At 42.3% G+C, this 115343-nt stretch carries 98 protein-coding genes, 3 tRNA genes, 3 rRNA genes and 8 pseudogenes (1 of these 112 only partly in view); 56 read left to right on the top strand and 56 right to left on the bottom strand.

Translation table 11 applies throughout. The features are described 5' to 3' along the window. On the top strand, positions 1–2937 hold the 3' portion of the coding sequence (locus tag QUD05_RS12120; protein WP_289796263.1) for an AAA family ATPase. 2709 nt of this gene lie to the left of the window's left edge; 2937 of the gene's 5646 nt are visible here — the last part of the coding sequence; the start codon falls outside the window, past its left edge; the stop codon is at positions 2935–2937. Positions 2938–2946: 9 nt separating this feature from the next. Further along, positions 2947–3414 (top strand): response regulator, encoded by a 468-nt coding sequence (locus QUD05_RS12115; protein ID WP_289796262.1) that lies wholly within the window; start codon positions 2947–2949, stop codon positions 3412–3414. Between the two features lie 50 nt (positions 3415–3464). Here QUD05_RS12115 and QUD05_RS12110 read toward each other — a convergent pair whose 3' ends face one another. The 5 genes from QUD05_RS12110 to QUD05_RS12090 form a co-directional block, all read right to left on the bottom strand. After that, entirely contained in the window at positions 3465–3908 is a 444-nt protein-coding gene (locus QUD05_RS12110) for a type II toxin-antitoxin system VapC family toxin (RefSeq protein ID WP_289796261.1), read from the bottom strand. Continuing rightward, on the bottom strand, positions 3908–4240 hold the full coding sequence (locus QUD05_RS12105) for a hypothetical protein (RefSeq protein WP_289796260.1): 333 nt from the start codon (positions 4238–4240) through the stop codon (positions 3908–3910). The genes QUD05_RS12110 and QUD05_RS12105 overlap by 1 nt, the downstream gene beginning before the upstream one ends. Positions 4241–4356: 116 nt before the next feature. After that, positions 4357–5535 (bottom strand): 8-amino-7-oxononanoate synthase, encoded by a 1179-nt coding sequence (gene bioF / locus QUD05_RS12100; protein ID WP_289796259.1) that lies wholly within the window; start codon positions 5533–5535, stop codon positions 4357–4359. Between the two features lie 51 nt (positions 5536–5586). Continuing rightward, positions 5587–6219, bottom strand: coding sequence for a Holliday junction branch migration protein RuvA (gene ruvA / locus QUD05_RS12095; RefSeq protein WP_109007998.1), 633 nt, complete (start codon positions 6217–6219; stop codon positions 5587–5589). Next, positions 6219–6977 (bottom strand): sucrose-phosphate phosphatase, encoded by a 759-nt coding sequence (locus QUD05_RS12090; RefSeq protein WP_289796258.1) that lies wholly within the window; start codon positions 6975–6977, stop codon positions 6219–6221. Before QUD05_RS12090 ends, ruvA begins: the two co-directional genes overlap by 1 nt. A gap of 198 nt (positions 6978–7175) precedes the next feature. Here QUD05_RS12090 and QUD05_RS12085 point away from each other — a divergent pair. Further along, positions 7176–7292 (top strand): annotated as a pseudogene (locus QUD05_RS12085) (Uma2 family endonuclease); the annotation flags it as partial. A 15-nt stretch (positions 7293–7307) separates the two neighbouring features. On the opposite strand, the gene QUD05_RS12080 reads toward QUD05_RS12085, so the two are convergent. From QUD05_RS12080 to QUD05_RS12030, 11 genes are all read right to left on the bottom strand, one after another. Then, complete coding sequence (locus tag QUD05_RS12080; protein WP_289799943.1) at positions 7308–8834, bottom strand: hybrid sensor histidine kinase/response regulator; 1527 nt, start codon at positions 8832–8834, stop codon at positions 7308–7310. Beyond that, on the bottom strand, positions 8779–11817 hold the full coding sequence (locus tag QUD05_RS12075; protein ID WP_289796257.1) for a PAS domain-containing protein: 3039 nt from the start codon (positions 11815–11817) through the stop codon (positions 8779–8781). The genes QUD05_RS12080 and QUD05_RS12075 overlap by 56 nt, the downstream gene beginning before the upstream one ends. Before the next feature lie 235 nt (positions 11818–12052). Beyond that, positions 12053–12532, bottom strand: a complete 480-nt coding sequence (locus tag QUD05_RS12070) for a response regulator (protein WP_289796256.1) — start codon at positions 12530–12532, stop codon at positions 12053–12055. After that, the gene (locus QUD05_RS12065; protein WP_289796255.1) at positions 12529–14787 is read right to left on the bottom strand and encodes an ATP-binding protein; all 2259 of its coding nucleotides are present in this window, start codon (positions 14785–14787) and stop codon (positions 12529–12531) included. Before QUD05_RS12065 ends, QUD05_RS12070 begins: the two co-directional genes overlap by 4 nt. A gap of 364 nt (positions 14788–15151) precedes the next feature. Then, entirely contained in the window at positions 15152–15379 is a 228-nt protein-coding gene (gene xseB, locus QUD05_RS12060) for an exodeoxyribonuclease VII small subunit (protein ID WP_289796254.1), read from the bottom strand. A 147-nt stretch (positions 15380–15526) separates the two neighbouring features. Next, positions 15527–16759: an exodeoxyribonuclease VII large subunit gene (gene xseA / locus QUD05_RS12055; RefSeq protein ID WP_289799942.1), complete on the bottom strand. Its 1233-nt coding sequence runs from the start codon at positions 16757–16759 to the stop codon at positions 15527–15529. 61 nt (positions 16760–16820) lie between these two features. Next, positions 16821–17102, bottom strand: a complete 282-nt coding sequence (locus QUD05_RS12050; RefSeq protein ID WP_289796253.1) for a type II toxin-antitoxin system RelE family toxin — start codon at positions 17100–17102, stop codon at positions 16821–16823. Further along, on the bottom strand, positions 17089–17382 hold the full coding sequence (locus tag QUD05_RS12045) for a type II toxin-antitoxin system Phd/YefM family antitoxin (RefSeq protein WP_228012949.1): 294 nt from the start codon (positions 17380–17382) through the stop codon (positions 17089–17091). Before QUD05_RS12045 ends, QUD05_RS12050 begins: the two co-directional genes overlap by 14 nt. Before the next feature lie 124 nt (positions 17383–17506). Further along, a complete protein-coding gene (locus QUD05_RS12040) occupies positions 17507–17959 on the bottom strand; it encodes an HNH endonuclease (RefSeq protein WP_289796252.1) in 453 nt (150 codons plus the stop codon). An 8-nt stretch (positions 17960–17967) separates the two neighbouring features. After that, positions 17968–18408: a hypothetical protein gene (locus QUD05_RS12035; RefSeq protein WP_289796251.1), complete on the bottom strand. Its 441-nt coding sequence runs from the start codon at positions 18406–18408 to the stop codon at positions 17968–17970. 12 nt (positions 18409–18420) lie between these two features. Beyond that, entirely contained in the window at positions 18421–18954 is a 534-nt protein-coding gene (locus QUD05_RS12030) for a hypothetical protein (protein ID WP_289796250.1), read from the bottom strand. A 488-nt stretch (positions 18955–19442) separates the two neighbouring features. Here QUD05_RS12030 and recA point away from each other — a divergent pair, with 488 nt between their 5' ends. Both recA and QUD05_RS12020 read left to right on the top strand, forming a co-directional pair. Further along, positions 19443–20522 (top strand): recombinase RecA, encoded by a 1080-nt coding sequence (recA, locus tag QUD05_RS12025; RefSeq protein ID WP_289796248.1) that lies wholly within the window; start codon positions 19443–19445, stop codon positions 20520–20522. Between the two features lie 386 nt (positions 20523–20908). Then, on the top strand, positions 20909–21232 hold the full coding sequence (locus tag QUD05_RS12020) for a thioredoxin family protein (protein ID WP_289796247.1): 324 nt from the start codon (positions 20909–20911) through the stop codon (positions 21230–21232). Here QUD05_RS12020 and QUD05_RS12015 read toward each other — a convergent pair. Together QUD05_RS12015 and QUD05_RS12010 are read right to left on the bottom strand one after the other, a co-directional pair. Next, positions 21219–21452, bottom strand: a complete 234-nt coding sequence (locus QUD05_RS12015) for a hypothetical protein (RefSeq protein WP_289796246.1) — start codon at positions 21450–21452, stop codon at positions 21219–21221. The genes QUD05_RS12020 and QUD05_RS12015 overlap by 14 nt on opposite strands. A 104-nt stretch (positions 21453–21556) precedes the next feature. Further along, positions 21557–23407, bottom strand: a complete 1851-nt coding sequence (locus QUD05_RS12010; protein ID WP_289796245.1) for a S8 family peptidase — start codon at positions 23405–23407, stop codon at positions 21557–21559. A gap of 119 nt (positions 23408–23526) precedes the next feature. On the opposite strand from QUD05_RS12010, the gene QUD05_RS12005 reads away from it, so the two are divergent. Then, complete coding sequence (locus QUD05_RS12005) at positions 23527–23961, top strand: hypothetical protein (RefSeq protein ID WP_289796244.1); 435 nt, start codon at positions 23527–23529, stop codon at positions 23959–23961. Between the two features lie 326 nt (positions 23962–24287). Here the strand turns inward: QUD05_RS12005 and QUD05_RS12000 are convergent, their stop codons facing one another. Further along, entirely contained in the window at positions 24288–27173 is a 2886-nt protein-coding gene (locus tag QUD05_RS12000) for a choice-of-anchor D domain-containing protein (protein WP_289796243.1), read from the bottom strand. Between the two features lie 893 nt (positions 27174–28066). Here QUD05_RS12000 and thiD point away from each other — a divergent pair. The 3 genes from thiD (at position 28067) to QUD05_RS11985 (ending at position 30407) form a co-directional block, all read left to right on the top strand. Next, complete coding sequence (thiD, locus tag QUD05_RS11995; protein ID WP_289796242.1) at positions 28067–28900, top strand: bifunctional hydroxymethylpyrimidine kinase/phosphomethylpyrimidine kinase; 834 nt, start codon at positions 28067–28069, stop codon at positions 28898–28900. Between the two features lie 199 nt (positions 28901–29099). Further along, complete coding sequence (locus tag QUD05_RS11990) at positions 29100–29708, top strand: hypothetical protein (protein ID WP_289796241.1); 609 nt, start codon at positions 29100–29102, stop codon at positions 29706–29708. 360 nt (positions 29709–30068) lie between these two features. After that, on the top strand, positions 30069–30407 hold the full coding sequence (locus QUD05_RS11985; protein WP_012410794.1) for a P-II family nitrogen regulator: 339 nt from the start codon (positions 30069–30071) through the stop codon (positions 30405–30407). A gap of 87 nt (positions 30408–30494) precedes the next feature. On the opposite strand, the gene rdgB is transcribed toward QUD05_RS11985, so the two are convergent. Together rdgB and QUD05_RS11975 are read right to left on the bottom strand one after the other, a co-directional pair. Beyond that, positions 30495–31070: an RdgB/HAM1 family non-canonical purine NTP pyrophosphatase gene (gene rdgB / locus QUD05_RS11980; RefSeq protein ID WP_289796238.1), complete on the bottom strand. Its 576-nt coding sequence runs from the start codon at positions 31068–31070 to the stop codon at positions 30495–30497. A gap of 79 nt (positions 31071–31149) precedes the next feature. Further along, positions 31150–32586 (bottom strand): phosphoglucomutase/phosphomannomutase family protein, encoded by a 1437-nt coding sequence (locus tag QUD05_RS11975; RefSeq protein ID WP_289796237.1) that lies wholly within the window; start codon positions 32584–32586, stop codon positions 31150–31152. 381 nt (positions 32587–32967) lie between these two features. Here QUD05_RS11975 and QUD05_RS11970 point away from each other — a divergent pair, with 381 nt between their 5' ends. Further along, positions 32968–34383: a TolC family protein gene (locus QUD05_RS11970; RefSeq protein ID WP_354666126.1), complete on the top strand. Its 1416-nt coding sequence runs from the start codon at positions 32968–32970 to the stop codon at positions 34381–34383. A gap of 171 nt (positions 34384–34554) precedes the next feature. After that, positions 34555–36441: a caspase family protein gene (locus QUD05_RS11965; RefSeq protein WP_289796236.1), complete on the top strand. Its 1887-nt coding sequence runs from the start codon at positions 34555–34557 to the stop codon at positions 36439–36441. 15 nt (positions 36442–36456) lie between these two features. Here QUD05_RS11965 and QUD05_RS11960 read toward each other — a convergent pair whose 3' ends face one another. From QUD05_RS11960 to QUD05_RS11940, 5 genes are all read right to left on the bottom strand, one after another. Continuing rightward, positions 36457–36582, bottom strand: a complete 126-nt coding sequence (locus QUD05_RS11960) for a hypothetical protein (RefSeq protein ID WP_289796235.1) — start codon at positions 36580–36582, stop codon at positions 36457–36459. 74 nt (positions 36583–36656) lie between these two features. Further along, positions 36657–37136 (bottom strand): filament morphology membrane protein FcmC, encoded by a 480-nt coding sequence (gene fcmC / locus QUD05_RS11955; RefSeq protein ID WP_289796234.1) that lies wholly within the window; start codon positions 37134–37136, stop codon positions 36657–36659. A 5-nt stretch (positions 37137–37141) separates the two neighbouring features. Then, positions 37142–38296, bottom strand: a complete 1155-nt coding sequence (fcmB, locus tag QUD05_RS11950) for a filament morphology actin-like protein FcmB (protein ID WP_289796233.1) — start codon at positions 38294–38296, stop codon at positions 37142–37144. A gap of 239 nt (positions 38297–38535) precedes the next feature. Continuing rightward, on the bottom strand, positions 38536–39168 hold the full coding sequence (locus tag QUD05_RS11945; RefSeq protein ID WP_289796232.1) for a DedA family protein: 633 nt from the start codon (positions 39166–39168) through the stop codon (positions 38536–38538). Positions 39169–39590: 422 nt separating this feature from the next. Further along, entirely contained in the window at positions 39591–40673 is a 1083-nt protein-coding gene (locus QUD05_RS11940; protein ID WP_289796231.1) for a Gfo/Idh/MocA family protein, read from the bottom strand. A gap of 338 nt (positions 40674–41011) precedes the next feature. Between QUD05_RS11940 and queC the strand changes: the two genes are divergently transcribed. Then, on the top strand, positions 41012–41689 hold the full coding sequence (queC, locus tag QUD05_RS11935) for a 7-cyano-7-deazaguanine synthase QueC (protein WP_289796230.1): 678 nt from the start codon (positions 41012–41014) through the stop codon (positions 41687–41689). 41 nt (positions 41690–41730) lie between these two features. Here the strand turns inward: queC and QUD05_RS11930 are convergent, their stop codons facing one another. Together QUD05_RS11930 and QUD05_RS11925 are read right to left on the bottom strand one after the other, a co-directional pair. After that, positions 41731–43125: a hemolysin family protein gene (locus tag QUD05_RS11930; protein WP_289796229.1), complete on the bottom strand. Its 1395-nt coding sequence runs from the start codon at positions 43123–43125 to the stop codon at positions 41731–41733. A gap of 100 nt (positions 43126–43225) precedes the next feature. Then, positions 43226–43927 carry a hypothetical protein gene (locus QUD05_RS11925; protein ID WP_289796228.1) on the bottom strand — a complete coding sequence of 234 codons (702 nt, stop codon included), beginning with the start codon at positions 43925–43927 and terminating at the stop codon, positions 43226–43228. Positions 43928–44223: 296 nt separating this feature from the next. Between QUD05_RS11925 and QUD05_RS11920 the strand changes: the two genes are divergently transcribed. Beyond that, positions 44224–44296: transfer RNA gene (locus tag QUD05_RS11920), tRNA-Ile, on the top strand. Positions 44297–44419: 123 nt separating this feature from the next. Here the strand turns inward: QUD05_RS11920 and QUD05_RS11915 are convergent. Beyond that, the gene (locus QUD05_RS11915; protein WP_289796227.1) at positions 44420–44851 is read right to left on the bottom strand and encodes a hypothetical protein; all 432 of its coding nucleotides are present in this window, start codon (positions 44849–44851) and stop codon (positions 44420–44422) included. A 106-nt stretch (positions 44852–44957) separates the two neighbouring features. On the opposite strand from QUD05_RS11915, the gene pyrE reads away from it, so the two are divergent. From pyrE to QUD05_RS11900, 3 genes are all read left to right on the top strand, one after another. Next, complete coding sequence (pyrE, locus tag QUD05_RS11910) at positions 44958–45599, top strand: orotate phosphoribosyltransferase (protein WP_289796226.1); 642 nt, start codon at positions 44958–44960, stop codon at positions 45597–45599. 2 nt (positions 45600–45601) lie between these two features. Beyond that, positions 45602–45931, top strand: a complete 330-nt coding sequence (locus QUD05_RS11905; RefSeq protein WP_289796225.1) for a hypothetical protein — start codon at positions 45602–45604, stop codon at positions 45929–45931. 480 nt (positions 45932–46411) lie between these two features. Then, the gene (locus tag QUD05_RS11900; RefSeq protein WP_289794880.1) at positions 46412–47842 is read left to right on the top strand and encodes an IS110 family RNA-guided transposase; all 1431 of its coding nucleotides are present in this window, start codon (positions 46412–46414) and stop codon (positions 47840–47842) included. 31 nt (positions 47843–47873) lie between these two features. Here QUD05_RS11900 and QUD05_RS11895 read toward each other — a convergent pair whose 3' ends face one another. Both QUD05_RS11895 and QUD05_RS11890 read right to left on the bottom strand, forming a co-directional pair. Beyond that, complete coding sequence (locus QUD05_RS11895) at positions 47874–49412, bottom strand: ATP-binding protein (protein WP_289796224.1); 1539 nt, start codon at positions 49410–49412, stop codon at positions 47874–47876. Beyond that, the gene (locus QUD05_RS11890) at positions 49409–50092 is read right to left on the bottom strand and encodes a response regulator transcription factor (protein ID WP_289796223.1); all 684 of its coding nucleotides are present in this window, start codon (positions 50090–50092) and stop codon (positions 49409–49411) included. Before QUD05_RS11890 ends, QUD05_RS11895 begins: the two co-directional genes overlap by 4 nt. 279 nt (positions 50093–50371) lie before the next feature. Here QUD05_RS11890 and QUD05_RS11885 point away from each other — a divergent pair, with 279 nt between their 5' ends. The 9 genes and pseudogenes from QUD05_RS11885 (at position 50372) to QUD05_RS11850 (ending at position 58409) form a co-directional block, all read left to right on the top strand. Further along, positions 50372–50641 carry a hypothetical protein gene (locus tag QUD05_RS11885; RefSeq protein ID WP_289796222.1) on the top strand — a complete coding sequence of 90 codons (270 nt, stop codon included), beginning with the start codon at positions 50372–50374 and terminating at the stop codon, positions 50639–50641. Between the two features lie 146 nt (positions 50642–50787). Beyond that, positions 50788–51435 (top strand): hypothetical protein, encoded by a 648-nt coding sequence (locus QUD05_RS11880; protein ID WP_289796221.1) that lies wholly within the window; start codon positions 50788–50790, stop codon positions 51433–51435. Positions 51436–51700: 265 nt separating this feature from the next. After that, positions 51701–53488, top strand: a complete 1788-nt coding sequence (aspS, locus tag QUD05_RS11875) for an aspartate--tRNA ligase (RefSeq protein ID WP_289796220.1) — start codon at positions 51701–51703, stop codon at positions 53486–53488. A 169-nt stretch (positions 53489–53657) separates the two neighbouring features. Further along, on the top strand, positions 53658–54101 hold the full coding sequence (locus QUD05_RS11870; RefSeq protein WP_289796219.1) for a GNAT family N-acetyltransferase: 444 nt from the start codon (positions 53658–53660) through the stop codon (positions 54099–54101). 635 nt (positions 54102–54736) lie between these two features. After that, positions 54737–54973: pseudogene (locus QUD05_RS34020) on the top strand (DUF3011 domain-containing protein); the annotation flags it as partial. A 4-nt stretch (positions 54974–54977) separates the two neighbouring features. Continuing rightward, the gene (locus QUD05_RS11865; RefSeq protein WP_289796218.1) at positions 54978–55160 is read left to right on the top strand and encodes a hypothetical protein; all 183 of its coding nucleotides are present in this window, start codon (positions 54978–54980) and stop codon (positions 55158–55160) included. A 197-nt stretch (positions 55161–55357) separates the two neighbouring features. Beyond that, positions 55358–56659, top strand: coding sequence for a M16 family metallopeptidase (locus QUD05_RS11860; RefSeq protein WP_289796217.1), 1302 nt, complete (start codon positions 55358–55360; stop codon positions 56657–56659). 122 nt (positions 56660–56781) lie between these two features. Next, a complete protein-coding gene (locus QUD05_RS11855) occupies positions 56782–57645 on the top strand; it encodes a fructosamine kinase family protein (protein WP_289796216.1) in 864 nt (287 codons plus the stop codon). Positions 57646–57770: 125 nt separating this feature from the next. Beyond that, positions 57771–58409, top strand: coding sequence for a histidine phosphatase family protein (locus QUD05_RS11850; protein ID WP_289799941.1), 639 nt, complete (start codon positions 57771–57773; stop codon positions 58407–58409). 133 nt (positions 58410–58542) lie between these two features. Here the strand turns inward: QUD05_RS11850 and QUD05_RS11845 are convergent, their stop codons facing one another. Further along, complete coding sequence (locus tag QUD05_RS11845) at positions 58543–59406, bottom strand: WYL domain-containing protein (protein WP_289796215.1); 864 nt, start codon at positions 59404–59406, stop codon at positions 58543–58545. 322 nt (positions 59407–59728) lie between these two features. Between QUD05_RS11845 and cas3 the strand changes: the two genes are divergently transcribed. The 11 genes from cas3 to QUD05_RS34015 all read left to right on the top strand — a co-directional run bounded on the left by cas3 (position 59729) and on the right by QUD05_RS34015 (position 75007). Beyond that, positions 59729–61861 carry a type I-D CRISPR-associated helicase Cas3' gene (gene cas3, locus QUD05_RS11840; RefSeq protein ID WP_289796214.1) on the top strand — a complete coding sequence of 711 codons (2133 nt, stop codon included), beginning with the start codon at positions 59729–59731 and terminating at the stop codon, positions 61859–61861. A 33-nt stretch (positions 61862–61894) separates the two neighbouring features. Further along, entirely contained in the window at positions 61895–62131 is a 237-nt protein-coding gene (locus QUD05_RS11835) for a DUF433 domain-containing protein (protein ID WP_289796213.1), read from the top strand. Between the two features lie 2 nt (positions 62132–62133). Beyond that, positions 62134–65430: a type I-D CRISPR-associated protein Cas10d/Csc3 gene (gene cas10d, locus QUD05_RS11830; RefSeq protein ID WP_289796212.1), complete on the top strand. Its 3297-nt coding sequence runs from the start codon at positions 62134–62136 to the stop codon at positions 65428–65430. Positions 65431–65473: 43 nt separating this feature from the next. Beyond that, positions 65474–66508, top strand: a complete 1035-nt coding sequence (gene cas7d / locus QUD05_RS11825) for a type I-D CRISPR-associated protein Cas7/Csc2 (RefSeq protein WP_289796211.1) — start codon at positions 65474–65476, stop codon at positions 66506–66508. Positions 66509–66513: 5 nt separating this feature from the next. Further along, complete coding sequence (gene cas5d / locus QUD05_RS11820) at positions 66514–67221, top strand: type I-D CRISPR-associated protein Cas5/Csc1 (protein ID WP_289796210.1); 708 nt, start codon at positions 66514–66516, stop codon at positions 67219–67221. A 109-nt stretch (positions 67222–67330) separates the two neighbouring features. Next, positions 67331–67951 carry a 2OG-Fe(II) oxygenase gene (locus QUD05_RS11815; protein ID WP_289796209.1) on the top strand — a complete coding sequence of 207 codons (621 nt, stop codon included), beginning with the start codon at positions 67331–67333 and terminating at the stop codon, positions 67949–67951. After that, positions 67941–68777: a CRISPR-associated endoribonuclease Cas6 gene (gene cas6, locus QUD05_RS11810; protein ID WP_289796208.1), complete on the top strand. Its 837-nt coding sequence runs from the start codon at positions 67941–67943 to the stop codon at positions 68775–68777. The genes QUD05_RS11815 and cas6 overlap by 11 nt, the downstream gene beginning before the upstream one ends. A gap of 31 nt (positions 68778–68808) precedes the next feature. Further along, the gene (cas4, locus tag QUD05_RS11805) at positions 68809–69402 is read left to right on the top strand and encodes a CRISPR-associated protein Cas4 (RefSeq protein WP_289796207.1); all 594 of its coding nucleotides are present in this window, start codon (positions 68809–68811) and stop codon (positions 69400–69402) included. A 181-nt stretch (positions 69403–69583) separates the two neighbouring features. After that, the gene (locus tag QUD05_RS11800; RefSeq protein ID WP_289794868.1) at positions 69584–70978 is read left to right on the top strand and encodes an IS4 family transposase; all 1395 of its coding nucleotides are present in this window, start codon (positions 69584–69586) and stop codon (positions 70976–70978) included. Positions 70979–71337: 359 nt separating this feature from the next. After that, positions 71338–73749, top strand: coding sequence for an AAA-like domain-containing protein (locus tag QUD05_RS11795; RefSeq protein ID WP_354666125.1), 2412 nt, complete (start codon positions 71338–71340; stop codon positions 73747–73749). Further along, complete coding sequence (locus tag QUD05_RS34015) at positions 73688–75007, top strand: WD40 repeat domain-containing protein (RefSeq protein WP_354666176.1); 1320 nt, start codon at positions 73688–73690, stop codon at positions 75005–75007. The genes QUD05_RS11795 and QUD05_RS34015 overlap by 62 nt, the downstream gene beginning before the upstream one ends. 365 nt (positions 75008–75372) lie before the next feature. On the opposite strand, the gene QUD05_RS11790 is transcribed toward QUD05_RS34015, so the two are convergent. Then, entirely contained in the window at positions 75373–76122 is a 750-nt protein-coding gene (locus QUD05_RS11790) for a Uma2 family endonuclease (RefSeq protein ID WP_289796206.1), read from the bottom strand. Between the two features lie 63 nt (positions 76123–76185). After that, a complete protein-coding gene (locus tag QUD05_RS11785) occupies positions 76186–76932 on the bottom strand; it encodes a Uma2 family endonuclease (RefSeq protein ID WP_289796205.1) in 747 nt (248 codons plus the stop codon). A 182-nt stretch (positions 76933–77114) separates the two neighbouring features. On the opposite strand from QUD05_RS11785, the gene uvrA reads away from it, so the two are divergent. Continuing rightward, positions 77115–80003, top strand: a complete 2889-nt coding sequence (gene uvrA / locus QUD05_RS11780; RefSeq protein WP_289796204.1) for an excinuclease ABC subunit UvrA — start codon at positions 77115–77117, stop codon at positions 80001–80003. Between the two features lie 278 nt (positions 80004–80281). Here uvrA and QUD05_RS11775 read toward each other — a convergent pair. Further along, positions 80282–80521, bottom strand: a pseudogene (locus QUD05_RS11775) (hypothetical protein); the annotation flags it as partial. Positions 80522–80555: 34 nt separating this feature from the next. On the opposite strand from QUD05_RS11775, the gene QUD05_RS11770 reads away from it, so the two are divergent. Beyond that, on the top strand, positions 80556–81203 hold the full coding sequence (locus tag QUD05_RS11770) for a hypothetical protein (RefSeq protein WP_289796203.1): 648 nt from the start codon (positions 80556–80558) through the stop codon (positions 81201–81203). Positions 81204–81370: 167 nt separating this feature from the next. On the opposite strand, the pseudogene QUD05_RS11765 reads toward QUD05_RS11770, so the two are convergent. Together QUD05_RS11765 and QUD05_RS11760 are read right to left on the bottom strand one after the other, a co-directional pair. Then, positions 81371–81664: pseudogene (locus tag QUD05_RS11765) on the bottom strand (IS1634 family transposase); the annotation flags it as partial. A 275-nt stretch (positions 81665–81939) separates the two neighbouring features. Continuing rightward, a pseudogene (locus tag QUD05_RS11760) lies at positions 81940–82362 on the bottom strand (DUF4277 domain-containing protein); the annotation flags it as partial. Positions 82363–82562: 200 nt separating this feature from the next. Here QUD05_RS11760 and QUD05_RS11755 point away from each other — a divergent pair. After that, positions 82563–82700, top strand: a pseudogene (locus QUD05_RS11755) (transposase); the annotation flags it as partial. 162 nt (positions 82701–82862) lie between these two features. On the opposite strand, the pseudogene QUD05_RS11750 reads toward QUD05_RS11755, so the two are convergent. Then, positions 82863–82952 (bottom strand): annotated as a pseudogene (locus tag QUD05_RS11750) (carboxylating nicotinate-nucleotide diphosphorylase); the annotation flags it as partial. 315 nt (positions 82953–83267) lie between these two features. On the opposite strand from QUD05_RS11750, the gene QUD05_RS11745 reads away from it, so the two are divergent. From QUD05_RS11745 to rrf, 5 genes are all read left to right on the top strand, one after another. Continuing rightward, positions 83268–84762, top strand: a 16S ribosomal RNA gene (locus QUD05_RS11745). 130 nt (positions 84763–84892) lie between these two features. Then, positions 84893–84966 (top strand) — tRNA-Ile (locus QUD05_RS11740). Positions 84967–85049: 83 nt separating this feature from the next. After that, positions 85050–85122 (top strand) — tRNA-Ala (locus QUD05_RS11735). Between the two features lie 267 nt (positions 85123–85389). Then, positions 85390–88299, top strand: a 23S ribosomal RNA gene (locus QUD05_RS11730). A gap of 147 nt (positions 88300–88446) precedes the next feature. Then, a 5S ribosomal RNA gene (rrf, locus tag QUD05_RS11725) occupies positions 88447–88564 on the top strand. Together the 16S, 23S and 5S rRNA genes with 2 tRNA genes alongside form the textbook arrangement of a ribosomal RNA operon. Before the next feature lie 110 nt (positions 88565–88674). On the opposite strand, the gene QUD05_RS11720 is transcribed toward rrf, so the two are convergent. Further along, positions 88675–89727, bottom strand: a complete 1053-nt coding sequence (locus tag QUD05_RS11720; protein ID WP_502911429.1) for an IS630 family transposase — start codon at positions 89725–89727, stop codon at positions 88675–88677. 67 nt (positions 89728–89794) lie between these two features. Between QUD05_RS11720 and QUD05_RS11715 the strand changes: the two genes are divergently transcribed. Beyond that, complete coding sequence (locus tag QUD05_RS11715) at positions 89795–90247, top strand: helix-turn-helix domain-containing protein (protein ID WP_289796201.1); 453 nt, start codon at positions 89795–89797, stop codon at positions 90245–90247. Between the two features lie 22 nt (positions 90248–90269). Beyond that, positions 90270–90626 carry a transposase gene (locus tag QUD05_RS11710; RefSeq protein ID WP_289799940.1) on the top strand — a complete coding sequence of 119 codons (357 nt, stop codon included), beginning with the start codon at positions 90270–90272 and terminating at the stop codon, positions 90624–90626. Positions 90627–90656: 30 nt separating this feature from the next. Here QUD05_RS11710 and QUD05_RS11705 read toward each other — a convergent pair. The 8 genes and pseudogenes from QUD05_RS11705 to QUD05_RS11670 form a co-directional block, all read right to left on the bottom strand. Further along, positions 90657–90794: pseudogene (locus tag QUD05_RS11705) on the bottom strand (DUF4277 domain-containing protein); the annotation flags it as partial. A gap of 629 nt (positions 90795–91423) precedes the next feature. Beyond that, positions 91424–92437, bottom strand: a complete 1014-nt coding sequence (locus QUD05_RS11700) for a DnaJ C-terminal domain-containing protein (protein WP_289796200.1) — start codon at positions 92435–92437, stop codon at positions 91424–91426. Positions 92438–92551: 114 nt separating this feature from the next. Further along, the gene (locus tag QUD05_RS11695) at positions 92552–93100 is read right to left on the bottom strand and encodes an AAA family ATPase (RefSeq protein WP_289796199.1); all 549 of its coding nucleotides are present in this window, start codon (positions 93098–93100) and stop codon (positions 92552–92554) included. 41 nt (positions 93101–93141) lie between these two features. Continuing rightward, positions 93142–94431 (bottom strand): glucose-1-phosphate adenylyltransferase, encoded by a 1290-nt coding sequence (locus QUD05_RS11690; protein ID WP_289796198.1) that lies wholly within the window; start codon positions 94429–94431, stop codon positions 93142–93144. 231 nt (positions 94432–94662) lie between these two features. Further along, positions 94663–94962: a hypothetical protein gene (locus QUD05_RS11685; protein WP_289796197.1), complete on the bottom strand. Its 300-nt coding sequence runs from the start codon at positions 94960–94962 to the stop codon at positions 94663–94665. Positions 94963–95131: 169 nt separating this feature from the next. After that, complete coding sequence (locus tag QUD05_RS11680; protein WP_289796196.1) at positions 95132–95569, bottom strand: GNAT family N-acetyltransferase; 438 nt, start codon at positions 95567–95569, stop codon at positions 95132–95134. Then, positions 95559–96215 (bottom strand): glutathione S-transferase family protein, encoded by a 657-nt coding sequence (locus tag QUD05_RS11675; RefSeq protein ID WP_289796195.1) that lies wholly within the window; start codon positions 96213–96215, stop codon positions 95559–95561. The genes QUD05_RS11680 and QUD05_RS11675 overlap by 11 nt, the downstream gene beginning before the upstream one ends. 4 nt (positions 96216–96219) lie before the next feature. Continuing rightward, on the bottom strand, positions 96220–96504 hold the full coding sequence (locus tag QUD05_RS11670) for a hypothetical protein (RefSeq protein ID WP_289796194.1): 285 nt from the start codon (positions 96502–96504) through the stop codon (positions 96220–96222). A gap of 177 nt (positions 96505–96681) precedes the next feature. Here QUD05_RS11670 and QUD05_RS11665 point away from each other — a divergent pair, with 177 nt between their 5' ends. Together QUD05_RS11665 and QUD05_RS11660 are read left to right on the top strand one after the other, a co-directional pair. After that, positions 96682–97332 (top strand): LysR family transcriptional regulator, encoded by a 651-nt coding sequence (locus QUD05_RS11665; protein WP_289796193.1) that lies wholly within the window; start codon positions 96682–96684, stop codon positions 97330–97332. A 61-nt stretch (positions 97333–97393) separates the two neighbouring features. Beyond that, a complete protein-coding gene (locus tag QUD05_RS11660) occupies positions 97394–97576 on the top strand; it encodes a type 2 periplasmic-binding domain-containing protein (protein WP_289796192.1) in 183 nt (60 codons plus the stop codon). A gap of 111 nt (positions 97577–97687) precedes the next feature. Here QUD05_RS11660 and QUD05_RS11655 read toward each other — a convergent pair whose 3' ends face one another. Both QUD05_RS11655 and rbsK read right to left on the bottom strand, forming a co-directional pair. Then, positions 97688–98329: a transaldolase family protein gene (locus QUD05_RS11655; RefSeq protein ID WP_289796191.1), complete on the bottom strand. Its 642-nt coding sequence runs from the start codon at positions 98327–98329 to the stop codon at positions 97688–97690. Positions 98330–98433: 104 nt separating this feature from the next. Continuing rightward, positions 98434–99363: a ribokinase gene (gene rbsK, locus QUD05_RS11650; protein ID WP_289796190.1), complete on the bottom strand. Its 930-nt coding sequence runs from the start codon at positions 99361–99363 to the stop codon at positions 98434–98436. A 211-nt stretch (positions 99364–99574) separates the two neighbouring features. Between rbsK and QUD05_RS11645 the strand changes: the two genes are divergently transcribed. Both QUD05_RS11645 and QUD05_RS11640 read left to right on the top strand, forming a co-directional pair. Then, positions 99575–99838, top strand: coding sequence for a helix-turn-helix domain-containing protein (locus QUD05_RS11645; protein ID WP_289796189.1), 264 nt, complete (start codon positions 99575–99577; stop codon positions 99836–99838). Then, the gene (locus QUD05_RS11640; RefSeq protein WP_289796188.1) at positions 99835–100752 is read left to right on the top strand and encodes a hypothetical protein; all 918 of its coding nucleotides are present in this window, start codon (positions 99835–99837) and stop codon (positions 100750–100752) included. The genes QUD05_RS11645 and QUD05_RS11640 overlap by 4 nt, the downstream gene beginning before the upstream one ends. Here the strand turns inward: QUD05_RS11640 and QUD05_RS11635 are convergent. Together QUD05_RS11635 and QUD05_RS11630 are read right to left on the bottom strand one after the other, a co-directional pair. Continuing rightward, positions 100718–101806, bottom strand: a complete 1089-nt coding sequence (locus tag QUD05_RS11635; RefSeq protein ID WP_289796187.1) for a DNA methyltransferase — start codon at positions 101804–101806, stop codon at positions 100718–100720. The two genes, QUD05_RS11640 and QUD05_RS11635, sit on opposite strands and share 35 nt — an antisense overlap. 114 nt (positions 101807–101920) lie before the next feature. Further along, entirely contained in the window at positions 101921–103090 is a 1170-nt protein-coding gene (locus QUD05_RS11630) for a cysteine desulfurase family protein (protein WP_289796186.1), read from the bottom strand. A gap of 217 nt (positions 103091–103307) precedes the next feature. On the opposite strand from QUD05_RS11630, the gene QUD05_RS11625 reads away from it, so the two are divergent. After that, complete coding sequence (locus tag QUD05_RS11625) at positions 103308–104939, top strand: DUF655 domain-containing protein (protein WP_289796185.1); 1632 nt, start codon at positions 103308–103310, stop codon at positions 104937–104939. Positions 104940–105104: 165 nt separating this feature from the next. On the opposite strand, the gene QUD05_RS11620 is transcribed toward QUD05_RS11625, so the two are convergent. Together QUD05_RS11620 and QUD05_RS11615 are read right to left on the bottom strand one after the other, a co-directional pair. After that, positions 105105–106181, bottom strand: coding sequence for a glycosyltransferase family 4 protein (locus QUD05_RS11620; protein WP_289796184.1), 1077 nt, complete (start codon positions 106179–106181; stop codon positions 105105–105107). Between the two features lie 622 nt (positions 106182–106803). Then, positions 106804–106941 carry a hypothetical protein gene (locus QUD05_RS11615; RefSeq protein WP_289796183.1) on the bottom strand — a complete coding sequence of 46 codons (138 nt, stop codon included), beginning with the start codon at positions 106939–106941 and terminating at the stop codon, positions 106804–106806. Positions 106942–107058: 117 nt separating this feature from the next. Between QUD05_RS11615 and QUD05_RS11610 the strand changes: the two genes are divergently transcribed. From QUD05_RS11610 to QUD05_RS11590, 5 genes are all read left to right on the top strand, one after another. Beyond that, positions 107059–107868, top strand: coding sequence for an ABC transporter permease (locus tag QUD05_RS11610; RefSeq protein ID WP_354666124.1), 810 nt, complete (start codon positions 107059–107061; stop codon positions 107866–107868). Positions 107869–108193: 325 nt separating this feature from the next. Beyond that, complete coding sequence (locus QUD05_RS11605) at positions 108194–110032, top strand: bifunctional serine/threonine-protein kinase/formylglycine-generating enzyme family protein (protein ID WP_289796182.1); 1839 nt, start codon at positions 108194–108196, stop codon at positions 110030–110032. 26 nt (positions 110033–110058) lie between these two features. After that, positions 110059–110520 (top strand): hypothetical protein, encoded by a 462-nt coding sequence (locus QUD05_RS11600; RefSeq protein WP_289796181.1) that lies wholly within the window; start codon positions 110059–110061, stop codon positions 110518–110520. 436 nt (positions 110521–110956) lie between these two features. After that, positions 110957–111631, top strand: coding sequence for a hypothetical protein (locus QUD05_RS11595; protein ID WP_289796180.1), 675 nt, complete (start codon positions 110957–110959; stop codon positions 111629–111631). A gap of 191 nt (positions 111632–111822) precedes the next feature. Continuing rightward, complete coding sequence (locus QUD05_RS11590) at positions 111823–112254, top strand: hypothetical protein (protein WP_289796179.1); 432 nt, start codon at positions 111823–111825, stop codon at positions 112252–112254. Positions 112255–112647: 393 nt separating this feature from the next. Here QUD05_RS11590 and QUD05_RS11585 read toward each other — a convergent pair whose 3' ends face one another. The 3 genes from QUD05_RS11585 to QUD05_RS11575 all read right to left on the bottom strand — a co-directional run bounded on the left by QUD05_RS11585 (position 112648) and on the right by QUD05_RS11575 (position 115113). Continuing rightward, positions 112648–113424, bottom strand: a complete 777-nt coding sequence (locus QUD05_RS11585; protein WP_289796178.1) for a sulfite exporter TauE/SafE family protein — start codon at positions 113422–113424, stop codon at positions 112648–112650. Next, positions 113424–114077 carry an HAD family hydrolase gene (locus tag QUD05_RS11580; RefSeq protein WP_289796177.1) on the bottom strand — a complete coding sequence of 218 codons (654 nt, stop codon included), beginning with the start codon at positions 114075–114077 and terminating at the stop codon, positions 113424–113426. Before QUD05_RS11580 ends, QUD05_RS11585 begins: the two co-directional genes overlap by 1 nt. A 73-nt stretch (positions 114078–114150) precedes the next feature. After that, a complete protein-coding gene (locus tag QUD05_RS11575; RefSeq protein ID WP_289796176.1) occupies positions 114151–115113 on the bottom strand; it encodes a DMT family transporter in 963 nt (320 codons plus the stop codon). Between the last annotated feature and the right edge of the window lie 230 nt (positions 115114–115343).

The following is a 115343-nucleotide window of genomic DNA, read 5'->3' as shown; positions in this document are numbered from 1 at the left end:
GTTGCTCCCCTCAGCATCCGGTTATTAGCAAATTTGATGGCCCCAGCCTACCAAGCAGCCCCGGCGCTATTTCCGCTAATCATTCTGGAGATGGTGAATTTATCAATTAAGTATGGCAATCATGACCTTTCTGCATTTGCCTACGCCGCCTACAGTAACATTCTGGGCAGCGTGCTTCTAGAAATTGAAATCGCCTATCAGTTTGTGCAGTTGGCACTGAAGCTACTAGAAAAATCCAGCAATTTACCGATCCGTGGTAAAACCCTGTTCATGGCCAACACCTCTGTGCGCTTTCGGACTATTCACCTCAAAGAAACGATTAAACCATTACAGGAGGCTTACCAAATTTGCATTGAGACGGGAGATTTGGAGTTTGCCGCATACAGCATTTTGCACCACTGCGACCACTGTTTTTTTACGGCTATGCCCCTGCCTGAATTAAAACAAAAACTGGAAAGCTACATTCAAGTACTTACTCAACTGAAAGAATCTACTAATGCCAATGCACTCAAGGTTTATCAACAGACAGTCTTGAACTTGATGACAACATCTGCAACTCCCGAAGTTTTGATCGGTGAGGCTTACGATGAGTCGCAACAATTACCTTTGCTACAACAAGCTAATCATCATAAAGGGCTGTTTTATCTTTACTTCAATAAGCTGTTTCTTTGCTATTACTTCGAGAATTTTCCCCAAGCCGTTGACAATGCCAATCAAGCAGAAAATTACCCAGATGGGGGTAGGTCGAATGCAGTTTTCCCCATCTTCTATTTTTATGATTCCCTGGCGCGACTGATGCTTTATCCGCAGGTGAATCAGGAGGAGCAAGCAATGATTCTCCAACGGGTAACTGACAGTCAACAGAAGATGCAGCTTTGGGCACATCATGCCCCGATGAACTATTTACATAAGTGGTACTTGGTAGAAGCAGAAAGGCATAGGGTATTGGGTGAAGTAGCAGCAATGGATGCTTACGATCGCGCCATTACCCTAGCCAGAGAAAACGAATACCTCCAAGAAGAGGCGCTAGCCAACGAACTAGCAGCAAAGTTTCATCTGGCAAACAACCGGATGACAATTGCTAAAGCCTATCTGCAAGAGGCGAAATATGGTTATTTAAGGTGGGGGGCAACTGCTAAAGTTGAAGATTTGGAAAGACGCTATCCCCAACTGCTAGAACTGCGATCGCAAAGAACCAGCACACGTCAACTTGACACCACACAATCGACTTCAAGTAAGTTAGAAACACTTGACCTAGAAACGGTATTGAAAGCCTCCCAAGCGATCGCCAGTGAAATTCTCTTAGATAAACTTCTGGCAAAACTGATGACCATCCTGATTGAGAATGCCGGGGCGCAAACAGGTTATCTGATTTTGCCAACACAAGACGAATGGCGGGTTGAAGCGATGGGATCGATTGGCAATGAGACAGTAGCCGTTTTGCAATCAATTCCCTTGGAATCGATATCAGCAGACAGTACTCCTTACTTGCCAACTGCGCTGATTAATTACGTGGTTCGCACCCAAGAAAGTGTTATCCTCGACAATGCTGCTCAATTTGGCAATTTTCAATCTGAACCCTGGATTGTTCACCACCAATCGAAATCAATTCTTTGCGCTACTCTTTTGAACCAGGGAAAATTAACTGGAATTGTCCTTTTAGAAAATAATCTTACCACCAGCGCCTTTACCCCAGAGCGAATTGAAATTTTCAGTTTACTTTCTACTCAGGCAGCTATTTCCATTGACAATGCCCGTCTGTTGAAACAGGAGGCAGAACTAAATGAATCCTTACGGGCTGAAATTGCCGAACGCCGACGAGCCGAGAAAGACCGCGATCGCCTAATTACCATCCTAGAAGCATCTACCGATCATATTGGCATGGCCACTCCCCAAGGCAATGTTTTTTGGAATAACAGTCAAGCCAGAAAATTGGCAGGCATACCGCCGGATGCAGATATAACTACCATGAACATCCCCAACTACCATCCCCAGTGGGCATTAGAGATTATCCAAAATCAAGGCATTCCGGCAGCTATTCAAAATGGAATCTGGGTTGGTGAAACCGCTTTGTTGAGCAGTGATGGTAGAGAAATTCCGGTTTCCCAAATGATCATTGCTCACAAAGCCACAGATGGCAGTCTGGAATATTTTTCTACGATCATGCGCGATATCAGCGCCCTGAAATCAGTGGAGGCAGAAGTCCGCCAACTCAATGCTGAATTAGAAGAACGAGTAATCCAGCGGACAGAGCAATTGCAAGCTGCTAACAAAGCGTTAGAGGCTTTTTCCTACTCCGTTTCTCATGATTTACGAGCGCCGCTGCGGGCGATCGTTGGCTTTGCGAGAATGATGCAAGAAGACTACGGTAAGCAACTCGATACAGAAGCCAATCGTTACCTAAAAATTATGCGGGAGAATGCCAAACGCATGGGTGAGTTGATTGACGATTTGTTGAACCTATCCCGCCTAGATCGTAAGGAAATGTCTCGGCAGCCCGTTTTATTCAATGAGATAATTCAACAGGTGCTAAGTGATTTAGCCTCAGATTTGCAGGGTCGTCAGATTGAATTTGCGATCGCCGATTTACCTATATGTCAGGCTGACCCTTCACTGCTCAAACAAGTCTGGATAAATCTGTTATCAAATGCGATTAAGTACACCCGCTACAAATCTCCTGCTTACATTCAAGTGGGCTATGAGGTTATGGATGGGGAAAGAGTATATTTCATTAGAGATAATGGAGCAGGATTTGATATGCAGTATGCCGATAATCTGTTTGGAGTATTCCAACGTCTGCACCGCGAACAAGATTTTGCAGGTACGGGGATTGGACTAGCGATCGTGCAGCGCATTATTCAACGCCACGGTGGGCGCATCTGGGCCGAAGCAGCCATCGATCGAGGCGCAACCTTTTATTTCACCCTTGAAGGGTAAATATAACCCATGAGTGACCAACCCAATGACCCATCTTTAGAGCAATCAATTTCCATTGTGTTAGTTGAAGATAATCCTACTGATGCCGAGCTAACTATCCGAGCATTGCGTCGCGGTAGAATTGGCAACAATATTCAACTACTTCAAGATGGAGCCGAAGCCCTAGATTTTCTCTTTTGTCGGGGAGAGTACGCCCACCGTAGCATGACGAATCAACCCAAAGTCATTTTGCTAGATTTGAAACTGCCAAGGGTAAGTGGATTAGAAGTTTTACGGCAACTCAAATCCGATCCACGCACGCAAATGATTCCAGTTGTGGTGCTGACCTCTTCTGCTGAAGACCAGGATATGATCGAGAGTTACCAGCTTGGGGTAAATAGCTACATCGTCAAACCTGTCGATTTTGAACAATTTAACCAAGCAGTCCAGCAGCTTGGTTTTTATTGGATCTTGTTTAATCAATTACCAGTTTTGTAATAATTAACCTGAGTTCGGGATAAGGAAAAGGACAAGGTGTAAGGTGTAACTTAAGGTGTAATAGTGCTGGGATTAACGGCAGTAATTTCTGAGTAACGGGCAAAATCACTAATATTAAACGTAAGGATATGGGTCAGCCCATACACTAGCATAGCCGCTGTCAGCCGTGCATCGTGGACATTAACCCCTTTTATCTGATACTGCATAACAAGCCGCTCCCATTCGTCGTAAATGCTTGCGGTATCTGTCAGAAAAGTAAAGAAAGCTTTCAGCCGGATGATTTCTTCTCCAGCTTCAGAGGCAGTGTGACCCAGCCCATTTTTATTCGCTGGACGGGTATACACGTTCCAAAACTCAATGAGATTCTGTGGTACGATGCAGAGGGTTTCCCCCTGGTGACGCAGCAAGGAAATTGCATTGATTGCATCGTTGTACATTGGGTGGTTAGAGTCTGCGCACCGCAGCAGGACATTGGTATCGAGCAGATAAGCCACTAGAGCCTCTCGTCCTCATACATACTTTCCCGGCTTACCGCATAGTCCGAAAGGGGAGGTGCATCATGGCGGTGACTTGCTGCCCATTCCCGGAAAGCTGTTACCCACTCCGATGCTGTTGCAGTTTCATGGAAGGGACGTTCTGACTGTTTTACCAGTTGCCGCAACAGGATATCTATATATGGTTTAACCTGCTCTGGAGAAATATTGGTGATGCTTGCCAATAACCGAACTATATTTTCTAACTCGTCTTGATGTTGTTCTTGCAAGTTTTGTAGGTGCTGATAAATCAAGGTTTTCTGAGTACCGCCTTCATGGGTATCTGGATTCATAAGTGTCCTACCGTTGTATGCGCTATTTTCATTATGGGAGGTTTTAAAACTTTATCAATAAGTATGTAATTACGAATTACGTAGCTTGCTTCTCATGCCTTGGCGAGTATTACGAATTACGAATTACGAATTATATTGCAATCCTTCAGCACTGCTACCAATTTTTCAATATGCGCTACTTTATGAGTTGCCATTAAAGATATTCTGATTCGACTTGTGGGCACTGTGGGGGGACGAATTGCTGGGGCAAAAATGCCAGCATCTCTTAGCTGTTTTCCAGCTTTGAGCGCATCTGTAGCATTAGGCAATTGAAAACATAATATGGGTGATTCAGAAGGCAGCAATTTCAGGTTAGGTAACTGTTGCAGCAAAGTTTTCAAGTAATGTATATTCCCCCACAATTGGGCACGATGTTGCGGTTCTTGCTGCACTATCTTAATTGCTGCTAAGGCCGCGGCTGTATCAGCAGGTGAAAGCCCAGTGGTATAAATCCAACTTGGTGCGCGGTTCCGCAAAAAGTCAATTAAGGCGCTACTTCCTGCTACATACCCGCCTAAACTACCTAAAGCTTTACTCAAAGTGCCAATTTGAATTAATTGCTTTCCTGTACACCCAAAATGCTCTACACACCCAGCGCCAGTTTTTCCTAGTACCCCAGTGGCATGAGCTTCATCGACTAGCAGCATACAGCTAAATTCATCAGCGATCGCCAACAGTGCAGGTAACGGACATAAATCGCCATCCATACTGAAGACGGTATCAGTAAGAATCAAACAGCGTCGGTAATTTTGCCGCTGTTGACTCAACTGAGTTTTCAATACTGCGATATCACAGTGTGGATATTCCACCACTACTGCACCGCTGAGAATCGCTCCATTTTTCAGACTGGAATGATTGTACTGGTCAGAGAAAATTAAATCACGTTTGCCTACAAGGGCGGTAATTGCACCCAAATTTGCTAGATACCCAGAACTAAATACCAAGGCATCTTCTGTTTGTTTGGTAGATGCGATCGCCTCCTCTAACTCCTTGTGTAATTCCCGATGCCCACTGAGTAATCTAGAACCAGTACTACCAGTCCCAAATTCTGCGATCGCAGCCGTCGCCGCTGCCATCAACCGCTCATCCCCAGCCAAGCCCAAATAGTCATTGCTGGCAAAATTAATTACCTCTTGCCCAGCTAAAACCACCGTTGCACCCGGACGACCGTTGATAGGTTGTACCGAACGATACCAGTCCGCCCGATGAATTGTTGCTAAGGACTGTTCTAGCCAGGCATAAGGATCGGTGGGCATAGGGGCAGGGGAGCGGGGGGGCAGGGGAGAATAACAAATGACAAATGACAATTAAACTTGTTCGCTACTGAGATGAGCGATCGCTTGTTTAATCCAGTCTTCGACATAGGCATCTTTGGGTAGTCCGATGTCTTCGCTGACCACATGTAGGGCGTGACTGACCTCATGGGCAGTGTATCCCAAGGCGAAGAGGGTCATTTGCACCTCTTCGAGAATTCCTGGTGCAGGCCCGCCTGTGGCGACGAAGAACCCGGCTGATTTACGCCACTCGACCAATTTGCTTTTCAGTTCCAAACAGATGCGTTCAGCGATTTTTTTACCCACACCTGGAGCCTGAATGAGGATTTGTGTATTGCCAGCGATAATTGCTTGGACTAAATCTGGTAGTTCCAGAGTGTCTAAGAGGGCGATCGCTAAGGCTGCACCAATGCCTGTGACAGTCAGCAAGTGGCGAAATAAATCGCGTTCGGCTGGGGAAGCAAAGCCATATAGAAAGGGCACTTCTTCCCGAATTTGCAAATGGGTAAAAATTTGCGCCACTCCTCCCGACTCTGGTAACTGGTTTGCTAGCCGTTGGGGAACTTGCAAATCATAACCCAAGCCATTCACTTCCAGAGTCAGAATCACGCGATTAGCGCCAATTGTTTGGATACCAGCGACTATACCTTTTAGATAACTAATCATTACAAGAGACCAAAATAATTTAAGCCTTCAATAATTCCACCTGCACAAAAAGCTTTTGCCAGGTAGCGGTGCGTAGCGGGATACTCATCGTGCCATTGGAGTAACTCTTTTCGGGCATTCCCCACAATGATTCCCCGTTCGTTGCCTACAGCAAATAAAGCAATATCATTACCTGAATCACCACAGACAACTGTTTGTTCTGCTGCAAATTTCCACTTCTGGCGTAAAAACTGCATTGCCTGACCTTTATCGCTGCTATGGGGTACAATGTCAAGGTCTATTCCGCTACTGTAGATTAACTTTACATTTAATTTAGATTTCTGCAACTCTGCTTCAAGTTGTGGTAGAACATTCGCAGATACTTTTTGTTCTAGAAAACAACTCACTTTGAAGGGACGCTGTTCGGAATCTGGTTGCCTAACTAACTCAGGATATTTTTTTGTAATAGATAATACAGTTTCTCGTTCCCATCCCGGAGAGAGGATTTTTGACCAACCTGAGTCTGGAGTATCAGTACCATTAAGGTATATTTCAGTACCCACGGAAAGGACGAGGGCATCGGGTTGCAAAAGATTTTTTTGAGCTTGGAGTTCTTTGTAAAGTACAGGCGATCGCCCCGTAGAATAAACGATTTTAGTGCCGTATTCTTGGCGATGTCTATTCAGCAGTTGATTTAGTTCTGGTAAAGCGCTGTCATCGCCGACGGTGCGATATACGAGGGTATCATCTAAATCGGTTACAAACAGAAATGGTTTCATGATTAAATCTCTTGCAAAATTTCGTTATTCTACCGTGTGAAGGGACTTTTGAAAGAGATTTGTTTGCTAAAGACAAAGCATCATATCAGAAATTATTCTTTTGTATAGACGGCGATTTATCGCGTCTTTGTGATGATCGATCGCATTTTTGAGATTTAGAATTGTCATCCAAAAACCTTAGCCGAACCGTATTGTCTACTGCCTCTTGAAAATGGCGATCGCCTCATTAGTGCAAAGTTTGAGTGTCGCTATAATGCCATACTCAATCTTAAGAAAACCGATTTGATTGAAGGAGTTGTTTATGTAGCATCACCTTTCGATTAAACTGAATCATAGTTTGCTGTGTACAAGTGCCACCACAGCTTGAACTAACTCTTCTGGATCTAGAGGCTTGGTAACGTGTCGCTGATAGCCACTAATTATAGCTCGCTCGTAATCATCCACTCTGGCATAAGCAGTCAAAGCGATCGCGGGAATTTCTCCCCCTTTTTCGGGCGTTAAGGTGCGGATCTTTTGAATCAGGGAATAACCATCGACTTCGGGCATCCCAATATCACTGACTAAGACATCAGGTTGAAAAGACTCTAGATTTGCTAAAACTTCTGCCGCAGAGTCAACAGTCAAGACTTCTGCTCCGTATTCAGCAAGTAATACTGTTAATAGCTCACGGGCATCGGGATCATCATCAACTGTGAGGACTTTAATCCCCGTGAGTTCGAGTGCTTGTTGTGGCAACTCATCTGGCTGCTTGATTTCCGGTTCAACATTCAGCAGTGGCAACTGGACTGTAAAGGTGGCTCCCAAGCCAACACCTGGACTGTCAGCCGTGATAGTGCCGCCGTGTGCCTCAACTAACTGCCGGACGATCGCTAACCCCAATCCTAATCCCCCATACTTGCGGGTAATTGAGACATCTTCCTGACGGAATGACTCAAAAATATACGGGAGAAAGTCAGAGCTAATGCCTTTACCAGTGTCACTGACGATAATTTGTGCTCGATCGTCAACTTGCTCTAGTCGGGTTTCTACCCGTCCTCCTTTGGGGGTAAACTTGATCGCATTAGAAAGTAAATTCCAAACGATCTGTTGAAGGCGGTTAGAATCTCCAGAGACTTGCCCAATATTCGGCAGTACTGAATGCAACACAATTGATTTGGAAAGGGCTGCTGTATTTACTGTGTCGATGGCAGATTCAATCACAAATGCCAAATTTACAGGAGCCGCCTCAATGCTCAGTTTGCCGCGCAGAATCTTAGCTAGATCGAGCAAGTCATCAATCAGTTGAGTTTGCAGTTTCGCGTTGCGTTCAATGGTGGCTAAAGCTTCAGCCATTTTGGTTTCACTAAATTTGCGGGTTTGCAGCAGTTTTGTCCAGCCGAGAATCGGGTTAAGAGGCGATCGCAATTCGTGGGAGAGAACCGCCAAAAATTCATCTTTGATCCGATTAGCGCGTTCGGCTTCGGCTCTGGCTGCTTGTTCTAGCTGAAATAGGCGATCGCGTTGGATTTCAGCTTGTTTGCGATCGGTGATATCCTGTACATTACCTACCATCCGTACCGCATTGCCCGCAGCATCATAAAAAACCTGACCTCTAGCCGCTAACCAGCGAATACCATCAGGATGTATGGTACGGAAGTCATCTTCATAGTACTCTTCCTGTTGCTGGATGGTGCGATTCACCCCTTCATGGGCTGAGGTGCGATCGTCTGGGTGCAGGAGACTTAACCACAGTTCATAGGTGATTTCCTTTGTGCTTGGATCAAGCCCAAACAAATTGACGTACTCTTCAGATACATGAGCGCTATTGTGGATAATGTCCCAGTCCCATAATCCCGATTGCGTCGCTTTGTACGCCAATTTCAACCGGGCTTCGCTCTCCTGCAAGAGGAGTTCTATCTTTTTGCGATCGGTAATATCTCGTGAAATCAATAGGATTCGTTCCAGCTCGCCCGGAAGCATCCAAAATCGGGCTAACGACTACTTCCCACCATTTCGGAGTGCCTTTTACAGTTGGGCAGTATCCGCTAAAAATGCTGACTTTGCCTGTTTTAGTGGCAGCAAGTGCCTCCTCTGCCTGTTGCCGAGAACTGCCTTCCCAGAAACAGAGCCATTCATTATTGAGATGGGCATTTAAATCATCAATTTCCATCAAACACAGTCCACCTGTATTCATGTACAGCAGCCGCCCATCAAGGCTTAATACCTTGATGCAGTCAGAACTGCTGTCTAAAATGCGGTTTTTAAATTCTTCACTCTGGCGCAAGGCTTCTTCAGTTTGTTGGCGAGTGGTGATATCTCGCCAGGTGGCAACAAATCCATCTCCAAATTTAGCCACGCGGATATCAAAGGCTCTAACTAAGCGTTGTTGTCCGTAATCATCCTCATAAACTAGGCTGTCTTTAATGAGCGGCTGCCCTGTTTCTACTACCTGACAGTATTCATTAAACAATCCACTTTCACGATGCCCTGGTAGTAATTCACACAACCCATACCCAATCTGCTGTTCATAAGTCATTTCATTGTTGAAACAAGCCGCACTATTGACATATTCAGTCACAAAATCGACAATCTGTCCCTGCTCATTTCGTACAGCACGGTATACCCCAAAGCAGTCCAGCATATTTTCAACTGAGGTACGGAAGCGTTCTTCGCTCTTTCGCAGAGCAAGTTCTGCCTGTTTCCGCTCGCTGATATCATGATGGATGCCTGAAAGGCGGAGTGGATTGCCCTGTCGATCGCGCAAAACTACTTTTCCGTGATTAGCAATCCATTTCCAATCCCCAGACTTGGTTAACATTCGATATTCAAATTTGTAAGACACCGAATCGTCATGAAGATGAGCATTCAACCGTTCCATCACCCAAACTTTATCGTCAGGATGAATCAGTCGCTCCCAAGCGCTAAAGTCCCCAGGTAAATCTCCTTGCTCATATCCCAGCATTTCCAGCCATCGGGAACTTAAATAATCTTCATTGGTAAGAATGTTCCAATCCCAGAGACCGCCACCAGAACCTTCCAGTGCCATTTGCAGGCGTTCTTCACTGTCTCGCAAGGCTTGCTCTGCCTGTTTGCGTTCGCTGATGTCTTCGGCAATACCTGCAAACCGATAAATCTCTCCGGTTTCATCTCGAAGGGGAAAGCAGCGATCGTGAACCCAGCGAATACTACCATCGGCTAAAATAATTCGGTATTCTTCATCAAATTTACCTGCAACAGCTTTTTCAGAAAACGCTCTGTCTATTGCTTCTCGGTCTTCTGGGTGGATACAATCGACCCATGCTTGTTGTCCTTGATACAATTCCTCTGGGTTCAATCCCCACAGGCGTTTATATGCAGGACTAACATAGCTGACCCGATTTTCCTGCACCTCTTTGATCCAGAACACCGCATCAATATTTTCTGCAAGCTGCCGAAAACGTTCCTCACTCTCGCGCAGAGTTTCGGCTGACTGTTTGCGTTCGGTGATATCGAGATCGATACCCGCCATCTGAATTGGTTGCCCGTGTTGGTCGTAGAATACCTTACCCTGACTCAGTGCCCACCGAATCGTGCCATTAGGATATACCACTCGAAATTCAATGTCATAGTCTTCTCCGGTGGCGATGGCACGCTCGACGGCTGCCAGAACGCGATCGCGATCGTCAGGGTGGATTCGCGCGGCAAACATCTCGAATGAGCCGTCAAACTCTCCTGGCTCCAGTCCAAATGAGGCTTCCAGGTTATCCGACCAGGAAATTTTTCCCGTTTGGATGTTCCAGTTCCACGTTCCCATCCGCGAAGCTGATAGTGCCAATCGCAGACGTTCTTCGCTCTGGCGTAGTTCTGCTTCTACCTGTTGGCGTTCTTTTAGTTCATGCTGTGCCTGCTGATACAGTTCTGCCTGTCGCAAGGCGATACTCATCTGAGTTGCCAACTCTTTAAGCAAGTCAATTTCTAAGGGCTGCCAAAATCGAGGTGAGGTACAATGATGAGCAATTAGCAATCCCCAAAACTGGTTGTCTTGCAGAATTGGTACAACCAGATGAGCTTTGACTTGAAACTGTGCCAATAATTCAGCGTGGCAGGGGTCAATAGTGCGATCGTGAATATCTGATACTGCCGTTACTTGCCCCTGATAATAGCGTTCGATATAATTCTCGTTCGAGGCGGGATCGTGCCTGACAGGTTGCGGTCGATTCGAGAAAATGTAGCTCTCAGCAAGGCAGGGATCGTACATGGTAGACGAGAGGAGCGATCGCCACTGTGTCCCAACTGATTCTGCTATGACTGTGCCATTTCCGTCAGGTTTTAACTGAAAAACTAAGACGCGATCGGTGTGCAGAAATTCTCGCACTTCGGTTACGGTTGTTTGAAGAATTTCATCCAGATTCAGCGATTGGTGAATTTTCTGGGTAATATGTGAGACTACGCGCTCTCGTTCAATACGCTGTTGTAGTTGGGTACGTAGCCGGACTGTTTCAATTGCCCCATTGACTGCTATTTGCAGCCCTTCTGGGGTGATTTGCTCTTTGATAATATAATCTTGTGCGCCCGCTTTGATCGCCTTAACTGCGATCGCCTCATTGCCCTGCCCAGTGACGACAATCACAGGTAGGCAAGGCTGCTGCGTTGAGGGTTGCAATTGTGCTAAAAATTCCAGTCCGTCTAGGTCAGGTAATCGATAATCAAGCAACACAGCATCGGGCTGATGTTGCTGCCAAAGTTCTAGCCCTTGTTGTCCCAGCGTTGCTTCTAGGATAGTGTAAGAAGATTCGCGATCGCGCAGCAAATAGCGCCGATATAGTTCTCGATCTTCTGGCGAATCATCGACAATTAGGAGGGTGCACTGTTGCTGAGACATCGTAAAATTAATTGAGCGGATAGAGTGAAAGCCCACATTCCGCAGGTTATCATAGAGAAATTAGGGAATTTCAAGAAATAAATTATCCAATGTTGTGGGGTGGGCATCTTGCCCGCCTAATAGACTGGGCGGGCAAAATGCCCACCCCACAAGAGTTAATTGAATATTTTTTTATTTGGAAGTCTCTTAGTGTTTTAAAAATAGCGCTAAAATCCTCACCTATCTAAAGATTTTATCATAACGAATCCTGCGAGTAATCAGGCAATGTCGTTACTTCAAACCAATATTCCACGAGCATTTGAATATCTCTTTTCAGTTGAGCAAAATTGATTGGTTTAACAATATAGCTGTTGACACCATATTGATAGCATACTTCAATATCTTTAGGATTGTTAGAGGTAGTAAACACCACCACCGGAATCATCTTCAAGTTGTCATCCTGTTTAATCCGGCGTAACACTTCTCGTCCATCGGTTCCAGGCAGGTTCAAGTCAAGCAGAATCAAGCCGGGACGGGGCGCACTCTGGCGCTCTACATAGCTGCCAGATCGATAAAGAAACGCCAAGGCTTGTTCCCCATTTACACACCTCTGAATAGCGATCGCAATGGTAGATCGCCCTAAAAATCGTTGCAGTGCCTCAAAGTCTTCGTTGCTATCCTCGACAATTAAAAGTAGTGGCGTTTGCTGCATCGGGGAGACTGAAATCTGAGTCATATATTTGCCTCCGCTGACAGGGTGAAGTAAAATGTACTACCAACAGTTGGTGTAGATTCCACCCAGATTCTACCACCGTGACGTTCCACAATTTTGCGGGCAATGGTTAACCCTACCCCAGTTCCACCGCCAAATTCGTCCCGTCCATGTAAGCGGCGGAAGATTTCAAAGATTTTGTCGAGATGCTCTTGAGAGATGCCAATGCCGTTATCACGCACGTAGAAAGTTAGAGAAGTAGAAGCAACTTTTCTTTCTCCATTCCCTTCAATAAAACCTATTTCGACCCATTTCTCAGGTTTATCATTGTACTTGATGGCGTTGCTAATCAGGTTGCTGAAGAGTTCATTAATTTGAGCGCGATCGCCTTGAACGCTCTTCAGGGCTTGAGGAATGCGAAACTCAACTTCGCTCTGCGGTCGAGAAATGGTCAAGGTGGCGATTACTTGGGGCACTAACTCGTTTAGATTCACTGATTGCCTGACCAGTTCGGCGCGTCCCAACCGCGAGAAATGGAGGAGGGAATTAATTAAGTCTTCCATTCGCTGCGTCAGCCGCACCAAGGTTTGCAGTTTCGCCATTCCATCGCTATCTAGTATGTCTGCATAGTCTTCCATTAAGAAGTTAGCGTAGTTGTGAATGCCCCGCAGCGGTTCTTTTAGGTCATGGGAGGCAACGTAGGCAAAAGAATCAAGTTCTTCGTTACTCCGTTGTAATTCAAAATTCATCGATGCCAGTTTGTCTGCCTGCCGTAACACAACGCCCACAATCAGGCTTCGCAGTTCAGTAACCACCTCAATTTCACAGGGTTTCCAGGGTAGGGCAGATCCTTGCACCGTTTCTTGCCATAATTCAAAGGATTTGCGAGGAGACATTCTTAAACTGCCATCTGAGAAAACTTCTACAGGCTTGTTGGGGTTGCCGCCCCAATTCACCGTTTGAATTACCTCTGGGCGAAACCAGAGAATGTAATTGTGGTGAACTTTGGAAATTTCCAGAGCTAACACGCCACTAGTGATCGCTTGAAATGATTCGGCAGCAGGGTAATTTTTCGTGAGCGATCGCGTCTCAAACAAGTTATGATGCAGTTGAGGTTTAATCCAATCAAGTAAGGCGTGAATCTCTGACTCCGATGGTGTTTTACCCACTTGAATATACTGGTCGCCACTACATATCACCGCTCCTGTGGCGCTGACCAGATTGAGTAATTGAGATTTCATTTGCACCATGCCATCCAGGAAATACTCAGCCTGAGACAAGCCTGAGACAAATTGAGTTTGCAATGACTTTAATTGGCTTTTGTAATCAATATCTTCACTTGCTTCTTTATTTGCCAGTTCCACAGACATCACCTGTCCAATGAACTCGCAGATGGTGCGGATATTGTAAGAAATATATTTGGGTGACGAATGGTGACAGGCAATCAATCCCCAAAGCTTTTGCTCGTGCATCAGAGAAATAGACATAGAGGCGGTCACGCCCATATTTTCCAGGTACTCTAGATGAATCGGAGAAACACTCCGCAACACCGAGAGACTGAGATCCAACGGTTGATTTGTTAAAGGATTGTTTGCTGGAATTAAGGTGGCAGGCTGGTAGCTAGCATCTGGAATTAGCCGCAGCCAGTTGAGGATGTATAGTTGTCGGGCTTGCTTGGGAATATCAGAAGGCGGATAGTGTAAATCCAAATAGGGTGTTTCCTGATTGGTGTCTTCAGCGATGACACTACCTGCCCCTTCGCGATCGAATCGATAGACCATGACGCGATCGAAACCAGTAATTCGCCGGACTTCTGTCACCACAATCTGGCACATTTCTAGCAGCGTTGGTGCTTTGTGAATGCGGGTGATGGTTCCTTTTACCTGTTGATAGAAGTCAAAAAAGCCTGTTTTTCCCTTCGCTTTTTTCGGCTCTAATTCGAGAATAATAATAGTATCTAAATGATGGACAATGCCATCAAAATGAATTAATTTATTTTGATGTTTGATGGATAAATTGAGGGGATTAACGCTCTCAAAATCCTCTGCCAGACATTGTTGAATTAGTTTGATCTGCTTGACATTGAGTAAATCTGATAGCGGCTTGCCTAGCAATTCATCAGGTTGACGACCAACAACTGCCTGACTATTACTGCTCACCTGAAGGATTTCCAGGGTGGGATCTTGCAAAACTAGTAAAACCCCGTGAGGCTGGATCAAACTGGGAATGTGGATCGGTTCGCGATCGCAGTTTGTCAAATCAATGATTTCATCAGTCATTCTCTGTTTATCCAACTCCTCATTAGAACTCTGGCTTAAATAATTCGTAATTCGTAATTCGTAATTCGTAATACTTCAGCTCCCTTCTCTACGAGAGGCTGCGTCCGAAGCGTAGCTATGCCGCAGGCTTTACGGCTTCGCTCAGGGCAAGACGCTCAGTACAAGTTCGTAATTCGTAATTCGTAATTAATTTTGTGACGCGGATTTAGACGCGATAAATCGCCGTCTCTACAAGTGTTTTGTTGCTCATTCTGAACTGTATTGCGTTATATCTGAGATTTTGAGTCCTGTATTTTGTACCTCACCTAAAAGCAAACTCCTGTATTCACACTACTAGCCTAGACTCAAATTGAGGCTCTGGCTTCTACTCTTGGCTTAATGTTTCAATCAACAAATCTACCTGCTGTTGTCGCTGCTGCAAAAAACCTTCGCACTGACGCAAATATTCTACAGCAGTGGCAAATTGGTCAAACACAGCTTCCAATTCCAACTCACCCGCCTCAATGCGAGTAATAATCCCCTCTATTTCAGCAACTTTTGCCTCATAATTCCAACCTTCCTCAGAAGTAGAAGCACTCTTACGTTTAACCATTAAACTCTCTGCGTCCTTGGCGTCTTGGGGGTTCGTTTATCGTAAATTCAAGGGTTCAAGACCCCAACTGTCTTTAATTTTGAAGTAATGAGTAATAAGTAATAAGTAATGGGTATTACTCATTACTCATTACTCATTACTCATTACTCATTTATTTATTTCCATAACCTTCACTTTAACTCCACCTTGCCCCAACTGAATCACTAACTCTTCTCCCACTTCCAACTCCGCCGCCGAACGAGCGATCGCTCCATCTTCCCTTCTCACCACCGCATAACCACGCTGTAACACCGCTTTCGGGTCAAGACTAGCCAACTTCTGCCGCAATAATTCTAAATGCTGCGTTGCTTGCTGCGATCGCCCCGTGGTAATTTGCACCAAATGCTGACGCTTCCAAGCTAGCTTTTCCACTTCCTGCTGCACTTGCCGATCTAACCGCAAACGTCGCAAACGATTACGTAATACTTGCAGTTTATTCTCAGCATTTTCTTTAAAGTCATGCACCGCCTCATGTAAAGCGACAACTCGCTGCCGATGCTCAGTATATAATTCTGAAAGTGCTGGTACAACCATTTCCGCCGCCGCAGTGGGTGTATGCACACATACATCTGCGACTAAATCTGCTAAAGATTCATCTCGTTGATGGCCGATCCCAGTAATTATCGGAATAGAACAATTAGCAAGCGATCGCACTACTCGTTCATCATTAAAACAAGCCAATTCCTCCACCGCGCCACCACCACGCGATAAAATTAGCACTTCAGCGCGTCCATCTCTTTCCACGCGCTCAATTGCTTTGACGATAGATTCTGGTGCTTGCTCGCCTTGTACGGTCGCGGGAGAAAATAAAACGTGTAAACCTGGATACCTTTGCTTCAAGGTTTTTTGAATATCACCCCAAGCAGCAGCCGTTGGAGAAGTGACGACAGCGATCGTTTGGGGATGAATCGGGAGCGATCGCTTTCTTTGCGCGTCGAACAACCCCTCAGCCAGCAAGCGATTTTTGAGTTGTTGATAGCGTAACGCCTGTAAACCAACACCAGCAGGTAGAGTCTGCCAAACTGATAACTGATACTCTCCCCGTTGCGGATATAGGCGAATGCTGCCCAAAATGATGATCTGTTCACCAGGAACAGGCATTTGGGCGAGTTTTGGCAATTGGCTATTCCATACTACACACTTAATTCCGGCGGTGCGATCGGGATCTTGCAGCGTGAAAAACAACCCACTGCGATGGTTGTTAGCACTGGAAACTTCGCCAGTTACCCAAACTTGCCGCAATTGTTCATCTTGCTCTAACAGCAAGCGGATATAGTCAGTTAATCCAGATACCGAAAGCGCCGTATCGAGAATCAGAGAGTCGGGAAAGTCGAGAGTCATCAAAGATGCCTGAAAGCATTTGTGCTGGAGCGATTCTAGCATTTTTAATGAAACCCGAAGTTTAACCGAGTAAACGCTTCAATCTTTTGTAAACATCATCATCATTGCGCTTACCGACTAAAATCACTTCTATTAAATCGCGATCGGGAAAATACCTGTAAATAATTCGATATTCACCACTATCAACTCGATATAAACCCTGATAACCAGATAGCTGCTCACTATCAGCGGGTAAAGGCTCAACATTCAAAGCCAAAACCTTTTTTGCAATCTGTGCTGCTATTTTAGGCTGTAAACCGTTCAGAAAATCAAGAACAGTTGCTAGACCATCAAGCTTCGCCATTAGCTAAATGCTCTAATGCAGATGTAAAAGCCTCTGTACCAATCATTTTGGAGTGACTCAGAGCAACTTCAGCAGCTTGACCGAAAACCATATCCTCTAATTCTTCCAGCCGATTCATTAATTTTTGGTAGCTCTCGGCTGAAATAATCACGTGGCTAGGTCGTGATTGCTTAGTTAGTAGAACTGGCTCAGTAGCAGCCTTGTCAAAAACCTCACCGTGTTTGTTACGAGCATCTGTGAGAGTGTAGGTCTGCATAGCAATTTTGACTATTTTAGACATTTTGACTATATTTTAGCAGATAACTCTTCTGAACTCAATTCTGGATCAAGATAATACAGTGTTCATTATTGAATGTTAGATTTCCCAACACACATTAAAGCAATAGATGATTACACTATTTGATTTAATCCTTTAGAGACTGGAGTAACTGGCTAGGGCGTGCCATTTTCACAGCAGGATAAAGATTCGGATAGTGAACAAATATATAGTGTTCATATTTATACCAATGCATTTCACTCTTTTCTTTGTTACAAACCTGGCAAATGACCCATAAATTCCTGAATTCCATTGATAACCAAGGATACTGTGACCGAGGTAGCTTGTGATCTATTGTCTTACCACCTTTGTCAGAGTAGTGAGATCCACAAATTGGACAATACCAGTTAGAATTTTCTCTTACCCAATCTTTACTTTCTTGAGTTGTTCCACACTCAAAATCACCATTAATATAACGCCAATAATCGAATTTCCTATAAGTTTCAAAATCTTTATGAGTTAGCCTGTGATAACGCTTGTTGCCAATTGTATCCGCAAACGCAAATAATTCTTTAAGTTCTTTGTCTTCAATGTTAACCATATTTACCGCTAAAGCTTTACTGTTCTATATGTCTTTTGGTTATGCTTATTTTTATATTTAATATTGGTATTTTGACTAAAATCAATAAATTCCATCTCTGTCTCAGGAAACTGCTTATCTATTTCTTCTGCAACTTCATTAACTTCTTTAGATAATCTTTGGTTATACTCGTTTATTTCTTGATTAGTGAGATATCTATTACCAATCCTATCAGCTTCAATAAATAATTCTTCAAGTGTTAATTCTTCAACATGATAATTATTTATAAAATCCTCTATTTTTTGATAAAGACTAACAACATTGTCCCAGCCAATATTCTTGTAAAAGTTTTCTTTTAGCCAAATTTGGTCTTTCTCATGAAGCTTACTCCGATTCTTTGAGTTAGCGAGTTGAACAGCCCGATAACTCATTCCTCTAAAATTCCTTTTTTTACCTTTTTGATCGGTCATATATTCAGTGCTTTATCCTAAAGTCCATTTGAAAAAAGTAATTACTGCTTTCCGAATTTCACTATCTTCATATTTGAGAATTTCTTTAGTATTCATAGCTAACTTAAGTCTAATTTGATCGACTAAATTTTTTAGAGATTTATTGTCTTTTTTGAGTTGTTCATTGACTTCTGTTAAATTTTTGTTTTGAGAATATATTGTCTTGAGTTCAACTTCTAAAATATTATTTCTCTGAGACAAGCTTTTAATTTCAGCATCGTATTTTTCTCTTTCCTGTTTCGGATACTTTTTAACTTGGTCAATTTTGGCAGCATATTCCTGCTCCATCAACTCAATTTCTTTAGTTTTCTTAGTTACCAGACCTTTCTGAGCAGCCTGAAGACGCTGACGCTTAATTAATTCAGAACCAGCAAAACGCGAAATAGCTCTACGAATGGTAATTTCATCAGGATTGGTACTAAAGTCAATTATTTCCAACGCACGCATAGCATCTGCTTTTGTCCATGCCTCACTTTCAAGTAGCTTAATAGCCTGTGACTTATTCACGTTTGCTTAGAATAATAAATGTGATTTATGTCACAATTCTATCAGTATATAATTTCCATGCCAACAGGCTCTCTTTAAGAAGAACGCTAACTTTACTAAACTTATCGATGTCGGGGACTACTACGGTTTATGTTGTGAGTGAGCAAAATTCAACGGTTTATGATCGCGTCGCGTTGTACTAAGCTTTTATCTCTCCAAAATCAAGTAGTCTAACTATATACATGGCGTCAGGTCAGTTGTTTAGGTAATTTTTTCTTTGAAAACCCTTGCTTACCCAGCCAAAAAAAGCTATCTCTGAATGCAAGTTGGTATCATTGTGCAAAACTACCCTAATCTGGTAGCGATCGAGTTACGATCTTGTCACACCCCTTTTTTGATTTGAGAAGTCCTATTCCAGAATTTTCTGGTTAAAATAGTATATCTGTTCTACTCAAACTCCCAGAGCAACACTCCTTAAAACCATATATTAAGAGGCATTAGAGGCAGAAATGGCTATCAACACCGATACTTCCGGCAAGCAAAAAGCACTAACTATGGTGCTAAACCAGATTGAGCGCAGCTTTGGTAAAGGAGCAATCATGCGCCTGGGCGATGCTACCCGGATGCGGGTGGAAACAATTTCTAGTGGAGCGCTTACCCTAGATTTAGCATTGGGTGGTGGTTTACCCAAAGGTCGGGTAATTGAAATTTATGGGCCGGAAAGTTCCGGTAAAACTACAGTAGCGCTACACGCCCTCGCCGAAGTGCAAAGAAATGGCGGTATTGCTGCCTTCGTTGATGCTGAACACGCCCTAGACCCTACTTATGCAGCTGCATTGGGTGTAGATATTGATAATTTGCTGATTTCGCAACCTGACACCGGCGAATCAGCTTTGGAAATTGTCGATCAGCTGGTTCGCTCTGCTGCGGTTGATATTGTAGTCATTGACTCAGTAGCAGCACTGGTTCCCCGCGCTGAAATTGAAGGCGATATGGGTGACACCCATGTTGGACTACAAGCGCGGTTAATGAGCCAAGCCCTACGTAAGATTACTGGGAATATTGGTAAATCTGGTTGTACAGTAATTTTCATCAATCAGTTGCGTCAAAAAATCGGTGTTACTTACGGTAGCCCAGAAACTACTACTGGTGGTAACGCATTGAAATTTTACGCATCGGTACGCTTGGATATTCGTCGGATTCAAACCTTGAAAAAAGGCACAGATGAATATGGTAATCGCGTTAAGGTCAAAGTTGCCAAAAATAAAGTAGCGCCGCCTTTTAGAATAGCGGAATTTGACATTATTTTTGGTAAAGGTATTTCTACCTTGGGTTGTGTTGTTGACTTAGCAGAAGAAACTGGGATTATTATCCGCAAAGGTGCTTGGTATAGTTACAACGGCGATAATATCTCGCAAGGACGAGACAACGCCATTAAGTATCTAGAAGAAAAGCCTGAATTTGCTGAAGAAATTAAGAAACTGGTGCGTGAAAAGTTAGATAAAGGCGCTGTTGTTTCTGCTAACTCTGTAGCTAAAGCCAGTGAAGAAGATGAAGAGGAAGAAGTCGATTTAGAGCCAGAAGAATAAAAAATGTGGATTTATTAATCTGCAATTGCTAATAGATGGTGCGTTACAAAGATAGATGACGCACCTTATTTTTTCTAAAACGAGATTTAGGCATTGTCAAATACAAGCTTAAATCCAGATATTGAATAGCTTTAGACTGATCTTCACGTCCTACTTGATATTTTGTCGTAGGCGTAGCCCGCACTTCGACAAGCTCAGTGACCATCGTAGACATTGAATTGATGTGTCACCGATGAACCCATCAATTTAAAGTTAACAGACTACTATTAGGGAAAAATACTGGATCGGGGTTTCAGCCTGAGATTGACACTAATGACCAGCTATATGGTACTATTTCATGGCATTATGCTAAAAAACTTTGTTTATCATCAAAGAGTAGCCAACCCATGAGTTTAGCTGTAATTAAGTTCTCTTCAGAAGAGTGCGGCATCTGCCACAAAATGTCTTTTTATGACAAAAAGGTGGCTGAAGAACTGGGTTTAGAATTTATCGATGTAAAAATGCAAGATACGAATGCTTACCGCAAGTATCGCAAGATTTTATTGACTCAATATCCCGATAAATCAGAAATGGGATGGCCTACTTACATCATCTGCAATTCTCCAGAGGGGGAATTTCAGATTGTTGGTGAAGTAAAAGGAGGTCATCCCAAAGGGGAGTTTAGAAGCCGTCTGCAAGAGGTTCTGGATTCCACAGCTAATCAGAACTAATTACCTCAAAAGATTTGACCTCTAAGGCAGGGCCAATCATGGCAGTTGTCATGATATCTTCACGCACCTGTCCTTTAACTTTTGCTTTTTGTCCGGCTTTGAGTAAGTCTTTGTCAGCCCCTCTAAGGATTTCGTAAGTAACACCTTCTTCTGTAACTAACGCCCATGCGCCTGTACCAATATCACGACGTTCGACTGTACCTGTAAGTGTAATGCTCATAACAGTTCTGAGTGCTGAGTGGGGAGTAGGGAATTAGTAGAGACGCGATTAATCGCGTCTCTACAAGAGTTAGGAGTTATAAAAATTGATTTCCCATTCTCAATTTACGCAATTTTCTCTTCGTTTTTCAATGCTAAACGAACAAGTCCATAACAGACTAGGGCATTAGCAATGAGGAAGAGGCGTGCTAAGTTACCACTTCCCAATCCCCAAACTGTCGGCTCGAAAAAGGCACTTGTAGTTAAGCACGCGGCTACACCTAAAGTTGAACCAATGGCAAACCATTTCCAACTAGGATGTCCCAGCAGCAATGCCATCAACACAATGGGAATCAATACGCTGGCAAATACGGGATTCAACGCATCAGTTCCCTGGAGAGTATTGCCTAATTCGGGAATTGAACTGCCCAAAACCCGGAAAGGCCATTGAGGAAGATCAAAAATATAGATTCCCTTGAGGAAGAATAACCCAGAACTGCTAGCAATTAGTCCACTAGATAAAGACCAACTCCAAGTGAAGGGGAAGTAAACGCGTAAAAACCAAGCCAGCAGATAGGAACCAACTACCATTAAAACCTTGGGTAACAGTGCTACTGCACCACCATCTATCCAAAAGCCGGGGTTTAGATAGCCGTTATCCCGTAACCACCGGAAGAAATCTGGAAAACTGATTTGCCCCCCAAAGGCTAGTTTGACTGCTGCTTCTGCATTGAGTTGTCCAGCGCCATAATAGTTCAAACCATCATCCTGAATGACTCGTGCTGACTGTTTGAGGACTTTTAAAACTTCATCTGGTTCTTTGATACCAGCAGCTTTGACTAATGCCGCAACACCAGCAACGTGGGGAGCAGCCATGCTTGTACCCTGGAAGCCCAGAAATACCCCTTCGCCCTTTTCGTCGATAGTTTCTTGGAGAATCTTACCAGCTTCACTACCACCTGGAGCAGAGATATCTACCCCTGCACCAAAGTTAGAATAGGGCGCTCTTTCGCCATCTGGGCCAATTGCGGAAACGCCGATGACGTAAGGATAGCGGGCTGGATAGCTTGCCCCATTGGCGTTTTCATTGCCGGCTGCGGCAATAATAACAACACCTTTTCTATGGGCATACTCGATCGCTTGTTTCATCAACTGGCTTTCACCGCCACCACCCAAGCTCATATTAATCACATCTGCGCCTTTATCAGCAGCAAATTTAATCGCTTCGGCAATATCGGCAACGGTACCACCGCCATAAGAACTGAGTACCTTCAGCGGCATCAGACTGGCTTCGTAAGCAATTCCAGCGACGCCATACTTGTTATTTGTGGCTTGAGCAATAGTTCCGGCAACATGGGTACCGTGACCATTATCGTCTGTGGCTTCTTCTCGGTCGTTAACAAAATCATAGCCCTTGACGAATTTTGTCTCATACAAGTCACGAACTTTGGTAATTCCGGTGTCAATAACTGCGACTGTGATTCCACTGCCTTTGGTTTGACTCCATGCACCTTCAACACCGATTTTGTGCAAGTTCCACTGCTTGCTGTAATATTGGTCATTAGGGCCAGTTAATGAAGGACTTGCTTCTTCATCTTCTTGGGGTCGCAAAAATTCACCTAGCCAAGCGGCTTCACCTGGTTGGGGAATCTTGTTGTAGATATAGTTTGGTTCAATGAATTCTGTAGCTTGGGCGAACTGAGATTTTTTCAGTTCTTGGAGTCGTTGGCGATCGCCCTTGATAATATACACATTATCTTTTTTGGAAAACTTGTTGTCTAATTGGGGTGTAACGTTGTATTGTTTGGCGATCGCTTGCAAATCTTGTTCCACCACAGATGATGGAATATCTTCCCGAAAATCAAGCAAAATCGTCTCAAACTCTCCTTTAGCTGCCAATCCCTGAAAATTCAGGAAACCAAATATGGCAGTTCCCAGCCCAATGACAAACAAGCACAATAATATAAGTTTTCTCATATTAACTCATCACCGCTTTTTGCCAGTTTGCTCATACCATAACTTATCTGTGCCCCTTGTTGGTAGATTTTGCACTTTTAGTTACAAGTTTCACTCAGGACTGAGGATTTTTTTAAAAGATGGAACGTGGTCTTTTGTGGTTGCCGCTGTTAGTAATGTTTTTCTGGTTGGCTTGGCAAGGCTCGAAGGAGTATCAAAAAGTCGAAGCCTATCGCACTTGGGCAGAGCAATTTGAACGGGCCAAGTATGATATTTATGCTGTATTAGGTCAAAAAGAAAACAATATCACTTGGGGAAAACCCACACCTCAAGGGCCGATTAAACTAGAAACATTCTCCTTGCTTGATATTAAACAAATCCAGTTTTTAGTAAATGAAAAATCAGTAGATGTAAACAATCCACCGGAGAAAGGTCGTTCCATAGAATTAGAATTTTTATTTTCCGAATCTACTAACTCAGTGCGGGTTCCGTTTACAGAAATCCCTTTGGCAGCAGAATGGGGGAAGTTTTTACAGGGGCGATTACAAGACTTGCGATCGCAACCACAGCAGTAGTTATATTAAAACTATAAGCTCCAAATAATACGGCTATTTCTGGTCAAAAAGTGATATTGCTAGTGGTGATATGATTCATGGGCAACGACGTTTTTATTGGAAAGATGTTTTTTGGAATGGCTTTTACTTGACTAGCATTTTTTAAACATCTCCATAAATTAAATATATGTTATCCAAAACCCTTATAGAGACGTAGCACTGATACGTCTCTACATTCTTTTTCACCCCTATGTTGCGCCCCTATGGGTGTACTCTATCTAATTGAAAGCCGCCTGAAAAGTCAATTCAAGTTTGGGCTACACTTTTACTCGGTTGACCCGACCCAGCTATGCTTGAATGATGAAGTCAGAGGCAGCAACATAAGGCGAACCAGTAAGTTGTGCGAATAGACCACCAGTGCCTAAACCAGCAGCGCTACCATTTTGATTGTAAAGTAACTGCCCAGTCATCGAGTCGTAAACAATCACAGCATTGCTAAGTGCCCCTAAACTGCTGATTTGAAAATCGCTGGCGTTACTAAAACCCGTTCCCGCAACAGAAGTAATAGCAATAAAGGTAGTCTTATCGAGGACAATCTTATCACCACTGGAGCGATTGAAGTCAGCGATGGTATCAATACCCACAACAGCGCTATTAAAGATGGAATTGGTGTCGTAGAGGAAAGAGTCAGCACCGATACCACCCACAAGAGTATCATTGCCTTGTCCACCAATCAGAAGATCGTTGCCAGTAACACCCCGCAGCAGGTCGTCACCACCACTGCCATTGATAGTATCATTACCCCCTTGACCATTAATCACATCATTGGAACTGTAAAAACCGCTGATGTTATTGTTCAAGTCATTGAGGAAAGTGACAGTATTTGCTGTAGAAATATACGGTTGAGTGGAGTTGGCATTAATCACATCAAAGCTTTTGGTAATGCTGGCTTCTCGGTCAAATATGATATTGCCGATGGCAGGTCTTGTTGTCGATGCGGCTAAGTTGTCTAAGTTTTCTAACTTAAAGTTTTGCAGAGTGACTTTTGTATTAGCCACATTTCCAAAGCTGACTTCTAAATTGCTGCCATTTTGAGTTAATTGCAGATTTCTCGCAGTCAATTCAGTCCCAATAAATTGCAAGGTGTCTATCTTGGCAACCACCGCAGCCGAAGGGTTTGAACTAGTACCTACACCACCAAAATTGGTGATGCTGTAATTGCCATCGCCTCGTTGGATAATAAAGGTATCATTCGAGTTAGTGCCATTGAGAACTTGAATTTCCGGGACAGGAGCGGGTCTGACTATGCCACTAATGGCAAAGTCAAAGGGGCTTTCATCAATATCGTTGTTGTTTAAAACGAGGCTGCCACTATAAGTGCTAGCTGTAGTGGGCTTGAGTGCTACAGATATGGTGGTAGAAGCATTAACAGCCACGCTCGTTGGAAGAGTTCCGACCAAACTAAATCCGTTTGGAAGTTTAAGACTACTCAGCTTGAGTGCGCCTGTACCAGTGTTCTTGATAGTAAAGGTTTTGGTCAAGGCGTCACCAACAGTCGTTTCACCAAAGTTAATGGTGGTGGTGTTGCCATCTGTAATGTTAACAGTGCCATTGAGAACTTGAATTTCCGGGGTACTAACTGTGCCACTAATAGCAAAGTCAAAGGGGCTTTCATTAATATCGTTGTTGTTTAAACTGAGGCTGCCACTATAGATGCCGGGTGTAGTGGGGTTGAGTGCCACTACTATATTGGTGGAAGCATTGACGGCCAGGCTCGTTGGAAGAGTTCCGACCAAACTAAATCCGTCGGGAAGTTTAAGATTACTCAGGTTGAGTACAGCTATACCAGTGTTCTTGATAGTAAAAGTTTTGCTTAAGGGTTCACCAACAAGGGTTTCGCCAAAGTTAATAGCGGTGTTGCCATCAATAATATTAACTGTGCCATTAAGAACTTGAATTTCTGGGGTTTTGCTAGAGCTGCGAGGAGCCTCGTATGCACCAATATCAATGACTGTACTGCCATTCCCATCACCATCATGAGGAGTCTTTTTAGTGATGCTATTGAAGGCATTAGAGCCACCATCGATCGCAACACTTTCAGATTTAAGTGCAAAATTCTTGTTGGCTGGATCAACGAATTGAGGATCTTGACCCAAAAGATTCTGTAGCCCTGTAGCATTTAAATTATCTGAAGCTTGGAATAGGTTCGAGTTATAAACGAGATTGCGATCGAAGGTGACATTTGTAGCATACTTAATTCTGTTAGCATTTTGATTGTCGCTTGCATACAAAATGTTGTTGTAGACACGTACATTTTCCGAGTAAGTAACACCAATCTCTCCAGAATCTGTAAGAACCTGGGCATTCTTGTAAGCTGTGTTGTTGATAACATCAACATTAGTAGCTTCAAAAACATTAATGCCTGCACCCCCGTTGTTATAAGTGATGTTATTTGCAATTAATGCTTTACCTGTATAGTCAACATTATCTTTGCTGACATTGGTAGTATCAAGCATAATTCCATGTCCCTCGGTGATTTTGTCGGCGCCACCGTTTTTCCACGGAACTAAACTTTGGTTATCGTAGACAATATTGTCTCGAAAAATCATTCTGTAGTCAGTGGTATTGTTATCAAAATTAAAACTGTTGAGAGAGGTTATGCCCTGATTTCCGTGAGGCGAATACCAAGCGTTTCCAGACACAATATTTTTCTCAACAGTTATATAGTCTGAATTACTGAATGCTATACCTCCACCTGGAAAGTTACGGATTGTGTTACCAGTGATGACAATATGATGGGGATTAGTACCACCTATACCATCAGCGTTTTTCCATGCAGTAGCAGCAATACCATTACTATTAGTCAAGGGGTTATTAAGGTTATCCTTCTCTTGTAAGGCATATTCGAGAGTGACGTTTTCTCGATTGCCTTTTATATCAAGTCCTTCAATCCGCACGTAGGATGAACTCAATATATTAATACCACTTCCCGTTGTTGTTATCTTAGGCGTAGCCCCTGGATAAGCTTTTATTGTTGTCCAGTTATCTGGTGAGCCATTCAAGTTAAAAAGCGTAACCCCTTTCATTTGATAATTTCCATTCATGACGTAGAGCGTGTCGCCTGCTTTCATCTCATACACGGCTCTACCCAAGTTGAGAAATGCAGAATCTTTATTTAAGCCATTATTTTTATCACTGCCTGTTGCAGAAACGTAGTATGTTGTGCCAGCCATTTGTTTACTCCGAATATGTGTAAGGAAAATTGGTAGTACAATTTCAGCAACTTTCTTCAGTTGCTAAGTAGTTAGTTGAATGAATCATCTATCTGCACTGTTAAGGACAGTCACAGTTATCCGAGCGCGACTTAAAATCGCGTCGATTGTAGAAACGCTGTTATCAACCTGAAAATTTTTCTCCTGTTAACCGTTGATGGTCAAATCAGGAATATCAATACCGTCAATCGTCAGAGTTTTGTTGAGATTAATTGGACGATTAACACGTAGATGCTTCTACTCCAAACTTGTCGTCAGACATCCTCTTAGCAAGACTGAATGGAGTTGAATTGAATCGTATCTTGATCTTTAGCAGCCGCGTAGGCGTAGTCCGCACTTCGGCGCGCTCAGTGACCATCGTAGACATCGCTGCTCTTTTCAAACCAGCTTTAGCATCTGCGATATTCGATAAAACGATCGTATTTGGCATAGTAATTCCTCTGAACTTTATGCGTTGTTTTAGGTCAGGGGGTTGCCAAATCTGCATGGTAAAATTCACCCTTAACTGATAACTGGGGATTTAAAGTGAAAGCGATCAAAGTTAAATTGGTTGAAACTTTAGTTAGGTTGACCCTTGAACTTAAGGGGACTAATGTAACAACTTAGTTGAACCTGTTTTAAGCGGTGTAACTGAGCGTTGTGAACTTAATTAAAACTAACCTTTACAAATAGCACTTGATATCAGTGGATGCCCGGAATGTTGTAAGTTTTTTTACAACAAAAACGAAAAAACTATGGAGGTGTCTGGTGGAGTCAGTCCTTGAAATCGGCAAGAGGGAAGAGGGTTTTAGCGTAGTTCATCAATCTTTGAGATAGTTTGGTTTGATAACGCTAACTTACTTAATCTTCATAATATGAACACTGAAATAAACTCCAGAATACCTGTTGCTTTAACCATTGCTGGTTCAGATAGCGGTGGTGGTGCCGGAATTCAAGCTGATTTACGTACCTTTGCTTTTCACTGTGTCCACGGTACTAGTGCTATAACCTGCGTCACGGCACAAAACACTCTAGGAGTGAAGAGGGTTGATGCTATGCCAACAGAGGCTGTTGTGGCGCAAATTCAGGCAGTAGTTGAGGATATTGGCGTACAAGCTGCCAAAACTGGAATGTTGCTCAATCAGGAAATTATTTTTGCTGTTGCCCAGCAAGTGGAAGCTTTACAAATCAATAATTTAGTAGTTGATCCAGTAATGGTGTCACGCACGGGAGCACAATTGATTGATGATGATGCTGTAAAGACTTTATGCCATGCCTTGATTCCCAAAGCGGTGATGATTACACCCAATCGTTATGAAGCCCAGATTTTGAGCGGTTTACAAATTAATTCTTTAGAGGATATGCAAGCCGCTGCTGAAATTATTCACAAGACTTTAAAGACAAAGGTTGTTTTAGTCAAAGGTGGAGGTATGCAGGGAGATTTGCGTGGTGTTGATATCTGGTTTGATGGGGACAAGTTGGAAGTTTTGACTTGCCAGCAAGTAGAAACAAAAAATACCCACGGTACTGGTTGTACACTATCGGCTGCGATCGCTGCTAATCTAGCTAAAGGAAAAGATTTGTGGCACGCAGTGCAACAGGCAAAGGAATATGTGACTACCGCACTCACTCATGCCCTAGATATTGGCGAAGGGCAAGGCCCTGTCGGACACTTCTTCCCATTGTGGGGACTAGGGACTAGGGACTAGAGACTAGGGATTGGAGACTGGGCATTGGGGATGGGGACTAGAGAAAAGTTTTCTCAGTACCTCATCGTCAATGCCCAAATAAAAAATCTTTGCCCTTTCGGTATTTTTCTATTATTCTTGGGCATAGTTTCAGGGGTGACTATCTCTGTTAGCATCTCTGTACGATCTAATTACTTTGATTTTTAATACCAAGCCCCCGATGCGAACAACCATAGGTTCTGTTCACAGAAATTCGCCAACACTGAGTACTCAAGCCTACCCTCCCTCTGTACCACTATCTGTATACAGGGAATTGTCAACAGAGTTGCAAGCAGCACAGGCGAGGCTAAATGCACTCACCACCCAAAATCAGCAACTAACGCAAGAAAATCAACTATTACGCCAAGAAATTACCAAAGTCGTTGAGTCTTTTTCTCGTTTGCAAAATTTTGTGGATTCCCATGCTACAGCTAATTATCCCCAAGCTAGCCAAGTTTCTGGTGATGTTCAAAGTGCCGCCAAACAGCCAGTAACACAACCGCGTTCACCTCAGCAGGTTTCTCGTTCGCATCCATCTGTTGTGTCCAAACAACCAGCCGAAAAAAGCCGCCACCAAGACTTTTCTGCACCTGTAATGGAAATGAATTTTCCGATACCAGAACCAGTTTTGATAGAAGAGCAACAAGTCAGTTATTATTCCACTACTGAGCCAGATGTCAAGGGACTCAATGGCTGGTGGTTAATTATTACCATCTTGTTAATCATGCTGACTGCCTTTAGTGCTGGATATTTCGTTGTGCGTCCCTTGTTTGAACACCAGAAACGTTAGTTGACATTCCCACAGTCAGCAGCAGTAGCAGGCTTTCGGACTAGTGTATAATTTGGCTGCGATCGCTCTCTAAATATCCAAACAAATCTCCTAAATGGTGGAAACGATCTATTTTTAGGTTATAAAAGCTACATAAAATGCTAAATTGACAGCAACTTCTTGATGTTAGAACCTCAAAGATTATCCAATTAATAAATCCTTGCCGCTTTTTATGTCATAAACCCTCAAGTAAAGCACTCACACTTTAAAAAAGTTGTAATTATTACATATTTTTTAGGAAAAGCACCGCTAGTTACAGCTTCAGACAGCGGATCTGGTTAGATATATAAACGAAGCTAGTAGAAGTCAGGAGTAAAGAAGATGAAAAAAGTAGAAGCTATTATCCGCCCATTTAAGTTAGATGAAGTGAAAATTGCTTTAGTTAACGCTGGTATTGTTGGCATGACTGTTTCTGAAGTCCGGGGGTTCGGACGGCAGAAAGGTCAAACTGAACGGTATCGTGGTTCTGAGTACACCGTTGAGTTTCTGCAAAAACTCAAAGTGGAAATCGTAGTTGACGACAATCAGGTTGATATGGTGGTAGACAAAATTATTGCTGCTGCCCGCACTGGTGAAATCGGCGATGGTAAAATTTTCATCTCGCCTGTTGAGCAAGTGATTCGGATTCGCACTGGCGAAAAGAACACAGAAGCAGTTTAAAAAAGTTAAGAGTTAAGAGTTAAAAGTTATGAGTTGTGAGTCTGGACTAATAAATGAAGATTTAGCAGAATTCATAACTCCTAACTCCTAACTCCTAATTCTCTCTAGTTGCGGAAGTAAAGCTGTAAAAGCCTTGCCTCGATGGCTAATTGACCTTTTCAACTCCCGTGTCATTTCAGCAAAGGTCGATTGCAATTCTTGCACATAAAAAATTGGGTCATAGCCGAAACCACTGTCACCACGAGGCGCATGGAGAATTTCGCCGCGACAAATACCTTCAGATTCTAATACGATCGCACCATCAGGACGAGCGATCGCTACTGCACAAACAAATTGTGCTTGTCGATTTACTTCGTTGCCTAATTCTTTCAATAGCCTAGCAATCCGTTCTGAGTCGGTTTTGGCGTAACGTGCAGAATAAACCCCTGGTGCGCCATTTAGGGCATCTACTTGCAAACCCGAATCATCAGCAATCGCCCATTTTCCCGTAGCTTTAGCAATTTGTGATGCTTTTAGACAAGCGTTGGCGGCAAAAGTTTCGCCCGTCTCTTCAATTTCCAATTCTTCAGGTTTAAGGGTTAATTCCCAACCAGAATTTTCCAGGTAAGCTTGCATTTCCCGCAACTTACCTGGATTTCCTGTGGCTACTACAAGTAATGTCATGAATTACAAATTATTAGTTAGGAGTTAGGAGTGATGAGTTAGGAATTAATAACTCCTAACTAATAACTCCTCACTAATTTTACTCCGCCCACTGTTTCGCCCAAGCAAGAGTTTGATGCACTTGTTCAATTGTTGAGGCTTCGCAGTATAGCCGTAAAACTGGCTCAGTCCCGCTAAACCGAATCATTAACCAGCTTTTATCCGCGAGGCGATACTTGTAGCCGTCAATTGTTTGGCAATCAATCACTGCTTTCCCTGCAATTTCTGTTAAGGGTTTGGTTTGCAGCTGTTGCAAAAGACGCGATCGCACTTCCATACTTGCTAAGGGTAAATCAATGCGATCGTAAGATGAGGTAAACCCTGTTTGTTTCTGTAAGTAGCGATAATACTCACCTAAATCCAAACCAGATTCTACGATCGCCTCTAGGACGTACAATGCTGACAGCAGCGCATCGCGTTCGGGAATATGGCTACCATAGCCAATTCCTCCCGACTCTTCGCCACCCAGCAACACTTTTGCTGCTAACATTCTGTCAGCAATATATTTATAACCAACTGCTGTCTCAAAGACTGAGAGGTTATGTAGTGCTGCTACAAGGGGCATCAAGTCGGAACCACTAACAGTTTTGACTATTTCTCCAGTAAAACCGCGCCGCAGGGTTAAATGGTCGATTAATATCGGGATTAAGACTTGGGAACTTAGGAAGTTGGCTTCTCCATCCACTGCTGCAATGCGATCGCAATCTCCATCAAATACCAACCCCACTGTTAAACCTGATTTATCGGTTTCTCGGTGAGTCTTGATGACTTCAAATAACTTTGAAAGGTATTTAGGTAAGGGTTCCGGCGCACCGCCACCAAAGAGGGGGTCGCGTTCTGAGTTGATTTCTTTGACTTGATTGCCTAGTAGTCTCGCCAATCCAGTAGCAGCAGCGCCATGCATGACATCGGCAAATACCGTCAATTTACCAGATGCGATCGCTTCTCGAAGTTTGGCAATATCAACTTTACGTTCTAACGCTTGGGTATAACTAGGCCAAGGATCGAATTTCTCTTGCTTACCTGGGGTAGCTGCTAGTGGTACTCCCACCGCCAACTGCTCTTCTATCTCTTTTGTGACTTCTGGCGGTACCGATCCACCAAAATAACCCTTGACTTTTAAACCCAAATATTTACCAGGATTATGGCTGGCTGTAATTACCAGTGCCCCTAAAGCATTGAGTTCTTTTGCTGCCCAACTATAAGCTGGGGTTGGGGCATAGCTCTCGCTCAATAGCACATCAAATCCGACAGCACTGACAGTATCGGCAACAGCACGAGCAAAGTCTTCAGCCATGAATCGGCGATCGTAACCGACAATTATTGTCCGGCTACCCACTGTAGAAAAATATGTATCATATAATACTTTTGCGGCAACTGGTGCGACCAAGGCTAGGCGTTCAAAGGTGAACTCGTCACCAATAATGCCCCGCCAGCCGTCTGTACCAAACTTGATTGAGTTAGCTACAACTGGCATCTAAGTATCCTAACTGTCTACTTGAGGATTCTAGCATTTATACAGTGTGCAGAGTAAAAAAAGAATCTAGTAATAATATGTACTAATATTAGGGTGTTTCAACACAAAATTGAGCGAATTTGTGCAATGAAGGTGTCGCAGCTACGCCCATTGTAGACATCACTTTGATCCTTAATAAATAAATCAAACGACAAATCTGATTCTTACCTTTATTCATTAACTAAGGTTTTTGTCAAGACTGTTTTGAGATCCACTTACTTTCAGTTTCCCAGTTAATACCATAGCTAATGGTGTAATAAGTCGAGCTACTTAATGTATTTGATTTGTGATACAAAGTGTATTAATATCTGAATTTATTGCAAATGGTATCAAATATTAATTATGTCGGCTCATCGCTATGTAATAATTGCGTGTATAAATTATACAATTGCCTTCACTAATATTGGATTTGGAGCCGCACAAGCAACGGATCATCTTAATCCTAGTCCCAATCTCTTACAGTTTCCCTCTCGACCAGAAGAAGTTAAGATTCAAGGAAATAAGCCGATTACTCTACAGCAAGCTTTGGAATTAGCACGACGTAACAATCTTGAATTACAAGGAGTGTTATTCCAGGTAGAACGCAGTCGCGCTGCTTTCCGAGAGGTTGAAGCTGGCATGTATCCAGCTATTAGTCTGAATGCTGATTTGAGTCGTACTCAGTCTGCTTTTGGCCAGATTTATACAGAACAACAAGCTCAATTTTCATCTACTCAGAGATTGAGTCAAGATGAATCTACTACAACTTTTAATGGGAGTGTGCAGCTAAGTTATGGTCTTTATAATTTTGGGCTGGGTGCTTCCAGTAGAGGAGCAGCTCAAGAACAGGTGCGTCTAGATGAATTGGAAGTAGAGCGTCAGTCAGAGGAAATCCGCCTGAATGTCACCCTGGATTACTACAATTTGCAACAAGCAGATGAACAAGTCCGAATTAATCAGTCGGCTGTACAAAATTCGGAAGCTAGTTTGCGAGATGCAGAAGCTTTAGAAAGAAGTGGTGTGGGTACGCGATTTGATGTGCTGCGATCGCAGGTAAACTTAGCAAATGCCCAACAAGAACTGACTAATGCTAGATCCCAGCAGCAAATTGCCCGTCGTCAGTTAGCAACTCGGTTAAGTTTGGCGCAGTCGATTAATATCAGTGCGGCTGACCCTGTACAATTAGCTGCTCTGTGGCAGCCAACGCTAGAAGAAACTATTATATTAGGCTTTCAAAACCGACCAGAACTGAAACAACGGTTGGTAGAGCGGCGCATTGCTCAATTCCGGCAAAAAGTAGCACTTTCTCGACTGAAACCACAAGTAAGCTTAGTTGCTAGCTATGACCTGCAAGATGTATTTGATGATAGCACTAGTGTTCTCGATGGTTATTCGCTAGGAGTGCAAGCAACCTTGAGATTGTTCGATGGAGGAGTTGCAAAAGCTCAAGCGGCTCAACGGAATGTAGAAATTAGGATTGCTGAGACGCAATTTGCCAACCAACGCAATAATATTCGGTTTGAAGTGGAACAAGCTTATTCGCAATTGCAGTCTAATTTGAATAATGTGCAAACTTCTAGTATGGCTTTAAATCAAGCTAGGGAAGCTCTAAGTTTAGCGCGTTTGCGATTCCAAGCAGGTGTTGGTACTCAAACTGAAGTTATCAGCGCAGAAAACGATTTGACTAGAGCAGAAGGTAATCGAATTCAAGCTATTTTGGATTACAACCGTGCTTTAGCTCAATTACAACGAACTGTTACTTCCAGAGGAATACGTTGAATTTTTCACTTCATAAAGTAAACAGTAGTTTAGTGTCTGTTTATTTAAAATTAATATATGTAACTTTGACTCAAAAAATGGAAAATATTAGAGAAGACGAAAGCATAATTATGTGATTCATAAAAAATAACTCTATTTGTAATCAACTAAAATTTTAGGCTATAAAAAGGAATGCTGTTATCAATAAGTATCAAGATAAAAACTTTGTTTATTACAACTTTCACTGGAGCGACTCTACTATTAAATTTTTCCAGTGTAGCACAGACACCCTTAGCCTCTACTTCAGAGTCTTCTAGAATCCTGAAAGAAGCTCTGGCTAATAAAAAAATGAATTGGGGGCTCAGACAAGGCTCTCCTCCTATTAGCTTTCAAGATGATCATGACCGCTGGCAAGGTTTTTGCACAAATTTAATAGATTTACTTGATAAATATTTAAAAGAAAATAAACTGATCAGAGATAATGTCGATATAGTCAGATATCCCATCAGTCTTCAAGAAAGGTTTAAACATACTCGATATCCTTATGGTGATGATCTTCACCTTGCTGGTGAATGTGGTTCAGATTCTATTAAACAAGACGAAGTAGGGATTACGTTTTCCGATACTTTCTTTACAACTAAAACTTTATTTATAATCCGTAAATCTCAAAAAGATAAATTGTCATTTATAAAAAACAATACTCCGCCTAATTTTTCTAATAATTCAAAACCCAGAATTGGAGTTATTGATTCTAGCATAACATCTAGTAGACTTCAAAGTTTTTTTAATAACCTGATTTCAGATGTAAATATAGTCAAGATAAAAGGTGGTAGAGCAGGTGTTATTGATGCTCTGTTAAAAGAAAAAGTTGATGCAGTAGCTAGCGACGAAATTCTTCTAATCAGATTTTTAAGAGACTTAAATTTAGCAAAACCAAATGAATTTTATATTGATTCAGAATTAGTAATTAGTTACGAAAGTTATGGATTAATACTGCCAAGTGATGATAGCGAATGGGTAAAAATTATCAATAAATTTTTGATTGATAAAAAAGACGACATCCAAGTACTAACTAAACAATACATTACTATTCCTCTCATTCCTCCCCCTCCACCACCTCTATTTACCAAAGAATTGATATTTATTTTATTAATGATAATAGCAACATTATCTGGCTTAACGAGGGTAAGTTATATGTCTTGGGTTAGAAGACAAAATTCCCAATCAGAAAGAAAGCCTAATCTTGACCCAAAAACTCCTATATTTGCTAATGGTTATGCTTTACTTATTGGTGTTGGGGAATGTGCCTATCAACGTTTATCCTTACCAGTGACTGTCAAAGATGTTCAAGCACTCCATCAAGTTTTAGTTGACCCTAATTTCTGTGCATATCCTAATGACACGCAGCATGTTCGACTGTTACATGATCAAGAAGCCACACGCAATCAAATTTTGAAAGAATTGAACTGGCTTAAAGAACAGGCGGAAGATAACCTAGAAGCTACAGTGGTTGTTTATTATTCAGGGCATGGATGGTTTAGCAAAAGTCAAAACCGCTACTATTTGTTGCCACATGACACTGACCCCTTAGACCTTGAAGGCTCATCTTTGAGTGCAGAAGAATTCACTAATGCTTTGCGCCAGATTAAGTCTAAACGTCTCTTGGTTATCATTGATAGTTGTCATGCAGCAGGAATGGCGACAGCTAAAAAAGCTCCCTCTGACTTTGAGGAAATTCCAATTCCAAAGAGTGTGATTGATGATTTAAGTCAAGGTAAGGGTCGGGTAGTTTTTACTTCATCCCAAGGAGAGGAAAGTTCCTGGATTAGACCTGATGACGAAATGAGCATTTACACTTATCATCTCATTGAAGCTTTACAGGGAAAAGGCAATCAATTTCGTGAGGATGTTGTAAAGATTTCTCATTTGATGAACTATTTGAGTGATAAAGTACCCAAGAGTGCCTTAACTCTGTGCAAAAAAACACAGACTCCTTATTTCAACTTCGAGTCTGAAGACTTTTCTGTTGCTCGACTAAACGATCGCCGCTCTGACAAGACAACAGAGGGTCAAAAGTGATTAACTAATCAAGAGTTAGTCAAAATTTGTTTGTAAATTACCAGAACAACTTAACTGGCATTGTGCTGATGATTTGCTATTATCAGCGATCGCCCCATCTATACAAATCTCAATAATCCCAATATTTCCATATATAAACATTAATAATCCTTAATAGTTAATACTATTAAGGATTGTTAACATGAGCAAAAACTGCTCACAAACTTGATTTTTCCTTAAAAATCATCGAGAAACTGACTAAGGCGACTGATTACGGGGTCAACCTCTTGAGGAGGGGTAGCAACAGTATAAGAAGTATTATTTACTACTTCTAATTGAGTTGGAGACGGAACGAACGAGCGATCGTTGACTATGAGCGCCAGTTGTGCAACTTGTTGAGAAAGTTGCAGTAGATGATGTTCCATCGCCTCCAAACGATTAGATCCCTTGGCAAAAAAACGTTCCTCAAGTCCAGCCACTTGACGTTGCAGTTCACCGATTTGTTGATCAGTCGGTGTTGTTGCTGCTGTTTGTGGAGCAGGTTGTACAGATTCCGGTACACATAAAGATTGCCACAAGGCTTCTTTACAGAGGTCGCTGAAAGTCTTGTCTGGTTGTTTTTCCAAATAACTTTCTACTTGCGCTAACAAGCTTTCATCAGCAAGCTCTGGGTTGAACGTGACGGATTTAACTACCTTTTTTGACCATTGGAACATCAGCTTTATGCCCTAGCAGCGCGATTGGAGGATAATTGTGCCTCTCCATAAATATACTGCCCCAAAGCATTCGCCTGACGGGAAGGTGCTGCTAAATGAGCATTAATCTTTGCTTCCTTGAGTAGACGTTGAACGTCGTCCCAGAAGAACTCACCACCGCCGCCAGTCAGAATCACATCGGTGACGCGTTCTGGCAACCAAGCTAGCACACGGCTACAGATTTCGCGCGAAAACATCTCTGTGAGGTTGGGAAGAAAATCATCTAGGTTGGTGGGCTTGCTAGCGCCTTTAGGACGGTAAAAGCGTTCACCTCTGGGTTTGTTGACAGCGGAAATCAGGGCTAGAGATTGACTATCTGCTCCCTCGATTTCGGCAGACACCAATTCATAAAACTTATTCATCCCGAAGTCTTCGCTCTTAGAAGCACCTCTGGCAAAACGGAAGTTATCTACCATCAAAAGATCGACGGTTTGATGTCCAATATCGACGATCGCCACCGATATTTTTGTAAAATCGGGACTACCAGGGTTTTTCTTGGGTTGAGCTTCAGACCATAACAGGCTGCCGTAGCCTTCTGGCATGACCCATACCTTACTGACGTTCAGCGACACAGATTCGCCTCGGAAGTTCAACACATGAGGGCCACCTACTTGGCTAATCAACTGTGCTTTTTCTTTTTCAAATTGCTCTAAAGAAAGAAAAGGCAGACCAAGTACAACTGAGATATCGTCTCTGAGTTTGAAGTAGCCAGCACTTGCTAAAACTTTTACCAGTGCAGCTTCAACCTTAGATTGTCCGACTCCTAAATTCGCCCCAAAATCGGCTGCCAGTTGACCAACAGCATATCCATTTCCTTGATACTCCAGCCACAAATCCATTAAAGGGTCAGTAGCCCTGGCTTCAAAAACACCACCGCGTACTTGTTCTATTGACATCTGCTTGACGTTGGCAGGTACGAACACCACACTGCCGGGTTCACGACTCACACAAGTTTTTGTGGAAGTTCTGCCTAAGTCAACACTGAGAATAGTTTTCCCTGGAACATCNNTGGTTGGCTTGGGAGTATTATTAACAGCATTGATGGGAGTCGATGCCGACACCCTATTCATGGGTATAGCAGCAGCATTGATTGGGGTAGCGGCGGAAGGTTGGTCTGTCATGAAAGCTCCTAGTTCAAACTTAACTGTAAAAAGTTGTCATGCTCATCTTACAAAAATGCGAGCAACCAGAAATTCTAGGTTGCGTCAAGTGTAGCTAGAAATACGCCAAAAATTAATTCCGGCGATACCTCTGGTAAGCTCTGCCAACGCACATCTAGTATTATTTGGCATAGTGTAGGCGAATTTTGGCCAGATGTAACCCCTGCTTTCACTGCTTTCAAACCAAAAGCGTCCGTGTTTCATCTTCTAGTGCGTCTAGTGCGTCTTAGCTGGCGCTTGAATATCCAGAAAACAAATGCTAGAACCAAACCGCCAAGTACGATTTTAGATACAGGAGCAAGGTACTTGTCCACAAGTTCATACTGACTACCCAATGCGTATCCTGAGTATGTTAACAAACCCACCCAAGCAGCGCTACCTAATGTTGTGTAAACCAAAAATGGTAGCAGGGGCATATTGCTAATACCTGCGGGAACAGAAATCAAGGTGCGAATTCCTGGCACAAGACGACCAATTAATACCGCTGTTCTACCTTGTCGGTCAAACCACTTTTTAGCCTTGATGATATCTTTACTGGATATAGCCAGCCATTTGCCATACTTGTCAGCCCAAGCTTTCAAACGAGTTTCACCCAAGAACTTACCCGGATAGTACCAAATAAGTGCGCCCAATACAGAACCCAAAAGTCCTGCGAAAAATACACCAATAATATTCAGCTTTGCCCCTCCTGGTTGATATGGACTTGCTGTAAATCCAGCCAGTGGCATAATCAATTCTGAAGGAATGGGGGGAAAAAGGTTCTCTAAAAACATTAGTAGGGCGATTCCCCAGTAGCCAAAATAATTGATAGTATTAGTTATCCATTCAAGCATTGAGTTAATTCCTGAAATTGTTGGACTAGTCTTGGTGCTAAATTCAGCTTTAGCTTTTTTAAAGGGTAATTATTCCCGCTTGCTAGAGTCAAGGGAATTTGGCTACACTAAAAATTGGCATCACAACTGAAAAATAGAGTCAGACAAGTGGAAGCTAGGTCTCTGTTTCATTAATCTTGCGGGGCGATCAGATCCCCGACTTCTTCAAGAAGTCGGGGATCTGAAACCATTAGGTTTTATTTTCTAATTTTTTAGATCCCCCTTAGCCTGCTTTTTTAAAGGGACTAGGAAGGATCTAAAGATTTGATGGCAAATTTAAAAACATATTCTAGGTTTTCTGCTGAAGTTGGGGCTGTGGGGTAGCACGGAGAGAGAAAGGAGAAAATTTCACCTTGTCCCCCTCATCCCCCTCGTCCCTTCTTCTAGACTGTGGGAGTCAAAGATTGTACCCTTGGTTCCGATTGCCAGTCTAAGGGATTCCAAACTCGATCTTCCAGAGCCATCTGCTCAATTAAACTTGCGAGTCTCAGGGCTTTGAGAGCTTGTTCACCACCTACTGAGGGTTGATTGCCACCGTGTACACAGTTGACAAAATGTTCTAACTCTGCACTTAGTGGTTGAATATTGCTGGTGTAAACTTTTTCAATTACACCATCTTGCCTGTAAAGTACTTGTCGGTGGTCAGTGAGAGAATTGGCAGCCGTTTGGCGGTGAATCAAAATTTCATTTTTGAGAAAATCTGCCTCAGTAAATGAATTTTTGCAATGGGCGACAATCCGGCGAATTTTGCGGTGAGTGACTTTACTAGCAGTCAGAGTAGCAACAATACCATTGGCAAACCCCAAGGTGGCGGTTACGTAATCTAAATAACCAGAGTCCAAGGAGCGAGTACCGCTAGCAGTCAATTTTGTGACTGGGGAAGCAGCTAATTCCAAAAGTAGGTCGATGTCATGGATCATTAAATCCAGCACAACTGAAACATCATTTGCCCGATCTGAGTAAGGACTCATTCTGTGGGCTTCTAGCGCCAGTAATTCCTCTGTTTTTAGAACTTGGCTCAGTTCTTTAAAAGCTGGGTTAAAACGCTCAATATGACCTACTTGCAGGATACACCCAGACTCAGCTGCGGCATTTACTAAAGACTCTGCCTCAGAAATGCTGGCTGCGATCGGTTTTTCAATCAAAACATGAATTCCCGCTAACAGACAGTTGATACCCACGGCATAGTGCAGACGGGTGGGAACAGCTACACAAACTGCTTCCACAAGGGGTAGCAGATCGCAGTAATCTTCAAAAAAACGCACCTTGTACTTGCTGGCAGTTTCTAATCCTCGCTCGACGTTAATATCTGCCACTCCGACTAGTTCAACATCTTTCATTGAACTCAGCACGCGAGCGTGGTGTTGTCCCATGTTACCCACTCCAATCACGCCTATGCGGATTGGTCGTGGCTGGTTGCGCTGTGTATATAGATTCGGTTCTGCCACTGACATGCTATTTTGCACTATTATTCTCTCCTCAACCACCAAATTTAGAGACGCTACGGCCGTTGGCGTTTATACTCGAAAGCCGGTTACGATCCGTCTAAAACCATCCAGATGGTAACATAGAGCCTATGTTTATGAAGAATTTCAAAGTTTGTGATCGGTTCCCGTAATCCAAATATCTTTTGTATAGATATTTCGAGTTTGCTTTGGATTTTGCAGTTTCTACAAAAATATATGTATTTTTATTAACTTTAAAACTTTCAGTAAGACCTAAGTATAAATTCTCCTTGGCATTGCTTTCTGGCATTTTGTTAAGGTTTGATGCAGTAATTTGAAATCCAAAATTTGCAACCGAGATGAAAGCTGTAATTTTGTTATCTGGGGGATTGGACTCTTCCACAATTCTGTACAAAGCTCAAGCTGATGGCTGTGAATGTCATGCTATTTCCTTTGATTACCAGCAGCGACATCGACGAGAGTTACAGTCAGCACTCAGTGTTGCTCAAAAAGCTGCGATCGCAAAACATCAGGTAGTAAACTTTGACTTACGACAATGGGGCGGTTCGGCCCTTACTGATAATGCCATTGATTTACCCCAGGAGCGATCGCTAGATGAAATGTCTCAAAATATTCCTGTCACATACGTTCCGGCTCGTAATACCATCTTTTTAAGCTTTGCTCTTGGTTTTGCCGAAGCGATCGCAGCAGAGCGTGTCTATATCGGCGTTAATGCCCTAGATTACTCAGGATATCCTGATTGTCGCCCCGACTATATCCAAGCAATGCAGGAAGTTTTTCGCCTAGGAACTAAACAAGGGCGTGAGGGACAACCAATTAAGATTGTTGCACCCCTAATCAACCTGAAAAAAACCGAAATCATCCAACTGGGGAACCAATTGGGAGTTCCTTGGGAACTAACTTGGTCTTGCTATGCAGGTGGAGATGTCGCCTGTGGTGTGTGTGATTCTTGTCGCTTACGGCTAGCAGCTTTTGCCGAATTGGGACTTGTCGATCCTGTGGCGTATGCTTCTTGAAAAGTTAGGAGTTAGGAGTGAGGAGTTAAAATTCATAACTCCTAACTCTCAACTCCTAACTCCTCTAACCGCCGCAGTTGAATTTGATGCAGGCGTGGCCCAACAATCGATACCACGGTGAATTCGAGATTTTGATAACAAAATATTTCGCCTTTGGCCGGAATTTTCTGTAACTCATACAGCAAAAATCCCCCTAGTGTTTGGTATTCTCTGGTCAGGGGCAAATTGAGATGCAAAACTTCGTTGAGGTCTTCGAGGTTGATTTGTGCTTGCACCAAAAATTTTTGCTCACCTAACATCTGAATCAGTAAGTCTTCACTGCTTTCAAGGTCGCTGGGATCGCCAATAATTTCGGCAATGACATCTTTGATTGTCACTAGTCCCACAGTACCGCCAAATTCATTCACTACCATGACCATAGCGGGTTTCTCTTGCTGCATCATGGGCAAAAGTTCACTCAAGGGCGTGTGTTCTGGAACAAACCGGGCGGGACGCATCCAAGGTTGGATCTGTGTCTCTAAACTGAGCTTTCCGACTGCCAAAGGTTGTGCCAAATCTTTAAAATAAACAATACCGCGAACATCGTCTAAAGATTCACCAATCACGGGATAGCGAGAGTAACCAGTAGAAGCCATTTCCCTGAGTAATGTCTGGAAGCTAGCATCTTTTGGCAGTGTGATAATACTGGTGCGCGGGATCATCACATCTTGCGCCATGACATCCCCAAACTCGAAGACATTATTGAGCAATTCTCGCTCTGCACGCTGTAAACCAGTAGATCCCCATTCTGTAGAGATGATCAGTTGCAATTCTTCGGGAGTTACAGGCGGTCGCCAGCCTTGACCTGTGTATTGGATGCCAAAAATTCGTAATAAAAAACGAGTTGATTGGTTAAGAATCCAGATAAAGGGGCCAAAAAAACGCACGATCGCTTTTACCGGAGGCCTCAAAAACCTCGCTAGCTGTTCTGAGTACAGCATGGCTAAGGATTTGGGGCATAATTCTCCAATCACAATTTGCAAATAGGCAATTAAGAAAAAGGCGATAGGAATTGATAGGGAATGGGCGAGGAAAGTAGTCATCCCACTGGGTAAAGCCCAGGATCTTAACCAGGCATTCACCAGCACAACAATCGTACTTTCGCCAATCCATCCCAGTGCCAAACTAGAGAGGGTAATGCCTAACTGGGTGGTAGATAGCAGTCGGTCAATACTGCGTTGTAACATTTCTACAGCGATCGCTGGAATATCCCCAGCCTTAACTAGCTGGTGAATACGCGATCGCCGCACGCTCACCATCGAAAATTCCGCCGTCACAAAAAAGGCATTTATGGCAATCAGTAGTAGCACTGATAACAACCGCAGCGCCACTTCTATCAAACTTAAATTAGGAAAACCACTCACCGCCAAAGCTCGTGTAAAACTCACGCCCTCCATTTAGGGGGATTGGGGAGTTAGAAAGGGTATAGGTTACAGGGTAAAGATTATTCCCTATCACCTGTCACCTCTTCCCTAATCCCAATGCCCAATGCCCTTTCTACCTTTCTACAGGAATATTCGATGCCTCTAGCTTCAATTGTTGAGCGGGATAATCAGTGAGAGCAAGTGATATTTTCTTGACATCATCAAGTAAAGCTGTCGGAATGCTCACTGTACCTGAAAATGCTGGCCCATTTACAGGCAATTCTGTTGGTAAACCCTCTGTACTTGCACTCAGGGTTCGTCCTTTGTCATCGGTAACATCTAAAAAACTATACAGGAAGCGCACAGAATCCTTACCTTTGTTCTGCATTTTCACTTTCAGTAGTAAATCACCACCAGAGTAGCGAGCAGATTGCACAGTCATTGTTACACCCTGACTTTGGGCTGTAACTGGAAAACCTGGTAGGGGCTTTTCTTCAACTACTTCTGGGGGTTTTTCCTCTGGCTTCTGCTTGCTGCTATTGGTTTCTTCATCATCTTCTTCTGGCTTTTCCGATTTAGCGGCTTTGGTCTTACCCTCAATTCGCGCCTTGACAATTTTCAGAATTTCTTCTTCTTTTAATAGCACCAGCCCTCCCTGTTGGGAGTTATTTGCCTTATTGCTGGCAAATTTAGTTGTGGGACGCCCATCTGGTGTAGTCACGCCTTTAAGTGCTGAACTCCCCAGTTCAAAGCCTAAAAACGCGCTCACAGAGCTGGCTCCCATCATCAGAATTAACAAAATCAAAGTAAGAAGTACAGTAGAATTTATTTTCATCGCTGACAAGCTATCACAATAGAATGCTGGTCTATTTAAGAATAGTGAAGCTTTTGACCTCAATCCTTAAAGGAACTTAATCAATATTAGTTTGCACTATATCTATGATCAAATTATGTAGTATAAAAATCTAATAAACTATTGTCCAGTATTCACACGTGGTAAATTTGTGCTATATTCATGGAATTGGCTAAACTCAGTGCGTGAAGTATTTTTCTCGCTCTAAAATTAGTAAATAAGGTTGAGCTAAGAGTTTAAGTAATTTGCTCGTAGCAACCCACAAACCAAAAAAACAAGCGCCTTTGGCCGATTGGGGAGGCAACGAACTCATAATTCGTCTTCAGGCTGGTTCGATTCCAGCAGGGCGCACTAAATCATCACAAAGTAGCAATAGAGGGCATGGGGCATTGGGCATGGGCACTTATATTGAACATTGCTGAAGTGTTGGTTAGTAATCATTCTCCCCTGCTCCCCATTCCCTACTCCCCAATCTTAACGAGATGGTAAAGTTTCAAACCTGAATTCAGTTCCTACTTTGAGTTTGTTGCTATAGCGAGGAGACATCATCAGCGATGTGTCATAAGGATTTGGTAAATCAGGAGTACGAATATAAGGATCGTTGCCAACTTGCTGAGTCAGGGCATCATGATATAAAGTATTAATCAAATTAGCGTCGCGGGCAATTTCATTTTCTGGAAAGGAACCACCGAAACTAGAACCAGATCCGAGAAATGAGTCTAGCTGACGCTTGAGGCCGCCATTTTCGTAGAAATTGCGATCATGACGAAAATAAGCTCGTTCAAATACATCATTCATCGTTTCAGAATTGGGTGTTGCCGTTTGGGCAGATGCAATAGAGGGAAAAGCAATACCAGCAGCAAGCAGCACCAATAAACCACCAAGGGTTTTAAATTTTATACGCACGTTTCTGACTCCTCAACTTTTGCTTTGGGCGAATCTTAATTTATGCTGAAGTTCAGAACTCTGATGAGTTCAACCTTTGGTGTAGCACAACTTTTAATGTTTTGTAATGACGTATCCTACTGAAACTCTTACCCACTCAGATATTTGGGCAACCACTTCTGATTTGACCACTTTACGCCACAAGTTACTAGATTTATTTTGCCAACTTGCTTATCAAGAGGGTGATTTTCTCCTATCTTCTGGGCTGCGTAGTTCTTATTACGTCAATAAGACACAGGTAACACTCCATCCTCAAGGCGCTTTAGCAGTCGGACGATTACTATTTCCTTTATTACCTGTAGATACACAGGCTGTAGGTGGTTTAACAATGGGAGCCGATCCAATTGTGACAGCAGTGAGTATAGTTTCTGTTTATGAAAACCGCCCAATCCCAGCGCTGATTATTCGCAAAGAAGCCAAGGGTTATGGGACAAGAGCTTATATAGAAGGCTCCAGTTTACCAGAGGGTGCAAAAGTAGTAGTTTTGGAAGATGTAGTCACAACTGGGCAATCTGCTCTAAAAGCGGTTGAGCGTCTTAAAGATGCAGGTTATACCGTAAATCAAGTAATTTCACTGGTAGATCGACAACAAGGGGGAGGTGAGTTGTACCAGTCAGGGGGATTGAAGTTTGAAACTTTGTTTTCGATTCAGGAAGTTCAAGAACGCTACCGACAACTTGCAAATTCATCAACAAAAGGAGATAGATAAATATGCAAGCAACAGTATCCACAGAACTAACACAAGAAAAAGTCGAGAAAGCTGTGAGCGCAATTCTTGAAGTACTAGGAAAGCCAGAAAATGATTTACACCACAAAGCGTTAACAGCTTTTCAGGGTGGCGATCATCAAACTGTAAAGAGACTGGCATCTACAAACTTGAATGATGATTATTGCAAAGCTTTGGGATATCTGGGAGGAGCGCTGAAGCTGACTCCAAACACCGATACTATTTTGGCGGAATCAGCTCGTAGTGCCGCTGAATTTGTCAAAGAAAAAGCATTGCAGCACCTTGGGATTAAGATCGCTGATGCTTTGAATTAATCAATGCAAGTGCCAGGCGATCGCTTTTAGGACTTACGCGCGAGTTACAAAATAACGAACCGCAGAGGCGCAGAGGACACGGAGAAATCAGAGTTTAAGAGATGTTTTGCGTAAGTCCTAGCTTTAAATAAATCAAAAAAAAACTCCTGAAGAAATAAGTCAAATCCTCTTCCCTTCTGCCTTCTGCCTCCTGCCTTGTTTCTTGAAAGCACCGCACTGGCGGCGTTTTCCGCCCGTTATGGATGAAAGAAACAATAAGCATGGGCGCATGGGCGAAATACCAGATACATTTATAAGTATCCTGACAGTTAAAACCGTACCCACAATAGTGTATTAAAAAAAGCCTGATTGAAAGCATGGTTCTGGGTTGAATGGTTATGGCATTGGTGAAGGAAAATTTTCCTATCCCGTTTCAGAGATTATCTACATATAACCAACCCAGGTCAGGACATATTGGAATGATCAAACTGGGGTGCCAAGATGAAATTGCCAATAAACCAAGATCAAAATCCATTTAGTGGTCAAGAACAAAGGCTAGAGTCATCTAATGCTTCACATTTAGCGCAAATAAATGAGAATGCGGCAGGAATTGACTTGGGTAGTGCAGAACATTGGGTGTGTGTTCCGCCTCTGAGAGACGAGAAAAATGTGCGGCGATTTGGATGTTTTACCCCAGATTTGATGGCAATGGCTGATTGGTTGAGTCAATGTGGCGTAACATCTGTAGCAATGGAGGCAACAGGAGTATATTGGATTCCGGTGTTCCAAATTTTGGAAACCAGAGGGTTTGAGGTCAAACTGGTAAATGCTCACCATTTGAAAACAGTGCCAGGACGTAAAACAGATGTCAAAGACTGTCAATGGTTACAACAGTTACACACCTATGGGCTATTGTCTGGCTCTTTCCGCCCAGAAGATCAAGTTTGTATCTTACGTAGTTATATTCGCCAAAGAGAATGCTTGATTAAAAGTGCTGGAACTCATTTGCAAAGAATGCAAAAAGCACTGATTCAAATGAATCTACATTTACATCAAGTGATTAGCGATATTAGTGGTTTAACTGGAATGACAATTATTAAGGCAATTGTCGCTAGTGAACGAGACCCACAAAAGTTAGCTGCCCTCAAAGACCCTAGAATTAAAAGTAGTAAAACAGACATTGCTAAAGCCCTAACTGGAGACTATCGTCCAGAACATTTGTTTGTCCTCAATCAAGAGTTAACCCTTTATGAGGTTTATCAACAACAGATAGCTGCCATAGATAAAGAAATTGAAAAATGTTTAAATACGTTTGAAATTAAAGTACAGGATGAACCACCTCCCAGCAAGCGAAAACGCAGAAAAAAGCCCGTAGGCAATAATCCCAATTTTGATTTACGTAAATATCTTTATCACATTTCTGGCGTAGATTTTACCCTGATTGATGGCCTTGATGTTTTGACTGTGCAAACCATTTTCTCAGAAGTTGGATTAGACCCCAAACGATTTCCCACTGTTAAGCACTTTACCTCATGGTTGGGTTTATGCCCTGGTCAAAAAATTACTGGTGGTAAAGTCAAAAGTTCTCAGACTCGTCGAGTTGTTAATCGTGCAGCTTCGGCTTTTCGGATGGCTGCTTTTTCTCTAACTCAAAGCCGTTCTGCTTTGGGTGCTTTTTACAGGCGTTTACGATCGCGCTTGGGTGCTCCAAAAGCCATCACCGCTACTGCCCATAAATTGGCACGCTTGTTTTACCAAATGTGGGCGACTGCTGGGCAATATACCGACCCTGGTATGGACTACTATGAGCAAAAATATCAGGAACTGATTCTCAAAAATCTCAGGAACAAAGCTCATGCTCTTGGTCTTGAAATTGTCCCAATTTCTCCAGAGCAGCAAAATACTCTATCCTCTCCTACCCTTGCTACATAAGCTTTACGCAAAGTGTTTCTTCAGAGAGGGATTACTTCATCGGTAAGGTGAGGGTGAACCCTGTTTGACCAGAAGATGTTGAGTCAAGAGTAAGGTCGCCACGATGTGCCCTGGCAATTTCTCGGGCTAGGCTCAGTCCTAGTCCGATTCCTTCTATCTTGCGGTTACGTGAGGGATCGCCGCGATAAAATCGGTCAAAAATGCGCTCGCGTTCACGTTCACGTGCGCCGTAGGCATCGCTTAGGGGAATATCTTTTGATGCATTGACAATGGTGACGTAGAGAGTTGTTGGAGTTTGATGAGCGCGAATCTGTATCCAGCCGTTGGCGAGATTATATTTAATTGCATTACTAAATAGGTTTTGCAAAACTTGAATTAAAAGATCGCGATCGCCTTTTACCCACAACCCATCAGTAAAGTCAGTTTGCACTGTCAACTGGGGAGCTAGCATTTCCACATCTTCTAGCATCTCCATCAGCAACTCAGACATATCCACGTCAACCAGATATAAGCTCATTTTTCCGGCATCTGCTAGAGATAGCAGCAAAAGTTTTCGCATAATTCCACTCAGGCGGCGCACCTCATCTAACAAATTGCTTAAGCGCTGTTGTACTTCACTACCAGGATCGACCTGTTGGAGTGTTCGTTCTAGTTCACCTTGCAAAATAGTCAGTGGGGTTTTTAGTTCATGAGCCGCGTCACCACTAAAGCGGGAAGCTTGGGTAAAACTACGTTCCAAGCGTGACAACATTAGGTTAAACACTTGAATCAGTTCGACAAATTCAACATCAGTTGTCCCAATGGGAATGCGCTGATCTAGCCCTTTGACAGTTACCTGTTGAATTACGCCCGTTAATTGCCGGATGGGACGTAAAGCACCGCCAGAAACTAACCATGCTCCCACCGCAACCAGCAGCAGCGCTCCCGGAATTGAAACCAGGAAGATATTGCGAATGGTAGCCATTTCTTGATCTACGGCTTGCAAGCTAACGGCTATGGCAATCTGAGCATTGGGAAATTTAGCTGCCCCAATGCGCCAGACTGCTGTTGTTGTCTCCTCGGTGATAAATTGAGGTGGGCGTGGACGAATTAGTGGTGGCCGCTCGAAGGATGGATTTGTATTGGAGGGTAAAGGTGGTGGTTCTCTCTTCGGGGACGGTGGTAGAGGCGTAAATTGGAGACGCTTCAGCAACAGACGATTCACCTCAAGATCGGCAGATAGGGAGTTGGATTGATAAAGGATGTTGTTATTTGCGTCCAGCACCACCAGGGCGACAGGGGTTTTTGTATTGGTTCCGAAAGCATAAGATAAGGAATCTTCGTAAAACTGCCATCGCGATCGCTCGCGCGAGTTTTCTCTTCTGGGAAAGGCTGCGCCAATGGGAGGTTCCTCTCGTGGAGGGAAGTTCGGAGTTGCCCGCATCAAGTGATTTAATAGTTCTGCATCCAGGCGGCTAATCTTAGCATTGTAAATCTGAAACCAGGAAACCGCGCCAAATCCGACTAATGTGCTGCCAGCTAGAGCCGCAGACAACAGAGCAATGCGGAGTCGAAAGGAAGGGAGTTTCATGATGATGAATCTGGCTTGCGAAATCGATATCCAACCCCTCGAATACTTTCAATCCAGACTGCTTGATCAAGGGGATCAATCTTTTTACGAATTCGCTGGATACAAACATCCACAACATTGGTGTTGGGGTTAAAGTCGTAGCCCCAAACGTGTTCCAAAATTTGGGTACGAGTGAAAACCCGTCCGGGAGAGCGCATAAGATATTCCAGAAGATTAAACTCGCGGCTGGTGAGTTCTATGGCTTGGCGATCGCAAGTTACTTCCCTAGTGATGCGATCAAGTTTGATCGGCTCAACGCAAAGTAGATTTTGGCGCTCGCTCACACTCCGGCGCACAACTGCATGAATTCTAGCTGCTAACTCTTCCACAAAAAACGGTTTAGCAATATAGTCATCCGCTCCCAAATTTAGCCCTTGCAAGCGATCGTCTAATTCATTCCGAGCCGTCAACAAAATCACCGGAGCATTCCGACCTTGCCGCCGTAATAGTTTTAGAATCGATAGTCCATCTTTTCCCGGCATCATAATGTCGAGTACGATCGCATCATATTCGTTGTCTAATGCCCGCAGATATCCATCATCACCGTTATCGCAGTAGTCTACAACAAATCCCTGCTCCTTTAATCCAGCCCTGACAAAGTTAGCAATTTTCGCTTCATCTTCAACAAACAGAACGTTCACAATTTTTTATTAATTCATATATTCTTCTATTCTAAATTCATTATTTTTTATTCAAATTACAAAACTGTAATTTAGAAAATAGGAAAGCTGTAATTTTGAGGTGGCTCAATTAGAAATATGAACACCCTAGTAGTACGCCAAGGCAACGCAAGCGGGGTAAAGGGGAAGGGGGAAAGGGGAAAGGTTTTTTATCCCTTACCCTTTTATCTTTAACCTTTACCCAACCTCCACCTAACATTTTTAGGTTGGCAGACTACTAGTTTTTGAAGGTTGATTTTTATGAATATTCGTCGAGTCTTAGCCGTAGTAGCGATTCCTTTTTTGATTGGTACATTTGGTTTTGTTGCACCTCATCAGGCAAATGCCGCTAATCCACCTCATCGGAACGCCGAGATTTCACAACAGCCCAACAAACCAGAAATATCTGAGAAAAAACCACAAATCAGACATTCTAAACCCCGTCCACATGAGAAAAAGCGTACTCCCCAACGTCCCCAAGCTCATAATCAAGAAGCAGTTCCAAACCGGGTAGAACGCAATAACCGTTAATTGATGCACCCTTGCATTTCACCTCGCCCTCAGCGGCGATCTCGTCAGAGTATTGTTGTTTCTAAATTACAGTTTTGTAATTTAGAAACAGGGCAAACTGTTATTTTGAGAAGACTTAATTAGAAATATAAACCTTTGGAGATTTAATGATGAATATTCGTAGAGTACTAGTAGCGACAGCGATTCCTGTTCTGGTTGGCACATTTGGTTTTATTTCACTCAATCAAGCAAATGCTGCTAATCAATTCGATCGAATTGCACAAGCGCAACAACCGCCCAACGAACCATCAAACGAACGGCCGCGTCCACCCAGACCTGATTTTGCAGCCGCAGCGACAAAGTTAGGAGTTACAGAAGCCCAGTTAAAGGCGGCGCTAGGAGTTCCAGCAAATCGGCCAAATCCAGGCGATCGCAATCAGCGTCCACCCAGACCTGATTTTAAAGCCGCAGCGACAAAGTTAGGAGTTACAGAAGCACAGTTAAAAGCGGCGTTAGGAGTCCCAGCAAATCGGCCAAATCCAGGCGATCGCAATCAACGCCCACCCAGACCTGATTTTAAAGCCGCAGCAACAAAATTAGGAGTTACAGAAGCACAGTTAAAAGCGGCGTTAGGAGTCCCAGCAAATCGGCCAAATCCAGGCGATCGCAGTCAACGCCCACCCAGACCTGATTTTAAAGCCGCAGCAGCAAAGCTGGGTGTCACTGAACAACAGTTAATCGACGCACTAGGTGTTCCACCTCATCCTCCTGGCAATGCCGGAGCCTCTCCCCAAGAAAACCGTCCTCAACCATAGACCACGGGGTAGGGGCGCAAGGCCTTGCGCCCCTACGACAGGTAAGGTTTTTTCCCCTTTACCCTTTTCCCTTTCCCCCAAAACCCAACAAGTATTGTGTGTGGTTCAAATACATGAAAGATGCTGTATATGATGCTGTATATATAGTGTGAGATTATTTGATTTTTTCTTTCACCAGAACTACTACAATTACTATTGATGCTAGATAATGGGAAGGCTTTGACATTTTCTTGCCAATCTAGCCCGGAAACAATAACTAAGACTTATGCGAACTCACTATTGCGGCGAACTCCGAAAAGAACATATTGGAGAAACTGTTACCTTTTACGGATGGGTAGACCGTCGCCGCGATCATGGTGGTGTGATATTTTTAGATTTACGCGATCGCTCTGGAATTGTCCAAATCGTCAGCGATCCGCAACGCACCCCAGATTCTTACGAATATGCGAACGCCCTGCGAAATGAATATGTTGTCGAAATCACTGGTAGAGTAACACAACGTCCCGAAGAATCGTTGAATACCCGCATCCCCACAGGCGAGGTAGAAATCTACGCCGATAAAATTGAACTACTCAATGCTGTTCGCAAACAGTTACCTTTCCAAGTTTCTGTAGCTGACACCGAAACAGTGCGGGAAGACTTACGGCTGAAATATCGTTATTTGGATTTGCGACGCGAACGCATGGCGCAAAATTTGCAACTGCGTCATCAAATTGTCAAAGCCATGCGTCGTTATTTAGAAGATTTGGAAGGTTTTATCGAAGTCGAAACCCCAATCCTTACCCGTTCTACCCCAGAAGGAGCGCGGGATTATGTTCTACCCAGTCGCGTCAATCCTGGTGAGTGGTATGCTTTGCCGCAATCACCCCAGCTATTTAAACAATTGCTGATGGTATCCGGCTTAGATAGATATTATCAGATTGCCCGTTGCTTTCGTGACGAAGACTTACGCGCTGACAGACAACCAGAATTCACGCAGTTGGACATGGAAATGAGCTTCATGTCCCAAGAAGAAATTATCGAACTAAATGAGAATTTAGTTTGCCATATCTACAAGACAGTTAAAGGCATTGAGTTACAGCGCCCTTTCCCGCGTCTCACTTATGCTGAGGGGATGGAACGCTACGGTAGTGATAAACCAGATACACGCTATGGTTTGGAATTAGTTGATGTCTCAGATATCGTGAAAGACTCTGGTTTCAAAGTCTTTCGGGACACTGTTACCAATGGTGGTATAGTCAAAATCCTCCCCATTCCCAACGGTAACGATGTAATTTCTAATGTCCGCATTAAACCAGGTGGCGATTTATTTAAAGAAGCCAGCGAAGTTAGTGCTAAAGGTTTAGCTTTTATCCGCGTCAGGGATGATGGCGAAATTGACACCATTGGGGCAATTAAAGACAACTTAAGCGAAGAACAAAAACAAGAAATTTTACGCCGCACAGGTGCTAAAGCTGGACATTTGCTATTGTTTGGGGCAGGGGAAGCTGCTACAGTTAATAAAACTTTAGATAGATTACGACAAGCGATCGCTAGAGAATTTAGCCTAATCGATCCAGAAAAAATCAACTTGCTGTGGATTACAGATTTCCCGATGTTCGAGTGGAATGCTGACGAAAAGCGTCTAGAAGCACTGCACCACCCGTTTACAGCACCACATCCTGATGATTTGAGCGACTTAAAAACTGCACGCGCCCAAGCTTATGACTTAATACTCAATGGGGTAGAAGTTGGTGGCGGAAGTCTGCGGATTTATCAGCGAGAAATTCAACAGCAAGTGTTTGAAGCCATCGGTTTATCTCCTGAAGAAGCACAAAGTAAATTTGGCTTTCTCTTAGAAGCATTTGAATATGGTACACCGCCGCATGGTGGCATCGCCTACGGTTTAGATCGTTTGGTAATGTTGCTAGCTGGAGAAGAATCAATTCGGGATGTCATTGCTTTTCCGAAGACACAACAAGCACGTTGTTTGTTAACAGATGCGCCTTCGAGTGTAGATGCTAAACAGTTGAAAGAATTACACGTTGCTTCAACTTATAAACCAAAGTCTTAACAAAGCGCAAGGGGAGCACAGAAAGTTAAAGTAAGCCTTTATAGCTCAGTTCATCTCTAACTCTTCTGTTATGTTTATTATGCTCCCTTTGCCTTTCATCAATTGCTGAACTGTATTCCAATGGAGTCTCTAAACACTCTAAATGTTCTTTTTCTCCATTTTCATAAATATGGAAGTTTTCTTAGCTAATATTAATCATATTGAAAGTGTTTCAGTACTATTTGATCGGTATCGTATTTTTTACAATCAGCCATCAAACCTTGAAGCTGCTAAAGAGTTTCTCAAAGAACGTTTCCAGAATAATGACTCGGTAATGTTTGCAGCTAATGACAATGGGGAATTAGTTGGATTTACTCAGCTTTATCCCAGCTTTTCTTCAGTGTCGATGAAACGAGTATGGATATTGAACGATTTGTATGTGGAAGAGTCGTATCGCCGCAAAGGAATTGCAAAGTTATTGATGAGTGTTGCGGAAAAATATGCAAAAGAGAGTGGAGCCGTTCGAGTAATTTTAGCGACTCAAATTTCTAACATAACCGCGCAAAAACTCTATGAAGCGCGAGATTACATTAAGAATGAAGAGTTTTACCATTACGCCTTACCGTTGCAGTAGTGTGTGTAGTGGCGTGACAAGACTAAAATGTTGCAATAAATTTTCTTGTGGGGCGGGCATCTTGCCCGCCAATTAGGACGGGCTAGAAGCCCATCCCCCAAGAGTTTGCAATTTAGTCTAGACACGCCAGTAGAGTGTGTTATGGCGTAGCGTAACGCACCTAAAATTCGGAATGGTGTGTTACGCTACGCCATAACGCAACGCCAGTTGCTACAACGGATAGTTCAGTGTTAGCGAGTCATCTCCCAAAGGGAGACGCCAAGGCGATAGCGCAGCGTTAGCGAGTCATCAAGCGTCACGAGCGTCGGGAACCTCCGCAACGCACTGGCTCACCTACGTATATTTAAAAAATTAAATATGAGTCCCAGCCTAGAAAAATCGGCGTACCAAAGCAAGTGCATTACAGAAAATAGGCAAAAATACGCCAATGGAAGTAGGCTTGTTACAAAATTGAACATTTAAAAAAGCTCAATTAAAACCCTTACAATGGTTAATTGCTTGATAGAACCTGTTGTATTTGATAAAGTTCAGAGTGCAAATATTCTTTGCATTTAATCTGATTTATTCATTGGCTCTGAATGCAGTTTGCTAGAATTACTACATATTGAAATCTGGAAGAAATCTAGCATTTTATTATGATTATGCGCATTCCCACAATTGCTGCAACCTTTCTGGTTGCTAATCTTAGTATAGGTACACTTTTGAGTATTGCTGCCCCAGCTTCAGCTCAAGAGACAATAACTTGTTCAAGCCAGAATAATCGAAGAAATACTTGTTCGGTAAATACAAGAGGCAGAGTCAGGTTTGTTAGGCAATTATCTAACACCAGTTGTAGAGGAAATTGGGGCTATCGGAGAAATCGTATTTGGGTGAAAAATGGTTGCCGAGCTGAGTTTTCAGTTGGCAATCGCAGAAACGACAGATATGACAGAGATAATAGGAACGACAGATATGACAGAGATAATAGTAACGATAGATATGACAGAAACGATAGATATGACAGAGATAATAGAAACGACAGATATGACAGATAGGAAACTGGGTATTGCATTAATATAATAAAAAAATACTCAGCTACTTCTTGTGAGGTGGGCTTCTCGCTATTAGCGTCAACTTAAGGCAGATGCCCTGTCAAGTCTTTTTTGTGTCTCTTGCTAATGCGATCGCTTCTTTTTTTGTAGAGAAGCGATCGCAGTGCTTATTTTATAGTCGCAGATAAGATAAGAGAGTAACATGCTCCTCACACACAAGTAGCAATGACCTCAACCCTGCGGAAATTTCCCCGTCTCAATGCTCCGACGCTGCACAAGTTGCCCAATGGTTTGACAATCATTGCCGAGCAAATGCCAGTTGAAGCCGTAAACCTCAACTTATGGATAAAAGTTGGCTCTGCTGTCGAACCTGATGCCATCAACGGCATGGCTCACTTTTTAGAACACATGATTTTTAAAGGAACAGAACGACTAGCTAGCGGCGAGTTTGAACGTCGAATTGAAGAACGGGGTGCTGTCACCAATGCCGCTACTAGCCAAGACTATACTCATTACTATATAACTACTGCCCCCAAAGATTTTGCCGAGCTTGCACCACTACAAATAGATGTAGTATCGAATGCGAGTATTCCTGATGATGCCTTTGAACGCGAGCGATTGGTAGTTTTAGAAGAAATTAGGCGTTCAGAGGATAATCCCCAGCGGCGTACATATCGGCGGGCGATGGAGACAGCCTTCGATCGTCTACCCTATCGCCGTGCAGTATTGGGGCCAGAATCGGTGATTGCCGGACTAAAACCCCAGCAGATGCGAGATTTTCATGCTAATTGGTATCAACCGCAGTCAATTACTGCTGTAGCTGTGGGCAATTTGCCCGTAGAAGAGTTAATTGCAACAGTTGCGGAAGGATTTAAAAAAGTTACTCCCAACTCTCCATTGCCCACTACAGACGCGATTAATCGCGTCTCTGCCCACTCGTCACTGAATCCTGAATCACCATTTACAGAAATTGTTCGTCAAGAATTTATCGATGAAAGTCTGCAACAAGCAAGACTAGTAATGGTTTGGCGGGTTCCAGGAATGATGCACTTAGATCGTACCTATGGATTGGATGTTTTAGCCGGAATTTTGGGACACGGACGAACATCAAGACTAGTGAGGGATTTACGGGAGGAACGGGGATTAGTTTCTTCGATTTCTGTGAGCAACATGAGCAACGAGCTACAAGGGATATTTTATATTTCAGCCAAATGTGCAGTAGAAAATTTACCAGTTGTAGAGGATGCGATCGCTCAACACATTAGCAAACTACAAACAGAATTGGTAACAGAATCAGAAATTGCCCGTATAGGGCAGCGAGTAGCTAACAGATTTATATTTGGCAACGAAACACCAAGCGATCGCTCTGGGTTGTATGGTTATTATCAGTCTTTGGTAGGAGATTTGGAACCCGCCTTTAACTACCCAGCGATCATTCAAAGCCAAGATGCAACAGACTTGATGCAAGCAGCCAAAGAGTATCTATCTCCAGATTCTTATGGTGTAGTTTTTGTCAAGCCCTTTTAGAGTTAGGAGTTAAGAGTGAGGAGTTATGAGTAAAAAGCCATGATTGTGACTCCTGACTCCTAACTTTTATTTAGCTCCTTACTTCTAACTCATAACTCATAACTCCTAACTTTTATTCAATCATGTGGACTCAAATCGACGCCCATATTAGCCAGGTTACTGGCGAAAAATTTCAAAGTCAGCAAAGGCGATCGGTTGGTGGCGGCTGCATCAACCAAGGTTATGCTGTCTCTAATGGTGAGATAACCTACTTCGTCAAACAAAACCTTGCATCCCAAGTTGCAATGTTTGAAGCTGAGGCGTTGGGTTTAAAGGAAATGCTAGCAACAGCTAGTATTCGCGTCCCCAAACCAATTTGCTGGGGTACTACTGATAATTCTAGCTACATCGTCCTGGAATGGTTGGAACTTGGTAGCGGTAACAGCAATTCGTGGTTAGAAATGGGACGCAAGTTAGCAGCGATGCACAAAGCCAGCAGCAGTCAAGTTTTTGGTTGGAAAATTAACAATACCATTGGTTCCACACCTCAAATTAATACTTGGACAACAGACTGGACGGAATTTTATATTAAACATCGCCTGGGTTATCAATTTCAGTTGGCAAGGCGGCGGGGAGGTAATTTTCCCCAGCAAGACAAGTTACTAACAGCTATCCCGGAACTATTGGCAAATCATCAGGTGCAACCTTCGTTAGTACACGGCGATTTATGGGGTGGAAATGCTGGGTGTACTGCATCGGGGGAACCAGTGATATTTGATCCAGCAACTTATTTTGCGGATAGAGAAGTTGATATCGCCATGACAGAATTATTTGGTGGGTTCCCAGCAGCATTTTATAAAGGTTACAACGAGGTGTTTCCGTTAGATTTAGGCTATGAGCAGAGAAAAACACTTTATAACCTGTATCACATTTTGAATCACTTCAATTTATTTGGGGGTAGTTACGATTCGCAAGCCAATAGAATGATTGACCAGATTTTACGATAAGGGATGGGGATTGTGGTTGATTGACTTTTTTGGTTGATTACTTTGTCCTGGTGTCACAGACTCGATTGCGAGATGATGGTAGTTTATTTTTGCACAAACTCCTTTATCCCAATCGCATACAAGCTATGACACTCAATTTATATTTACTGCGACATGGAGAAACTACCTTTAGTCAAAGTGGTAATTTCTGCGGTGAAACTGATGCGGAGTTGACAACAGAGGGGATGCAGATGGCATCCGCTTTTGCGGATATTTATCAAAAATTGAAGTGGGAAGGGGTTTATGTTAGCCCGATGAAGCGCGCAATTGCAACTGCCAAGCCATTTTGTGATGCTATCGGTATGGATATGCAGTTGCGTGACGGACTTAGAGAAGGTAGTTACGGCGAATGGGAAACTAAGAGTAAATCGTTTGCCCAAGAGAATTACGCAGAAAACTATGTAAAATGGGTGACAGAGCCAGCTTGGAATGCACCACTAGGTGGAGAAACTGCGGTAGATATTGCTAACCGTTCTATGCCTGTAATTGCTGAAATTCAAGAAAAACATCCACAAGGTAATGTTTTAGTAGTTTCTCATAAAGCTACGATTCGGATTATGCTTTGCAGTTTACTGGGGATTGATTTGGGACGCTATCGCTATCGGGTGAATATTTTGGTCGCGTCGGTAAGTATGGTTAAATTTGACGTTAATGGCCCCTTGTTAGAAATATTAGGCGATCGCCATCATATACCCGATCATATTCGCTCTCGTCCCGGAACATAATATAGCGGTTCTCGTTTGGGTGCAATACAGTCTGACCTCTCTCCAAACCTCTCTCCTAAGAGGAGAGAGGCTTTGAATTTTACTCCCCTTCCAGCAATCAAAAGTTTTTCCGCTTCCCTCTCCTCGTCAAGACTCAACTCCTGGTTTCGATATCGTATAACTGGCAGAGGGTGAGGAGTTTTTGTTTAAGGCGATCGCGGACATTCTCTGGTAATATCACTACACAATCTGGCGCATATTGCATAACTTCTCGCATAAACCAAAATGTACTAGATACTCGCCTAACAACTCGCCGGACTCGCGCTTTATCTGGTATCCACTCATTAATATTGTCTTCTGGTTTAGCTTGATAGGCAAAAGCCAAGCCAGCAAATAGATGCATTTCCACTTCTATCTCAGCCAAACTTCGCCAATTACCAGAAATTGGCATGACAGCAGCTTCAGTAATCCTGTCTAATCGTAAACTCCAGTTGTGAAGCAGTTCTGGGATATCAAAGTTTCCTTCTGTCTCTTCGCACCAGCAATCAAGATATACCCGCTTTTCGTGGGGTGTAACTTTGGCGTGGCGAACGGTAAAATTAAACACACGTTCTGCTGCATCTTGATAGGAAAGCTGAAAGGGCTGTTCGCGCAAGATATAGCGGTCTATTTCTAAACGCCAAGCTGGGGGCAAATTTTCTAATAAACGTTCGATTTCGCCCCGCAACGGTAATGATAATTCGCTGCGTTCGAGAAGTAAGTTTGCAATGATTTGGGCTTGTTCAATTTGCCCGATATCTGTCAAAGCATTGATACATCTATGTAATGCCCTGATGCGTGGTTCTTTCCAATCGTTATTGTTACCGATGAGTAACTTACGTTGAGCGATCGCTTTAATTAACTTAGAGATGTTAGGGTCTTCTCCCCACATCATACCGAATTCACGAGCGATCGCTTCTAGCTCGGCTTTATCGTGTTCTGATATCGACAGTGTAATAGATTGACCTTTTCGACTCATATTTTATACGGACACTTTTATACGGATATATCTTGGCAACTTCTATTTTGCATGGCATTATAGGGAATAACAACGAGTTACGGACAGTTTTTAAGCAAAGTGAAAAACTCGCACCATTGGTGCGAGAAATAGCCTGGAGATGTTTTATACCCATCTAAAAAACTGCAACCATTGGTGGCAGAAATCTGTGGGTAGTATTTCTTAGCACATATATAAAAACTGCCGCCATTGGTGGCAGAAATTGATTAGATTTACTAAGTCTGTCATTCTTTTTGCATAAAATTTCCGATAAACCAAGCATTTACAAGGAATTATCAAAGATATGTCTGAAAATTACAGCATAAATCTCAAACCTGTTTATTCTCAAACCGTCCCTACACCTGATGGGGTGAAATTACCTAAAGATTGGTCTCTTTCTTGGCATCAAGTAGAAACTTTGGAGGCGTTGCGCGATCCAAATATTGATATAGTGTTCAACACTGCTATAACTGGGGATGGTAAAAGCTTGGCTGCTTTTCTTCTGGCTATGACAGATGGTGTGTCCACAATGGCAACTTACCCGACTAACGAGTTAGCGAGAGATCAGGAAAAGCAAGTACAAAAATATAAGGACGAATTTCAACCAAAGAAAAACCCACAGATTTATCGTCTGAATGCAGCTATTCTGGAAGATTTTATCGAAACAAATAAATTACCAACTAAACAGTCTGGATTAACTAATCTTTCCAACCAAGCAGAAATTTTGCTGACTAATCCCGATATTTTTTACTATATTCATGATTTTCGCTATCTTAGGCGTTTTAAAAAAGATGGTAAAACCAAGGGAGAAAACGCCAATAAGCTATTCAGTAAAATAGATGATAACTACAATTTGTTTATATTTGACGAGTTTCATGTATTTTCCTCGGCTCAAGTTGCAAGTATCTTCAATGCAATATTGTTAATTAAGCATACCGTTCCAGGCAAGAAATTTTTGTTTTTATCGGCAACACCAGATGATTTATTGCTAGATTTTTGTGATAAATCTGGCATTAATTATAAAGAAATTAATCCAGCCAAAAAAGAAAAATATTGTTTTTCAGAGAATGGCACGCAATGGCGGCAGATTAGTCAACCAATAACCTTATTTTTTCCGCAAACACTAGAAACTAATTTTTCATCTAGTTATGATTGGATAATAGAAAATTCCGAATCAGTAATTTTAAAGTTTTTTCAAGATTATCCAGGTAGTAAAGGCGCAATTATTCTCAACTCAATTGCTGCGGTTAAGAAACTAGTTAAGCATTTTAAAAATATTTTTAAATCTTTAGACTTAGAGGTTAGAGAAAATACGGGTTTAACTGGTGAGACAGAAAAAGCTGAATCAGTTGCGAAAGCCGATTTACTTATAGGAACATCAACTATTGATGTAGGTGTGGATTTTAGAATTAATTTTTTGGTATTTGAAGGTGCTGATGCAGGTAATTTTATTCAACGCTTTGGCCGGATAGGCAGACACAAAGATTTTCACCCTCATCCTTATCATGCTTATGCTTTGATTCCCAAATTTATTGTTCAAACATTATTCAAACCTGATTCAGACTGTTTGCAAGATGGCAAAACTTACGACCGAGTAACCTTTACACAAGTTATTCGTTCAAGTTACCCATTTGTGAATGAATTTAAGCAATATCCTAAACGCTGGGGTGCTATTCAATCAGCTTGTGTTCATCAAGAATTAAGACGGCTGACTCATCAATATCCCGATGCAGAGAAAAACTTTAAAGAGACTATTGAAAAAGCACTTGATGTAAATATTTGGACAAAATATGGACAAATTAATCAATGTTTACAAGAAAAGAAAAATAAAGTCATTGATGAAGCACGAAGTTTTCGTGGAAGTAGTCAGTTAGATTGTGCAATTTATGATTCAACAAATCCAGAAGAACCAGAAAATGAACGTTTTAAAATTTATAACTTACCGGGTATTCTCAGCAACTTTAAGTTTGAATGGATGGATAGAAAGGAATTTATACAACAAGCTGAAAAATCTAGAGTCACAGCCACTCGTTTTCAAGAAGCTTTATGCTGTTTGAAACTGACTGGCTACCGAGAAGTAAGAGAAGACTGGAAATTTTACTATCTAGAAGATATCAGCGAAATTGCCAAATCTGGTAAAGTACAGGTTCTAAAAGGTTTAGAGATTCGCCAACCCCACGGTAGCGGGATTAATAAAATAAGTGATGCTGTATCGGGTAGGGGTTTAGTATGCTTTCTTTCAGATTGCGATCGCACTTACCTCAGAGCAAAGTTAGGTTTACCTATCCACTTTCAAGCATACTCCTTAGCAGATAAATATAGTAGCGACGATAAGAAGTCACCACCGTACACTATAGCATTTGGTAAATCTGCACTAATGCTGGAAACCTTACTTTGGTTTCAGAAGTCGAAAAAGGATGATGGCTGGATTTGTTAGAAAGTTATATAACATCAAATTTTGGGAATACTAATGCTTGAAGATGATTTGCTTTCTCGAATTTCGATTGATCCAAACATCTGTTTTGGCAAACCCTGCATTCGCGGACATCGTATTTGGGTTTCTTTGATTTTAGATTTATTAGCTGGTGGAGAAAGTATTGAGAGCATTTTAGAGGCGTATATAGGTATAGAGCGAGAAGATATTTTAGCATATATTGCATTTGCTGTTAAGACAATTCAAGATTTATATAGTGAAGATGGAGAATAGAAATGAGTATGAGTAACGTTGATGAATATCCTGAAATTCCAGACCTAGATAACTATGAGGAAGACGAAAAAGATACTCCTATAAAGCGCGAACTTTTAACTATTAGCCTCTTTAAAAAAGCAATTAAAGAAGTACCAGAGAATAAGGGAGATTCCATAATTATTAGTTTTGCAGAGAATGTGTTACCTAAACTAATTCATCAATTAGTGGGAGCAACAGCTAAGGGTGGTCAATTCACAGAAGACCGTAGATCCGAAGGTAAAAATGTTGAACGTAGTAAGCATGACCAATCTTTATTATCTCATCTGCTTAATGGTTTGTTCCCTACCTACCGGATTATTCAGAAATTAAAGTCATCAGAACTGGAAACTAATCCTGTTAAGCGTCAATGTGAAGAAAAGGAAACTCGTTTATTTGTAGCTGCGTATATTTTACATGACTTTGAAAAATTCCCTGACTATCCAATTTGGTTGAAAGAAAATGACACAGATCATGTATTTAAAACCCGTGATTGGCGTAAAGACCCTGCAAAGAAATCAGATGCACCAAATTTAAGACGCGGGTATGTAAAACAAAAAATTCAGGATTTTAGTTTAGATAGTTTTTTGGGTGAAGGTTGGGAAAATTGTATCGATGATATTGTGTGGCTGAGTAGTAATGCTGGTGATGGCAGTGATGCTGATCGAGGTTTAGAAATTCGTGGTTTGCGTCCTAATTTAGATGGTCGAGTACGGAATATACTGCACAGATTATTAAAAATGTCTGATTTATTTGCTTCATTATTAAAGCATCCTCGTGATGTTGAAAGTGATGGCAGAAATGAAAAATTACCTGAGTTATTAAACGACTTAAGTAATGGTCAGTTAACATTTAGCTATCATGCATTATCAGACAATCGTGGTGTTCTGACGAATATTATTAATAATGCTTTGATGGATACACATCCTCAGCAATACTACACACAGTTATTGTATTTGCCAGATGGTGTAGTATACCTTGCCAGTAAAGATGCACCTGCAATTCATACGGCTGATATTCCCAATCAGGTTGTAGATAAAATTAAAACATTATGCAGTAAGCAGTTAACAAAACGACAAACAGGTTTTAGTCGAGATGGTAAAGGTTTCAAGTTCGCTGATTATTACTGGTTATTTTTCCGCGCTAATGAGTTAATGGAAGTCAGCATTAATGCAGCCATCAGTATACTGCCTGATACTAAATTAGCCTCATCTGGTAAGCGGAGTGAAAGTTTACAAACTTTTCAAACACAAGGAGAATTACCACAAAATATAGATGTTGTATTTGGTAATGAAATTCAGATTGATAGATTAGCTGAATTTGGAGATATTATATGTCGAGGTATTTGGGGTAAATGGCAAGAACGCGCAAATGAATACCAAAAACAATTTTATAAAGCTGAACGTAAAAATATTCCTGATTTAAATCTGACTGAAAAACTAGCTGAATACTTAGGTTTGTCAGAGGAAATACCAGCTTTAAGACAAATTCAATCTCTCAAGAAAACAGGAGGAGTTCCTTTAGATTGGTATTATTTATCGGCTAAATATTACCAGAAAAATATAGGTAAAAATTTAGCGCAAAATATTGAATTGATGAAAGGTATGGTTAACTATACTTCTAACCTCATTGAACCTATTTTAGAAGATTTTGCAATTCCTGATGGCTGGAGTGATTTACGCACTTATGTAAGTCGAGTTATTTCTTTACCAACAGGTGCAGTTGTTGAACCTAAGCCAGACCAATTTTTAATAGAAATAAGTAGGTATAAGGCTGCAAAAGTTACAGGAAGAGGTAGAGAAAATGTTTGTGCTATATCTAGTTCTCCCTACACTGTAATGGAGCAAATGGAGTCAGCAACGTTATTTGCACCACAAGTTTATAGCAATCGCCAAATTTTATTTAATGCTCAAGCTGCAAAGCGGCAAATTTGCTCAATTTGGTCAATTGAAATCATGCTGAGGCAAATTTTGATGAGTAAGACTAACGCTACTGGTGCAGACTTTGAAGCTCGTAAATATCGCTATCTCTATCTCTATCCTGCTTATTTCTTTACTCCAGAAACAAATAAGTTTTTGCAAAAAGCTTATAACGCTATATCTCAAACTCGATTTGATACTGAACTTCGCAAACATTTTGTTTCCAAAGAACAAGTTGCAAATTTAACAATTGACAACTATCAACAAGTCGATGATTTGTTGATTAAGCAGGATATTCCACCAGAAGATGATAAGACATTTAAAATTAGCTATCCCGATGATGAAACATTAACTTTCTTCTTTATTGGTTTACCACCAGGAAGAGAACCAACAGATACAGAATCGTGGATAATGCCAGCTTGGTTAGCATTTGCTTTACCGCTTGTTCTAGATGTGAAAGTCGTAGCATCAGAATCACCTGTACCACCTTTCATTAGTGGTGCTGATTTTGAAGAAACAGTTTTAATTGATGGAGAGCATCAAGCGATTCGTTCTTTGATTCAAAAAGATAACTATCGCTTAGATAGCATTCTACCTCGTAGTTCAGAAAAGCGTAAATTTTCTCCACTCAATGCTCTGACTGCGGCTTACTCAATTCATTTAGAAGTCAACCGTAAAAAGGATGGCGATCCAGATTGGGGAAAGTTAGCAGATTTGGCACGCGATTTAGAAACCAGTCCTCTTTATGTCTTCCATTACCTGAATAAATGGCTACGGAAGCAAGACAAAATAGATTCTATACCTCTTGCTAAAGTTCGTCTATACTTGGATTTTTATCACTATTTTGAACCAAAAGGAAAAGCTGTGAATCAACTGCGTAAGTTAACAGAACTCTACCGTCATTTTTATCGTTCTAAAAGTCAATATGCCAAAGCTAATGCAATTCTCAAACCAATTGATGAGGCTGCTGATGTAATTTTGAAAATTGATAAATCTATGGCTAGTGACACTGAATCTTTAATAGATGTGGTAGCTGCTCGTCTAGCCAAGCTGATGAATAATGTGAGGCGTAAAGCGGCTGAAGGAAAACCAACATTAACTTTAGTTGATGGAAAGTGGAGGACTGCATTAACTTCCGAAGAAGAACGTCAAGCAGTCTATGAGTTTTCTAAGTATTTTGTAAAAGAAATATTTGAGGGAAGCTTTAAAAGCGATCGCGCACGTTTAGCAGGTACTCAACTCAATTTAATTAGAGATACCTGTGAATACCTTTATCGCCTAGCAGATGATGAAGAACGTAAAGCACGTCCACAAGAGGAACCTGATGATATTCCTGAATTAGAACTTGAAACATCAGTCTAATTTATACTTCTTTTCCAACTAACTAAATCGGAGCAATCAAACCATGAAATTCTTGAAAACACTCGATTCTAAATTTTTCCACGATGTAATCCCTGCTAAACCAATGGGGAAATATGTTCATTTCATTACTATTCGTGTTACAGAATCTTACCCTTTATTCCAGACAGATGGTGAACTCAATAAAGTCAGAGTACGTGCTGGAATTGAAAACAAAGAACCTATTAGTCGTTTGGCAATGTTTAAGCGCAAGCAGTCTACACCAGAACGTTTAACGGGTAGAGAATTACTACGTAACTACAAAATTGGTGATGCTGAAAAATGCGACTACAACGTAGATTTCAGCAAAACTACTCCTGATTGTATTCTCTATGGTTTTGCTATTGGTGATTCTGGTTCTGAAAAGTCAAAAGTAGTTGTAGACACAGCGTACTCTATTACACCCTTTGATGATTCTCACCTTAACTTTACCCTCAATGCACCTTTTGAAAATGGAACTATGAGCCGTCAAGGGGAAGTAACCAGCCGTATTAATAGTCAAGATCATATCTTACCTCAAGTTTTTTTCCCCAGTATTGTCACGCTGAAAGATCCCACTGAAGCTGGATTTCTCTACGTTTTCAATAATATTCTCAGAACACGCCATTATGGAGCGCAGACTACCCGTACTGGTAGAGTACGTAATGAGTTAGTTGGAGTCATTTTCGCTGATGGTGAGATTGTTAGTAATCTTCTTTGGACTCAAAAGATATATGACGTAATGAGTAATGCAACTCCAAAGCAAATTAATCCTCCCGATCCGCTCAATGAAGACGAGGTTTTAGAGGCGGCTACACAAGCAATTACTGCTCTAATGTCTCAAGAGTGTATTTCTCATACTGATTTTTTTGGTGCATCCTTCACACAACTTTTGAGTGAAGTTAAGTCTATTACCAGTGATGAAACTCGATTGCAAGAAATGTTGAATCAAGCAAATGCTGAATCATCTATTTATGCTCAAACATGGGTTCTTAAATCAGGTAAGAAAGACCCTAAGAAAGATACCAAGAATAATAAGAAAGCTGCTGCTGTCACGGAGTAAGCAATATGGCAATTATTTACCGTTGTCAAATAGAACTTCATGACAGCCTCTATTACGCAACTCGTGAAATCGGGCGATTGTATGAAACAGAGCCAATAATTCACAATTACGCTCTTTGTTATGCGTTGGGATTAGTTGATAGCCAAATCTACTCTACTACCGTTGCTGAAGAACATTCTTATCGCTATTTTTGTCCTGAACAAGTGCCAAAATATGAGGAGCATTTAACGCCACTCAATCAACAGCAAATTTACGTAACTCCGGCGCGCTCGCTTAATCATTCTTCCATCCTCAACACCTGGAAGTATGCTAACAACAACTACCACGTTGAAATGGAGAAAACACAGAAAAATATCCCCAGTTTTGGCAGAGCAAAAGAAATAGCACCAGAAAGTCTATTTGAGTTTTTTGTCATCTCCCAAAAAGAACTCAAACTACCAAAGTGGATTCGCTTGGGTAAATGGATGAGTAAGGCTGAAGTGACGGTTGAAAAATTACCGAAACCTAAAATTGCTGAGGGTATATTCACTTGTACACATCCATTAAATCCTTTAGATGTCATGTTCACTAATCAAGTGATTAGCTATGATGTTGTGAATATGCCTCCAGTTAGTTTAATTCAGAATGTCCAAATGCGAGGTCAATACTATCAATTTGATGGCATTCAAAACTTAAAAATTCCAGTTCGGATGGAATATCGTTTTCGGAATTAATCACTTCCTAAAACCTTTACCACGTTTTTTATTTTTCGCAGGTTCTAGCGTCCAGCCACAAATTACGTTACAATTTTTAGCCCCTGTTAGTTCTGTACGCTCCCCACCAGTGAAACACTATCAACAACAAACCAACGCTTTCCCCAGCGATTACCTAAACAACTTGTGGGGAGAAATCCAAGCTTGTCCTTACTTTGCTATCAACAACCTCAACCGCGATTTTGTCGCCACGAAAGGATTTTCTGTCGTATTTCAGCGTTCTGGATTAGCAAAAGTAGAACAGCAGTTTCCCTACTTCAAGCCTTACCTCGATTTGGCTCTCCAGCCGAGTTGTAATGCTTTTTACCTCAATCCTTTACAACTCAAAGAAGGCTCCCGCGTCGATCCGCATATCGATCGCTCCTTACGTTCCTACTCCAAAACCATTGAACCACCTGCGCTTGTCAGTGTTCTCTATGTACGCGTACCAGCAGATATGGAAGGGGGAGAACTGGTATTACGATCGCACAAACGCCAACTTGGGCAAATTAAGCCCCAATTCAATACTTTAGTTTATTTTCAAGGTGATTTAACCCATTCGGTTAACGCTGTCAAAACCCCAGGAAATCGCCTAAGTCTCGTTTGTGAACAGTATAGTTTGAGTGAAGCTGAACTTCAGGAAATCCCTGAGTTTACTGTAGAGTCAAGAATCACTCAGTCTACAACCAAAAAGAGAAAGTATGCCTCATAGTTTAGTGTTGAATTTGCTACCTCAATCGCCCATTCCACCACAGTATCTTACAGGTAGACATCTCCACGCCCTATTTTTAACCCTTGTTAGTTCTGTAGATAGCACATTAGGCGATCGCTTGCACGATTCCACCGCAGACAAAGCTTTCACTCTCTCTCCCCTGCAAACTAACTCCCCCCTTTTGAAGGGGGGTAGTGGGGGATCTAAATTGCAATACTCACATCAACAACCCATTCCCGCCGGAACTCCTTGTTGGTGGCGCATCTCCTTATTAGATGACACTCTATTTAGCAAACTTACCCAACTCTGGCTAAATCTTAATCCCAATCGCCCTTGGCATCTTGGCCCGGCTGACTTGTATATTACCAGCATTCAAGGCACACCCCAATCTATTCAACCTTGGGCAAATGCCAATACTTACGCTCAATTATACGAAGAAGCCAGTGAGCGCAATTCTTCCATCAACCTTAGCTTCTCCACACCTACCGCCTTCCGTCAAGGACAGTATGATACTACTCTTCCTACCAGAGAATCTGTTTTCAATTCCCTACTTTCGCGGTGGAATAAATACAGTGGCATAGAGTTTACTCAGATTGCAATTGAGTCAATATTTCCTTCTTTTGTCAATATTCACACAGAAATAGTAACCGACTCACGCAGCAAATTTATCGGCATTATTGGCGAAGTTAATTACAAGATATTGGGAGAAATTGAACCAATACAAATTAAACAGATTAACGCTTTAGCTGACTTTGCTTTGTATGCAGGAATTGGTCGTAAAACAACAATGGGTATGGGAATGACACGGCGGCTATATTCTCCATAATTCTAATAATAATTTAAAAACCACCTAAGTTATGAATCAAACTGAATATGTTTCTATTGCGGCATTGAATCAATATGCCTATTGTCCGCATCGCTGTTGGCGGATGTTTTGTGCAGGGGAGTTTACTGATAATCAATACACAATTGAAGGCACAACTTTACACGATCGCGTCCACACCACAAGCGATATACAGCGAGGAGAAACTTGGCAAGTTCGGGCAATTTGGCTGAAGTCGGAGCAATATAAACTCATCGGGAAATCTGATTTAATTGAAGCCGAATCTGGTCAAGTTTACCCAGTGGAATATAAACGAGGACGCAAAGGCGAATGGGATAACGATGAGTTGCAAGTTTGTGCCCAAGCCTTATGTTTAGAAGAGATGACAGGAGAACCAGTTAACACTGGATATATCTATTATGCCCACTCGCATCAACGGCAATTAGTAGAGATTAATCAAGAGTTGAGAAAGAGTGCGATCGCAACTATTCAATCTGTCATAAATCTCCTAGAAACAGGAACAATGCCAAAACCATTTTACAGCAAACGTTGCAAAGGATGCAGTCTTTATTCGCAATGTTTGCCCAAAGCAACTGATAAAGTCAAAATTTATCAAGAAGTCAATTAAATCATACTCTGGTAAATTCTTGCTTGAGGACATATTAACTTTCAAGACTGTTCAAATAAGATCCCCCCGCCTGTGGCGATCCCCTTAAAAAGGGGGTAAAGGAGGAAGATAAGCCCTCCCCAAACACCTTGTCATTACCAACATCTTTTAAAGTGAGGTAGGGATGTAATAGAGTCAGAGTATGAAGTTGAAAAATTTCACAGACCTCAATGCTTGGGCAGTTGAGCAATGGGGAGATGCCGAATTAGGGGATACTCGTCGTACGCAAAGAGCGATCGCTATCGGTGCAGCCATAGCTGCCAACCCGCAAGGGAGTTTACCAGATATGATGCAAGGCTGGAATGAAATTCGTGCTGCGTACCGATTATTTGCGGAAGACGATGTAACTCATAAGGCATTAATTCAACCTCACATCACGGAGACGAAACAAAGCGCAACTGAAATAAAATCCAATGTTGTTTTATTCATCCAAGACACAACAGAACTAGATTATACTCATCATCGGCAAGTTAAGGGATTAGGGCATATTGGAGATGGCAAAGGTAGAGGAATGATGCTACACACGTGTTTAGCAGTAGTACCGTTACCTTTGAATCCACAAATTTTGGGATTGGCAGGACAAATACCTTGGCTGCGTAGTCAAAAAAAGGACAATGACAACACGTTGGTGGAAGCGCTACCAGAACTATTGAGAACAGATGGTGAAGGGGAAATTTGGGCAGAGATGGTGGAATCCATCGGCACTGCACCAACACCACAAACTGGGTCAATTTGGGTAAGTGTCGGAGACAGGGGGAGTGATATTTTTTCTTACCTTCGACGAGCCAAAGCTTTGTACTGGCACTGCTTAGTACGAGTCACTCAAAACCGAGTGATTACTAAACCTGATGCCACCAAAGGGTATCTCAAGGCATTTGCTCGTTCTTTACAACCAATGGCGGAGAAAACTGTTGTTTTGCGTGGGCGCAACGGAGAACCCAAACGTCAAGTTAACTTACAAGTAGCTTGGTCTCAATTGACAATTCAACCCCCAGCAATTGGCTGTGAAAGAAAACAACAGCTAATAGATGGTTGGTGTATTCGTTGTTGGGAACCAGAAGGAGATTTAGAATGGATTCTATTTACCACTGTTGCTGTAAATGCTCGTGAGGATGCCCTCATGCAACTAGATTGGTATGCTACACGTTGGTTAATTGAAGAGTATCATAAGTGTCTCAAAACTGGTTGTGCTGTAGAAAAACGTCAATTGGAGTCAGCTTCATCACTGGTAAGGTTACTTGGCTTTTTTGCTATAGTTTCAGTCAGATTATTACAGTTACGCCAACTTAGTCGCAGCAATTCCCAACTGAAGGCACACGAGTACATACCTACAATTATGTTAAAAGTCTTAGTTGCTCGTCTTGGGTTGACAAATTGTGAGTTGACTTTGGGTGAATTCTTTTTAGCGATCGCTCGTTTGGGTGGTTTTCTTGGCCGCAAATCCGATGGTCTACCTGGTTGGCAGACCTTATGGCGAGGCTGGTTGCGATTACAGGATATGTGTTGGGCTGCTGATTTTATCACCCAGTCAGTTTAAAAGATGTTGGTAATGACAAGCGCTTAATCGTGGGGATGACTTATATGCTGTCGTAAAAGTCTTAAAACATTTAGCTAGTTTAATTAGTAATTCGTAATTGTGACCTCTCCCTGGCTTTACTGCGTAAAACCGTCCCTCTCCGAATCGGAGAGGGAAAGACTTTAACTAAATAAAGTTCAAACCCAGTTTTAGTTTTTCTCTGCTTGTATGAAACCACCCTGCTTCCCTACTAACATGGGGAGCAAGAATCAAAGCCTCTCTCCGTTTCGGGGAGAGGTTTGGAGAGGGGTTTCAAGAATAAGTTGCACATCGCGCTATTTCATAATTTTTAATTTTTAATTTTTAATTTTTAATTGTTTATGACCCAGTATCAATATCAAGTCGGTGGTAGTCTGCCTCAAAATGCACCAACTTATGTTAGACGGCAAGCTGACCATGACCTCTATGAAGGCTTGAAAGCTGGGGATTTTTGTTATGTACTCAATTCCCGGCAGATGGGGAAATCTAGCTTACGGGTGCGGGTAATGCAGCAGTTGCAAACAGAGGGATTTGCTTGTGCTGTTGTTGATTTTACAGCTATTGGGACGGCAGATATTACGCCAGAACAGTGGTATGCCGGGGTGATTGATACTCTGGTGGGAAGTTTGAATATTTATACAACTTTTGATTTAGATACTTGGTGGACTGATAACGGGTTGCTTTCACCAGTACAGCATTTGAGCAAGTTTATTGAAACGGTTTTACTAAAAACAATTACTGAAAAGATTGTTATTTTTATTGATGAAATTGACAGCATTCTGAGTCTTTCATTCAACTTAGATGACTTTTTTGCAGTTATCCGCGATTGCTACAACCGACGAGCAGACTATCCTGAATATAATCGCCTCACCTTTGCTTTGATTGGCGTATCTACACCTTCAGATTTGATTCAAGATAAACGCCGGACACCTTTTAATATTGGACAGGCAATTGATTTAACTGGCTTTCAACTCCAAGAGGCGCAACCCTTGGCGCGGGGTTTGGCTGAAGTGGGTGATTCTCAAGAGTTGATGCAAGTAGTGCTGAACTGGACGGGAGGACAGCCGTTTTTGACGCAAAAAGTTTGTAAATTGCTGGTGCAGGGGGGGCTGGAGACGAGGAATTGGGGACTAGAGGATAAAGACTGGGTGGAAGAGTTGGTACGCGAGGAAATTATTGAGAATTGGGAGACGCAAGATGAGCCGGAGCATTTGAAGACGATTCGAGACAGAATTTTGCAGAGTGGGGAACAGAAGACTGGGCGATTGTTGGGGTTGTATCAGCAGATTTTGCAGCAGGGAGAGATAGCAACTGATGATAGTCCTGAACAAACGGAACTGCGGCTGACGGGTTTGGTGGTGAAGCGGGACGGGAAGCTGCAAATTTATAACCGAATTTATGCAGAGGTGTTTAAGCAAGAATGGTGCGACAAGATTTTAGCAAACTTGCGCCCGTACTCCGATACATTGAACGCTTGGGTTGAGTCTGAACGTCAAGATGAGTCGCGCTTGTTGCGGGGACAGACTTTGCAAGATGCTCAAGAATGGGCAGTCGGTAAAAGTTTAAGTGATTTGGACTATCAGTTTTTCGCTGCTAGCCAGGAGTTAGAAAAGCGTGATGTGCAGAAAAGGCTGGAGGCAGAGGAACAGGCAAAGGAAGTTTTAGCAAAGGCGAACCACAAAGCTAATCAAAGGATTCGTATTGGTTCTTTAGTGTTAGGTTTTGCTGTGGTGGGGGCAGTAGCATTATTTATAATTACTCAAAAAAGTCTTGAGGTATCCAAGAATGCTATTGCAGTAGCACAATCAGCTAAGGCAGAAACAAATAACGCACAGAAAGATTTAAAAAATGCGAGGACAGAAACCGCAGCAACCAAGAAAGAGAATCAGCGTATATCATCTGAAAATAAACGGATATCTGAACAAGCGGTACAGGTAAAACAGAATCTTAGTAATGCAACTTCAAAACTAAATACAGCAAATGCCAAAGTTAATCAGGCACAGCAAAACCTGAAATTAGCCGAAAACAAAGTGGCAGCAGCTAGCGCAAAAGCTAGTCAAGCTGAAGTACAGGCAAACCAAGCAATTCAACAAAGGCAAGAGGCACAACAGCAGCGTCAAAAAGCTGTTGCAGATTTAAATCGGGCAAGGCAAGAACAAAAGCAGGTGCAAATTGCTCTGAAGACGGCAGTTTATGCGCGCACAATTGCTTTAACGGCTACGCGATTGGAACAAGACGGAACAAATGCCTTGCGAGTATTTGGTGATTTAAGGGAAACAAGGGAAATAGATGGTCTGCTGTTAGCAATGCAGACGGCAGGAACATTGAAAAGTCTGGTCAAGGATAAACAATCTTTAGCAAATTATCCAGCATACAGTCCTTTGTTTAGTTTACAGAGAATTTTATCTAATATTCGTGAGCAAAATCGTCTGGAAGGGCATAGTGATGGAGTCAACAGCGTCGTCTTCAGTCCGGATGGCAAAACTTTAGCTTCCGCTAGTGATGACAATACGATCAAATTGTGGAATAGAGACACAGGCAAAGAAATTTCCACCCTGAGAGGGCATAGTGATGGGGTCAACAGCGTCGTCTTCAGCCCGGATGGCAAAACTTTAGCTTCCGCTAGTGATGACAAGACGATAAAATTGTGGAATAGAGACACAGGCAAAGAAATTTCCACCCTGAGAGGGCATAGTAGTTCGCTCATCAGCGTGGTCTTCGAGCTCGGATGGCAAAACTTTAGCTTCCGCTAGTCTTGACAAGACGATAAAATTGTGGAGTAGAGACACGGGCAAAGAAATTGCCACTTTAAGTGGGCATAGCGATTCGGTCATCAGCGTCGTCTTCAGCCCAGATGGCAAAACTTTAGCTTCCGCTAGTGATGACAAGACGATAAAATTGTGGAATAGAGACACGGGCAAAGAAATTTCCACCCTGAGAGGGCATAGTAGTTCGGTCAAGAGGGTCGTCTTCAGCCCGGATGGCAAAACTTTAGCTTCCGCCAGTTTTGACAAGACGATAAAATTGTGGAATAGAGACACGGGCAAAGAAATTTCCACCCTGACTGGGCATAGTGATGGGGTCAACAGCGTCGTCTTCAGCCCGGATGGCAAAACTTTAGCTTCCGCTAGTCTTGACGACACCATCAAATTGTGGAATCGGGAGACGGGCAAAGAAATTTCCACCCTTAGTGGGCATAGCAAGTGGGACTCCAGCGTCGTCTTCAGCCCAGATGGCAAAACTTTAGCTTTCGCAAGTGGTGACGACACCATCAAATTGTGGAATCGGGAGACGGGCAAAGAAATTTCCACCCTTAGTGGGCATAGTAATGGGTTCATCAGCGTGGTCTTCAGCCCAGATGGCAAAACTTTAGCTTCCGCCAGTTTTGACAAGACGATCAAATTGTGGAATCGGGACACAGGCAAAGAAATTTCCACCCTGAGAGGGCATAGTAGTTTGGTCTTCAGCGTGGTCTTCAGCCCGGATGGCAAAACTTTAGCTTCCGCCAGTGGTGACGACACCATCAAATTGTGGAATCGGGACACAGGCAAAGAAATTTCCACCCTGAGAGGGCATAGTAGTTTGGTCTTCAGCGTGGTCTTCAGCCCGGATGGCAAAACTTTAGCTTCCGCAAGTGATGACGACACGATCAAATTGTGGAATCGGGACACAGGCAAAGAAATTTCCACCCTGACTGGGCATAGCAGTTCGGTCAACAGCGTGGTCTTCAGCCCGGATGGCAAAACTTTAGCTTCCGCAAGTGATGACGACACCATCAAATTGTGGAATCGGGACACAGGTAAAGAAATTTCCACCCTGACTGGACATAGCAGTTCGGTCAACAGCGTGGTCTTCAGCCCGGATGGCAAAACTTTAGCTTCCGCTAGTTTTGACGACACCATCAAATTGTGGAATCTGGATCTTGATGATTTATTAGCGCAGGGTTGTAGTTGGCTTAAAGGTTATTTGGCTAGCCATCCTGATGCGCCTAAAGTGTGTTCGGGGCGGTAGGGAGATGAGGGAGATGTGGTTCGACTTCGCTCACCAACCGGGGGATGAGGGAGCGATCGCCCTTTAATATTCAAAAAGAGCGATCACTTGGTAAATTAAAGATGCGATGTCTACGACGGGCTACGCCTACGCAGTTATAAACTCGGCGTTTTGAGTTCCGAACACGAATTGCCGAGCAAAAAGGTGGAAGTTTCGAGTTCCGAACACGAATTGCCGAGCAAAAAGGTGGAAGTTTCGAGTTCCGAACACAAATGACCGAGTAAAAAGGTGGAAGTTCCGAGTTCCGAACACGAATGACCGAGCAAAAAGGTGGAAGTTCCAAGTTCCGAACACGAATGACCGAGCAAAAAGGTCGAAGTTCCGAGTTAAACCTCCGGTTCGACTCCCAGAGCTTTTAACTGGGCTGCTAATCTCTCTGCACGCTGGCGTTCTTGTTCTGCAAGCTGTTGAGCGGCGTTTTTCTCTTGCCGTTCTTTTGCTGCTAACTCCAAACCCCATAGTAATAGTTCGCCGTTGTCATCCCACCAACGTAACCAATAACTTGTGCGATTTTCTCGGCTTCCTTGCCATACGCCTAAAAACAAGTTCATTTCGGCAATCCAGTAACGATCGCTTGCATCCGGTGTTTGCAGTTCATAATTTCCTAAATCATCTCGCCGATAAACTTCTAAGACTCCACCATCTGGTTCAAAAATGGCATAGTTTGGCACTTGTAAAATCTGCTCATAATAAAACCATTTACCAGGGGGATAGGTCGGTTTACTCGAATACTCTCCACCTTCGGTATCTGAGAGAAATTCCATCACAATTACCGGAATATCACCTTGAAGTCGTGGCGTATAACTGCGCTTCACTTCTTCTCGTGAGACTCTAATAGATGCTACATAACCCCAATCTGGTGCTTTGACGACAAATCGATTATTCAAAGTGGCGCAGATACCGTAATTAGTGATGGTTAAAGCATCGGTGGGTAATCTGCCAGCAAGTTCCAAGCTTTCTGTTAAAGCAGCAGCCAAGAGTGGCTGATTAATGTTATCCACTGGTTCGTTGTCTAAAACAAAATCATCAGGTAACTTTTCCCAGGTGACATTATGAGTGGCTGCATTGGCTAGCATAATCAGAATATTTCAAGTACAAATTCAATTTCTAATAGCCCGATTAAAAGATTGCACACGGCGTTACTCCTGAGCAAAGGTTCGTACTTCTTCCACTGACAATCCCAAAGCTTGGGCAATCTGTTCGATGCTCAAATCCATTTGCAATAATCGGGGTATGGCATCTCTTCTGGTTTGTTCTGCAAGTTCAGCTCGTTGTCGTTCTTGTTCGGCGTTGCGAGAAATGTCTGTATAACTCAAAAACCTTTCTCCATCAGGACGATATAACTGCAAACCCTCTGGTGATGGAGCAAAGCGAACTTTTAAACGGGGACTCACCCAATCTTCCATTTGGGGGATGACATCTAAACCGTCTTCGCTACGCAACCATCCACGCAAATTATTGCGATCGGGATCATAAATGTAGTATTCTTCCACCCCATAGCGATCGTAGAAAAGTAATTTTTTGTCCATTTCAGTTTGGGTGTTGCTGGGAGAAAGAATTTCAAACACCACTTGCGGTGCAATTCCCTCTTCTTTCCATTGTTGGTAGCACAAGCGATGTCTACGACGGGCTACGCCTACGCCTTTTGGTCTACCCAATACCACCATCACATCTGGGGCGTTAACAATTTTGTTACGTCCCTCTACCGGATACCAAAACAAATCCCCCGCAACAAATACATTTGGATCGTTAGCAAATAGCCACTCGATATTCTGCTTAATTGCCACAATCCAGCTAAACTGTATGGTATTATTAGCGACTGGTTGTCCGTCACTATCTGGGTAGATGACCTCTGGCTGCGTCGGCGGTTGGATTTGCGATACCATAGCTTCGCCCTCAGAAGGATATTTAATCGGGATGCTTCCAAATTAGCAGACTCTTAAGGATGTCTGCGCCATGAATCTGGAAGGATAAGTAACTAAAACAGTACGATTGTTCTACTATAAACTAATTAAAGATAGTATTATTAAGGACTGTTTCATAAGAAACTCCTTCTTCGCCGCCCAATATGTCAGACCAACAGCTAGCAGCATCCTTGAATGGACATCTTCCGTACCCCAGCCACAACAGCCAGAATACCATTCGGATTCGGGGTGCTAGGCAGCATAATCTGAAAAATATTGACTTGGAATTGCCACGCGATCGCCTAATCGTATTCACTGGCGTTTCTGGTTCTGGTAAGTCTTCCCTAGCCTTTGATACCATTTTCGCTGAAGGGCAACGTCGTTACGTAGAATCCCTCAGCGCTTACGCACGCCAATTTCTCGGACAACTGGATAAGCCGGATGTAGAAGCGATTGAAGGCTTAAGTCCAGCAATTTCTATTGACCAAAAGTCAACCTCTCATAACCCGCGTTCCACTGTCGGTACGGTGACAGAGATTTACGACTATTTGCGGCTGCTGTTTGGTCGGGCTGGCGAACCCCATTGTCCGATATGCGATCGCTGTATTGCACCCCAGACAATCGATGAGATGTGCGATCGCATTATGGAATTACCAGATCGCACCCGCTTCCAAATTCTTGCACCCGTTGTCAGGGGTAAAAAAGGCACACACCGTAAGCTTTTGTCAAGTCTTGCTTCTCAAGGTTTTGTCCGCGTGCGGATCAATGGCGAGATCCGCGAACTGTCAGATTCCATTGAATTGGATAAAAACTTTACCCACACCATCGAAGTGGTAATTGACCGCTTGGTGAAAAAGGCTGATATTCAGGAGCGTTTGGTTGATTCTCTGTCTACGTGTCTCAAGCAATCGGGTGGTATTGCAGCCATTCTGGTGAGTCTACTTGGTGACGACGGACAAGAAAAAGAAGAAGAATTAGTATTTTCGGAAAACTTTGCCTGTCCAGAACATGGCGCGGTAATGGAGGAACTATCGCCGCGATTGTTCTCCTTTAATTCACCTTATGGTGCTTGTCCGCACTGTCACGGCATCGGGACTTTAAGGAGATTTGCGCCAGACTTGATAGTACCCGACTGGGAAGCACCAGTTTATGCTGCGATCGCGCCTTGGTCAGAAAAAGATAATTCTTATTACTTAGAATTACTCTATAGCGTCGGACAGATTTATGGGTTTGAGTTACAAACAAATTGGAGCAAGCTGACAGAAGAACAACAGCAAATTATTTTGTTTGGGGAGAAAGATGAACGAGCCGCAGAAGCACAAAGAAAGCAGAGTTTTAAAGGTGCTATTCCAATTTTACAACGGCAGTATGAAGGTGGTTCTGAATTAGTTAAGCAAAAATTAGAGCAGTATTTAATTGATCAACCGTGCGAAGTTTGTAAAGGAAAACGATTAAAACCGGAAGCCTTGGCGGTGAAGTTGGGACAATATGGAATTTTAGAATTGACTACCGTATCGATTCGAGATTGTCGGGAGAGAATTGAGCAATTTAAGTTGAGCGATCGCCAGTTACAAATTGCTGATTTAGTTCTCCGAGAAATCAAAGCCAGATTGCAATTTTTGTTAGATGTAGGTTTAGATTACCTCACCCTTGACCGTCCCGCTATGACTCTTTCCGGTGGTGAAGCCCAACGAATTCGTCTAGCAACGCAAATTGGTTCTGGATTAACAGGAGTTCTCTACGTTTTAGATGAACCGAGTATTGGTTTGCATCAACGAGATAATGGCAGATTGCTGAAAACCTTAACGAAATTGCGTGATTTGGGTAATACATTAATTGTCGTTGAACACGATGAAGAAACAATTCGTGCAGCCAACTATATAGTTGATATCGGCCCTGGTGCAGGAATTCACGGCGGAAATATTATCGCCCAAGGTGATTTTCAGGCATTATTAGCAGCAGAAGATTCTTTGACGGGTGCATATTTATCAGGAAGGCGAGTAATTACCACGCCAGCAGAACGCCGAGAAGGAAACGGGCGCAGTTTGGGAATTAAAAATGCCCATCGCAACAATTTAAGAAATATAGATGTAGACATTCCGCTAGGTAAACTTGTTTCCATCACAGGTGTGTCTGGTTCTGGTAAATCTACGCTGATTAACGAATTACTGTACCCATCTCTGCAACACCATTTAACTAAGAAAGTTCCCTTACCGAGACATTTGGATAAAATTCAGGGATTAAACGCGATTGATAAAGCGATCGTTATCGATCAATCTCCCATCGGACGCACACCACGTTCTAACCCTGCAACTTACACAGGAATTTTCGATGCCATTCGGGATGTATTTTCCCAAACAGTAGAAGCCAAAGCTAGGGGTTACAAACCCGGACAATTTTCCTTCAACGTTAAAGGTGGACGTTGCGAAGCTTGTAGCGGCCAGGGTGTGAATGTTATTGAAATGAACTTTCTCCCTGATGTTTACGTGCAATGCGAAATTTGTAAAGGTGCAAGATACAACCGCGAAACTTTGCAGGTGAAGTATAAAGATAAGTCTATCTCTGATGTCCTAAGAATGACAGTAGAGGAGAGTTTAGACTTTTTCCAGAATATACCTAAAGCGATCGCGCGTTTGCAAACTTTATTTGATGTCGGGTTAGGTTATGTCCAACTAGGACAACCTGCGACTACCTTATCTGGTGGTGAAGCGCAACGGGTAAAATTAGCAACCGAACTATCTCGACGCGCCACAGGTAAGACACTTTATTTAATAGATGAACCGACAACAGGGTTATCTTTTTACGATGTTCACAAATTGTTAGATGTGTTGCAACGATTGGTAGATAAAGGTAATTCAATATTAGTAATTGAACACAACTTAGATGTAATTCGTTGTTCTGATTGGGTGATAGATTTGGGGCCAGAAGGTGGCGACAAAGGTGGAGAATTGATTGCTGTGGGTACACCGGAGGAAGTTGCAAAAAATCCCAGGTCTTATACTGGGCAATATTTACAGCAGGTGTTGAAACAGTATCCGGCGATGAAGAAGTAGAGTTTTTGTCTCAGTCATAGACGCGAAAAAGCTTACCACAGGGTAGGTGCAAATAAAAGCGATCGCTGATTCTAAAATAAACAAACTTACATCAACATGAACAAACTTTCCCAAAGCCTCAGCTTGTCTTTGAGTAACTTATAGGCGACAAAATCCCCAACTTATTTGAGAAGTTGAGGATCTGCGGTTTGCAATTCTTACAATTAAAATAGGATTGCAATAAACGTTCATCAAGTTGTAGCTAAAGCTGGTTCTGCCAAAAAATATTTCAGATTTTCTTACTGGGTAGCAAATTTCAAATATTGAGATGCCATTTCTGGTGTTAGAAATTCAATCATTAACCTATTTTCTACCCAAAACTCAATCACATCAAAGAAAGAATCGCGGTTACAGCGCACTACACGCCAACCTTTACGCACACCGATTTCTTCAATTTCTTGCTGAATAATGGGTACAGAGATTGCTGCATGAATATCTGTATACCTGGCAGTAATAGCAGTATGCACAAATACACATTGCCAATGGCTGCAACAGTTGCACAGTTATGGATTGTTGTCAGGTTCTTTTCGTCCAGAAGATGAAATTTGTATTTTACGTAGCTATATCCGCCAACGTGATAGTCTCATCAGAAGTGCCAGTGTTCATATCCAACGGATGCAAAAAGCTTTAACTCAAATGAACATACAACTGCATCAAGCAGTCAGTGATATTACAGGCACTACAGGTATGGCAATCATACGAGCGATTGTTGCTGGTGAACATGACCCACAAATACTTGCAGCCAAAAAACATCACCGTGTCAAACGTAGTGAAGCAGAGATTGCAGCTGCGCTTAATGGTGATTATCGAAAAGAACATTTGTTTGTCTTGCAACAAGAGCTACATCTCTATGATGTCTACCAATCCCAAATCGCTGAATGTGACCGCCAGATTGAGGATTGCCTGAGTCAATTTAACGACAAAATTGATATTTCGCAGTTGCCCCTTTCTCCACCCAAGCATATTCGCCACAAACCTCAAGGTAATGAGCCTAACTTTGATTTGCGTACTCATCTTTACCGCATGAGCGGAGTAGATTTTACGCGTGTTGACGGTCTTGGTGTCCTGACAGTACAAATCATTCTTTCTGAGGTTGGTTTAGATCCCACATTCCGCACCCGGAACTGTCACAAAAGAAATGGCAAGGAATTTTGGAGCTAGTTTTTGATTCAAGACTAAAACTGGAGGAATGGCAGGTAAAAAATTAAGCCAGAGTATGTAAAAAAAGGAACCAGTGGAAAAAATACTGCATAAAAAAGTAGAGCTACTGAAGTTAGGGTAAGTAACTCAAAAAAGTTGATAAAAAGAAAGCTTGAGTAAAATGTTAATCAAACTAATAAATAGTAACGACGACAAGCACTAGGAAAAAATTGTAATACCCATAATCTTTGATCAGAGAGGTTGGAGATTTGTGAAACCCCATTGGCAATTAATACATGGATACCTTGAAAACATTGAAATATCCACCTGAGAGTGGGGCGGGGTGTCAGTTTACCTAATTGATTTTTTATTGCTTGGTTTTGAGCTAATAAACTTTCACGTAGCTGTCGTTGCCCTAAAGTATAAACTAGCAAACATAACCCCATAATCATAGATAAAGCTTCAATCCGCTCCCTGTTTTTGCCCTTAATCTGAGGCTTTAGCTGTTTTTTAGATATTTTAATTTCCGTCAACCGATGATATAGCAACGGACAGGGAGCTTAGGACAGCAATAAAATCACAAAGTACGCTGTTGAAGACGCGTTTCCCGCAAACTGTCCTAACGGCTTTGGCAACTGCTATACTTTAATTGCTCTGATAAATATAATGCAGCTTTTTTCGCATCTCGATGGCAAGCAAATTCTTCATTCTCTGCGGGAGTATTTCTTTCAAAGGCTACTTCGGGCAAACCAGTTTTATATTCTCCGTGTAGGTGCAGTGAACTTGAATCCAAGTGTAGCGATGATAAATCCACTCCATATTTTTTTACTGCTGCTAACGCTATTAAAGTGAAGATTCCACTTAAACCTTTTAAATATAATTGGTCTAATACTCTTCCTAACCTATCATCATTTAAATGTTCTGGTAATACTCCTTCTCCTATCAAGTGTTCACAGGCATAGGTATCCATATATTTAGGAAACATATATAACGTTCCTGATACAAAACCTAACCCGTTTAGTATCATTGCTTTGACCGCTTGACCCGCACTCACCTTTTCTTGTGGGTGCTGTCCAAGTATTTTATTTATTTGAGCTACCAGCCCTATTTCATCGATTATTCCTGCTACTATTCCCAGGTGATTTAGATTTTTTACTTCAATACTCAAGGGCGAATTCATTTTCACACCACATTTCATCAACTATTTCTAGCTTTTCATGATGGGAGCTTTTGATGTGCTAATTTTATTTATTTTTTGACTTCTACCCTGATTCTGGCTATTAACTTTACTTTTCAGTTTTTATTGTCTCAATTTTTACCAGTATTATTGATTTACTTACTGCTTTCTCTGTGTGCCAGTTTTAGGTGCGGAATGTGGGGTACAAAGCCCGGCATTTAATTGAGAACTTCTTTGCCCGACTCAAGCAGTACAGAGCGATTGCCACCCGTTATGACAAACGCAAGGTCAATTTTCTCGGTGCAATTTATCTTGCTGCTACTGTGATTTGGCTTAACTGATGACACGCCCTAGCACAAAAATTGTGGTCAACAGGGTTGAACCGTCTACCATATTCATTGGGAGACCTCAAGCTTTGGTGTCGTTACCTTTATCTTGTGATTTCCCTTTCTTTTTTGCTACCCCATCTCAACATAAGGCGTAATAATTTACGCTCCGGCAAAGCGGTCGCCTCGGCCAATATCCTCCAACAACCAGGTACGCAAGAGTGGATCTAAAACTAGCCTTGGCGGCAAAACAGCAGAATAGCTCACAAATTTATTGTTTCCAAAGAGACTTCCAGGAATACTATAGCCCAAAACCCTTATTCTTCAAGGATTTGATAGTGATGCAGAAGCCGTCCAAAGTTATTTTGGGAAAAATAGTTGACACAAGGAGATAGGTTCGCTATATTGAATAAGTGCTTGAAGCGGAGCGCGAAAGAGCGACGCTTACAGGGACACCGAACCTTGAAAATATTATAGTTTGAAAGCGATTATACAGCAAGTGTATTGCGTCAAGCAAATCAAATAAAAATAACTAAGCTGAAGTTAAAAAAGAGCAGCTAAATGAGCTATAGAGCTTTCCACAAAACGGAGAGTTTGATCCTGGCTCAGGATGAACGCTGGCGGTATGCTTAACACATGCAAGTCGAACGGTGTCTTCGGACATAGTGGCGGACGGGTGAGTAACGCGTGAGAATCTGGCTTCAGGTCTGGGACAACCACTGGAAACGGTGGCTAATACCGGATGTGCCGAAAGGTGAAAGGCTTGCTGCCTGAAGATGAGCTCGCGTCTGATTAGCTAGTTGGAAGTGTAATGGACTCCCAAGGCGACGATCAGTAGCTGGTCTGAGAGGACGATCAGCCACACTGGGACTGAGACACGGCCCAGACTCCTACGGGAGGCAGCAGTGGGGAATTTTCCGCAATGGGCGAAAGCCTGACGGAGCAATACCGCGTGAGGGAGGAAGGCTCTTGGGTCGTAAACCTCTTTTCTCAGGGAAGAACACAATGACGGTACCTGAGGAATAAGCATCGGCTAACTCCGTGCCAGCAGCCGCGGTAATACGGAGGATGCAAGCGTTATCCGGAATGATTGGGCGTAAAGCGTCCGCAGGTGGCAATGTAAGTCTGCTGTTAAAGAGTCTAGCTCAACTAGATAAGAGCAGTGGAAACTACATAGCTAGAGTACGTTCGGGGCAGAGGGAATTCCTGGTGTAGCGGTGAAATGCGTAGAGATCAGGAAGAACACCAGTGGCGAAGGCGCTCTGCTAGACACGTAACTGACACTGAGGGACGAAAGCTAGGGGAGCGAATGGGATTAGATACCCCAGTAGTCCTAGCCGTAAACGATGGATACTAGGCGTGGCTTGTATCGACCCGAGCCGTGCCGTAGCTAACGCGTTAAGTATCCCGCCTGGGGAGTACGCTAGCAACGGTGAAACTCAAAGGAATTGACGGGGGCCCGCACAAGCGGTGGAGTATGTGGTTTAATTCGATGCAACGCGAAGAACCTTACCAAGGCTTGACATGTCGCGAATCTTCTTGAAAGAGAAGAGTGCCTTCGGGAGCGCGAACACAGGTGGTGCATGGCTGTCGTCGAGCTCGTGTCGTGAGATGTTGGGTTAAGTCCCGCAACGAGCGCAACCCTCGTTTTTAGTTGCCAGCATTAAGTTGGGCACTCTAGAGAGACTGTCTTAGGTGACAAACCGGAGGAAGGTGGGGATGACGTCAAGTCAGCATGCCCCTTACGCCTTGGGCTACACACGTACTACAATGCTCCGGACAGAGGGCAGCAAGCATGCGAATGCAAGCAAATCCCGTAAACCGGAGCTCAGTTCAGATCGCAGGCTGCAACTCGCCTGCGTGAAGGAGGAATCGCTAGTAATTGCAGGTCAGCATACTGCAGTGAATTCGTTCCCGAGGCCTTGTACACACCGCCCGTCACACCATGGAAGCTGGTAGTGCCCGAAGTCATTACTCCAACCATTCGTGGAGGAGGATGCCTAAGGCAGGACTGGTGACTGGGGTGAAGTCGTAACAAGGTAGCCGTACCGGAAGGTGTGGCTGGATCACCTCCTTTTGAGGGAGACCTACACCCCTTAGATATCGAAAAGCAAACAGCTATATAGATAGTAAGTTGGTCATTCCTAGGTCGGTCGCAGACATTTGCATATTGTTGAAAGCTTTCAAACTATGATTTGGTTCGAAATGGGCTATTAGCTCAGGTGGTTAGAGCGCACCCCTGATAAGGGTGAGGTCCCTGGTTCGAGTCCAGGATGGCCTTCACCTGGAAAGTAATTGCTAATTCGTAATTTGTAATTCGTAACTAAAGACGAGTTAAAAGTTATGAGTTAGAAATTATAATCTGGGGGTTTAGCTCAGTTGGTAGAGCGCCTGCTTTGCAAGCAGGATGTCAGCGGTTCGAGTCCGCTAACCTCCACCTGTGGCAAGAGTGCCATTGAAAAATAATATTGATATATATTGAGAGTTCAGCAACATGACTTTGGAGTCAGACTGCTGAGGATTAGTCTCAGCCAGAACCTGAAAACTGCATAGTAACGCGAAATTAGCAGGCAGACACAGACATTCTTAGTGATGAGTGCCCAGTGCTGAGTACTGAGGGTCAAATCAGTGCGAAGTGGCGAGGTAACTCAGAACTAACCTATTGTAATTGTGAATGCAAAAGTTAAAGACCAAAAATTTGAGTGGTCAAGCGAATAAGGGCTAACGGTGGATACCTAGGCACCCAGAGACGACGAAGGACGTGATTACCGCGACGATATGCTCCGGGGAGTTGGAAGCAAACATAGAGCCGGAGATTTCCGAATGGGGCAACCCTATAAACTGCCTGCTGAATACATGAGCAGGAGAGAGCCAACCCAGCGAACTGAAACATCTTAGTAGCTGGAGGAAGAGAAATCAAAACAGAGATTCCCTAAGTAGTGGCGAGCGAAAGGGGAAGAGCCTAAACCAAAGGGTTACCTTTTGGGGTAGTGGGAGCAGCGATATCGAATCTAGCTGTTAAACGAAGCAGTGAAATACTGCACCAAAGAAGGTGAGAGTCCAGTAGTCGAAAACATCACGGATAGCTTACGCTCTGAATCCCGAGTAGCATGGGGCACGAGGAATCCCATGTGAATCAGCGAGGACCACCTCGTAAGGCTAAATACTCCTGTGTGACCGATAGTGAACCAGTACCGCGGAGGGAAAGGTGAAAAGAACCCCGGAAGGGGAGTAAATAGAACATGAAACCGTTAGCTTACAAGCAGTGGGAGGACTATTCAAAGTCTGACCGCGTGCCTGTTGAAGAATGAGCTTAAGCGACTTATAGGCACTGGTAGGTTAAAGCGAGAATGCTGGAGCCAAAGGGAAACCGAGTCTGAAAAGGGCGAATATTATCAGCGTTTATAGACCCGAACCCTGGTGATCTCAACCATGGCCAGGGATGAAGCTTGGGTAACACCAAGTGGAGGTCCGCACCGACTGATGTTGAAAAATCAGCGGATGAGTTGTGGTTAGGGGTGAAATGCCAATCGAACCAGGAGCTAGCTGGTTCTCCCCGAAATGTGTTTAGGCGCAGCGGTAATGATTATATCTGGGGGGTAAAGCACTGTTTCGGTGCGGGCTGGGAGACTGGCACCAAATCGAGACAAACTCTGAATACCCAGAGTACACATTGCCAGTGAGACAGTGGGGGATAAGCTTCATTGTCAAGAGGGAAACAGCCCAGACCACCAGCTAAGGTCCCCAAATCATCGCTAAGTGATAAAGGAGGTGAGAGTGCACAGACAACTAGGAGGTTTGCCTAGAAGCAGCCACCCTTGAAAGAGTGCGTAATAGCTCACTAGTCAAGCGCTCTCGCGCCGAAAATGAACGGGGCTAAGCGATGTACCGAAGCTGTGGGATTAACTAACGTTAATCGGTAGGGGAGCGTTCCGTCGTAGGTAGAAGCAGTAGCGGCAAGCAGCTGTGGACGAAACGGAAGTGAGAATGTCGGCTTGAGTAGCGCAAATATTGGTGAGAATCCAATACCCCGAAACCCTAAGGTTTCCCTCCGCCAGGTTCGTCCCCGGAGGGTTAGTCAGGACCTAAGGCGAGGCCGAACGGCGTAGTCGATGGACAACGGGTTAAAATTCCCGTACTGATTGTAGGTTGTGCAGAGGGACGGAGAAGATAAGTGTCAGCCGGATGTTGGAGTCATTGGCTCAAGCGTCGAGATGTTGAGAAACGGCGAAAACGTTTTGAGTTGAGGCGTGAGTACGACCCACTACGGTGGGGAAGTGGCATAGTCTAGCTTCCAAGAAAAGCTCTAAACACGTTAACTTACAGTTACCTGTACCCGAAACCGACACAGGTAGGGAGGTTGAGAATACCAAGGGGCGCGAGATAACTCTCTCTAAGGAACTCGGCAAAATGGCCTCCGTAACTTCGGAAGAAGGGGTGCCCACCGTAAGAAGTGGGTCGCAGTGAAGAGATCCAGGCGACTGTTTACCAAAAACACAGGTCTCCGCAAAGTCAAATCGACGCAGTATGGGGGCTGACGCCTGCCCAGTGCCGGAAGGTTAAGGAAGTTGGTCAGGGGGCAACCTTGAAGCTAGCGACCGAAGCCCCGGTGAACGGCGGCCGTAACTATAACGGTCCTAAGGTAGCGAAATTCCTTGTCGGGTAAGTTCCGACCCGCACGAAAGGCGTAACGATCTGGATGGTGTCTCAGAGAGAGACTCGGCGAAATAGGAATGTCTGTGAAGATACGGACTGCCTGCACCTGGACAGAAAGACCCTATGAAGCTTTACTGTAGCCTGGAATTGTGTTCGGGCTTGGCTTGCGCAGGATAGGTGGGAGGCGATGAAGTATTCCTTGTGGGGAGTATGGAGCCAACGGTGAGATACCACTCTGGCGAAGCTAGAATTCTAACCCATGACCGTTATCCGGTCAGGGAACAGTTTCAGGTGGGCAGTTTGACTGGGGCGGTCGCCTCCTAAAAGGTAACGGAGGCGCGCAAAGGTTCCCTCAGCACGCTTGGAAACCGTGCGGCGAGTGTAAAGGCATAAAGGGAGCTTGACTGCAAGACTGACAAGTCGAGCAGGTACGAAAGTAGGCCTTAGTGATCCGACGGCGCAGAGTGGAATGGCCGTCGCTCAACGGATAAAAGTTACTCTAGGGATAACAGGCTGATCTCCCCCAAGAGTCCACATCGACGGGGAGGTTTGGCACCTCGATGTCGGCTCATCGCAACCTGGGGCGGAAGTACGTCCCAAGGGTTGGGCTGTTCGCCCATTAAAGCGGTACGTGAGCTGGGTTCAGAACGTCGTGAGACAGTTCGGTCCATATCCGGTGCAGGCGTAAGAGCATTGAGAGGAGTCCTCCTTAGTACGAGAGGACCGGGAGGAACGCACCGCTGGTGTACCAGTTATCGTGCCAACGGTAAACGCTGGGTAGCCAAGTGCGGAGCGGATAACCGCTGAAAGCATCTAAGTGGGAAGCCCACCTCAAGATGAGTGCTCTCACCACTTTAAGTGGGTAAGGTCACCTGAAGAACACAGGTTAATAGGCGGTAGGTGGAAGTGCAGTAATGTATGTAGCCGAGCCGTGCTAACAGACCGAGGGCTTGACCTCACAAATCTTTTGCTCAATTAATTGCTGATTCGCGTTGCTTGCAGTCTTCAGGGTTTCTGAACAAGGGAAAAGGTTAAAGGGTAAAGGGTAAAGGTAAGTGTTTTTTCCCTTTTCCCCTTTCCCTTTCCCCCTTGCCCTAAAAGTTTTCCTGGTGTCTATTGCGCGGTGGAACCACACTGAACCCTTCCCGAACTCAGAGGTGAAACGCTGCTGCGGCAACGATAGTTTAGGGGTCGCCCTACGCAAAAATAGCTCGATGCCAGGTCTCATAATTCATACTAAAAGCCCCATGCTCCACAGCTTGGGGCTTTTTGTTTACAGCACTTGCGTCTATTATGAGGTACACTAGGTTAAAATATAAATAAGTAGGTCAACCTAATTAAACATAAAACGTTCAACTTGGTACTGACCTTGCACGGCTCTATTTTCTATACCCTCAATAATAGCGATCGCTAATTCATATTCATCGTCAAAAACTCGGCCGGCAAGCTCATCACGTTTGAGATGCAACCATTCGTCTTCAATGCGATTCATTTGTGGGCTATAAGGAGGTAGAAAAAAAATGTACAATCCTTGCTGTTGCCAACGTTGATGCTGCTGGCGAGCCAAAAGACTTTTGTGAACAGAGGCATTATCGTGAATGATGACGGTAATTTGTCCAGTTTCCAATAAGCGGTGTGCAGCAATTTGAGCCTGCCAATCCATGAGTTGGACATAGGTCGGTGCTTTCAATGTTCCAAGCATCAAAGCGTAATTAAAACTAGATTTCGGCTCCCAAATACCGAAGATGTTGATCCGCCTACCGCGTCGTCTATTTTGTCGAATACGTTTTTGCTCTCCCCTACGCCCATAAGTATAATCAGTGGGACTAGTGCAGTAACAACCAGATTCATCCAAGTACTTTAAACAAACCAATCCTAATTTTGCCCATAGCTTGAGTAATTCCCAATCTTGGCGTTTAGCTTTTAAATATCCTGCATTCAGATTTAAAGCCGGACAGTAGCGGATACGTTTCCANATACCACCCCTTTTTTTGAGTAGTCGCCTGATTTGTTCGGCTCCTAGTTCGATTTGTCGTTCCTCAAATAGCTTTTGACTTAGCTGCCGAGCACTGTAACGACGATTTTGTCCCAAGCATTCTTCTACTACTTGCCAATCTTCTTCTTGCCAAGTACTCTTTTTTCCACGTCCTGGCGCTTCCCACAAACCTCCTAACCCTTGAAATTGCCAGCGTTTTATTGTCTGCCTGACCGTTTGTTGTGCCCAACCTAAATACTTTGCAATCTGAGGTACATTCCATCCGTGGGCATTGAGGCGCAAAGCGATCGCTCTTTGTTTGGTTCGATGTGGTACTTTATCTGCACAACTGAGTTCTTTTAGTGTCAGGTCTTCTTCAGTAGTTAGTATTATTCTTAACGCGCTAGGCATCATCTATCACTTGATTTCTGCACTCTATCTATCTTACGTTTTTTTTGGTTGACCTACTTACTTTTAAATGAAGTCCTACTCTGTCGATCTTCGAGAAAAAATAGTTGCAGCACATCTTGAGAAAAACATCTCAATCAGGAAAGTGGCTAACATATTTTCCGTCTCAAAGAGTTTAGTACAAAAACTTGTAAAACAACAAAAAGTTGAAGGAAATTTACAATCCAAGCCGCGAGGAAAGCCACAATTTAGTCATTTAACAAATGCTGACACAGAGTTAAGGGAATTAGTTGAAGCACATCCAGATGCAACATTGATAGAGTTGTGTGAATTATTTGCAGACAAGACTGGCAATTGGGTGGGTCAAAGTGCAATGTGTCGTGCCTTACAAAAATTAGGATTAAATCGAAAAAAAAACAAAGCGGAGTACCCAAACGGGGACAGAGAGAGTTCTAAATTTAAGATTAGATTATTGGGAAAAGGTCAAACATATAGAGCCAGAAAACTTAGTATTTTTGGATGAAACTGGGGTTCTACTTGGGTTAATGAGGACTCATGCGCGTTCACAAATGGGAACAAGAGCTTACTCTCTCAGCCCATTCTATAGAGGCTCAAAAGTTACAGTAATTGCAGCAATTAGTATTAACAAAGTAGTTGCATTAATGACAATGAATGGTTCAATGGACGGCATTGCATTTGAATTATTTGTTGAGAAGTTTTTAGTACCACATTTATGGTCAGGAGCAGTGGTAGTAATGGATAATTTATCTGCACATAAACTAGATTCAATTGTGCCAATGATTGAAGCTGTAGGTGCGAAAGTTATTTGTTTACAGCGCTTCCGGCTATTATGCAATACAGTTTTTCTTCTTGTCCTCTCCTATCAAAGCTTTCAGATTTGAGGATGTACCTCATAGCTAACGGAAGTGCTGTATTGTTTCTACTAATCCTATCGCGTCTATGATTCCTGCTACTATCCCTAAATGGTCTATGTTCTGAATTTCAATGTCTTTGGTATTCAAAATCACAACAGTATTCTCCACGACTTCTGTTGCAATTCTCTCATTCATCTTTTTGTTATCAATTAATTCTTTTCACTATGAAGTTTTTCCTTTTTTCTGTCTTCGTCACAAAATTTCCTCTTCTCGCCAAATCAAGAGACTTAATACTACTTGTTCTCATTAAGTCTCTGGAATCTTGAATCTAACTTAGTTCCTATGTACTACTACGTCAGCTTTTTGTTGATGTGTGACAGTTAGGGTGCGGAAGGTGGGTTGTATCTCGATATGCGTTATCCCTGCCATTACACACCCTTAATACCACCTCTCTATTTTTTTAACATCTGTCACATTCTTTTTTCAAATCGGTATAAGTTTGAGCTTAACTTGACACCAATGGCATCTTGCCCGCCGTAATTATGCAATTTAAATGTGGAACAGCTTACCAATTAGAACTATTTTGCCTCGAAATACAATTCCAAGGCTAATAGTTCAAGTTCTCTTAACTGGACTAAACAACAATTCATCTCAAGTTCGGTTAAACACTCACCTGAACATGATTCAAGTCCACTTGAGTGAACAGTAGATCAAAGCCGCAGAACTTAAGTTTTGGACAGGATGTGGTTTAGCATAATACTTTGACTGTTACCAAAATGTGGGTAATGACGAGATTTTAATTATGGGGATTCTCTTTTTGCTTATTAAAGCCTGAATTGGTTCAAATGACTACGGGGATTATAAGTACGTATAGCCCGGATTTTTTCATAATATTCCCGCTCTTGTTGGCTGAGGTCTTTTGGTGGAACAATCGCCACTTTCACCAACTGATCGCCGCGTCCACCTTTCGGGAGGGGCCAACCTTTGCCACGTAAACGTAGAGATTGACCAGAACGGACTCCTGCTGGTAGTTTGACATTAACTGAACCATCGGGAGTGGGTACATCAATAGATGCTCCCAGAGTCGCTTCATCTGGTGTGATTGGCACTTCGCATACCAAGTTATCGCCTTCCATTTGAAAGAAGGTGTGCGGCTGAAGTTCGACTTTTAAGTATAAATCCCCCCGTTGTTGAGTCATGGGGTTAATTTGACCTTTGCCCCGCACCCGTAAGCGAGTACCAGTTTTAGCCCCAGATGGAATGTTGACATCTATTGTTTCGTTACCTAAACTGAAGCGCTTTTTCACACCATTAAATGCTTCAGCAAAAGTTAGAGCGATCGCAGCTTCACTATCCTGGGTACTACCCGCACCTCCATCTTGAAACCCAAAATCGTTAAAGCTGCTGCTAAAATGGGTTGAAGTACCTGGAGAAGTGCGGTAAGAGTGACTTCGTGCCTGACTTTGGCGCCCCGCACCACGAGGGGGAGGACCACCAAAGCGTCCTAGCAACTCATTAATGAACTCATCAAAATTGCCGTATTGACTGAAGTCAAAGTTACCCATATCTGAGCCAGCACCGCCAGATGGGAAACCTTCACCAGCTTGTTTCCAATATTGACCGAATTGGTCGTACTTTTTACGTTTATCTGGGTCTGACACAACTTCGTAGGCTTCGCTAACTTCTTTGAAGCGTGCCTCTGCCTGTTTGTTGTTTGGGTTGACATCAGGATGGTATTTGCGGGCTAGTTTACGAAAGGCTTGTTTAATTTCCTCTGCACTGGCAGTCTTGCTGACTCCCAAAATAGCGTAATAGTCTTTGAAGTCGGTTGCAGCCATCTACCAGCCTCCTATAGAAATTCCCGTTATGTTTTAGAAGAGAGATGTTTAATTTGCCTGGTATGGTGCCAAACAAAAAGAATATGATTTCAAATTAACAAAAAATATAGAAAATCAAGTGTGGTTCTCGCTCACCAAGGAATCGCAATTCCCGTACTCCGATTTTTCTGATAAGCGGCTGAGGCTGTCTAGTCCTTCTTCCCGACTTGGGGGAGCATCCCGGAGTTGACGGTGCATCCGCAAAATAATTTCTTCTGGAACTTGGCGCGATCGCCTTTTATTCCGTGCCAAACACAGCCAAACTGGTGTATCCACCCAAATTCCCCTAATGTCGGTAAAGCCCAAGTTACGGGCTAAAGCAATGACTTCACGACGATGGCGGCGTTGGGCATTGGTGGCATCAAAAATAGCTGTATTAGTTGTGGAAATAGCTTGCTGAAATTGCCACTCAATTTCGCGCCAAATCAGTAACCACGGTCCTTGAACAGCTTGGGAACCGAACAATTTCCCCCGAATGGCATCGGTAGAAATTAGCGCCATTTGAGGGGATTGTGTCAGTAATTGTTTTGCCAAAGTTGACTTCCCGCTTCCTGGAAGACCAATCAGCAAAAAAAGTGAGCAGTGAGAAGTAAGAAGTGAGGAGTAATCAGAATTTTTAGTCATTAACTCCTAACTCCTAACTCCTAACTCCTAACTCCTAACTATTAAATGATTGTTCCATCAGGAATTACAGCATTTTTCATCACGACAACGATGCCACTACGGATGTAGAAACCTTGACTTTCTCGGTCAGCTTCTTGCACGTTATCTTTATTGATGATTTTGACATCGTGACCGATACTGGCATTTTTATCAATGATGGCACCGCGAATAATCGAGTCAGTACCAATACCTACAGGAATTTCACCTTTTTCTAGGTTACATTGGCGTTCTACAAAAGGTTGGTAAAAATCTGCACCCATGAGTAAGGACTCTTCGATGACACAACCAGATTCAATTCGCGATCGCACTCCCAAAACTGAATGTTGAATGCGGCAATTTTTCAAGATACAACCTTCGCCGATAATTGATTCTGTTACCTGGCAATCTAAAAGTTTACTTGGAGGTAAGTAGCGAGCGCGGGTATAAATTGGTGCTTTTTCATCGTAGAAACTAAAAGGTGGCTGGGGCTGCTGAGTCAGCGCTAGATTTGCATGATAAAATGCTTCGATTGTTCCAATATCTTCCCAGTAGTCATCAAAAAGATAAGCTTGAACGTTGTAATCTTTAGAGGCATCAGGAATAATTTCTTTGCCGAAATCAGTCCTTTCTGTACCTTCTCTCAACAACTTGAACAAAACCTCTTTTTTAAAGACATAAATCCCCATTGAGGCGATGTAAGGCTGCTCTTGGGCTTGTTCTTTTGTTAATCCTAGTACGCTTGTATCAACACGCATTTTGATTAACGCTTCACCTTTTGGTTTTTCGCTAAAATCGATTATCCTACCAGAATCATCAATTTTCATCAAACCAAAATCTGAGGCGCGGCGCTCATCAATGGGGATGACTGAGAGAGTAATATCAGCCCCCGTTTCTCTATGGCGCTGGATAAACTGGCGATAATCCATGCGGTAGAGATGATCGCCTGAGAGAATTAGATATTCGTCTGCATTCCATTCTTCCATTAACCAGAGGTACTGACGTACAGCATCGGCTGTACCTTGGAACCAGTTGGGGTTTTCTGGTGTTTGTTGTGCGGCTAGCACTTCTACAAACCCTTCATTGAAACCAGTAAAGTTGTAAGTACGGGCGATGTGACGATTCAGGGAAGCTGAGTTGAATTGTGTCAGGACGTAGATTTTGAATATTTCGGAATTTATGCAGTTACTAACAGGGATATCGATTAAGCGATACTTACCCGCCACTGGTACTGCTGGTTTAGCGCGTAGTTTGGTTAGTGGGTAAAGCCGAGTACCCGCGCCACCACCAAGGATGATTGATAAAACTTTTTTCACAAAATTTCTCCCAGCNTGCCTTTCAACTCTCACTCTCAGTTTAGGACTGTCTGCCACCACAAGTAAGGGGGATCATCTGATTCTTTGGGATGAATTTNNNAGAATGCTGGTATGTATGGATGGTGCGGCTGATAAGNNNAAAGATAGAACATTTGTATTAATTGGAATGAAAGTAGGGAGGCGATCGCTATAGCCGAAAAATTAACAGAGAATTGTTTTTGGAACATCAGATCAAACACTGAAGCTGCCTAAACTTTTCCTCTGATTTACCAAACGCAATTGCTGCGATCGCTTTAAATACTTCACCCAAGGTTCCTCTGACAACTGTGAAATGGCATTTGGTGACAGTGTTGCTGTGAAAATATCTTTACCACTGGTGACACTACTAACGCCCAAACTTTCTAAAATAGCGATCGCAGCCGAGTCCAAAACTGATTCGGTATGTATAAAAACCGCCAAACTGGGTTCCTCTAAGTTTGGAACATCATTTAGTGCTGTAGCAAGGGCAGCATCTAGCTTTTGATAATTCATCAGCAATTCCTTGGTAAAAAAGGTAGGCAATTTTTAGCCTATCCTACAACCAAGGTATCAAATTTATGAGTTTTCATTACCTATCTTTCTACAGACTTAATGCATGAATTTCTACGTCCAATTACAGATTTAGTGCTGTTATCTTTAGCTGTTGAGCTTTTTTCAAAACCTAAATGCCCAGTATGCTTGCAAGAGTAGGCAAATAAGTTTTGAAGACTTCGGCTAGTTTACTAGCATCCGTAACAGCAGATGCTATGCCTTTAAGAGCATTGAGAGCCATTGAGCAGAGTTTATTTCCTCGTTCTCCTGATGGCTTTTTCCCTTCTTCTGCTATTGCTAAAAAAGTTGAATAGATAAAGTGATAAGTTGCCAACCCAATAGTATCGCCATCAACCTCAGCCAAAAGAACAAAAGCAAGAGGCATTTCTCCAAATAAATCAATTTCTAGCTTTTGAGGAGTTGCTTTTACAGATTCAGGACAACCATCAAATTGGGCTTTCAAATAAATCAATTCCATAATGGCAGGAATATCCCTTTGGTTTGCATCTCTAATTAGAATATTTCTGCCTTTTATGTTCTCCCTATTTGCTACTTCACTAAAACTCATTTTGGGGAATAATTTCTGTCTCATTTTTTGCTGTATTTATCCACTCTTGCATTTCTGGAAGTGCCAAAACTGACTCCACATAATTTCTAGAAACATGATCTAACTCCACATCATAGGTGATAAACCGCAGGACAACTGGAGCAAAAAACGCATCAGCAATCGTGAAATTACCAAATAACAAATTGCCAGTAGTCCCAAACTTTTGACGTGATTCTTGCCAAATAGTAGTAATGCGGTCAATGTCTTGTTGTACGCCGGGTTCTAAACCTTTCCCAGGATATTTAGTACGGCAGTTCATTGGCATATTCTGACGCAAGTTTTGAAATCCTGAGTGCATTTCTGCACTGATAGAACGGGCTAATGCTCTTGCAGCCTTATCCTTTGGCCACCATTGCAAAGTTGGAAAAGTTTCAGCTAGATATTCACAAATAGCGAGAGAATCCCACACTGTTTGTTTATCGTGCAATAACACAGGTACTTTTCCTGATGACGAATATTGCCGAATTTTCAATGAATAATCTGGGTGGTTATAAAGAGGAATCCGAATCTCATTAAATTCCAAACCGAATTGCTTCATCGCTAACCAAGGACGAAGTGACCAAGATGAATAATTTTTGTTGCCGATTACCAAAGTAAGTTGTGTCATGTTTTTAATACCGATAAAGTTGTTCAATCCACATAAACACATCAGTTTCGGAACCTGAAGAAAAAGATTTTCTGGTCGCCGGGTCGTAAGCTTGCCAATAGATATTACCGTAGCGGTCAACCTTTTGCCAAACTTGTAATTCATTAGGATCTGCTAGGACTTCTTTGACAAAATTTTTCCAAATCAGATGCAGAGATTTCCAGAAGTTTGAGTGGATTTTTTTCTGGAATGACGGACTACAATTTATTTCTATATCTTCTTTTGATAGACACCTAATGTTATTGTTCATAAAATTATTCCTGAAAGTTGCTCAGTAAATAAAACAGTAACAACATCTCAATTAGGAATCAAATCATGGCTTGCATAGGTTCTATAAATAGGATTTATAGATATGAAAAATCACTAATACAACCTTTTTGCCACAATAAAGTCAGGATGTGTATACCCTTGTTCTCATCAATTGCCTATGAAACTCTCTCAACTCCGAGCCATAGTTGCAGTAGCAGATCGTGGTAACTTTAGTGAAGCAGCCTTAGAATTGCAGCTTTCCCAGCCTGCAATTAGTCATGCGATCGCCACCCTAGAAGAAGAATTGGGTGTACCATTATTTGCGAGAGGTCGTCACGGTGCTGTGCTGACACCAGCTGGAGAGCGTATTTTGTATCATGCGCGTCAAGCAATGCAGCATCTAAAGATGATGCAACACGAAGCAAACCTACATAAAGGTTTACACGGTGGCCATGTGCGAATTGCGGCTTTTCGGAGCGTTGCTACTCATCTATTACCAAAAGCGATCGCCCAATTTCACAATCAATTCCCAGAAATTGCTGTCACAATCATAGAGTGTGCTGCTTTCACGGATGTAGAGCAGTGTTTGCATGATGGACGTGCCGATATTGGTATTACCTGTCTGCCAACTGGTGAAGAATTTGAAACCTGGGAAATTTTTCGGGATGAGTATATAGCTTTACTACCACCAGATACCAAAATTAGCAGTCCGAAAATTACTTGGGAAGACATAGCAGCCTATCCGCTCGGTTTTACTTCCTTGTACTCCCTGTGGACGCATTCTTCACAACCACCTGAAGACTTTCGCAATTCCAATCCATACTGCTAGCGACATTCAAGAAGATTCCACAGTCGTTAGCATGGTGAATCAAGGACTGAGAGCAGCTATTATGCCTCGTTTAGCAGCTGTACCCATTCCCCTAAAGGTGCAGGTATACAGTTTACCTGCACCGCTTGAAAGAGTCATTGCAACTGCAACTTTATCTAATGCTCTGCAAGTACCTGCGGTATTCACATTTTTGGAGATGTTGAGTAAATTTGATTTTTATAGTTTAGCTAAATTCACTTATTGAACACATCCGAATTACGAACTTGTATTGAGCGTCTTGCCTTGAGCGTATCGCTAAAGCGAAAGCTCCGCTAACGCGTAGCGTCTCGTAGAGAAGTCGAAAGGAGCCGAAATATTACGCATTACTTAACCCAATGCCTCCTTTAGCGAATTCTTCAACGGTTTTTTGGGAGAATTCATGAGTTGCGATCGCCTGCAACATTGCCAATGGTAAAGTTAAATGATTCGCCCCGGCTTGCAACGATGCGGCTGCTTCTTCAGGAGATTTGATACTAGCTGCCAAGATTTCCGTATCACTACCTTTGAGTACGCTAGCCATATCCCGCACTAAAGCAATACCATCACCTAACAATCGGGTAGCTCGATTTACATAAGCTATGGCAATTTTAGCTCCTGCTTCCCGTGCTACTGCTGCCTGTGCTGCACTATAAATCGCTGTCACCGAACAGGTAATCTCTGGTGAGAGACTCGCCACCACTTCAAATCCTAACGGTGTTGCGGGAATCTTCAAAATTGTTTGTGAACCAATAATCTCGAAAGCTTTTCTAGCTTCAGCTAGCATCCCAGCTTTATCAGATGCCATAAGTTGATAGTATAACGGGCCATTTGTCAAGGCAACCAATTTTTTGAGCGTGGTTTCTGGTGGAGTATCGCTTTGAGATAACAGCGTGGGATTTGTGGTGATACCTTTTACCCATCCCCAAAGCTTAACAACTTCAGCTTCCGATGCGATCGCGGAGTCTAGATATAGTGCCATACTTAATTCCTCACTTTTCCTACCTGCATTTCTGCTGCTATACACCCTACATCGTTCAGAAGCTTTGCACTGATATTTCTGCCAATCCCTATCAGGTAAGTATTTTACCTGCTTATTCCCCTTTCCTGAAGAAATGCATCAAATGTAAACCTATCAGGTAGCGAAGTTTGTGCGCCTGGTTTTGTTGCTGTCAAAGCACCCGCTGCTGCACCCCAAACAACTGCTTGATGTAAGGAAAGTCCTTCAAAAAGTGCTGCCGCTAAACCACCATTAAAAGCATCGCCTGCGGCTACTGTGTCAACTGCATGAATTGAAAACGCAGGTACAAAAAACTTTTCTTCAGCAGTGGCACAAAAAACACCCTTAGCACCCAATTTGACGATCGCACATTTCACACCCCGTTGTAATAAAACCGCAGCAGCTTTGGCTGCTTGTTCTTCTCCATTCACAGGAAAACCAACCAACTGCGCTGCTTCAACTTCATTCGGTGTAATAATATCAACCAATGGATACAATTCATCTGGTAAATTAGACTGTGCGGGTGCGGGGTCAAAAATTACTTTTATATTTGCACCTTTTGCGGCTTTAGCAGCAGCAATCACGGCAGTAATCGGAATTTCTAGTTGTAAAAGTAGTGCTGTAGCTTCTGGTAATAAGTGGGATAATCGCTCTACATCTTCTTGATTGACGCGCCCATTTGCACCAGGAATAACGACGATTTGATTTTCACCAGTCTGACTCACGGTGATAATAGCGACTCCAGAACTAACAGTTTTATCCACAAAAATGTTATCAGTCTGCACACCAGATGTTTGCAAATTGTTAACAAGTTCCTTACCAAAATCATCTGCACCTACACGCCCTACTATCTGGGTAGGAATGCCCAATTTTGCTAATGCTACGGCTTGATTGGCTCCTTTCCCTCCCGAAACTTTAAAAAATTCTTCTCCTAGCAACGTTTCTCCTGCGACTGGCAACCGGGGTGTTGTTGCTACCAAGTCTATATTTATGCTGCCGAAGACGATAATACTCATAATGCTGATTTCTATTGATAATATTATAGGATGCGATCGCAAACTGCATAAATATCGCCTTTACTCAGGAACTTGCATAAGAACTGTGATGTCTACGATGGGCTGTTAGGTGACGCACTAGGCTAAGACATCTAAAAATATCCTATTTTGGGATTATCCGAAATCGGGTTTATTGTGTTCAACGTATACATAGTGCTAAAGCCAAGGCACAATGAAATTTGTTTTCAGCCAAGACTATGAAATATTCCGTCGCTGTATGATTGCGGCTCGTAAGGAAGCAAAATTAACTCAACAGACTCTTGCTAAATCGTTGAAAAAGCCACAATCTTTTGTAGCCAAATACGAAAATGGTGAACGGCGGTTAGATGTAATTGAGTTTCTATTAGTTACTCGCGTAATCGGTATAGATCCTTGCGATATTCTCAGAAAAGTTGAACAAGGAATATCTGAAGCATCTTGTGAGGAAGAGGTATGAAGACACAGGATGTAATCAGGCTGGCATCTCAGTATATAGATAATTTATCGGGTCATATTTTTGACGTTTTAGATATATCTAAGCCTGTAACTGTAGATGCAGCACTAAACTTGGCTAAAGTTATTTCAAAGCTTTCACCCTTACTCGGAAATTTAATCGAATTTAACACAGTAGAATTTTTGAATAAACAAAATGAATTTTCTGACTTTGGAAACTGGCAGAGACAAGATCCAGGTTTTCCAGATACTATTTTTGTAGGAAAAGTTCAACCGACACCAGGATTAGAAATTAAAGCATGGTTTCCATTAGCAACAGAAATAACAGCACGCTTTAAAGACAGTCAAAATCATTTTAAGTACGATCAAACCTATGTTGCTATGCTGGCATGGTTGCCGGAGAAAATTATCTATGGCAAGCCTCGTATTCTTGATGTATGTGTTGTCTCTGGTTTGTCTGTAGCTTTAGCTAGAGATACTCATTATCATAATCCGCCAGATTATATTGTTTTGGAGCCAGAAGATACAACTCAAAGAACAGCAAATTTACAGCAGACAAACACTAGCGGTTATAAATTTCAAGGATCTGTTGAAGAGTTATTAGAAGCTAAAAAAATAGTTGACTCATGGGGTGTTGAAGGAAAAATCTATAAACCAACTAGAGAATATCAGCACCTTCTACGTGAACTATTGATCCGGTATAAATACAGACTGGATACTAATTTTGCAAAGATGGACAGAATTGTGCATCCAGGTATTGAAAAATTTAAGCAGCGTGTCTATAATATTGAAGTTTCTAGTATTACAGTTAGTCAATGGAATAAGCTGCTATCAAGTCATCGAGAAGACAGAATCAAAAAATTTTTACAAGATTATCTAGAGATTAGAGAAGCGAGCATTGATGAACTTCTTGATTAAATCTCTGCACTCCATAATAAAAATAATCTGGATCAATTTCGCAAGAGTAAGCTTTTCGTCTCAGTTTACGTGCTGCTAGAGATGTACTGAATAGTCCTCCGAAAGGTTCCCAGATAACATCGTTCTCATCACTTGAAGCTTCAATAATAACGCCCATCAAATCAAGAGGCTTCTGATTAAGATGTAGTGCTTTTCCAGAAGGAATCTTAACTCTTTCATTGCCCCGTAGAGCTTGTCGATCCCAAACATTTGTAAAACCATAAGGGCATTTGAATTTTGAGCGCATCTTACTCCATTGTTGTCCTGTTAAAGATTGGTTTCCATCTAAAGAAAAGTAAGGTCTTCCTTCTGGATTTCCATGATCGTTTGCATAGTTCACTAACCTCTCAAACATCTCTGGAGGAGGGAAATACCATAAGTGTCCTTGATCGAAATACTTCCTAGTTGCAGCATTAGCTACACCACAAGCCTCGTTTGCTTGTCGTCGTCGTAATCCAGAACGTTTCCACTCTTTTAACAACCATTCTTTCAGGGTCAGTTCCTTGACTTTAACTTCTCTTACATATTGAACACACACTTCTGTAACAACAGGAAATCTACGAATTTTTTCTGTATTAACATTCCCTGCTATATGACCTTTTCCTTTGTTCCAAATATTACAATTAGCATAACGCCAACCATGCTTTTCTAAAATTGGATGCACAACAGCCCAGCCAATTTCTGAATTCCAAAACCATAGTGTTGTGCATGGTATGGCTGCTTTTGACCATGCTTCAATATGAGGTTCATACCAATTAGGTAAATCAATATGATCTGAAGTATCTCCTTCAAAACCAAGAACACCGTAAGCTCCATCTGAAACGATGACTGTAGGCTGCTCCCAATTGTTGTAATGTTCGAGACTATCACCCATATATAGAGCAACACTTTCATCATTCCATGCAGAAAAATTTAAGTTAGTGTTGAGGTTGACTACTTTTCCACGACCAACTGTGCTGGTAGCCTTGCGTTTTAAAGTCTTGAGAGAACTCGGTTCTGGGTTAGATAGACTCATTTATTGGTTTACTTGGCTCTGAAACTTGAGTACCTCTGATTTTATCCTATTTTGGGATACTTATATCATAATGTAGCTAGTATTCCTATAGGTATGCGATTTGTTACAATTGTTTTAACGCTTAACTAAAGATAAATTTGGTGTCAGCCTTTGCAAAACTTGCTTCAACACCATCACTGTCCAATCTATATCAGCTTCCGTCGTCTCACGCCCCAATGTGATGCGAATTCCACCCAAAGCGGCTTTTTCCGAATAGCCCATCGCTAAAAGTATCGGGCTAGGACTAAGTTTACCACTGTGGCAGGCAGCACCAGCACTGATGCCAATGCCTGCAAGGTTTAGCTGTCGCACCAAGGTTTTACCGCTAAGTTTTTCCCCATCGGCGTTTTCTAAGCACATACTGACATGATGAGGTAAACGATCGCAAACATCCCCTGTAGGGATTAAACCAGGAATCTCAGCTAATTGGGCAAAAGCGCGATCGCGTAATTCAATCAATCGTGGTGTTTCTGTAGCCAATTCTTCGGCTGCTAATTCTGCTGCTACACCAAACCCCGCTATTATCGGTACTGCTTGCGTACCAGAACGCAGTCCCATTTCTTGCCCACCACCACCCAGCAAGGGCATTAACTCCACACCAGGACGCACATATAACGCTCCTGCACCTTGCGGCCCATATATTTTATGACTGGAAAGGCTAAGTAAGTCTACAGGAAGTTGTTGCACATTTATGGGTAAGCGTCCCGCAACTTGCACCGCATCTGTGTGGAACAAAGCACCATGCGATCGCACAATTTTACCCAGTTCTGCGATCGGTTGCACAGTCCCAACTTCACTTTGACCGTAAATTATAGAAACTAAGGCTGTGTTATGTCGCAACGCCGCTTTTAAATTTAAGGGATTGACTCTACCTTTAACATTTACAGACAAGCGCGTAACTTCCCAACCCCACATTTCTAGCAACCTTGCTGTCTCAGAAATTGCAGAATGTTCAACGCTGGAGATAATTAGATGTTGAGGTACAGCATACAACCGAGCCACACCCATAATCGCCAAATTATCTGCCTCAGTGCCACCAGAGGTAAAAACAATCGATTCAGGGGTAGCGGCATTAATTAAACCAGCAACTTGGACTCTGGCTTGTTCTACAACCGTTGCCGCCCGTTGTCCCCACTCATGTAAACTGGAGGGATTGCCCCACTGTTGAGTGAGGATTGTTTGCATAACTGCGATCGCTTCTTTTCGAGTTGGAGTAGTGGCGCTGTAATCTAGATAAATTTGCATAAAACCGATAATAGTGAGAACACACGTTGGTGATAGACTGCGGATTTGTCAGCATATACAGTTTTAGTGAACAAATCCTGAAAAAAATATCTGTAATTTTACATCTAGCAGTGAATTTTTTCCTTGACTTGGAAACTTATTTCTCTACTTAATTCAGAACACAAAATTTTGGGAATGATAAATATATCCACTCCCAATCCACTTTTAACAGATTACAGTGCAACTTATCTCTAGACAAAGATATTTTTTATATATCTTTTTACTGATATTCTCCCTCCCTGGTTGTCAACGAGTCCAGTCTTATAATCAGCGTCCAGCACCCTTACCACAAGACCCGTTAATTCAAGCTTACTTTAACCATTCTGAGTCTTCAGAATACCAAGAAGCTTACCGTCAGCAAACTCGCCTGGGGGATGATTTAGAAAAACAGATTGTGGATGCGATTACACAAGCTAAATCTACAGTAGATATAGCGGTACAAGAATTACGTTTACCCAAAGTTGCCCAAGCATTGGTTGATAGACAAAAAGCTGGGGTAAAAGTCAGGATAATTTTAGAAAATATCTATAGCCGACCTTGGAGTAGCTTAACATCTGCTGAAGTAGGTAAGTTAGATAAAAGAGAACAGGAACGCTACAATGAATTTCGCAAATTTATCGATATTAATCAAGATAATCAACTTAGTCCGGCAGAAATCAATCAAAGAGATGCTTTGATAATTTTGCAGAATGCCAAAATTCCCTGGCTAGACGATCGAGCAGATGGTTCAGCGGGTAGCAGCTTGATGCATCATAAATTTGTGATTGTGGACAATCGCCTAGTAATTATCACTTCAGCTAATTTTACATTAAGTGATACTTCGGGTGATTTTACAAATTCTAGTAGTTTAGGCAATGCTAATAACTTATTGCAGATTGACAGCCCAGAATTAGCTGCTTTATTTACAGAAGAGTTTAATATTATGTGGGGTGACGGGCCGGGAGGTCAACCAGATAGTCGATTTGGTTTGCAAAAGCCGATACGTTTACCTAAACAAATAACTTTAGGTAATACCAAAATTACTGTGCAATTTTCGCCTACTTCTCCAACTCAACCTTGGAGTAACAGTAGTAACGGTTTAATTGGTAAAACTTTAGGTTCAGCAACCAAGTCTATTGACATGGCCTTATTTGTCTTTTCCGAACAACCTCTTGCCAATATTTTAGAAAAACGCCATCAACAAAGCGTGCAAATTCGCGCTTTAATTGAACCACAATTCGCCTACCGCCCTTATAGCGAAGCCTTAGATATGATGGGGGTTGCTCTTAGTAACAAATGTAAATATGAAATTGACAATCATCCTTGGTCAAATCCAATCACTACCGTAGGTGTACCTGTATTACCCAAAGGCGATTTATTGCATCACAAATTTGGTGTTATTGATAGTCAAACTGTAATTACAGGCTCTCATAATTGGTCAGATGCTGCTAATAATGGTAACGATGAGACGCTTGTAGTGATTGAAAATCCGATAGTTGCTGCCCATTATATGCGAGAATTCGCTCGTCTTTATACCAAAGTCAAACCCGGTTTACCACCAGCAATTCAAGAAAAAATTAAATTAGAACAAACACGGTGTCCTCAGATAAAAACTTCTTCATCAAGTGAAGTACAAGCAAATCAAAAAGTCAATATCAACACCGCAAGTTTAGAAGAATTGGCAACTCTCCCTGGCGTGGGTAAAAAATTAGCGCAGCGAATAATTATTAGTCGTCAACAGCAAAAATTTACATCTTTACAAGACTTAGAAAGAGTTCCAGGAGTGAGTGCTAAAATGTTGGGAAAATGGAGCGATCGCATAATTTGGTAGCAGTCTTTATTTACTTTTAGCAATTGCTAATTGGTAAATATAGCGATTTTTTTGATAAAAGGCTTGATTTTGCATTAGCCCACCTCCGTGGGCTACCCTGCGGGAAGCCGCAAAGCGTCTATGTTTGTGTAGCCGCGAATTCTATTCGCCAAGGCTGTAAGATTACTAGCTAGCTAAATCAACCAAACTGCGATAGCGCCCATTCTGAGAAAATCGTTCTGCGATTATTTGTTGATAAACCGCTTCATAGCCATCGGTCATGTGTTCAACGCTGAAAAGGTTTTCGACATACTGACGACAAGCATAACGGTCTAACTCGATGACGCGATCGATGGCACTGATGCACTCTTGAATATTATTGCAGAGGAAACCCGTCTTGCCGTGAGAAATTACCTCTTCAGTAGACCCCAATTTCATCGCAATCACTGGCGTACCAGAAGCCATTGACTCTACCATCACCAATCCAAATGGTTCCCGCCAAGTGATGGGGAATAGAGTTGCTACTGCACCTCCCATTAGGGCATTTTTTTGAGCATGGTTAGCTTCACCCAGATACTCAATTTGCTCTCCGTCAATATGTGGTTTAATTTCCTTCTCAAAGTATTCCACATCAACGACATCAATCTTACCTGCCATTTTTAAATGCCAACCAGTTTCTTTGGCAATTTCTATAGCTAAGTGCGCTCCCTTCTCTGGAGACATCCGACCTAAAAACGCTAAGTAAGGAGGAGCTTCTGGTTGGGAGTGAAACTCATAACTGCTGACATCAATCCCGTTGTAAACCGTCGCTACATAGTTCAATCCTAACCGTGGTTCTCGTTGTGCATCAGAAATATTGATGTAGGGTTGTTTTTTACCAAAACTAAACATCTTTTCGTTGTCAGGAGTAAAAATACCGTGCAACGTGTGAACCGTAGGAGTTTTTACCAGATTTGCGTAAGCCAACGCCCCATGTCCGATATGGGAGTGAATAATATCAAACTCTTCTGCGCGTTCGTACACCGAAGCTAGATTCAGCATCTCGTAAATGCCGTAATCTTTGATAGTAGGATCGAGTCTGAGAGCGCGGGGATGAACTGAAGTTAGTTTTGCTAGACTAATAGAATCTCCCGATGCAAATAAAGTTACTTCATGTCCGCGTCGGACTAACTCATCGGTCAGTAACCCTACTACTAACTCTATGCCACCATAAGCTGGAGGCGGAACTCTCTCCCACAGTGGAGCTAATTGAGCAATTTTCATCACAAACCTCCTAAAAAATAAAACTTGAATTAGAAGTTTTTTATTTCTGTTGTTTTAGTGCTTGTAATTTATCCACCTTGGCATCAGAAAGTAACTTCAGATACTAAACTTATTAACAATTTCCCTTAAATCTTAAGCTGTACCTTCTATATTGTTTGTCTATCCTAGTACGGAAATTACCCACTCCTAAAGAGGTAGCTGTATTCTGATTTATTAATTTTTATGTTATTTATATTAGTTTTCAATAGAAGTTTTTTTCTAAACAGAAACTTTCTATAATCATCAAAAACTGTCATTAAAAGGTAGCTTTGACTGAAAAAGCTCTATTTATAGACATCAATCATCCAATTTTAAAATGTTAATTAAAGAATAAAGTCTGTAGACACTCTTTGGGCGGCTTTCCGTACTCTAAAGGATCATCTCTAGCCGAAGAAAAGGTAAATTTTCGTAAAGTAGTTACTTTGAAATCAGAAGTAGCAATTTTTATGAGAATTTCTATCCAAGTTCCTAAAAGTAAAATTAACCTGACTTTTAAATTTGTATGAAAAAAAGCAAAAAATCTAACCCGAACCGTTCCGCTCGTTGTGTTATGTTGAAATCTGCCTAATTTTATTGCTTGATTTTAGGGGTTATTTTTCGTCTTTTTTCGACCTCCTGAACGCCTCATAAATTTAGGGGCTTGTATCCCTTTTTGAATTTTGAATTCGAGCGATCGCGCACCGTCTCGTAGAGAAGCGAGAATCACATTAAAATGACTCATAAAATCTCTGCGTTCTCTGTGCCTCTGCGGTTCGATAAATAAATTTTAAATCGTAATTGACTTATTGCATAAAATATGCTATTTTATATTGCTATCAATAATATATATAAAATAAACGTGAATATCTCTCCATCTCTCAAAAAACCGCGTGTCTCATGGCAGGCGGTTTTCTCACTGTTGATATTTGTGTTCATGTACCTGCCCATACTAGTACTTGGCTTTTATAGCTTCAATCAGTCACCCTACAGTGCAAATTGGCAAGGATTCACTCTCGATTGGTATCGTAAGTTGTTCAGTGACGATCGCATCTTATCAGCTTTGCAAAACAGTATGATCGTTGCTGGTTGTGCCGTGGCAATTTCCGCAGTACTGGGAACCTTGATGGCAGTTGGGTTGGCGCATTACGAATTTCCTGGTAAAAAATTGTATCGGGGTATTGCTTACCTACCATTGATTATTCCCGATATTGCGATCGCAGTGGCTACCCTAGTATGTCTAGCAGCCTTTGCGATACCTTTGAGTTTATGGACAATAGTTGCAGCCCATGTGGTGTTTTGTCTGGCTTATGTCGGACTTGTGGTTGCTTCCCGACTGACTAATTTAGATCCACACTTAGAAGAAGCAGCACTAGATTTAGGTGCAACACCAACCCAAGCTTTCATCAAAGTATTGCTACCTCAATTAATGCCTGGGATTGTCGCTGGTTGTCTCTTGGCTTTTGTTCTTAGCCTAGATGACTTTCTTATTGCTAGTTTTACTGCTGGTAGTGGTTCTAACACCTTGCCAATGGAAATTTTTAGCCGCATTAGAAGCGGAGTTAAACCTGATATTAACGCGCTGAGTGTCATGTTAATTTTAGTATCTGCGATCATTGCCCTTGTAGCGGAATTAATTCGCGCTTCTGGAGAAAATAAAACTTTTAAATAATAGTCGCAATTGGCAATAAAAGTTATAGGTAGGTGATTTCGTTCTTCGTGAACTTTTTTAGATAGTAAACAACAGCTATATTAAAATTGAGGGTGCATTACGGCAAGCCTAACGCCCAAACATTATGGCAATGTGCCGTACTTTCTGCTAACACAACGTCATCGTATAGATAAGTCAATAAATATAATTTATTCATTCTTATGCCCTCGTGTGAAAGATAGTTTTAAGCACATAAATCAACTTCCGTGTTCGCTTCTCTACATAACTGTTTTCAATTAGATAATATTGGGGCTAACTTTGGAGAAGATGCTATTTCCCCCTCATTATGCAAATCTGCCAAAATCCCAATTGCTCAAATCCATTCAACTCTGATAGCAATAGATTTTGCGTGAGTTGCGGACAAAGCAACTTTGGTAAACTTCTCAGAAACCGTTATCGCGTATTAAGACTATTAGGCGAAGGTGGATTTAGTAGAACCTATGCTACAGAAGATGTAGACAGACTAAACGCCCCTTGCGTCATCAAGCAATTTTTCCCGCAGTTTCAGGGAACAGGACAACGCACTAAAGCCGCAGAATTTTTCAAAGAAGAGGCTTTTCGGTTGTATGAACTGGGAGAAAATCATACGCAAATTCCCAGATTACTAGCTTATTTTGAACAAGGTACTAGCTTGTATCTCGTACAAGAATTTATTCAAGGAAAAACTCTTTTACAAGAAGTTCAGCAACAAATTTATGGCGAACAACAAATTTGGGAACTTTTAGCTGATTTATTGCCAGTTCTGCAATTTATTCATACTCATAACGTCATTCATCGCGATATTAAACCAGAAAATATCATCCGCCGTGCAAGTGATGAAAAACCCGTATTAATTGACTTTGGCGGTGCTAAACAAGTAACACAAACCAGTATCGGAAGACAAGCTACAGTAATTTATACCCTTGGCTATGCCCCAACAGAACAAATGGCTGGATTTGCTTGTCACGGCAGTGATTTGTATGCTTTGGGCGTAACTTGTGTGCGTCTTTTAACTCAATGTTTGCCCTTGCAGGATGCTTCTGGACAGATTAATGACCCTATTTATGATGCCATGAGCGCTAAGTGGTTGTGGCGCGAACGTTTACAAGAAAAAGGTATTACTATCAGCGACGAATTAGGAAAAATTTTAGATAAATTACTCAAACATCTACCGAGTGAAAGGTATCAAACAGCAGTAGAAGTCATCAACGATGTAGAGTTAGCCACATCGAACATTGAACCTATTGCCTTAAAAATTGTTTCGATGCCTCAACCTATATTACCGCCGCTACCACAAAAAGTAATCGTCCCATTACCCCCATTAGAAACCTTTGAATTTAACGTAGTGACAGTAGACACAGGTGGTAGAGAAGTAAACCGCATGAACTGTAATGCAAACTTCTTTGCTGAAGAATTAGGTAAGTCTGTCACATTAGAAATGGTATCGATTCCTGGTGGGACTTACATGATGGGTTCACCAGAATTTGAAGGAGATGCTGACGAACGTCCTCGACATCAAGTTACCGTTGAACCATTTTTTATGGGGAAATTTCCTGTAACTCAAGCACAGTGGAGAGTAGTAGCAGCTTTACCCAAAGTCAAACAAGCTTTAAATCCCCATCCATCGAAATTCAAAGGTTTAGATAGACCAGTAGAAAATGTATCTTGGTATGAGGCTGTAGAATTCTGTCTCAGGCTATCAGAAAAAACTGGACGCGACTATCGTTTACCAAGTGAAGCGGAATGGGAATATGCTTGTCGGGCTGGAACTACAACCTCATTCCACTTTGGCGAAACGATTACCTCTGAGTTAGTCAGCTGCACTATGGAACCAAAAAGCAAATTCCGTAAAGAAACAACAAACGTCGGTAGTTTTGAAGTCGCCAACGCCTTTGGATTGTACGATATGCACGGGTTAGTTTGGGAATGGTGTGCTGATTCGTGGCATAACAATTACAATGACGCACCCTTAGATGGAACAGCTTGGGAAGTTGGCGGTGATATAAATCGTCGGGTGCTACGCGGTGGTTCTTGGAGTTTCAGTGCAGAACTGTGTCGCAGCGCTAGCCGTAGCTGGAATGAGTCAGACGGTGGACTGAGGGTTTGTGGCTTTAGAGTAGTATTTTCTGTAGAGGAGATTATTTAGTAATTTAATACTAGGCTATATAAATTATGAACAACAGAATTGAGAAAGGTGACATAGTAGTTATAAATAAAAGTGGAAAATATTATCAGCAAGTGGGTGAAGTTAGTGAGGTAGATTACAATATTTTCTTTGTCAAAATAGTTTTAGTAAAGTTAGGTAATCAAGAAGAAGCCTTTGAAGAAAAAGATTTACAATTACAAACTAAAAAGCCCACCTTGCAAGAAATAATTGTATCAGTAGACAAAATTTTAGAACAAGTTGCTCAGATTGCCCACTTGCCGACACAAGAGAAAGTAGAGTTACCCAACCGTTTGAAATATCTGAAATTAGATATTCCTAAACTAGATAAGCAGTTGATTCAAAAAAACTTCGACAGTATAGATAAAATACTCGCAGCAACAAGAGAAACAGACTCATCAGCAAGCTTTTGGCAGGAAATAGGTCCTAATTTGGAGAAAATAAGCTGGTGGATTAGAACAAGTTTGTGAACTAAGAAGTAAATCGGCGATAATAAATCAGCTTTCTTTGGTTCTCAGTTAGAGTCTGCAAATGCCTAATTAGACTTCTTGCATGAATCAAAAACCCTGACCCTCAATCCCTCTCCTAACCTTGGGAGAGGGATTTTAAAATTGGCTCATAAATAATTTAGATTGGACATAATTAAACGTAACTATATTTTTTTCATCTTCTCTACTTAATGCTTTATAAATTAAGCTATACGCCTTATTTTGAGTAGTAATTTTTATTTGTACCCGCTTAGTTAATTTTGCATTTGTAACTATATGATTGGAATTTTGCTATTAACTAGACTTTTGCCTAGTCTTAACTTTTGAGAATAGTTGGTTAGCAGTAATTTCTGACCTTATAGATTAATAAATGACATTTTTTATGTAAAATAAACTACGAAGATCATCAGAAATATATATGCATTTTTTTCAGTTTGTAGGGATTCTTGGTTGTACGACAGCAGCTTTTATCTCAATAGCACCCATACAGGTAGAAGCTGCAACTTTTAAAGTGATATCTGGAGTCACCAGCATCGATCGCGATCACGAAGAGATTCTTAGTAGTATTGGGCTAAACTTGACAGGTACTAATCAGACAGTTGCACCAATTCCTAGCAATTATTTAGTTGGCTTCAACATCGACTCGCTTACTAACTTCACGTTCAGTGACAAGGGCGGTTTTACTCCGCTCTCAGGTACAATCGAGCATACTGGTACTGTTACATTCAACGATCAAATTACTGTTGGTGACTTTTCAATCGGTTTTGCTCCAGAACGTACTGTCACAGGTGCCAGTGGACTTGTTTTAAGAGATACATTTTCTTTAAATACAATTTTGTTTGATTTGAGCGCTCCGGGACTTGTGGCATTTGATGGCCAAAATTTAACCATCCCTGATGTTCAATTGTTGATTTCTCCAGAGTTTGCTGATATATTAGGCGACTCTAAATTGACCGGTTTGTTTGCTGGAACTGCACGAATTGATGCTCAAGTTACTGCCGTACCTGAACCTGATAGTGTACTAGCAACTTTAGTAGCAGGTGCGGCTCTTTTAGCAGCTAGGTTTTATACTCAAAAAATTAAATGCACCTGATATTTTGAAGCATAGCCAAGCAAAAGTTAGCTCTACAACCAACGTTTAATCCTTTTCAAATCTCGTTCCTAGCCTCCGCTGGAACGAGACAACCCAATTATCACGGCTCCTACAAATCTTTTAGGTAGTAGCGAGATTTGACCGAAAGATGTTTTGGCTGAAGAACTATGTAAATTCCCACAAATACAATAATGCACCGCACCTGTGTTTTAGCTATTTTCCTTTTCATCGGCTTACCAATAACCATTTTAAGCATATACTTTAGCTTAAATTATTCAGGCTTCTGCTTTGCCAAAATGCGTTATCTCAGCGATGAGGAGAGATTTGGAATGGTTTTTGATTATCAAAATGAGCGAACAGATTTAGGACGAAGCAGTTACAACTACATCAAGTATGCAAGTTTTGATGAATATATCAAACAAAATCCAGACTGCTGTTCTATAAATCCCGGTGGCCCTTACGAGATTCGACATTCTTCATTTTTAGATCGTATATTTGGATATGATGCTCGCGATGTCATAGTTATTAATTTAAAAGTGCGTTATTTAGATGAAAACGGGCATAAGAGAGTGTTTGAAACGCGTTTTGAAAATACTTTACAAAATTGTGGGCATCCCCATTAATGATTTTTTTATTAAACAACTCAAAAACATTGGAGAGTAATAATGGCAAACCTAACAAAATTTGAAATCAGGTAAAGCTAGTATTATCGCCACTGACTATCTTTTCTGGCAGCTAATATCTAACTAAAATACTAGTGATAGTTTTGAAACTCATACTGGCAATGCAAATATACCAGGCGATTAGAAATCGCGGCTACACAAACGAAGTCCGCCTACGCGGACTTAAAGAATTTGAAACCCACGTAGGTGGGTTTTGTCTGTATAGCCGCGAGTTCCATTCGCCAGGACACATGTATTTTTACAAAAGTGAGATGCTCCCGATTATGCACTCTTTCAAATGACTTGTGATTTGTTTGATGCTTCCATACATCACCCCTGAGTAGTTCCCAGTTTTTAACCGTGAATAAAAAAGTAGGCAGTCATGCTAAAAGCAACAATCATCACAAATTTCCGAATTAAGTGCGGTTCAAGTTTACGAGCATAATGGGCACTTAAGTAACCACCAAGAGAGCCACCGACTGCCATCAAAATAGCTTGATGCCAAGCAATCACACCTGCAAAAAGAAATGGAACGATCGCAATACCATTGATACAACTCCCTAAAAATGTCTTGAAAGCATTCATTTTGTGGATACTTTTGATACCTAACAATGTCAGAGTTGCCAGCATTAAAATCCCTATACCTGCGCCGAAGAAACCGCCATAGATGGCGATCGCTAGTTGAGCTAGTGCTAAATTAAACAACGGTACAGATTCCGGTGATGTATTCTGGTTTCGACGCTGCAACCACTTTTTGAACGGTTCGCCAAAGGTAAACACAACTGTTGCTAGCAGCAATAGATAGGGAATCAGCTTTTTAAAGACATCTGGCGATGTATACAACAAAGCTATGGAGCCAATCATGCCACCAACTAAACTGACGCCACATAGAAGTAAAAAATCTCGCCGCTCGATGCCCAAATCTTGACGATATGCTCCAGCACTGGCTAGGGCAGCCACCCAAATTGCAGTATTATTGGTGGCGTTAGCTGCGATCGGGGGTACACCTGTAAAGATGAGAGTTGGAAATGTGATAAAACTTCCACCACCAGCTACAGCATTTAAGCCACCTGCAATGAAAGCAGTACTAAAGAGAAGTAAGCTATGGAAAAGTGTTAAAGATGGTGGCATTATTTACGAATTATTAATTTGGGAATATCACTTGGAGAATGGGCAATCAAGTCAGCACCATGAGCTTTTAATTCCTCCTCAGTTCCATAGCCATAGGTGACACCAATTGAGGCGATTTGATGGCGCTTGGCTCCAATGATGTCATGGGAGCGATCGCCTACCATCACCACAGTAGAGGGTAAAAGTTTTTCTGTTAGTAAAATGTGTTTAATTAAGTCACCTTTTATGCTCCGCGTTCCGTCAAGTTCGCTACCATAAACACCATCAAAAAGCAACGACAAGCCAAAATATTCAATAATCTGCACCGCATAAATATATGGTTTAGAAGTTGCAACAAAAGTTTTATAACCAGCAATACGAATTGCTTTTAAAGCTTCTGTCATTTGGGGATAAAGTGAGTTTTCAAATAATCCAATTGTGGCAAAACGACGACGATAATATAAAATAGCTTGTTCAATTACTGTGCTATCTAAGGTATTGAGTAATTGCGAAAAGCTATCTTTCAGTGGTGGGCCAATACACCAATGTAATTCATCAGCATTCGGTGGTTTGTAACCGAGTTCAGAGAGCGCATACTGAATGCAACTAGTAATACCAGGTTTAGGATCTGTCAAAGTCCCGTCAAGATCGAAAAGGATAGCGGAGAAAGGCATATTTTAATTCGTAATTCGTAATTCGTAATTAAGAAAGTAATGTTCTAAAATTACCTAATTTTCAATTCTCAATTCAACTCCTAATTTTGAGCGATTTTACAAAGCCTTCTGCACTAAGTAAGGCGATCCCCAATGTGACAACACCAATCCCCACGCTCTGAATCACGTTTAAAGTTTCGTTAATCGTTATCCATGCAACTAAGGCCGTCAATGCTGGACTGCTAGAGCCGATTATGGAGGCGGTAGATGCGCCAACCATCCGAATTCCCACATTGTTTAAAGTGTGTCCGAGAAAGCTGACAAGACCGGAAAATATGCTACCAATCCATAGGGGTGTCCAGTCAAGTTGAGCGCTTTTACCTGGCCAGAACACTAAGCTAACACCAGAGAGCAGTAGAGTACAGGCAAAACTGATCCAGGTAAAGGGAATTGGATGGAATTTTTCTAAACATTTTTGAGCAATGATGCCATAAAAGGCATAAACGATCCCAGCGCCAAAACTAGCGAAAATACCGATCGCAATGGTATGACTGCTGTAGGTAGCAGAAGATTGGGGAATCGTGAGAGCGCTTCCCACCAGAATAATAGCCATTACCAGCCAACGGAACAATGTGGGGCGATGGCCAAAAAACCTCCAAGATAGTAGTGCTGTAAATACGGGATAGGTGAAAAAGAGGGTCAAGGCAATACCTGTGGGAATCAAGCCAATAGCAATGTAGAGTGAGGCAATATACACAAACATCAGCACTCCACAGCCAAGAGCTTGGATTAGAACATCCCTACGGTTGCGAGTGAACAAGTCTTGGAGTTCTGTCCAAGCAGATGGATATAGCTTGAATGATAAAGATGCCATGAGTGGAACCACCAGCAGCATTCGCATGAACATCAGCAAGAAGGAATTCTGCAAATCCGGTTTAACGTATCCACCGACTAAAAATAAACCTAGTACGAGATGTTCTGAAAACAAAACTCGGACAGTAACGTTGTGAAACGTTAAAACAAAGGAGGATAGAAGAACCGTTAGGATGCCCAACACGATAAAAAGTTTCCTTAGAGACGACTTGATTGTATTGTTAAAACCACTGGAATAACAAACCAGATGAAGTTTGAGGAAATCAAAGCCGTCGCTTCAAAAGACGCGATAAATCGCCGTCTCTACAGGGAATCCATCAATTCTAGTCCAAGTGCAGAGGCTTTGAAAAAAACTGGTCAATAAATATCACTGAAATACCTGAAAGATATTTCAGTGATATTTATTAGTCTGTC

This window comes from Nostoc sp. GT001, assembly GCF_030382115.1.
GTDB lineage: Bacteria > Cyanobacteriota > Cyanobacteriia > Cyanobacteriales > Nostocaceae > Nostoc.
The sequence above is the reverse complement of the archived record's forward strand: the minus strand, read 5'-3'. Positions and strand labels throughout refer to the sequence as shown.

Bases quoted from the DNA above. Each gene is read 5' to 3' on its own strand.
- QUD05_RS11990 (WP_289796241.1), top strand. From the start codon at position 29,100: ATGCGAACAACCATAGGTTCTGTTCACAGAAATTCGCCAACACTGAGT.
- QUD05_RS11885 (WP_289796222.1), top strand. From the start codon at position 50,372: ATGAATATTCGTCGAGTCTTAGCCGTAGTAGCGATTCCTTTTTTGATT.
- QUD05_RS11600 (WP_289796181.1), top strand. From the start codon at position 110,059: ATGAACAACAGAATTGAGAAAGGTGACATAGTAGTTATAAATAAAAGT.
- QUD05_RS12040 (WP_289796252.1), bottom strand. From the start codon at position 17,959: ATGGTTAACATTGAAGACAAAGAACTTAAAGAATTATTTGCGTTTGCG.
- cas5d (WP_289796210.1), top strand. From the start codon at position 66,514: ATGGCAATTATTTACCGTTGTCAAATAGAACTTCATGACAGCCTCTAT.
- cas10d (WP_289796212.1), top strand. From the start codon at position 62,134: ATGAGTATGAGTAACGTTGATGAATATCCTGAAATTCCAGACCTAGAT.
- QUD05_RS11975 (WP_289796237.1), bottom strand. From the start codon at position 32,586: ATGCCAGTTGTAGCTAACTCAATCAAGTTTGGTACAGACGGCTGGCGG.
- QUD05_RS12015 (WP_289796246.1), bottom strand. From the start codon at position 21,452: ATGAGCATTACACTTACAGGTACAGTCGAACGTCGTGATATTGGTACA.
- QUD05_RS12090 (WP_289796258.1), bottom strand. From the start codon at position 6,977: ATGAAACCATTTCTGTTTGTAACCGATTTAGATGATACCCTCGTATAT.
- QUD05_RS11785 (WP_289796205.1), bottom strand. From the start codon at position 76,932: ATGGTATCGCAAATCCAACCGCCGACGCAGCCAGAGGTCATCTACCCA.
- QUD05_RS11640 (WP_289796188.1), top strand. From the start codon at position 99,835: ATGAAGACACAGGATGTAATCAGGCTGGCATCTCAGTATATAGATAAT.
- QUD05_RS11970 (WP_354666126.1), top strand. From the start codon at position 32,968: ATGTCGGCTCATCGCTATGTAATAATTGCGTGTATAAATTATACAATT.
- xseB (WP_289796254.1), bottom strand. From the start codon at position 15,379: ATGGTTAAACGTAAGAGTGCTTCTACTTCTGAGGAAGGTTGGAATTAT.
- QUD05_RS12050 (WP_289796253.1), bottom strand. From the start codon at position 17,102: ATGGCGAAGCTTGATGGTCTAGCAACTGTTCTTGATTTTCTGAACGGT.
- QUD05_RS11985 (WP_012410794.1), top strand. From the start codon at position 30,069: ATGAAAAAAGTAGAAGCTATTATCCGCCCATTTAAGTTAGATGAAGTG.
- QUD05_RS11710 (WP_289799940.1), top strand. From the start codon at position 90,270: ATGAGGACTCATGCGCGTTCACAAATGGGAACAAGAGCTTACTCTCTC.
- queC (WP_289796230.1), top strand. From the start codon at position 41,012: ATGAAAGCTGTAATTTTGTTATCTGGGGGATTGGACTCTTCCACAATT.
- QUD05_RS11870 (WP_289796219.1), top strand. From the start codon at position 53,658: ATGGAAGTTTTCTTAGCTAATATTAATCATATTGAAAGTGTTTCAGTA.
- recA (WP_289796248.1), top strand. From the start codon at position 19,443: ATGGCTATCAACACCGATACTTCCGGCAAGCAAAAAGCACTAACTATG.
- QUD05_RS11620 (WP_289796184.1), bottom strand. From the start codon at position 106,181: ATGAAAATTGCTCAATTAGCTCCACTGTGGGAGAGAGTTCCGCCTCCA.
- QUD05_RS11795 (WP_354666125.1), top strand. From the start codon at position 71,338: ATGACCCAGTATCAATATCAAGTCGGTGGTAGTCTGCCTCAAAATGCA.
- cas7d (WP_289796211.1), top strand. From the start codon at position 65,474: ATGAAATTCTTGAAAACACTCGATTCTAAATTTTTCCACGATGTAATC.
- QUD05_RS11800 (WP_289794868.1), top strand. From the start codon at position 69,584: ATGAAGTTGAAAAATTTCACAGACCTCAATGCTTGGGCAGTTGAGCAA.
- QUD05_RS11645 (WP_289796189.1), top strand. From the start codon at position 99,575: ATGAAATTTGTTTTCAGCCAAGACTATGAAATATTCCGTCGCTGTATG.
- QUD05_RS11850 (WP_289799941.1), top strand. From the start codon at position 57,771: ATGACACTCAATTTATATTTACTGCGACATGGAGAAACTACCTTTAGT.
- xseA (WP_289799942.1), bottom strand. From the start codon at position 16,759: ATGACTCTCGACTTTCCCGACTCTCTGATTCTCGATACGGCGCTTTCG.
- QUD05_RS11965 (WP_289796236.1), top strand. From the start codon at position 34,555: ATGCTGTTATCAATAAGTATCAAGATAAAAACTTTGTTTATTACAACT.
- QUD05_RS11665 (WP_289796193.1), top strand. From the start codon at position 96,682: ATGAAACTCTCTCAACTCCGAGCCATAGTTGCAGTAGCAGATCGTGGT.
- aspS (WP_289796220.1), top strand. From the start codon at position 51,701: ATGCGAACTCACTATTGCGGCGAACTCCGAAAAGAACATATTGGAGAA.
- QUD05_RS11835 (WP_289796213.1), top strand. From the start codon at position 61,895: ATGCTTGAAGATGATTTGCTTTCTCGAATTTCGATTGATCCAAACATC.
- QUD05_RS11860 (WP_289796217.1), top strand. From the start codon at position 55,358: ATGACCTCAACCCTGCGGAAATTTCCCCGTCTCAATGCTCCGACGCTG.
- QUD05_RS11670 (WP_289796194.1), bottom strand. From the start codon at position 96,504: ATGAACAATAACATTAGGTGTCTATCAAAAGAAGATATAGAAATAAAT.
- QUD05_RS11680 (WP_289796196.1), bottom strand. From the start codon at position 95,569: ATGAGTTTTAGTGAAGTAGCAAATAGGGAGAACATAAAAGGCAGAAAT.
- QUD05_RS11635 (WP_289796187.1), bottom strand. From the start codon at position 101,806: ATGAGTCTATCTAACCCAGAACCGAGTTCTCTCAAGACTTTAAAACGC.
- QUD05_RS11585 (WP_289796178.1), bottom strand. From the start codon at position 113,424: ATGCCACCATCTTTAACACTTTTCCATAGCTTACTTCTCTTTAGTACT.
- QUD05_RS11700 (WP_289796200.1), bottom strand. From the start codon at position 92,437: ATGGCTGCAACCGACTTCAAAGACTATTACGCTATTTTGGGAGTCAGC.
- QUD05_RS12010 (WP_289796245.1), bottom strand. From the start codon at position 23,407: ATGAGAAAACTTATATTATTGTGCTTGTTTGTCATTGGGCTGGGAACT.
- QUD05_RS11790 (WP_289796206.1), bottom strand. From the start codon at position 76,122: ATGCTAGCCAATGCAGCCACTCATAATGTCACCTGGGAAAAGTTACCT.
- rbsK (WP_289796190.1), bottom strand. From the start codon at position 99,363: ATGAGTATTATCGTCTTCGGCAGCATAAATATAGACTTGGTAGCAACA.
- fcmC (WP_289796234.1), bottom strand. From the start codon at position 37,136: ATGTTCCAATGGTCAAAAAAGGTAGTTAAATCCGTCACGTTCAACCCA.
- QUD05_RS12115 (WP_289796262.1), top strand. From the start codon at position 2,947: ATGAGTGACCAACCCAATGACCCATCTTTAGAGCAATCAATTTCCATT.
- QUD05_RS12045 (WP_228012949.1), bottom strand. From the start codon at position 17,382: ATGTCTAAAATAGTCAAAATTGCTATGCAGACCTACACTCTCACAGAT.
- QUD05_RS12065 (WP_289796255.1), bottom strand. From the start codon at position 14,787: ATGACTGATGAAATCATTGATTTGACAAACTGCGATCGCGAACCGATC.
- QUD05_RS11605 (WP_289796182.1), top strand. From the start codon at position 108,194: ATGCAAATCTGCCAAAATCCCAATTGCTCAAATCCATTCAACTCTGAT.
- QUD05_RS11945 (WP_289796232.1), bottom strand. From the start codon at position 39,168: ATGCTTGAATGGATAACTAATACTATCAATTATTTTGGCTACTGGGGA.
- QUD05_RS11655 (WP_289796191.1), bottom strand. From the start codon at position 98,329: ATGGCACTATATCTAGACTCCGCGATCGCATCGGAAGCTGAAGTTGTT.
- QUD05_RS11595 (WP_289796180.1), top strand. From the start codon at position 110,957: ATGCATTTTTTTCAGTTTGTAGGGATTCTTGGTTGTACGACAGCAGCT.
- QUD05_RS11880 (WP_289796221.1), top strand. From the start codon at position 50,788: ATGATGAATATTCGTAGAGTACTAGTAGCGACAGCGATTCCTGTTCTG.
- QUD05_RS11960 (WP_289796235.1), bottom strand. From the start codon at position 36,582: ATGTTTATATATGGAAATATTGGGATTATTGAGATTTGTATAGATGGG.
- QUD05_RS11660 (WP_289796192.1), top strand. From the start codon at position 97,394: ATGCCTCGTTTAGCAGCTGTACCCATTCCCCTAAAGGTGCAGGTATAC.
- QUD05_RS12070 (WP_289796256.1), bottom strand. From the start codon at position 12,532: ATGACTCAGATTTCAGTCTCCCCGATGCAGCAAACGCCACTACTTTTA.
- bioF (WP_289796259.1), bottom strand. From the start codon at position 5,535: ATGCCCACCGATCCTTATGCCTGGCTAGAACAGTCCTTAGCAACAATT.
- QUD05_RS12000 (WP_289796243.1), bottom strand. From the start codon at position 27,173: ATGGCTGGCACAACATACTACGTTTCTGCAACAGGCAGTGATAAAAAT.
- QUD05_RS11930 (WP_289796229.1), bottom strand. From the start codon at position 43,125: ATGGAGGGCGTGAGTTTTACACGAGCTTTGGCGGTGAGTGGTTTTCCT.
- QUD05_RS11895 (WP_289796224.1), bottom strand. From the start codon at position 49,412: ATGAAACTCCCTTCCTTTCGACTCCGCATTGCTCTGTTGTCTGCGGCT.
- QUD05_RS11590 (WP_289796179.1), top strand. From the start codon at position 111,823: ATGCACCGCACCTGTGTTTTAGCTATTTTCCTTTTCATCGGCTTACCA.
- QUD05_RS11630 (WP_289796186.1), bottom strand. From the start codon at position 103,090: ATGCAAATTTATCTAGATTACAGCGCCACTACTCCAACTCGAAAAGAA.
- QUD05_RS11905 (WP_289796225.1), top strand. From the start codon at position 45,602: ATGCAAGCAACAGTATCCACAGAACTAACACAAGAAAAAGTCGAGAAA.
- QUD05_RS12005 (WP_289796244.1), top strand. From the start codon at position 23,527: ATGGAACGTGGTCTTTTGTGGTTGCCGCTGTTAGTAATGTTTTTCTGG.
- QUD05_RS11855 (WP_289796216.1), top strand. From the start codon at position 56,782: ATGTGGACTCAAATCGACGCCCATATTAGCCAGGTTACTGGCGAAAAA.
- QUD05_RS11615 (WP_289796183.1), bottom strand. From the start codon at position 106,941: ATGAGTCATTTTAATGTGATTCTCGCTTCTCTACGAGACGGTGCGCGA.
- pyrE (WP_289796226.1), top strand. From the start codon at position 44,958: ATGACGTATCCTACTGAAACTCTTACCCACTCAGATATTTGGGCAACC.
- QUD05_RS11580 (WP_289796177.1), bottom strand. From the start codon at position 114,077: ATGCCTTTCTCCGCTATCCTTTTCGATCTTGACGGGACTTTGACAGAT.
- QUD05_RS11845 (WP_289796215.1), bottom strand. From the start codon at position 59,406: ATGAGTCGAAAAGGTCAATCTATTACACTGTCGATATCAGAACACGAT.
- cas4 (WP_289796207.1), top strand. From the start codon at position 68,809: ATGAATCAAACTGAATATGTTTCTATTGCGGCATTGAATCAATATGCC.
- QUD05_RS11865 (WP_289796218.1), top strand. From the start codon at position 54,978: ATGGTTGCCGAGCTGAGTTTTCAGTTGGCAATCGCAGAAACGACAGAT.
- rdgB (WP_289796238.1), bottom strand. From the start codon at position 31,070: ATGACATTACTTGTAGTAGCCACAGGAAATCCAGGTAAGTTGCGGGAA.
- uvrA (WP_289796204.1), top strand. From the start codon at position 77,115: ATGTCAGACCAACAGCTAGCAGCATCCTTGAATGGACATCTTCCGTAC.
- QUD05_RS12020 (WP_289796247.1), top strand. From the start codon at position 20,909: ATGAGTTTAGCTGTAATTAAGTTCTCTTCAGAAGAGTGCGGCATCTGC.
- QUD05_RS12035 (WP_289796251.1), bottom strand. From the start codon at position 18,408: ATGACCGATCAAAAAGGTAAAAAAAGGAATTTTAGAGGAATGAGTTAT.
- ruvA (WP_109007998.1), bottom strand. From the start codon at position 6,219: ATGATTAGTTATCTAAAAGGTATAGTCGCTGGTATCCAAACAATTGGC.
- QUD05_RS11900 (WP_289794880.1), top strand. From the start codon at position 46,412: ATGAAATTGCCAATAAACCAAGATCAAAATCCATTTAGTGGTCAAGAA.
- QUD05_RS11685 (WP_289796197.1), bottom strand. From the start codon at position 94,962: ATGAATTATCAAAAGCTAGATGCTGCCCTTGCTACAGCACTAAATGAT.
- cas3 (WP_289796214.1), top strand. From the start codon at position 59,729: ATGTCTGAAAATTACAGCATAAATCTCAAACCTGTTTATTCTCAAACC.
- QUD05_RS11675 (WP_289796195.1), bottom strand. From the start codon at position 96,215: ATGACACAACTTACTTTGGTAATCGGCAACAAAAATTATTCATCTTGG.
- QUD05_RS11715 (WP_289796201.1), top strand. From the start codon at position 89,795: ATGAAGTCCTACTCTGTCGATCTTCGAGAAAAAATAGTTGCAGCACAT.
- QUD05_RS12075 (WP_289796257.1), bottom strand. From the start codon at position 11,817: ATGTCTCAGCAACAGTGCACCCTCCTAATTGTCGATGATTCGCCAGAA.
- thiD (WP_289796242.1), top strand. From the start codon at position 28,067: ATGAACACTGAAATAAACTCCAGAATACCTGTTGCTTTAACCATTGCT.
- QUD05_RS11695 (WP_289796199.1), bottom strand. From the start codon at position 93,100: ATGACTAAAAATTCTGATTACTCCTCACTTCTTACTTCTCACTGCTCA.
- QUD05_RS12105 (WP_289796260.1), bottom strand. From the start codon at position 4,240: ATGAATCCAGATACCCATGAAGGCGGTACTCAGAAAACCTTGATTTAT.
- cas6 (WP_289796208.1), top strand. From the start codon at position 67,941: ATGCCTCATAGTTTAGTGTTGAATTTGCTACCTCAATCGCCCATTCCA.
- QUD05_RS11925 (WP_289796228.1), bottom strand. From the start codon at position 43,927: ATGAAAATAAATTCTACTGTACTTCTTACTTTGATTTTGTTAATTCTG.